Source organism: Mesorhizobium sp. M1143 (genome assembly GCF_040318435.1).
Lineage (GTDB): Bacteria > Pseudomonadota > Alphaproteobacteria > Rhizobiales > Rhizobiaceae > Mesorhizobium.
This window is the reverse complement of record NZ_JAMYMJ010000009.1, coordinates 1-114,902: the sequence shown is the minus strand read 5'-3', so window position 1 is coordinate 114,902 and position 114,902 is coordinate 1. Positions and strand designations below refer to the sequence as shown.

Here is a 114,902-nt window from a genome sequence, read left to right as displayed (position 1 = left end):
CACCGTCTCGTAGAGCGGCAGGCCGACAATGTTGGTGTAGGAGCCGACCAGCTTGACGACGAACGAACCGGCGAGACCCTGGACGGCATAGCCGCCGGCCTTGCCGCGCCATTCGCCGGAGGCGACATAGGCGTCGATCTCCTCGCGTGGAAGCCGCTTGAGGCGTACCCTGGATTCAACCAGCCTTTGGCGCAGCTTGCCGCCCGGCGTAATCAGGCAGATGCCGGAATAGACCCGGTGCGAACGGCCCGAAAGCAGTCCAAGGCAATTGGCGGCGTCGTCCAGCGTCTCGGCCTTGGGCAGGATGCGGCGTCCGACCGCGACCACCGTATCCGCGGCCAGCACGAAACTTGGCGCATAGTCTTCCTCGCTTTTCAGCGAGGCCAGCGCCTTCTCGGCCTTTTCCTTCGACAGCCGCTTGGCCAGCGAGCGCGGATGTTCGGCGCGCAGCGGCGTTTCGTCGACATCGGCTGGCAGCACGCGGTCCGGCTCGATGCCGGCCTGTTGCAACAGTTCGATCCGGCGCGGCGAACCAGAGGCAAGCACGAGCTTCTGCAGGATGCTCATCGCGGTTCGCGCCGGACTGTTACTTGAAACGGTAGGTGATGCGGCCCTTGGTCAGGTCATAGGGCGTCATCTCGACCAGGACCTTGTCGCCGGTCAGCACACGGATGCGGTTCTTGCGCATGCGGCCAGCCGTATGGGCGATGATCTCGTGTTCGTTTTCGAGCTTCACCCGGAACATCGCGTTGGGCAACAATTCCGTCACGACACCCGGAAACTCGAGGACTTCTTCCTTCGGCATTCGATACCTTTGCTTGGATTGCAGTTCCTGCGCCCTGGAGCGCCCAGGCCGGAATTTCGGCGGAACCTATATGATAATCGTGCGCTTGTGAACACGCTTAGATCGCGTCATATGCGACGCGCTCCAAGCTTTCGTTTTATGCATGTCGTTGTCTCAAAACCGGGACCGCTTTTGAGCGACATGCATCAATCCGCCGCGTTTTTTACCTCCGGAAGCAGAAAACGTCGGCTGATGCGCGCTTTCAGCCGTTCTCTCACGTCGCGATAGCTGGCCATGATCTGCTCGCGCCTGCCGCCGACATCGGTCGGATCCGGCATCGGCCAGTATTCGACGTCGACGGCAAGCGAGCGGGTGAGTTCGAGCGCGGCGTGGTGGGCTTCCGGCGCCAGGGTGACGATCAGGTCGAAATAATCGTCCTCGAGATCGTCCATCGAGCGCGGCTGGCGCTCGCCCAGCGTCAGGCCCTCTTCGGCCAGCACCGCGTCGACGAACGGATCGCGCTCGCCCCTGTGCACGCCGGCAGAGGCGACGAAAGTGGCCGGCGGCAGCATGCGCCGCGCCAGCTGCTCGGCCATCGGTGAGCGCACGGCGTTCATGCCGCACAAGAACAGGATCGAGCGGGGCGCCCCAGTCAGGTCTAACCCCGCCAGTGCAGCACGCAGACCAGCGTGAACAGCCGCCGCGCCGTGTCGAAGTCGATGTCGATCTTGCCGGCCAGCCGGTCCATCAACGTCTGCGAGCCTTCATTGTGCAGGCCGCGCCGGCCCATGTCGATCGCCTCGATATGGCTCGGTGTCGAAGAGCGGATGGCGTCGTAATAGCTTTCGCAGATCAGGTAGTAGTCCTTGACGATGCGCCTGAGCGGCGTCAGCGACAGGATATGGGTGACGACATCAGCACCATCCTCGCGGGCGACCGCAAACACCAGCCGGGATTCGGCCAGCGAGAGCTTCAGCCGATAAGGCCCGGCGCCGTCATCATTGACCGGCTGAAAGCTGTTTTCTTCGATCAGGTCGAAGATCGCCACCGCGCGCTCATGTTCGACATCGGGCGTCGAACGGCCGATCGACTCGTCGAGCTCGACATCGATCAGCCTTGCGCGGGTTTGATCGCCGTCCGCCATCGCCGCCTACATGTTCAGCCGGATGGCGACGGAGCGGCCATGCGCGTCGAGGCCTTCCGCCTTGGCCAGCGCAATCGCCGCCGGCGCAAGTGCTCTCAGCTGCTCCGGCCCGAGCTTCAGGATCGAGGTGCGCTTGACGAAATCGAGCACCGACAGGCCCGAAGAGAAGCGCGCCGAACGCGCCGTCGGCAGCACGTGGTTGGAGCCGCCGACATAGTCGCCGATGACTTCGGGCGTATGGCGTCCCAGAAACACAGCACCCGCATTGCGCATCCTGGCCAGGAAGCCTTCGGCATCGTCGATAGCAAGCTCGACATGTTCCGCGGCGATGCGGTCGACCAGCGGCAGCGCGGCCTCGATGGTCTCCACCAGGATCACCGCACCGAAATCGCGCCAGCTGGCAGCCGCCGTCTCGGCGCGCGACAGGTTCTGCAGCTGCCGCTCGACCGCCTGTTCGACGGCCTTGCCGAAGGCCGGATCGTCGGTGATGAGGATCGACTGCGCCGACACGTCGTGCTCGGCCTGCGCCAGAAGATCGGCGGCGATCCAGTCGGGATCGTTGCTGCCGTCGGCCACCACCAGCACTTCAGACGGTCCGGCAATCATGTCGATGCCGACCGTGCCGAACACCTGGCGCTTGGCGGCGGCGACATAGGCATTGCCCGGTCCGACGATCTTGGCGACCGGCCGGATCGTCTGCGTGCCATAGGCAAGGGCGGCAATCGCCTGCGCGCCGCCGACGCGGTAAATCTCCGAAACGCCTGATATATCGGCTGCCACCAGCACCAGCGGATTGATGATGCCGCCCGGCGCCGGCACGACGATGACGATGCGCTCGACGCCCGCCACCCTGGCCGGCACGGCGTTCATCAGCACCGAGCTTGGATAGCTTGCCGTGCCGCCCGGCACATAGAGCCCGACCGCCTCGATCGCCGTCCAGCGCGAACCCAACTCGACCCCGGCGGCATCGGTATAGCGATCGTCCTTGGGCATTTGTCGCTCGTGATGGGATCGGATGCGGTCGCGCGCGAACTTGAGCGCATCGACCGTCTGCGGATCGGCGTCTTTGTAGGCCTGCGCGATGTCGTCCTTCGACACGGCAATGCCGAGGCTATTGAGGTCGGCCTTGTCGAATTTCAGCGTGTAGTCGACCAGGGCAGCGTCGCCCTCGGCACGAACCCGCGCAATGATGGCGCGCACGGCAGTGTCAACGTCTTCCGATACCTCCCGCTTGGTGGTCAGGAAGGCGGCGAAACGCTGCTCGAAACCGGCATCGGACTGGATAAGCGTAATGGCCATCGGCTGCGTCTAGATCGTGATGAGACTTGGTTGAAATCTCATCACGATCTAACCCTTTGTTGGAGCAAGATCTCTGGACAAACGATTCCCGTTTTGTCCAACAAAAACCGGCACCCACTTTTTGGGATCATGCTCTAGACCCTGTGCACCGGACGCGAGGTGGCTTCCCAGGCGCCGCCTATGTCGGCAAGCCGCGCCTCGATGCATTCGACGTCGAGCATGATCGCGCCGCCGCCGGAAAAGACCAATTCGACGATGCCGGCCGGCTTGCTGATTTCGATAAAGCTGATTGCCAGAAGCGACAGCACCTCGGTCGGCCGATCGCGGGCAATGCCGCTGGTCTTGGCGCCGAGCACGCGGTCGAAATGCAACACCGCCTGGCGCCGCTCATTGTGCTGGCTGAACAGCCCGGACTTCGCCTCCCAGACGAAGCGGTTCATGGTCAATATGAAACGCTTGGCCGAAGGCAGGTATTCGAGATCCGAGACCTTCATCACGGCGTCCTGGACGTGAGCCGAGACGATGCTCAGATCCTGATCGTCGAGCGCAATGAGTTTGAGGGCTGCCATGCCGAATGCACACCTGAAAGTTGGTTTCAGCCTTCTGTTAGGCGGTCTTTCCGGTCCGTGCAACCGCGACACAAACTCAACCCGAGGCTAGGGCCTCGGGTTTGAAGTGTTGGTAGCGAATGAAGGCAGCACCAGACGCCTGTCTGTCTGAAGCAACTGCCGTGCGGTCAAGCCGAAATCCGCTCGATCACCGCGCCGCAATTGGAGAGCTTTTCTTCCAGCCGCTCAAAACCGCGGTCGAGGTGGTAGACGCGGTTGACCGTCGTTTCGCCTTCGGCCGCCAGACCGGCGATGACCAGCGACACCGAGGCGCGCAGATCGGTCGCCATCACGGGCGCGCCCTTCAGCTTGGAGACGCCGTCGACGATCGCCGTTTGGCCGGACAGCGTGATGTGGGCGCCGAGCCGGGCCAGTTCCTGCACATGCATGAAGCGGTTTTCAAAGATGGTCTCGGTGATGCGCGACTTGCCTTTGGCCATGGTCATCAGGCCCATGAACTGCGCCTGCAGATCGGTCGGGAAGGCCGGGAACGGCGCCGTCGTTACGTCGACCGGCGAAATGCCGGCGCCGTTGCGCCGGACGCGAATGCCGGAATTGGTCGGCGTGATCTCGGTACCGGTCTGGGCAATCACATCCAACGCGGTCTGTAGCAGCTCGGGGCGGGCGCCTTCGAGCACGACATCGCCGCCGGTCATGGCCACAGCCATGGCATAGGTCCCGGTCTCGATGCGGTCGGGGATGACGCGCACTCGCGCGCCCGACAGCGATTCGACGCCATCGATGGTGATGGTTGGAGTGCCGGCGCCGGAAATTTTTGCGCCCATGGCGTTGAGGCATTCGGCGAGGTTGACGATTTCGGGCTCGCAGGCGGCGTTTTCCAGCACCGTCTCGCCCTTGGCGAGCGCCGCCGCCATCATCAGCACATGGGTGGCGCCGACGGAGACTTTCGGGAACACATAGCGATTGCCGACGAGGCGGCCGTTCCTGGTCTTGGCCAGCACATAGCCAGTGTCGACATCGATGTCGGCGCCCAGCGCCTGCAGGCCTTCAAGGAACAGGTCGACCGGCCGCGTGCCGATGGCGCAACCGCCGGGAAGCGACACTTTCGCCTCGCCCATGCGGGCCAGCAGCGGGCCGATCACCCAGAACGATGCCCGCATCTTCGACACCAGCTCGTAAGGCGCGGTCGTGTCGACGATGTTGCGGGCCGAGAAGTTGATGGTGCGCGAATAGCCCTCATTCTGCTTCTCGCGGCGGCCGTTGACCGAATAGTCGACGCCGTGATTGCCGAGAATGCGGATCAGCTGCTCGACATCGGCCAGATGCGGCACGTTTTCCAGCGTCAGCGTGTCGTCGGTGAGCAGCGAGGCGATCATCAGCGGCAAAGCAGCGTTTTTCGCGCCCGAAATCGGAATGCTTCCGGCGAGCTTGTTGCCGCCGACAATTCTGATGCGATCCATGAGAGAAATGTCCCCTCGGCCCGAAAGGCCGGTTTTCGTCAGTTTGAGTATCGGCCCGTCTAGACCATTGGCCGGCTTGGTTCAAGAAATAGGATTTCTGAGCCCCTTTGGCCAAGGTGACCGGCCAGTGTGGCTGATATCGGTCAGTCCTTGTGCATTTTTTCAGCAGCCGCCAGGCCTTCCGGGCGCTGGTCAGCGTCACCCGTGCGCCGCGAACGCGCTTGCGTCTTGCGCTTCATGAGATTGGCGCGCAACTGCTCGGCCAGACGGTCCTTGCGGTTAGTCCCGTCCTTTTTTGCCGGATCAGCCTTTTTCGGTGGATTTGTCTTGTCGTCCATCGTTCCGTCCCGCCCGCGACTGGCAGGGCCTGCCGTTCAAGGGATAGCTAGCATTGTGGCGCCGCCGTGTCAGCGAAACTTGTCTGGCAAAGCCGTTCACAGACGCCTTGCGCTTGCCGGTTCTATATGGCAGAAGCCCCGCCATCAGCGGCTGCGGTAGCTCAGTGGTAGAGCACTCCCTTGGTAAGGGAGAGGTCGAGAGTTCAATCCTCTCTCGCAGCACCAGTTCATCCCGTTGATTTTAAAAAGATGCAGTCGCGAAGTCGGGGTCTCGTTGCGGACCAAAAAAGCCGGCTGACGTAAAAGTGCCAATCCCGCGCATCCAACCGTGGCCCCCTCGCCCGGAAACATTGAGAGAAAGAGGCTCTACGGGGCCGGACGACTGCTCAACAAGTCCGGACCTGTCAACTCATGAACAGGCCGGACTGGCCGTATCCGGCATGCTGAACACTACCGCTCGCACGCTGAAAGCCAGCCGCCTCGTACGCATATCCACGACAAGAACACAGCTCGCCCAAGGACTTGCCATCGGCCGGCCATCATGATGCCATCTCGCCTGCGGAAGATAGCGTTGGGTTTTGGGGTAGAGAATGCTCTTTGGGCGAACGGCAGGTGCGACAGGGCGCATGTGCGCGGCAATTGCTGCGGCACTGGCGCTGTGCCTATGCGCGTTTGGCCCCGCTTTGGCTGAAGAGCCGAAGGCGCTGAAAGGCGTCGCGCTCATCATCGGTCAGTCCGACTACCAGCATGTCGGCAAACTGCCCAATCCGGAAAACGACGCCCGCGCCATCGAGGAGATGTTCGACAGGCTCGGCTTCGAGACCAATGTCGCCACCAACCGCGACGCGCGCAAATTGCGGCGCGATCTCGAAGGCTTCGTCGACGATGCCGAGGGCGCCGATGTCGCCATCATCTACTATTCCGGCCACGGCATCGAAGCCGGCGGCGAGAATTATCTGGTCCCTGTCGATGCCGATATCTCGGCGCTCGACAATGCCGGCGAAAAGCTGGTGCCGCTGTCGTCCATCGTCGCCGAACTGAAGGCCAAGGTGCCGGTCACCATCGTTCTGCTGGACGCCTGCCGCAACGATCCGTTCCCGCCGGGCACGCTCCTGAAGCTGGCGCCGGGCGACGAAGGCAAGCCGTTCGGCGCCGACGGTCTCGGGGAAACGCGCGGCGTGGTTTCCCTGAAGGGCGGCGCCGACGCCAAGGGCTCGGTCGACGGCAGCCTCGGCCAGGTCATCGCCTTTGCCGCCGAGCCCGGCAAGGTTGCGCTGGACGGTCCGGCCGATGGCAACAGCCCCTATGCGGCAGCGATCCTGCGCCACATCGACACGATGGGCGGCGAGGAATTCGGCACCGTTTTGCGCATGATCGGCGAGGAGGTCTATCTCAAGACCAATGGCCAGCAGCGGCCCTGGGTCAATGAGAGCCTGCGCCGGCTGCTCTATTTCGGTATCCCCGCCGAGGCGCCGAAAGGTGATGAGGGCGAAATCCTCAGGGAGCGGCGCCAGCTCCTGCTGACCATCTCGACGCTACCCGATCCGGAGCGCCGCCAGATCGAAACCATAGCGCGTGACGGCAAGGTGCCGATGGATGGGCTCTACGCCATGCTGAAGGCGCTCGGGGTCGACATACCCAAGGATCCGGCTGAGCTCGACAAGCTGCTGCGTGGCCAGACCGAACGGCTGAAACACGTGTTGGCTGAACGCGAGACTTTGAAAAACCCGGACCCCGAAATTGCCAGGCTATCGAAACTCGCCGAACAGGCGGTTCAGGAAGGCGCGCTCGAAGCGGCGCAGAAATTCAACGAGCAGGCCAAGGCCCGCATCGGCGAACTTTCGTCTACGGTCGACCAGGCCGAGGCCGAGCTGAAGGCAAAGCGGCTGGAATTCGCAAAGGTCTTCGCCAGCAGTGCCAGGACTTATGAAATCTCCTTCAACTTCAAGGAGGCGGCGCAGGATTACGCCAAGGCCTTCGAGCAGGCTGCCAAATGGAGCGACGAAGACGCGTTCTACTACAAGGCGGCAGAGGCCAACGCTCTGTCGGAACAAGGGGACTTCTCCGGCGACAATGCGTATCTCGCCCAGGCCCTGACAGCCTATGAACAGGCATTGACCTATGTCACCCGCGAAAAGTTGCCGCTACTTTGGGCGGCCACCCAGAACAATATGGGCGCCACGCTTGCTACGTTGGGCGAACGGGAAGCCGGCCGCGAAAACCTCGACAAGGCAGCTGCCGCCTATGAGCAGGCGCTGACCGTCTATACGCATGACGCCTACCCCGACGACTGGGCATCGACCTATGGCAATCTGGGCACGGTCTACTGGCGGCTCGGCCAGCGCGAGAACGGGACGGCGCTTCTGGAGCGGGCTGTCGCGGCATTCCGCTCGGCGCTCGAGGTGCAGTCGTTGAAGAAACTACCGCTGGAATGGGCGGCGACGCAGAACAATCTCGGCATCGTGCTGTCCGAAATCGGCGACCGCCAGACCACATCGGACAGTTTCCGCGCGGCGATCGAGGCGCATCGTGCGGCATTGACGGAATACAACAGAGAGCGCGTACCGCTCGACTGGGCATTGAGCCAGATCAATCTGGGTGTCGTTCTGGCGAGCCTCGGCGCGCGCGAAAAGGATGTACCGACGCTTGAGCAATCGGTCGCGGCCTTCCAGGCGGCGGCTGAGGAGATGACCAGGGAACGCGCGCCGGCGCAATGGGCGACCATCCAGAACAATTTGAGCACCGCATTCGAGTCGATCGGCGAGATCAACGGCGATATCGCCGCGTTGCAGCGCGCGCGGGAGGCGGCGGAGGCATCGCTTACGGTTTGGACGCGCGAGCACGCCGCGGCGAGCTGGGCCAACGGCCAGCTGACGCTCGGCAACGCCTTGCAGCGCCTCGGCGCCAAGCAGAAGAACAAGGAACTGCTGCTGCAGGCAGCCACCGCGTACCAGGCCGCTCTGTCCGAATATCCGCGTGAGAAACTGCCGCTCGACTGGGCTTCGCTGCAGCAGAATCTGGGATCGGTCAACGACACGCTCGGCGGTCTCGATACGGGAACCGATTACTACATTCAGGCGGTGACCGCGTATCGTCAGGCATGGGAGGTCTATACCGCAACCGCCGCGCCGGGCGAGTTCGCTTCGATTGGTTACAGCCTTGCAGGCACGCTATCGAACTGGGGCGAACGCGCGGGGGACATCTCGACCCTGCGGCAGGCGATCGATGTCTACGGTCAGGTGCTCAGGGTTCGCACCCGCGACAAGGACCCAGCCAATTGGGCCAAGACGGAATTCCGCCTCGGCTGCGCGTTGATGATGTCAGGCAAGCTGGCCTCTGACGATCAACTGCTGCAGCAATCGGTCGACGCGCTGCGGGCGGCGCTCGACGGGCAGACGAAAGGCGGTGATGTCACGGAGATCGGCCAGACGCGGCGCGTGCTCGGCCAGACCCTGTCGATCCTGGGCGACAATACATCCAACCTGGACTTGCTGGCCCAAGCAGCCGACATGCTGGAAGCCGCGCTCCCCGCCTACTCCAAGGACGCCGACCCGGAGGAGTGGGCCAATATCAATTACGACCTCGGCTTTGCCCTCTACAGCCAGGGCAGGATTGGTGGCGACGCCACGTTCTACGCCAAGGCCGTGCAGAGCTTCGAGACGGCAGCGCGGATCTACGACGGTTTTCCCAACCGCATGCAATGGGCGCGCACCAAGGGCGATATCGGCAATGCCTTGCTGATGGCCGCGGACGGCAAGGACGTCGAGTTGCTCACCCGCGCGATTGCCGCCTATGACGCAGCGCTCAGCGTGGTAACGCGCGAGAATGCGCTGGCTGTCTGGGAGAACAATCAGAACAATCTCGCCGGCGGGCTGTCGAGTCTTGGTTACTGGGCGAACGATGTCGGCAAGCTGAAACGAGCCGCTCAGATCTACCGCGACCTCGCCACGGTGCGAACGATCGCCCGCGATCCCGATCTCTGGATCACCAACCAGACCAGTCTCGCGCAGACGCTGAGCATGATCGCGGCCCGCGAGCCTTCGGCTGAATTGTACGAGGAGGCGATTGTCGTCAACCGGGCGCTTGCCGAGCAGCTCGGTCGCGACCGCGATCCCGAACGTTGGGCCAATGCGCGCAACGAGATGGGCTATGCCTTGACCATGGCCGGCCGCGCCGAAAACAATGTCGCGCATTTCGAGGAGGCGGTGTTGGTCCTGCGCGAGGCGATCGTGGTGCAAAAGAAGATCAATTCGGTGCCGGCTGTCGCCTTCACGCAGGACAGCCTGTGCGACGTGCTGGTCGATCTGGGCGCCGCCCACAAGGACAAGGCGATGGCACAGGAAGCGATCGCCGCATGCCAGGACGCGCTCGTCATCTTCGGTGACAAGAAGATGGACGATCTCGCCGCCGGTTCCGAAAAGAACCTCGCCGAGGCACAGGCGTTGCTGGCCGAGTTGCATTAATCCGAGCCCGCGCTCCCGGATGCGGGCGAATGGTGGGCACGCCAGCGTTCACGCTGTTGCGCAAGCAGATGTCACCGGCTCGCCATGGCATGACAGAGATGCGATGTGGCAGTATCGGCTTGTGCGCCGGTCGCCACCCGTCATTCAGGACGACAGGTAATCATATTCCGTTGGAGCGCCAGATGACCCTATTCACCCGCCGCAGGCTTTTGAAAACGGCCGCGGTTGCCGGCGCTGGTGGGATCGGCCTTGCAGCGATGGCCAGGCTTGGTGGCTGGGCCGCGGCCGCACCGGAGCCGGTGGTTCTCAAGACGGCAAAGATCCAGGCCTGGTTCATGGATATCGGCCAGACCCGCGATGTGCTGACTTATGGAGAGGCCGGAATGCCGCCGGTGCTCAGGATGAAAAAGGGCGAGCCTTTCGCCGCCCGCCTCGTCAACGGCATCGACGATCCGACGACGATCCACTGGCACGGCATTCGCGTTCCAAACAAGATGGACGGCGTCCCCTTCCTGGTTCAGCCCTACGTCTACACCGGCGATCATTTCGACTACGCCTTCACCCCGCCCGACGCCGGCACCTTCTGGTATCACCCGCATTGCAACACGCTGGAGCAGATGGGCCATGGCCTCACCGGCGTGATCGTGGTCGAGAACCCCAACGATCCAAAATTCGACGCCGAAGCCGTCGTCAACCTGCGCGACTGGCGCCTCGGCGACGACGCGCAGTTCATCCAGCAATTCCGGCCGCGCGATGCCGCAAAAACCGGAACCTATGGCACGGTGCGCACCGCCAACTGGCTCGACCAGCCGCAATTCGACGCGCCGGCCGGCGGGTTGGTGCGGATGCGGGTCGCCATCACCGATGTCACCCGCATCTACGCCTTTCGCGTCGAGGGTGCGGAGGCCGCGGTCATCGCGCTCGACGGCAATCCGGTGCCGCAGCGTTTTGCGCCCGATGCCTTGCTGCTCGGACCGGGGCAGCGCATGGAGCTCGCCATCCGCATGCCTGACCAGGAGGGCGCGATCGTCAGCCTGGGCGACATCAGAGGCACCAAACCCAAGGTCCTCGCCACCTTGCGCGCCACCGGCAGCTCGCTCAAGCGCGATTTGCGAGACCTCGCACCGCTGGAGGCCAACCCAGTGCCGGAGGTGGATCTCGCCAGCGCGAAACACATCGCGCTCTCGCTCAGCGCCACGGCGGAAAACGTGCCGAGCGACAGCATATGCGGCACGCTAGGCTACTCCTTCTGGGCCATCAACAAGGTACCGTGGCCGGGCGACACGCCGGACCCGACCGCGCCTTTGGCCGAGCTGAAGCTCGGCAAAAACTATGTCATCGACATGGAGAATTTGACGCCGCAAGCGCATCCGATGCATCTGCACGGCATGAGCTTCAAGGTGCTGTCGTCGTCGACACGCCAGGTTCAGCCGGTCATCTCCGACACCTATCTCATGCAGCCCAACGAGAAGGTTCAGCTCGGTTTCGTCGCCGACAATCCCGGCGACTGGCTGCTGCACTGCCACATCATCGAACATCAGAAAACCGGCATGACGAGCTATATCAGGGTGGTTTGACGCCGAGGCGGGTCAATCAGCCTCTACCGGGGTTGGCCTCACCGGCCGGGCCTGTTGCCGGAGAAATTGCCGGTGTTCGCCGGTTTCGTTGGCAAAGCGGGGCCGTTCCCTGCTATTCCCGCCTGCAATCAAGAAGCCGTGGACACGCTTGCATGACCAATGTCGCCCTGACCGGACTGGCCCGCGATCTCGCCAGGCGCGCCGCCGAGGGCCGCCCGGTGCGCATCGGCGTCATCGGCTCCGGCGAAATGGGCACCGACCTGGTCACGCAAGGCATGCTGATGCCCGGCATCTCGGTCGCGGCCATCTCGACACGCCGCCCGCACACCGCCCGTGACGCCATCCGCATCGCCTATGGCGATGAGGCGATGGCGGTCGAGGCGGACAGGGGCTCGAAAGTCACCGCGGCGATCGAGGCGGGCAAAATCGCCATTACCACGAACGAGATGCTGGTCACCAATCCGCTGATCGACGTCGTCATAGACGCCACCGGCAAGCCTGGTGTCGCCGCCGATTTCGACTTGAAGGCGATGGAGCACGGCAAGCACCTGGTGATGATGAATGTCGAGGCCGACGTCACGATCGGCTGCTACCTCAAGCAGCAGGCAGACCGGCTCGGCGTCGTCTATTCGGTCGGCGCCGGCGACGAGCCGTCGAGCTGCATGGAGCTGATCGAGTTTGCCTCCGCGCTCGGCTACACCATCGTCTCGGCTGGCAAGGGCAAGAACAACCCGCTCAACCACGATGCCGTTCCGGATGACTATCGCGAGGAAGCCCTTCGCCGCAACATGAACCCGCGCATGCTGGTCGAGTTCGTAGACGGCTCGAAAACCATGGTCGAGATGTGCGCCATCGCCAACGCCACCGGGCTGGTGCCCGATGTGCCGGGCATGCACGGGCCCAAGGCCGACCGCGACCAGCTGGCCAAGGTGCTGATACCGCGCGCCGATGGCGGCATCCTGTCGAAGAAGGGTGTTGTCGACTACACGATCGGCAAGGGTGTGGCGCCGGGCGTGTTCGTCATCGTCGAGGCGACGCATCCGCGCATCGTCGAGCGCATGGACGATCTGCATATCGGCCACGGCCCCTATTACAGCTTCTTCCGGCCCTACCATCTGACCTCGCTGGAAGTGCCGCTGACGGCAGCGCGTATCATGCTCTACGGCCGCCCCGACATGGTGCCGCTGCCGAAGCCGGTGGCCGAGGTCTGCGCGGTCGCCAAGCGCGATCTCGCCATGGGCGAGACCTTCGATGCCATCGGTGAGACCTGCTACCGCTCCTGGACAATGACCGTCGAAGAGGCCCGCGCCGTCAGCGCCGTCGCGGTCGGCCTGCTCGAAGGCGGCAAGGTGCTGAAGCCGGTCAGGAAGGGCGAGCTCATCACCACCGACAACGCCACACCCGACCGCACGACCAGGCTGTTCGCTTTGCGCAAGCTGCAGGATGAGATGCTGTACGGGAGCTGAGATTGGATGACAGGCCAGTCGGGCTGGCCTTGTCATGACAACTCCCTATGTTGTAGTCGCACCGAACGGAGGCTTCCAGAATGAATCTCCAGATCAGAGACCCGCGCGCCCGTGACCTCGCCCGGCAGCTTGCCGAAAAGCGAAAGATTTCCTTGACCGAAGCGGTGATCGAAGCGCTCGAATCCGAGCTTCAGCGCGAACGTGAACGAGTTCCGCTGGCTGAGCGGCTGGCCGCCATATCGAACGATCTGAAGGCCAAGGCGGGAAGCGGCGGCAGGGATTTGACTAAGGATGAGATCGACGAGATGTGGGGACATTCCTGATGTTCATCGACACCTCGGTGGTGATCGCTGTCCTCGCCGGAGAGGAAGACGCCGCCGATTGGAGCCGCCGGATCGGGCAGGCCTCGATACGGATAACATCTCCGCTGGTCGTGCTCGAAGCGGCGATGCGGTTTTCGTCGAAGTTGGTGGTGGAGCCGCTCTCGCCGAAAGGGCAATAGGAGACTTCCTGCTCGAAGCCGCGATCGAGGTGGTTCCGATCGAAAGAGGTGATGCCAAGCTCGCGATCCAGGCTTTTTCGAACTATGGCAAAGGTCGCGGCCACCCGGCTCAGCTCAATCTCGCTGACTGCCTGTCATATGCCTCGGCAAAAAGCCGTGGGATGCCCTCGCTCTACAGAGGGAAAGGCTTTTCCCACACCGATCTGGCCTGATCCTACTCCCCCAGTTCCACGATTCGGTCAGCAGCTTCGTCAGCCGCTCCCGCCCAGCAGACCAAATGCTGCCGCGGTCGCGCCATGGGGCTGTTGACCTGCTCGCGCAACACGCCTGATCATTGCGCTCGTGCTGACGACGCAGACCATCGGCTGCCATTGTATGATCCATTCATATAGTCTGTCTTTTTGATCCGGGTTTTTCAAACGATGCCGAGATGCCAATCTCCGAACGATCAGTTGAACCCCATTGAGGTTGAAATCTTGCAAACCATTTGGACAAGACGCGAAACAATGAAAACCCTTCTGGCAACGGGCATGGTTGCCATGCTTCAGCCTCTGGCTTTTGCAGCCAAGGCCGCCGCCAAGCTGGAATGGACCTATTTTCAGGCTGACGAGAAGGGTTTCCGCCGCACGCCGGTGCTGCTGACCGGTGAGAAGGAAGCCATCCTCCTCGATGGCGGATTTACCCTGTCGGATGGCCGTGCGGTCGCGGATGCGATCAAGGCGACGGGCAAGACTCTGACCACGATCTACGTCAGCTGCAGCGACCCTGACTATTATTTCGGCCTGCGTCCCGTCGCGGATGAATTCCCCGGCGCCATGATCATCGCGGCCGCTGCGACGGTGGCTGCCATCAAAGCCAATGTGCAAGCCAAGCTGGATGTCTGGGGCCCGCAGCTCAAGGACAATGGACCGAAGGTCCTGGCGGATGTCGTCATTCCCGAGGCATCCGATATCACCTCACTTGAAATCGAAGGAAACAAGATCGAGATCGTCACCGTCGCCGATCTGAAAGACCGGCGGTATCTCTGGGTGCCCAGCCTTGAAGCGGTGTTCGGCGGCGTGCTGATCTCGTCCGGCGTACATGTCTGGGTTGCCGACGAGCCAACCGTAGACGACCGCAAGAAATGGATTGCCGCGCTCAACGAAATCGCGTCCCGCAAACCCAACATCGTGGTGCCGTCCCATCAGGTAGCCGGTGCACCGGACGGTCTGGCGGCCGTGGAATTCACCCGCGCCTACCTCGAAGCTTTCAATAAGGAAGCCGAAAAAGCGAAATCCAGCGTCGAGCTGATTACAGCGATGAAGCGGCGCTATCCCGATCTTCTTGACGTCTCGTCCCTGGAACTGGGCGCAAAGGTCGCCAAGGGTGAGATGAAGTGGGGCTGATACGGCCCCGCGAGCGTCTCGGCTACTTCCCCAATTCCACCGACCGCAGCCGCGCGGCTTCCACCGCCTCGGTCAGCAGCTTCGTCAGCCGGTCTTCGCCCATCAGCACGGCAAGGGCGGCTGCCGTGGTTCCGTTGGGGCTGGTCACCTGCTGGCGCAGGACGCCGGGCTCCTCGCCGCTTTCGGCAGCGAGTGCAGCAGCGCCATAGACGGTCTGCATGGCAAGCAGCCTGGCGGTCTCGACCGGCAGCCCCGCCTTCTCGGCTGCAACCGTCAGCGCCTCGATGAAATGGAAGATGTAGGCCGGACCGGACCCCGAAACCGCCGTCACCGCGTCCATCAGGCCTTCGTCGTCGATCGTCGTCACCACACCGCTCGCCGACAGCAGCTCGGCAACGAAACGCCTGATGTCGTCGGTCACCAGCGGGTTGGAATAGACCACCATCATGCCCTTGCCGATCGCGGCCGGCGTGTTGGGCATGCAGCGGATAACAGGCGCGAGATGGCCGAGGATGTGCTCGAAGGTGGCGACCGGCGTGCCCGCGGCGATGCTGACGAAGGTGGTCCTGCCGTCGCCGAAGCGCTTGTAGGCGGCGGTGACGTCGCGGATCACCTGCGGCTTGACGGCGATGACGACGAGGTCGGGCTCTGCGTCGGCGGGGATCCCGTTCGCGCCCGCGGCGACACTGCAACCGAGGTGCTCGGCGCGCTTGCGCAATTCGGCATTGGGCTCGACCACGAACACGGCTTGCGGGGCAAGCTTGCCGGATTTCAGCCAGCCCGCAAGCATGGCGTAACCCATATTGCCGCAACCGGCGAGAACAAGCCTGATCGTCATTGAGAGCCCTCCGAGACAAGGGTTCTCCTTAGACGCTAGCGGGCAGACGGGAAAGCCCCTCAAGGGGTGCTGGATCAGGCCAGCCGGTCAAGGTCGCCGGCGTACCGCGATCGGCCGCAGCGACACTTGCCGCAAGCCAAGCACGCCGAGCACGAAGAACAGCCACACCGGGTCGCCGCGATGGAAGAAGAAGGTTTCCAGGAACGCGTTCAGCGCCGTGAACAGCACCACCATCATGAAGAAGTCACCGAGATAGATGTTCTCCTTGCGCGGCGGGATGCGCATGTAGTCGCGCAGCGGCGCGATCACGAAAGTGTAGACGGCAACGCACAGCGCCGGGATGCCCATCAGCACCGCAATGTCGAGATAGCCGTCATGACCATGCACGATGGTCCGGATGTCCCAGGCCCGGTCGAAAGGCTGGTCCTGGCTCAGCAGCAGCGGCGTGCCCCAGAAGCTTTCATAGCCGTAGCCGGTCCAAGGCTTCTTCGCCAGCATCTCGCCGGAGAACTCCCACAGCGTCGTGCGCCCGGTATAGGTGAGGTCGGGGAAATAGGTGGCCGCCAGCTCTTCCACCGGCGGGATGAAGACGATGCCTAAGGTACCGATGGCCGTCGCAATGATCGCCAGTGCAAACAGGATCGGCGTGCCGAACCGCATGCCGATCAGGCCCGGCAGCACGACGATCAGGATCGAGAACGGCACCAGGCCGGCCGTCGTCTTGGATCCGGTGTGCAGCATGAAGATCATCGCCGCGCCGAAGATCGCCACGCCCCAGAATTTCTGGCCGCGCCGGAAGAGATAGAGGCCGGCGAAGCTGAAGCAGGCCATGATTGGTCCGGCAATGTTCTTGTGGGCGAACACACCACGCCACAGGCCGGCATGTTCGGGCTCCTGCGAATCGGCCGTATGCAGGGCCTCATGCGGAAAGACGATGAGGCCGATATAGGACAGGCCGATAACGACGATCGCGCAGAATATGATGACTTTCGAAAAACTGTCGGCATCGCGCGGCAGCACCAGGACCGTCGCTATCGTCAGAACGCCAAGCAGCGTGAAGAAGGCCGCGCGCATGGCCGAGGACGGGTCGGTCGCGTTGATGACCGAAAGCATGAAAAAGCCGAGCATCAGAATCCAGGACGGGCTGAGCAGCGAGCGCACCACCTTGGGGTCGGCGAACGTCAGCAGTGAGAAGATCGAAATGGCGCCGAGCGAACTGAAGCCGAGCTGGTTGACGATGTCGCCGCCGTCGCCGGTCAGTTCCGCGCCTGCCGGCTGAAACGGCCGGAACGACACGATGACGACGGCAAACAACAGCGCGGCAATCGCCGTCGCCACGCCGTCGCGGGTGACGATGCCGCCCAGCAGCAGCTCGTCAGTTCTTCTCAGGCTGCCTGTATTGCTCATTGGCGTATCCGAATTCGGCAAGCACGCGGCCGAGCGAGACATAGACGGGGTAAAGCGCCGTCGACAGCGATCCTGTCCGCGCCAATTTGATTGCGCCGCGCACGGGCGAGGCTATCAGCAGCGCCAGGCTTTTTGCAAACACCTTGGCGCCGGCGAATGGCGTGCCGGCGCGCTTCTTCTTTTCGACCAGCGTCGAGATTACACCGTTGCGTAAGGATCGGGCGCGGATCCAGTCAGCCTCGACGCGCCGGGCCGGAACGCCTTCGCGCACCTTTGCCTCGGCGCACCAGCCAAGCACGAAACCTTTCTGCGCCGAGCGGCTGAGGAAGTCGGAATCGCCGCCGCCCATGAAGTTGAACCGCAGGTCGAGGAAGGGTGGCCCCATGATGGTGAGCACATTGCGCCCGACCAGAAGGTTGCCCGAGGAATAGAGTGCGGCCACGCGCCCGGTCTGGCGATAGGGCGGCGCAAACACCGGGTGCTCGGCCCATTTGGCGTGAGCAGGATCGGTAAACACCGGCACTTGCGGGCCACCGACAATGTCGGCGCCAAGCGTCTCCGCCGTCCTGCACATGCGCTCCAGCCAGTCCGCGTCGGCGATCTCGTCATCGTCGATGACCAGCAGGTGGCGGAAATCCGGAAAATGCAGGATCGCCGTCTGCCAGCCAGCATTGTAGGCACTGCAATTGCCCCGCTCATGCGCGATGATGACCATGCCCTTCATATCGTCGCGTTCGAACAGCGGCACGGCCGCCTGGGCGCCCTCACGCGCCTCGGCCTCGTTTTCGATGACGATGACGGCGAAGCGCCGGCTGGTTTGCTGTGCCTTCAGCGACGCCAGCGTTTCGAGCAGCAGTTGCGGCCGCTTGAAGGTCGGCAGCGTGACGACGGCTTCCATCGTCTCTGCGGCGAGCCCCGGAGAGCGTCCCGCAATCGATACCGAACCGTCCGATGGCAAAGGGATCATCCGCTCCAGCCGCATGTTTTGAATCTGGCTTTCGATAACACCGCGACGATAACGTTTCGTTAATCACCTTTCGCAGCGGCGCCTGCCGGTCCGCGCCTTTCAGCCGTTGCGTTGCGTGATTTAATCAAGGGTTCACCCAGCTTTGCTAGTCGCTGACGCCTGGATAGGTGAGATGCATCTGCTGTTCGCCACATCGATCGTGCCCGACGGCGCTCTCGCTTCGGGCTATGAGATCGCCAATGCTGCGATCATCGCCGCCTTGCGGCGCGCCGGCGTGCGCGTCACCGTCATCGGCTTCATCTGGCCGGGCAAGGCGCCCAGCGACCCCGAAAACACCATCGTGCTCGGCGCCGTCGACGTGCGCACGGAAAGCGCCTCGGCGCGGCAGAAGCTCGCCTGGCTTGGCAAGGCGGTGCTGTCAGGGCTCACCTTCGCTTCCGTGAAGCTGCGCGCGGTTTCCGACAGCGAAGTCCGTGCCGCGATCGAGCGCGCCGGTCCCTTCGACGGCTATGTCCTGAATTCGGTGCAGTTCGCCGGCGCCTTTGACAAACTGTTCGCCGACCGTCCCTCGATTTTCGTCGCCCACAATGTCGAACATGGTTCGGCCAAAGAGAATGCGGCAGCAGCAAACAGTCGCTTCCAGCGCCTGCTGTTTGCCCGCGAGGCCAGGCTGCTCAAGACCATGGAGGAGCGGCTCTGCCGCCGGGCTCGCTTCGTCTTCACGCTGGCCGAGGAAGACCGCGCCGCACTCGGCGTTGCCAGCGACGACCGCTCGGCGGTGCTGCCGCTGGTGACCACTGCCACGGCGCCAAAGCCGGTCAAGCCGCGCCGCATCGATTGCGACGCGGCGCTGATCGGCACTTGGACCTGGCAGCCGAACCGCATCGGCCTCGACTGGTTCCTGGAAAAAGTCGTGCCGCATCTTCGCCGGAGCTTTCGCATCAGGGTCGCCGGCAACATGCCGTCGGATATCACCTCTGCCCATCCCGGTGTCGAATTTGTCGGCCGCGTGTCCGACGCCCAGAATTTCGTGCGCGGCGCCGCCGTCATTCCACTGATCAGCACCGCGGGCAGCGGCGTTCAGCTCAAGACCATCGAAACCTTCGAGCTCGGCCTGCCGTCGGTCGCCACCAGCCGTTCGCTGCGCGGCATCGATCATCGCCCGGCAAATTGCTTCGTCACCGACGATCCGGCCGCCTTCGCCGGCGCGCTGGAGGCAGCGGCGGCCGATGTCAAGGATGTCGATGGCAGCGCCTTTCACCGCCGGCAGATCAAGGCACTGGATGCCGCCATCAGGCTCGGCCTGGAAAAGCTCGGGTCGGTGGGGGAGGAGGTGTTTGCATGAACATGCACACCGCCCGCGCCGCCTTCGGGCTCGATACGCTGAAGACGATCCTTGGCATTTCGGTCCTTGCCATCGGCTGGGATGACGCGATCGCGCTGCTCGCTCGTCTGATTGCCGAGCGGCGCTTCACCAAGGTCAGTTTTCTCAACGCTCACAACGCCAACATCGCCTCTACCGATCCGGTCTTTGCCGAGGCGCTCGACGATTTCCTCATCCTGCCTGACGGCGTTGGCGTCGATCTGGCGGCAAAGCTGCTCTACGGCGCGCCGTTCCCGGACAATCTCAACGGCACTGATCTCATTCCGGCCTTTCTGCAGGCATCGGCGAGGCCGCTGACCGTCGGGTTGCTTGGCGCCACCCGCGCCAACGCCGAGGCGGCGTCGGTCAGGCTAGCCGCGCTGGCGGTGCAGCACGAATTCGTCGTCATCCATGACGGCTATTTCTCCCCCGCCGAAGAGCAGGCGATCGTCGATCGCATCGAGGCATTGCGGCCCGACGTGCTGCTTGTGGCCATGGGCGTGCCGCGCCAGGAATTGTGGATCGCCCGTCATATCGATGCCCGCCACTGCACGCTGCCGATCGCCGTCGGCGCGCTGCTCGATTTTCTCTCCGGCACGGTGCCGCGGGCGCCTCTGTGGATGCGCCAGCTGAGGCTCGAATGGTTGTTCCGTCTGTGCATCGAGCCCGGCCGGCTGTGGCGCCGCTACGTCGTCGGCAATCCGGTGTTCCTGCTGCGTGTCGTCAGGCAGAAATTCTCACATCGGCCCGAGCCCGCCGGAGAGTTGCGGTGAACAGCCGCGTCGTGCCGAGCCCTGCAGCCGAGACCGGTGCCCTGCCGCAAACGCCGACGGCGGCGGTGGTGACCGCCAGCTATGCGCCGGATTTCGAACGCTGCCGCCTGTTGTGCGAGACCCTCGACCGCCATGTCTCCGGCGTGGCGCATCATTACATTCTGGTCGAGCACCGCGACGTGGCGCTGTTTCGCCAGTTGGAAAACGACCGCCGCAGCGTTGTCGACGAGCGCGACCTGCTGCCGCGCTGGCTGCGTGTGTTCGACGATCCGATGAGCCTCTTTCGCCGTCGCATCTGGCTCAGTTTCAAGGCCCAGCCGCTGCGCGGCTGGCATGTGCAGCAGCTGCGCCGCATCGCCATCGCTGCGCATGCTGGAGAAGACGTGCTGGTCTTCTGTGATTCCGACGTCGCCTTCCTCAAGCCATTCGATCTGAGCGCCTTCTGGCGCGACGGCAAGGTGCGGCTGTTCCGGCGCGACGGCGTGCTGTCGAGCGACGGTCACGACGAGCATCGCATCTGGTCGCGCAATGCGGCCTCGGCGATTGGTATCGATGCATCCGAGGTTTCGAACCACGACTATATTTCGACGCTGATCGCCTGGCGCCGTCAGACCGTGACGGCGATGTGCGCCGAGATCGAGAAGGTGCACGCGCGCGGCTGGGTCGAGGTCATCGCTTCAGTGCGCCGGTTCTCCGAATGCATGATCTATGGCCGCTATGTCGACGATGTGCTGAAGCGCGCTGGCCATTTCCACGGCTCGGAGGAATTCTGCCGCGTGCACTGGACCGGCGAGGCGCTGTCGGATGACGAATTCCGCAGCTTCGTCGCCGCCATGGCACCGGGGCAGGTGGCGATCGGCATGCAATCCTTCATCGGCACCGATATCGGCCGCATCCGCCGCCTGATCGGATTGGCTTAGATTGCCTTGGCGGGCTTGCGCAGCGCCGAATAGGTCAGCAGCGCCGAGGCGAGATAGAGCAGCAGGAAGACGACATTGAGCGATACGACAAGCCTGGGCGTGTCGGCAATCGTGGTCAGCACATAGGTCAACAGCACCGCCTTCAGCCCCGCCAGCAGGCCGAGGTTGAGCGCCCTGAGCGCGGTCTGGCCGCGCGCGAACAGCAGCTCGGCCTGGTATTCGACCAGGTTGCGCAGTCCCGGCACGCCGATTGCCAATGCCACCAAGGGCGCCGCCTCGGCGACATTCCGGCCAAGTGCATTGGGGAAGAAATGCAGCACGATGCCGAGTGCGGCCAGCGCCAATGTCGATACCAGGAACACGCCGGCTTCGATACCGCTCTTGACCCGCAGTCGCGACAACAGCTCCGGCGACCGCATCATCTTCTGCACCAGCATCATCGAGAAGGTGCGGATCGGTATTGCCGTCAGGTCGACCAGCCGCATGATGATGGCATAGATGCCGGCCAGATGCGGCCCGCCGATCGCCAGGACGAGCAGCTTGTCGAATTCCGACTGCAGGTAGAACAGCACTTCGGCGCCGGCAACATAGATCGAATCGGCAAGCCGCCTGAGATAGAGCTCGGTGCGCAGCCTCAGCCGCTGGCGTGGATAATAGAAGCCGAAGGCCAGCAGCAGCGAGGCGGCGTTGGCGCCGATGTAGAACAATGACCAGATCCAGACGCTGTGCTGCCCCGACAGCATGAACAGCACGGCGCCCAGCGCACGGAACGCCGTGGTCACGATCGACAGCACCGCGGCGCGGCCGAATTTGCCGAGCCCGTTGTTGACGATCAGCACCACCTCGACCGGCCGCCACAAAAGCGCTTCGGCAAAGACGATTGCGGCAAAGACGGCCAGAGGCACGGTGCTGGCGAAGAAGATCAGGTAGACGCCCCAGGAGGCCGCCGCCAGCAGTGGTAAGGACACGGCGCCAAGCAAAAGGAAGCCGGCGGTGAAGGTGCCGATCAGATTGGGGCGGATGGTGGCTGTGCGGTAAAGCGCCGAGATGAAGCCGAAAGCGAGGATGCGCGACAGCATGACGCCGGCCGCCGAGGCGGTGGCGAACATGCCGAACTCGGCAATCGACAGCGTGTTGGCAAGTGCGATGAAATAGGCAAGCGAGAACACCAGCCGCCCGCCGGCGCCGCTGATGGCTGAAAGATAGTCGCGAACCAGCCCCCGTCTTTCGGCAAGGAAGGTGCCGATGCGGGCGAGTGTCCGCCTTTGCGGTATGTCGCTGGCCTGCGTCATATCGAGGAAAGCCGTAAGCCGGAAAGCTTAACGTGCGGTTCTGACGCCATTTTACAGATCCCGGCAATGCGTGGCGAAGCGAGAAACTTTCACTTGCAGACTTCGGAAATTAACCTTTTGTTTCCCATGCCTGTTTAGCGTGACTTAACGATTGGCCGACCGCCGCTCCCGCGCCGTCGAAGGTAAAGTTTCGAGACAATGGTCGACAGGGAAAACCGTGAAGACTGGAGGCGCGAGCGCTCCCTCCTGGCGCTCGGCAAAGCTGTGCGCGGCGATGAGGCGGCGGATGCGTCGGCGGTCTCGATCGGTGACCTGGTGGATCCGTCATGGCGCGAGGATGCCGCCACGCGTCACCGCATAGCCCGATCGCAACGCGAGGCGCGGTCGAATCCGGCGCCAACGTCACCGCCCGAGCCGCCGCAGTTCCAGGCCGACGGCGAACCCGTTTCGGCCGCCAGCGCGCGTGAGGAGCCTGTTTCCGGCCGGCGTCAGGAGCCTCGCTCCCGCGCGGCCTATGAGCCCCGCTCTTTCCACGAGCAGCAACCGGACCGCGACGACGATGACGGGCAGGAATGGAAACCGCTGATCGATCCGCTCCAGGTCGTCCGCGGCATTAGTCGTTCCAAGTTGCTGATCGTCTCGACGACGATATTGGGGACGGTGCTCGGCGTCGCCGTCGCCGTTTCGACACCGAAGAAATACGAAGCCACCACACAGATGGTCATCGAGCCAGGCGACCTGAAGCTTTCCGACAACGATCTCACCCAACCGGTCGGGCAGCCCGATGCGGCGCTGGCTGTTGTCGAAACCCGCATCAAGATGGTGACATCCGGCAAGGTCCTCGACAAGGTCGTGGCCGATCTCAATCTCGTCGACGATCCGGAATTCAACGGACAGGGCTCTGGCGGCCTTGGCGTCCTGTCGCTCATTCGCTCGATACTGTCGCGCCAGGATGGCCCTGGCGGCGGCGGTGAAGTGCGCCGCCAGGCGCTGGCGGTCGGCAATCTGGCCAAGAGCCTGTCGGTTGAGCGCAGCGGCAAGAGCTTTGTCGTTTCCATCAGCGCCACCACTCAAAGCGCCGACAAATCGGCGGAGATAGCCAATAGGACCAGGGACGTTTTCCAGCAGGAGGCGGCCCAATACCAGTTCGGGATGGCCGGGCGCGCGACGGACCAGCTGACGGCCAAGCTCGATGACCTGCGCAAGAATGTCGAGACAGCGGAGCGCAAGGTCGAGGATTTCAGGGCCACGCATGATCTCGTCGACGCGCAGGGCCATCTGATCAGCGACGACCAGATGCTGAAGCTCAACGAGCAGCTCTCAGTCACCCGGGCCCGTACGCTGGAACTCAATGCCCGGGCCGCGTCGGCGCGTTTGCTGGACGTCAATTCGGTCATCAACGGCACCTTGCCGGAAGAAATCAATTCCAACACGATGAGCGAACTGCGCGCGCAATATGCAGCTTTGAAGCAGGAGGCCGACCGCGCCGCCGTGCGTCTGGGACCGCGTCATCCCGAATACCAGGCGCTCAACGCCCAGCTCGGCGGCTCGCGCGAGCGCATCGCAGGCGAACTGCGCCGCATCGCCTCGTCGCTGCAGGTCGACTTGAAGCGCTCGGTCCAGCTTGAGCAGGATCTCGCTTCCCGCCTGGCTCAGGCAAAGGTCCAGAGCGGCGACGTCAACAGCGATCTGGTCAGCCTGCGCGAACTGGAGCGTGATGCCACGGCCAAACGCTCCGTCTACGAACAGTACCTTCTGCGCGCCAAGGAGACCGGCGAACAGCAAAACATCAACACCACCAACATCAATCTGATGACCCCCGCGCAACCGCCGGTCGAACCCAACGGACCGTCGCGGGCTGTAATAGCGATGGCCGGCCTGCTGCTCGGGCTTGCTTCGGGCATCGGTGTCGGCGCCATGCGCGGCGCCTTTGCCAGCCTGCACGGCGGTGCCAATTCGCGTTCGCGCGGCACAATGGACGAGCGCCGCCCTCCGGTCGAGGACAAGGTCTATCGCGCGCCGCTGCCTGTGGCGCCGCCACCGGCAGCACCTCCGGTGTTGCCGACCGCGGCCGCTCCCGCCCGGAGCCCAGGTCTGTTCGACGGACTGTTCTCGGCGATGCGCAAAGCCGCGCCGGGTAGCGGGACGTCAGGCGAACCCGTCGAGACCTACCGCGCCCAACCAGCCGCCGAATATACAAGGCCGGTGCAGGAGCCTGTGGGCTATCGCCAGCCGGACTTCCGGAACGAGGTTCCGCACGCCAATTCCCCTGCGCAGCAGCCTGGCTACGCGCAGCCTCGTCAGCCGGCTGACTATGCCTATTCGCAGGCTCAGCCGATGCCCGCGGCGTCCGGGCCGTGGTCTTCTCTGCAGCCCGCTGGGGCGGCGCCGGAAGACCAGCAGGCGCAAATCGACGATATCCGCGCCAGCCTGCGCGAATTTCGCGAAGCGGTGCGCGAACTCACCGAAAGCCGTTCGCACCGCCGCTATTTCTGAGCAATTCCAGGAAAAGTGTGAAACGGTTTTCCCGGGAAAAGCGCGTAGCGCGCTTTCCCTTGGGAATTGCGTCAAAACAAGAAATAGAGCGGTTCAGCCTTTCCGTGAAAGGATGAGTCGCTCAGAGCCCGTCAGCACAGAATAAAAGCTGCCGGTTTCGAGTTTACGGCATGTGACGGCGCTTTGACGGGATTGCTTAGGCCAAATTTCGTGACAATGCCGCGCAGCATGGCGCCCAAAAAGCGCTGCCGTCGGGCTTTACCCGAATGGGCGGAACGTTTGGAACAACGACATGCACGAAGCAACGTTCAAGGCGCGCGCCGCGCCTTGGCTGGAATGATGTCGAGGATGGTTCATGGCCGAAGTGATTGACGGAAAGATCGTCGCCGCAGACGTGGTTCAGAAGGTCAAGGCCTTGACCGAGGACCTGGTCGCCAAGGGAAAGGCCCAGCCCGGCTTAGCGGTGGTCATCGTCGGCGAGGATCCGGCAAGCCAGGTCTATGTCGCGTCGAAGTCGCGCACCGCCAAGGAATGCGGCTTTCATTCGCTGCAGCACACGCTGCCGGCCGACACGTCCGAAGCGGCACTGCTGAAGATCATCGGCGAACTCAACGCCGATCCGGCCATCAACGGCATTCTGGTGCAGCTGCCGCTTCCCGCCCATATCGATGCCGGCAAGATCATCCAGGCCATCGCACCGCAAAAGGATGTCGACGGCTTTCATTTCATCAATGTCGGCAAGCTCGGCACCGGCGAACTCGAAACAGCCTTCGTGCCCTGCACGCCGGCCGGCTCCATGCTTTTGATCGAACGCGTGCGCGGCAAGGATCTTTCCGGCCTCAACGCGGTCGTCGTCGGCCGCTCCAACATCGTCGGCAAGCCGATGGCAAATCTGTTGCTTGCCGCCAACTGCACCGTCACCATCGCCCACAGCCGCACCAAGGATCTGCCGGCACTGGCCCGCACAGCCGACATTCTGGTTGCCGCCGTCGGCCGGCCCGAAATGATCAAGGGCGACTGGGTCAAGCCCGGCGCCACCGTGATCGATGTCGGGATTAACCGCATTGCCGCACCCGAGAAGGGCGAAGGCAAAACCCGCCTCGTCGGCGATGTAGCCTATGCCGAAGCGGCCAAGGCCGCCGGCGCCATCACCCCCGTGCCCGGCGGTGTCGGACCGATGACCATTGCCATGCTGATGGCCAATACGTTAGCCTCAGCCTACCTTGCGGCCGGCTTGAAGCGGCCTTCCTTCTGACCCAGAAAGCAGCTTCTTTGCCGAACCTTACTATACCCTCTGAACGGCCGGTCGTGGATGATCCCGTTCAAGGGGGCCGGCAATTCGCGTTCCTGCTGGTCGACAAGTTTTCGATGTTTTCGCTGGCAGCGGCGATCGATACCTTCCGCTCGGCCAACCGCCTGCTCGGCCGCGATTTCTATGGCTGGACGACGGTCTCGGCCGACGGCGATCCCGTCATGGCCTCCAACGGCCTGCCGCTCAAGATCGACTATGCCGTCGCCGATTTGCCGCCCGTCGATATCCTGTTCGTGTCGGTGGGCCTGTCGGTCGAGTTCCCCGGCAAGAGCAAGGTGCTGGCGGCGCTGCGCAGCTGGGGCCGGCGCGGCAATGCGCTCGGCGCGCTGTCGGTGGGCTCTTACCTCCTGGCCGAAGCCGGTCAGCTCGAAGGTTATCGCTGCACCATTCATTGGGAAAACCGCGCCGGCTTCGTCGAGCGCTTTCCCGACATCAACTGCACCGGCAACGTCTTCGAGATCGACCGCAAGCGCTACACCTGCGCCGGTGGCACGACCTCGATCGACCTGATGCTGGAGATCGTGCGTGGCGACTTCGGCTCGAACCTCGCCAACGGCGTTGCCAACCAGTTCCAGCATGAGCGCATCCGCTCCGCCGGCGACCGCCAGCGCGTCGGGCCGGAGCGCGACCTGACCGGCAAGTCGGAGAAGCTAAGGCGCATCGTCGAACTGATGGCCGACCATCTCGACGAGCCGCTATCAGCCGTGCAGCTTGCCAAATCGGCGGGCCTGTCGGTGCGCCAGGTCGAGCGCTTGTTCCTGCGCCATTTGAGCGTCACGCCCGGTCGTTACTACATGCGGCTCAGGCTTGAGCGGGCGCGCGAACTGCTGCGCCAGACCAACATGCCGATCCTCGACGTGGCCATTGCCACCGGCTTTACCTCGCACTCCTATTTCGCGCAGAGCTATCGGCTGCAATTCGGCCGGCCCCCTTCCGAAGAGCGCCGCACCACGTACTGACGCGGTGCTTAGCCGGCCTCGGAACAGGCCTCGGCCGGCGCCGATCCTGTTACACGGCAACCGTTCGTGACCCGCTCCGGGGCTTGTGCCCGGACGCGGCGTCAAATAGCTTGCCGCCGCATATAAGAGGGCGGCCTCAAGGAGATTTCCATGGCGGGACTTTTGCGGAGCGTCGCTGCGGCGCTGCTCCTTTTGTCGATGACTTCGCTCGGCTTTGCCGCCAACAAGGTTATCATCATTCTTGACGCTTCAGGCTCGATGTGGGCCCAGATCGACGGCAAGCCGAAGCTCGAGATCGCGCGCGAATCGCTGAGGACCGTACTGCAGTCGGTCCCGGGCGACGACGAGATCGGCTTCATGGCCTATGGCCACCGCGAAAAGGGCAGCTGCGACGACATCGAGCTGATCGTGCCGCCGCAAGCCGGCTCGGCTAGCGCCATTTCGGCCGCTGCCGACAGCCTGAAATTCCTCGGCAAGACGCCGCTGACCGCAGCCGTCAAGCAGGCGGCCGAAGCTCTGAAATACACCGAGGACAAGGCGACCGTGGTTCTCATCACCGATGGGCTTGAAACCTGCGAAGGTGACCCGTGCGCGCTGGGCGGGGAACTGGAGGCCTCAGGCGTCGATTTCACCGTCGACGTCGTCGGCTTCGGCCTGACCGCTGACGAGGGCAAGCAGATTGCCTGTCTCGCCGACAACACCGGCGGCAAATATATCCAGGCCTCGGACGAGAAGGCGCTGCAGCAAGCACTGATCGAAACCGTCGCCGCGCCGGCACCTGAACCCGCACCGGCGCCAGCGCCAGCTCCAGCCCCCGAACCGGCAAAGCCCGAATTCAATTTCGTCCCAAGCGTGGTCATGGCGGATGGCGGCGATCCGATCACCGACGGCAATGCCTGGGAGGTCTACAAGGCCAAGGCCGATGGCACGCGCGGCGAGGCCGTCACCACCCAGTACAACAACTACGAGGCCAATCTCGAGCCGGGCGACTATGTCGTCGTCGCGCGCGCCGACGAAGCTCGGGCGGAACAGAAGGTCAAGATCGAGGCGGGCCAGGTCTACAAGCCGCTCTTCACCTTGAACGCCGGCACCATGCTCATCCATCCGAAGCCAAGCCAGGGCGCCGAGATCAGTGACGAAGCCCATGTCGATTTCGCCTTCCCGGGCGGCAGCACCACCCACTATGGCGACACCAGGATCATCGTGCCGGCTGGTGAGCAGAAGGTGACGGTTGCGATCGGCAGCGGCTCGGTGACCGAGAACATCCAGCTCGCCGCCGGGCAGACTGTGGAAAAAGACATAGTCGTCGGCGTCGGCCATGCCGCCGTCAACGCCTACTACACTGCAGGCGGCGACAAGGCCGACTCCTCGGGCATCAGCGTCCAGATCGTCAAGGCCAAGAAAAAGATCGACGGCTCGCGTGACGATGTCGCCCACTCCTATGGGCCCGACAGCAAATTCTGGCTGCCGCCGGACGACTATGTCGCGGTCACCTCGCTTGAGCTCGCAACCGTCGAGCAGCCTTTCAGCGTCAAGGTTGGCGACGTCAAGGACGTCAAGGTGACACTCGATGCCGGCGTGCTGGTGATGTCGGCGCCGGGCGCCTATTCGATCGAGGTGCTGTCGTCAAAGAAGGATATCCAGGGCAACCGCAAGGCGCTCGGCCTGAACTATGGCGACACCTGGCAGCAGACTATCCCGGCCGGCGACTATGTCGTCCTCCGCCACATGTCCGATCAAGGCCATGACAAGGAAATGCCGGTGACGGTCAAGGCCGGCGAACGGAGCGAGATTACGGTTCAGCCGTAATCTCCATCCATCCCTCACCAAAGGGCGGCCTCAAACCGAGCTCGAGCCGCCCTTTTTACAAAATAGGCAATGATGCCTCAGGCAGTGCCGAAAGCACTGGCGCCATGGTCGGCGCGGCCGACCAACTGGCGGAAACCGGCGAACAGCTCGCGGCCGAAACCGAACTCGTTGCCGATGAGATCGATGTCGGCCGTGCGGCGCAGCGCGAGCTCGGGCCCCGGCACCAGCACTTCCAGCGTGCCGGCATCGGCGTCGAGCCGGATGATGTCGCCGTCATGGATCCTGGCGATCGGTCCTTCCTCGACCGCTTCCGGCGTTACATGGATCGCCGCCGGCACCTTGCCGGAAGCGCCAGACATGCGCCCGTCCGTGACCAGCGCGACGCGCTGGCCGCGATCCTGCAGGATGCCGAGCACGGTTGTCAGCTTGTGCAGTTCCGGCATGCCGTTGGCCTTCGGGCCCTGGAAGCGGATGACGGCAATGAAGTCGCCGGTCAGCGTGCCGGCCTTGAAGGCTTCGTTGAGGCCTTGCTGGCTGTCGAACACCTTGGCCGGCGCCTCGATGACGCGGCGTTCCGGCTTCACGGCGGAGGTCTTGATGACGGCATGGCCGAGGTTGCCCGCAAGCACCTTCAGGCCGCCGGTCGGCTGGAAGGCTTTCTTGAACGGTGCCAGCACCTTCTCGTCGCCGCTCTGCAGCGGCGAGGCTTCACGCACGACGCCGCCATCTTCGCCGAGCCGGGCCTCGACCGCATAGGGCCTCAGGCCTTCGCCCCATACCGTCTGCACATCCTCATGCAGGATGCCTTCGTCGAGCAATTCGCGGATCAGGAAGCCGAGCCCGCCGGCGGCATGGAAATGGTTCACGTCGGCAAGCCCGTTCGGATAGACGCGCGCGAGAAGCGGCACCGCTTCCGACAGGTCGGAAATGTCCTGCCAGGTAAGCGTGATGCCGGCCGCCGCGGCCATGGCGATGAGATGGATGGTGTGGTTGGTAGAGCCGCCGGTGGCGTGCAGGCCGACGACGCCATTGACCAAAGAGCGCTCGTCGATCATGCGGCCGACCGGCGTGTAGGCGTTGCCGAGCGCGGTGATCGCCAGGGCTCGCCTGGTCGCCTCGCGCGTCAGCGCGTCGCGCAGCGGCGTGCCTGGATTGACGAAGGACGCGCCGGGCGTATGCAGGCCCATGATCTCCATCAGCATCTGGTTGGAATTGGCGGTGCCATAGAACGTGCAGGTGCCCGGCCCGTGATAGGATTTGGACTCCGCTTCGAGCAGTTCTGCGCGTCCGGCCTTGCCCTCGGCATAGAGCTGGCGGACCTTGGCCTTCTCGTCATTGGGGAGGCCCGTCGTCATCGGCCCTGCCGGCACGAACACCGCCGGCAGATGGCCAAAGGTGAGGGCTGCAATCACCAGCCCCGGCACGATCTTGTCGCAGACGCCGAGATAGACGGCGGCGTCGAACATGTTGTGCGACAGGCCGATCGCCGCCGACATGGCGATCACGTCGCGCGAAAACAGCGACAGCTCCATGCCGGGCTGTCCCTGGGTCACGCCGTCGCACATGGCGGGCACGCCGCCGGCCACTTGCGCGATGCCGCCAACTTCCTTCGCGGCTTCCTTGATCAGCGCCGGGAAGGTTTCGAAGGGCTGATGCGCCGACAGCATGTCATTGTAGGAGGTTATGATGCCGAGGTTCGGCACCTTGTCGGCGCCGAGCGCCAGCTTTTCAGACGGGCTGCAGACGGCAAAGCCATGCGCGAGGTTGCCGCAAGACAGGACGCCCCGGTTGGCGGTGCGGCTGGACGCCTCGGCGATGCGGCCCAGATAGCGCTCGCGGCCGGCTTTCGAGCGTTGGCGGATGCGTTCCGTGATGGCTTCGATGTCGCGTCTGGCTGTCATGGTCGGTCCTTTCGAGCCCCGGAAGAACGTCCTCCACCGTCTGCCGGGACTACTTTGCGTGAAATCAGGGTGCCCAGAACACCTCTACCGGGGTGGGTGCCGCTTCGAGCACTTTGCGGATGGGCTTTTTCGCACCCGGTCCCATCGCACCGTCGAAGGCGGTGCGCTTGTCCTCGCCTTCTATATGCAGCGCGATGAAGCCGGCGCCGACGATCCGCGCCAGCGGCAGCGTCAACCGGGGTTCGCCGGCGCTTGCCGCGTGAACCGGCAGCACGATCCTTGATGAGGCCGGGTCGAGCAAATCGCCGAGATTCTCGGCGTCGGGAAAGAACGAGGCGGTGTGGCCGTCGCCGCCCATGCCGAGCACGACGACATCGAGGGGCCAGGGCAGAGCCTTCAGCGCCGCATCGTCGGCCGCCGCGGCGGTCTCGATGCTTGCCGCCTCATGGTAGAGCGGCACGAAGTGCGCGGCAGCCGCCTTGTTCTGGAGCAGGTTGGCCGCCACCAGCCCCGCATTCGAGCGCGGCGAGGAGGCCGGCACGAACCGTTCGTCGACCAGCGTCACCGTCACCTTGTTCCAGGCGATCGGAATGGCCGAAAGTGCTGCAAAGAACTTTGCCGGCGTGGTGCCGCCGGAAACGGCAAGCAGGGCCGTGCCGCGCTCGTCGATGGCCTTGGTCAGGCGCGCCGCGACATTGCCGGCAAGGGCTGCCGCCAGGTCCTGGCGCCCGGCAAAGCCGTTCCAGTTATAGACGGGCTCGCTCAATTGCTTTCGTGCCATGTCCGCCCGTCGCGTTCGATCAGCGCAATCGAGGCCGAGGGACCCCATGTGCCGGCCGTATAGCCTTGCGCCTCCTGCCTGGCGCTTTCCCAGGCGTTCTGGATCGGGTCGATCCACTTCCATGCCGCCTCGACCTCGTCGCGGCGCATGAACAGCGTCTGGTTGCCGCGGATAACATCCATGATCAGCCGTTCATAGGCGTCCGGCGCGCGACCGTCGAAAGATGTTGCAAAGCTCATGTCGAGCGGAATCTGGCGCAGCCGCATGCCGCCCGGGCCTGGATCCTTGATCATGATGAACTGCTTGACGCCTTCGTCGGGCTGCAGCCGGATCACCAGTTGGTTGGCTGAGATCGGCCCGGCGCTGTCGCCGAAGATCGAATGCGGGATCGGCTTGAACTCGATGACGATTTCCGAAACGCGGGTCGCCAGCCTTTTGCCGGTCCGGAGATAGAACGGCACGCCGGCCCAGCGCCAATTGCCGATCTCGGCCTTGATGGCGACGAAGGTCTCGGTGGAGCTGTCTTTGCCGAGTTCCTCGACATAGCCTTTCACCGCGCCGCCTGCAGAGGCGCCGGCGCGGTACTGCCCGCGCACGGTGTGCTTGGGTGCCTCATTGCCGTTGATGCGCTTCAGCGCCCGCAGCACCTTCAGCTTCTCGTCGCGCACGGCATCGGCATCCATCGACGATGGCGCCTCCATGGCAACCAGGCAGAGCAGCTGCAGCATGTGGTTCTGCACCATGTCGCGCAGCGCGCCGGCCTTGTCGTAGTAGGTGACGCGGTCTTCAAGACCGACGGTCTCGGCCACCGTGATCTGCACATGGTCGATATGGGCAGAATTCCAAAGCGGCTCATAGAGCGCGTTGGCAAAGCGCAGCGCCATCAGATTCTGCACCGTCTCCTTTCCGAGATAGTGGTCGATGCGGAAGATCTGGCTTTCGTGGAAGTCGTCTCCAACCACGTCGTTGAGCTTGCGCGCCGAATCGAGGTCGCGGCCGATCGGCTTCTCCAGCACGATGCGTGAATTCGGCGTGATGAGATTGTGGGCTTTCAGCTGGTGCGAGATGTCGCCGAACAGCGCCGGCGCCACCGCCAGATAGAAAGCGCGGATGCGGTCGCTTTCGCCGATCGCCTTTTTCAGCTTGTCGAAGCCGGCACCCGTCGTCGCGTCGGCCGATACGTAGGACAGCCGGGCAAGAAATGTCTTGAGTTCCTCGGCGTCGATGTCGGCCGGCTTCACATGCTGGGAAATCGCCTGCTTGGCGAAAGCCTGGAATTCCTCGTCGCTCATCTTGGAGCGCGAGGTGCCGATGATGCGGGTCGGCTCGGAAAACTGGTGGTCGCGCTGGCGGTGGTAGAGCGAGGGCAGCAGCTTGCGTTCCGACAGGTCGCCGGTGCCGCCGAAAATGATGAAGTCGAAAGGCTCGACGGGAATGATCTGGCTGGTCATGGTCTGTCCGCTTTGACGCCGCTCGCTGTGACGCGGCAGGATATAATCTAATCGATTTAAACTATCCAGTGCCATGGTGTCACATCAAGGCCAAATCACTGCATATTGATTCGCTCCAAATGTGCCTTGACACTGGCTGCCACCCGGAGGCTTTTCGTCAAGCGATGGTCCCGGGGCTTTCGCGCCTGCAACATAAAGCGGGAATGTGACGAAAGCTAATGCGTGTCGCCCAGAAGTGCGAAGCGGTTCTGGGAGACAGACACGCATCAAACAAAAAGGAAAAATGCGCTTGCGAGGTGGGTCTTCAATGAGCGGAAAAAGCATGCGTCTGGAAAACAAGGTTGCCGTCATCACGGGTGCTGCGTCAGGTTTCGGCGAAGGCATGGCCAGGCGCTTTGCCGAAGAGGGCGCCAAGGTCGTCGTCGCCGACCTCAACGCCAAGGGCGCGGAGCGCGTTGCAGCAGAGATCGGCCAGGCCGCGATCTGGACCCAGACCGACGTTTCGCAGCGTTCCGAATTCGACGAGATGGTCTATGCCGCAAAAAGCGCCTTCGGCCGCATCGATATCATGGTCAACAATGCCGGCTACACCCATCGCAATGGCGACATGCTCGACGTCGACGAGGCGACCTTCGACCTGATCACTTCAGTCAACATGAAGGCGATCTACCACGCCGCACTTGCCGTGGTGCCGATCATGGAGCGGCAGGGCGGCGGCGTCATCCTGACCACGGCTTCGACCGCCGGTCTGCGGCCGCGTCCGGGGCTCACCTGGTACAATGCCTCGAAGGGCTGGGCGATCACCGCGACCAAGTCGATGGCGGTCGAACTCGCGCCCAAGAACATCCGCGTGAACTGCCTTTGCCCGGTCGCCGGCGAGACCGGCATGCTGGAGAAATTCATGGGCACTGACACGCCCGAGATCCGCGAGAAATTCCGTGCCTCGATACCGCTCGGCCGTCTGTCGACGCCGCTCGATATCGCCAACGCTGCGCTTTGGCTTGCGTCGGACGAAGCCGCCTTCATCACCGGCGTGGCGCTGGAGGTCGACGGCGGCCGCTGCATTTGAGCAATTCGGGAAGTACCTCGCTGTTCGCAATGCACGGCAGACAGAGCAACGTCGGCAAAAGTTCGCATCGGTGCGCCGGCCGGCCGAGGAACGAACAGTTGACGTCGTCACGCCGGACCCCAGTTTGACTTCTCGATCACCCGAAAGGCATAACGGGATCGTGGATAGTGTTGGCGGGTGATGAAGATCAGGCAGCAGAAAAGTCGCTATGATCTGGGATGGCGGCTGCGGCTTTACCTGGCCACGCGTGCGCGGGCGCGAAGCAAGGCAATTTTCATCGGCGTTACCGGAAGCTCCGGCAAGACGACGGCGGGAAGCCTGCTTGGACACATCCTGGCTGGCCACGGTTCGGTCCACACACAGGTTCTGGCCAACACTATGAAGGTGTTGGTTCGAACGCTTTACAAGCGCCTGAGGAAGGCCGGCAAAGTCGATTACGTCGTTTTCGAAGCCGGCGCTTCCGACTTCGGCACGATCAGCGCCATGGCGCAGATGCTGAAGCCGAGTGTGGCGGTGGTTACGATGATCCGTCTGGAGCATTTCGGCAAGTTCAGGACTCTGGAAGCTGTGGCGGGAGAGAAGCGGGCGCTGGTCGAGGCACTCCAACCCGATGGACTTGCGGTTCTCAATTGCGATGACCCACTGGTGATCGGCATGGCGTCTGGCGCGAAATGCCGGATTGCGACCTTCGGCCAGTCCGGCGAGGCAGACTACCGCGTGAGTGACGTGCATGCCGCGTATCCGGAATTGCTGCGGTTCACCCTTCATTGGCGCAGTGGCAGCCTGAATATTCAAGCGCCTTTTCCCGGCGAGCAATTCTGGCTGCCGACTGCAGCGGCTGTTGCCGCCGCCTTGGAACTTGGCGTCCCGCCAGAGCAAGTCGTAGCGAGAACGGCATCGTTTGCACCACTGCCCAACCGCTCTACGGTGCAAGAGGTATCAGCGGGTCCGAAATTCCTGGTCGATACGGCCAAAGCGCCCTGGCATTCGCTCAACATTGCCCTGGAGATGATCGCAAAGGCCAAGGTCGCTCGCAAGCGCATTGTGCTTGGGCAGATATCCGACTTCGCCGGCTCGCCGAGGAAATACGGCAGTGCATACAAGATCGCGCGCGAAATCGCCGATGAGGTCATCTACACGGGCGACAATGCGCATCGCTCGCGCGCCAGCCAGGCCGACCGCGACAGCGGCCGGTTCATTGAGCTTCGCAGTCCCAAGGAAGTTTCGGATCACATCAAACAGACGGCGGTCCCAGGAGAACTGATTCTGCTGAAAAGTTCGTCTAACCTTCATCTGGAAAGGATCGCGCTCGCCTGGACGCACGATGTGAAATGCTGGACCCCGCTATGCGGCAAGTCCGAAAGCTGCCAAATGTGCGGCCTCTATGAGGTGCCGTTCGAGGAACACCGGGATTTCCTGGTGAAGCGCCAACTTGCTCGCAGAAGACACCGTTTCAGATGGCTGCTCGGCGGCTGACCAGATCTGGCGGCTTCGTCTGTGTCTCAAGCTCCGGTCTTGATGTAGCTCTTGTAGATCCAGCCGCGCTTGCCGTTGTAGACGATCTGGCACCATTTCTTGCAACTCATCACCTGCACCGATGACTTGGCGGGCACGGTGCCGATGGCGGCGGCGTTTTTCTGCGGACCGCTGCGCATTGTCACTGTCCTGAGGATGCGTCCGGTGCCGGCTGCAGCAGCCACCTTCTGTGGCTTGGCCTTGGTCTGGGTATCGTTCGTTGCGGCGGAAGATTGCTCGTCTGGAAGTTGCGGTTTTGGCGTCGGTATGGCGGCGGTTTCCGCGTCGTCGTCATTGGCGGCAGCAGCGACCTTTGACAGCTGCGTCGTGGCGTCGCCCTGGGCCGCCGGTTCTTCGAATGCCGCGGCATCGGACGGTTTGGCGGCAGCCTGCTCGGCAGGCGCCTGATCGGATGGCGTCGCGGCAGGGTCGCTGTTGGATTGCGCCGCAGTCCAGCGCGGATCGTTGGCCGACAGCGGCGGCATCGCAGCCCCACCCACAGCGACCGTCGATGAAACCGCGTCGCCCTTGCGCGCGGCTTGTGGCGCCGCTACCGCGGTAGCCGTCGCCGCGACCGGGGCAATCTTGGTCGTCTTGACCGGAAAAGTCGGAACGTTCTGCTGTGTGCTGGCGATCGCTTGCCGGTCGTTGGCCGGCAATGCCAGCCAAAGCGCTATGCCCGCCACACCAAGCAGCGCTGCGGTGCCGACCGCGGCGATCACCAGATGCGAATTCGTGCGCACCCCCTGCCAGAAGGAGGCCCGCATGTCATAACCGAATTGCATGGCGAAGCGCCGACGTTCCGGCGCGCCGAAACTGAAGGGCTCGTTCACTCTTGCCACCTCCAAAAGATGAGCCGGTGTTCTTTCGATCGGCGCCGGCAGCCCGGCATTCGATCGGCATCGGTCCCAACAACAAAGCGGGCAGGCCCGCAGAAATCCCCGTTCAATCGCCCAGAACCGGCATCCTTTGCCCTTGATTGTGGCATCAGTGCGCCCTCAGGGGAATTGTGCGCTCTTGTTAAGGATTCTGCAACGTCTCGCTGCGGCAACCAACAGCTCAATAGAATCGGCTCAGTACCAGCCACGGCTGATATGAGATACTTTCCCTATATTCGGTCCCTCAGGGCAAACCAGTTCAGTGCCAAGAACAATAATGGCGTTCTAAATCGCCGGCCGCCGGGAAAAGCCGGGATGTTCAGGTCCTCGATCAGCTTCAGTCTGTCGCGGTTGCCGGCGACGGTCTGGGCATAGAGCTTGCCGAAGAAGTTCGACAGCATCACGCCGTGGCCGGAATAGCCTCCGGCCGAGATCACATTGGGCATCACCTCGCGCACGAACGGTTTCCTGGGCATGGTGATGCCGACATAGCCGCCCCAGCCATGGGTGATCTCGACATCGCTCAGTTCCGGATAAAGCTCGGCTATCTGCCGGCGGATATGGACATGGATGTCCTTCGGATCGTTGACGCCATAGACCTCGCGCCCGCCGAACAGCAGCCTTCCATCCCTGGATTTGCGGAAATAACGCACGACGAAACGCGAATCGTCGACCGCCTCGCCGCCCGGCAGCACTTTCGAATCGACGCCCAGCGGCACCGTCGCGCCGATGAAGGAACCGATGGGCATGATGTGCGCGGCACTCACCGGCTCGAGCGTGCCGCCATAGGCATTTACACCGATCAGGCATTTCTGGGCGGTGATGGTTCCTCTCGAAGTCGTCACCCTGACCTTGCCGCCGCTGGAGGTAACACCGGTCGATAGTGTCTGCTCGAACAGGTGCGCGCCGGCCGCTGCCGCGACCTTTGCCGTGCCGATCACCAGTTTCATCGGGTGGATGTGTCCGGTGCCGGTGTCGCGGGTGCCGCCGAAGTAGCGTGTGGAGCCCAGCCGTTCGGCCGTTTCCCTGGCATCCATGAAGGCGATGTGCGGATAATTGAAGCGGCCCGCCATGATCTCGGCATGCGCCTTGTAGTCGTCGAGATAACGCGGCTTGTGCGCCACGGACAACTGGCCGGGCATATAGTCGATGTCGATCTGGTTGACGGCGGCGAATTCGAGCAGGTGCGCTTTCGCCTCCTCGGCAAGGTCGAACAGCGCCTTGGCGCGGGAGAAGCCGTATTCGGCCTCCATCTCTTCGGCCCAGGCGCGCTGGCCCGTGCCGAGTTGGCCGCCATTGCGCCCTGAAGCGCCGTCGCCGAAGCGATGCGCCTCGATCAGAACGACGTCGGCTCCCGCCTTGGCCAAATGAGCGGCCGCCGACAGCCCGGTGAAGCCACCGCCGACGACGACGACGTCGCAGCTGCGGTCGCCGTCCAGGGCAGGGTACTCAGGGCGTGGTCCGGCTGTGTCTTCGTACCAGGAGCGACCGGGGGAGATAGGTGATTGGTAAGGCATGGGGACACCAGCCAATGGTGAATGGTGAATGGCTGCGAGACGCACGACGTCTGCGCTCATCCATCCAATATGAAACTACTCACCATTCACTATTCACCATTCACACGACGAAGTCGCCGCTCACACGTTGAGCAACAGATACTCCCGCTCCCACGGGCTGATCACTTCCATGAAGGTCTCGAACTCCGCCCGCTTGATCGCTGCATAGGTTGCGGCAAAGGACTTGCCCAAAAGGGCGCACAGCTCCTCGTCGCCCTCAAACAGGTCGACGGCTTCGAGCAGGCCGCGCGGCAGGTCGATCTCATCGGCGTTTGCGGTGGTCAGCACCGGAGGCTCGGCCTTGATCTTGTTGGTGATGCCGATCAGCCCGCAGGCAAGTGAGGCCGCCAGCGCCAGATAGGGGTTGGCGTCGGAAGACGGGATGCGGTTTTCGACACGCCGCGCCGCCGGATCCGAGCGCGGCACGCGGAACGCCGTGGTGCGGTTGTCATAGCCCCATTTGTTGTTGACCGGCGCCGAGGCCGACTGCGTCAGCCGGCGGTAGGAATTGACGTAAGGGGCAAACATCACCAGCGCGTTCGGCACATGCTTCTGCATGCCGCCGATGAAATGGAAGAAGTCGTCGGTTTCCGAGCCGTCCTTCGCCGAAAAGATATTCAGCCCGGTCTTCTTGTCGATGATCGACTGGTGGATGTGCATGGCAGAACCTGGCTGGCCCTGGATCGGCTTGGCCATGAAGGTGGCATAGATCTCATGCTTGAGCGCTGCCTCGCGGATGGTGCGTTTGAACATGAACACCTGGTCGGCGAGCTCGACCGGATCGCCGTGACGCAGATTGATCTCGAGCTGGCCGGCGCCTTCCTCGTGGATCAGCGTGTCGATCTCCAGGCCCTGGCTTTCGGAGAAATGGTAGATGTCGTCGATCAGTTCGTCGAACTCGTTCACGCCGGCGATCGAATAGCCGGCGCCGCCGCCGATTGCCCGTCCGGAACGCCCGACGGGTGGGGTCAACGGATAATCCGGGTCGGGGTTCTTGCGCACCAGATAGAATTCGATCTCGGGCGCCACCACCGGCTTCAGCCCGCGCTTGTCATAGGCTGCTACCACGCGCTTCAGGACGTTGCGCGGCGTGAACTCGACCGAACGGCCATCCTGATGGACGAGGTCGCAGATGACGGCGGCCGTCGGGTCTTCTTCCCACGGCACGACGGTCAACGTCGACAGATCCGGCATAAGCTTCAGGTCGCCATCATCCTCCGGATAGTGGAAACCGTTGCCATCCTCGGGATAGCCGCCCGAAATCGTCGTCATGAACACTGCCGATGGCAGCGCCAGCGAGGTGTTGGAAGTGAATTTCTTCGACGGCATCATCTTGCCGCGCGCGACGCCAGCCTGATCAGGCGTGATGCATTCTATGTCTTCGATGCCGCGCCATTCCAGCCAAGCGCTGACTTCCTTCCAGTTCTTCACGCCGCGTTGATTTTTCACGAAGGCAGGCGTTCGGACGCGTCCTCCGCGGGTCGACGGACGGACTTCCTTTTTCGCAGGCGGCATCATTCACCAGTTTGGGTTGCAATTATCACAGTATAGCTGTTGCCGGTGATGGAAGGGAAGGGGAGCCGGCCCGATAGGTGCGGCAACGAGGCTGGACGGCCTCTGTCAGACGGCCTTGCCGGGCAGCGCATTTGCATCCAGCCATCTGCGCAAGGCACCGGCATAGAGCCTGCGCCATCCGCTTTGCGGCGCGGTCAGGAACCAGGATTGGCTGAGGTCCCAGCTGTCTGCGCACAGATCCCTGAGCCTTGTGTTGATGATGCCTTTGCCGGATAGCGGATAGACCGAGAATTCGGAAAAGAAGATCGCGCCGTCGATTTCGTAGAAATCGCAACGCATGTGATCGAACGGCACGGTCAGCCGCTCGGCGATGGCAAGCATGCGCGGGAAGGATGCCGGCAGGTCGATCCGGACCCACTGGGGGCCGCTGCCTGGCGGTGGCGGCGCATAGGTTCCGTCCCGGTCGAAATGACATTTCTGTTCGTTGCCGTGCTCATCCCGACGTGCGGCATAGACATAGGCCGTCGTCCCGTTGGACACGTGGAATTTGTACTCCAAAGCGACAGGCTGACTGTCCTGAAGGAGCATCTCTTCCACAAGGATGCGCCTGCTGGCGTACTTGTAGCCCCATTCGCCGAATTTCCTGCCGTAGCGACGGCGCATCCAGCGAGCTGTACGCCGGCGCAGCCTGGCTCTGTCCACCTCACCGTTGCGCACCATCATGTTCCAGCGGCAGCCATGATTGGCCTTCACCATGACATTGCCGGCAAGAACCTCCGCCGGAATCTTTGTTGCGTCTTCCCCGGACCATAGGACCTCGGCAGTCTTTAGTTCGGGGCAGGTGGACAAAGCGTAGGTTTTCGAGGCGAGCTTGTCGCAAGCTGTCGTGAAAAACGGATTGTGATCGAAAAGCTTTCGCCACAGGAACTTGTCTGCATAGGAAGCCGGTCTCGCCGGATCCGGCAGCATGCCGCTATGGTCGAATGTGCGTTTGCAAATCATGGGATGGCGCACCAGGCACCATGCCCGCGCCAGGGCGAGGATCACTCGATCGCTCTTTCCAAGAGCCGACACGATCAGCCCAGCTGCCGGGTCGAAGATGAACCGTCTCGTCGGGCGACGAACACGTCTCTGGTCATGTTTCGCGAGATGCTCGTGCGGCCGATGACCTCTAGCCGAGGGTCAAGTGTGCGTTCCGCATTTTCAGCCCAAAGCCTGCCTAGCGAAACAGGCTCCCACAAAACGATCTGCACAGTCTCGGCCGCGGTATCGGCGATACGAGACACGACAGCTGCCTTAGGCGAAACCATGCTCGCGACATAGACAACCTGAGCGTCGCTGTAATCATAATCGCATCCGTCGCACAGCTCGGCCCGCATGCGCGCATAGCTGAGCTTGGCGGCGAGCCTGTTTGCCGTTTCGACGGCTTCGGGAACGATGTCGAGGCCGATGATCTCAGGGACAGTTGTCTGGTCGTGAATACGGAACATGGTGAACGGTCGCCCGCCGCAGCCGACCATGACAGCGCGGCGGCAATTATTGAAATCGACATGATCGAAGACTTCGTCGAGGCGGTTATAGGCATCCTTTGATGACAGCACGCCGATGCTTGTTTTCCCCGCTGCGATCTGTCTGAACGATGCCGGACCGCTCAGGTCCTGATCCAGCATCTGCCTGATCTCGGCGGCATCTTGCGCCTGCACCATCTTGCCGAATGCGGCGGTCAGCGCCGGTCGGTGCGAAAGGATCTCCGGGTAGGTTTCAAGCAACGCCTCGCCGGTATCGTGTCCCATGGCGATGCCAAGATCTCGGATGGCATTTATGAGTTCGGTCGGAGCGCGACCTGGCAAGGAGCTCAGAATTTGCTCCAGTTCACGCTTCCAGGCGCCCAATTCCGGCATTGTTGCCCACCATTCCCCTTGCCGTAGCTAGCAGTGCGCGGCGACAACGTCTACATCACTGCCTTCACTTGAAACGGGACAGTCGACCATGCCCCTGACCACCATCGGCTTCGACGCCGACGACACGCTGTGGCAGAACGAACAGTTCTTCCGCCTGACCGAGAAGCACTTTGCAGCCCTGCTCGCCGATCATGGCGAGGCCGAGCACATCTCGGCACGGCTGCTCGAGGCCGAGAAGCGCAACCTTGCCGTCTACGGCTTCGGCATCAAGGGCTTTACCTTGTCGATGATCGAGACGGCCATCGAAGTGACCGAGGGCCGCGTGCCGGCCTCGACGATCGCCGAAATCCTTGCCGCCGGCCGCGACATGCTCGGCCATCCTGTCGAGGCGCTGCCGCATGCGCGCGAGACAGTCGAAAAGCTCGCCGGCACCTACCATCTGGTGCTGATCACCAAGGGCGATCTGTTCGACCAGGAGCGCAAGCTGGCGGCGTCCGGCCTTGGCGACCTGTTCGATGCCGTCGAGATCGTCAGCGACAAGAGCGCCGCCACCTATGCCAGGATCTTTGGCCGCCACGGCAGCCCGCAGGACAGCATGATGGTCGGCAATTCGCTCAAGTCGGACGTGGTGCCGGCCATCGAGGCCGGCAGCTGGGGTGTGTACGTCCCGCACGAACTGACCTGGGTACTCGAACATGTCGAACCGCCGGTGGCAGCACCGCGCTTCCGCCAGATTGTCGATCTTGGCGAACTGCCGGCTTTGATCGAGAGCATCGGCAAGGAAGGCTGACCGCCCCGCACGCGTTCGGGCGGATTGCGATCAGCCGCGCCCGAGACTGATCAGCCGGTCGACCACCGGCTGCAGCCTTTCGGTGGTGATCGGCTTGGTTACCACCACATCGACCACGCTCGACAGGCCCAGGCTGTCGGGCGTGCCGGTCTTGGTTGAAAGCAGGATCACCTTGGGGAGCGACCGCCCAGATGTCCGCCGCAAGGCGTCGATGGCCGCCATCAGCGCGCGGCAGTCCTCGTTGTCGGGGCCGCCATCGAGAACGACGGCGCCCGGAATGAGGGTTCGCAATGTCTTGGCCGCCATTTCGGGCGACTCGGAGATCGGCTTCAGTCCGGACTTCTCGACGATCTTCGACACCACCACCCGGTTGATCGGCGATTTTCCAACGACCAGCACGTGGGAGAAATCCGTTGATATCTCGGAGTTCGCGTCCCTGCTTGACGAATTCAGATGTTTGGCGGTGTCGGTCTCGCGGTTCACAGGGCACATGGGCGGGGCGGGCACTCGGCGCTGCTTCAATGCAGGGTTGAAATCCGAGAGCCAATTGGCGTGAGATCGCCCGCCATGTCAAGCTGAAATGACGGACCTGCGAAATATAGCCGGAAATATTAAACCCCGGAGACAAGGTCTGTTTTCGAACTGTAGTTAAGTTTACGCTCAAAAGCAAAAGTCACCCGCGCTGAAAACCCGCGGGTGACGTGGAAATCGGCCAGTGAGCGGCGGGGTCCATAGGTTCCACAAGCACAAAGCTTCCGTTAGGGAAGATCAGCCGTGACTCTTCTGCGTGACGATCACCGGGATCAGCAGGTCGCCCCAATTGCCGTCGCCGCCATGATGCCGGGCCGAGCGCACCAGTTCCACCGAGACGCCGGCCTCCACTGCCTTCATCACCGATTGATTGAGCCGGTGCAGGTCGTTGGCCAGCATGCGGATTGTCGCCTGTTGGTCGACACTCATCGTGGTGGACTGCTCTTCTGCACGTTCCTTGACGCGGCTTATCGATGCCATTTTCTTCTCCCTTGCCCTTCGGGCGTTTCCTCTGTTGGTTATGTCGATCGGTTCATTCCGCTGCCGGCTTGAACTGGACGTGCTCGGTCGATTCATGCATGGCGGTGGTCGACGACTGGCCGCCGCTGATTGCCATCGACACGGCGTCGAAATAGCCGGTGCCGACCTCGCGCTGGTGCTTGGTCGCGGTGTAGCCGTGGACTTCGGCCGCGAACTCGGCTTCCTGCAACTCGGAATAGGCCGCCATCTGCCGCGCCTTGTAGCCGCGGGCCAGCTCGAACATGCCGAAATTGAGCTGGTGGAACCCGGCCAATGTGATGAACTGGAACTTGTAGCCCATGGCGCCGAGCTCGCGCTGGAACTTGGCGATCGTCGCGTCGTCGAGGTTCTTCTTCCAGTTGAACGACGGCGAGCAATTATAGGCGAGCAGCTTGCCCGGATGATGCCTGCGCACGCCTTCGGCGAATTTCTTGGCCTGCGCCAGATCGGGCTTGGATGTTTCGCACCAGATCAGGTCGGCATGCGGCGCATAGGCAACGGCGCGCGCGATGCACGGTTCGATGCCGTTCCTGACCTGGTAGAAGCCTTCAACCGTGCGGCCGGCATCGTAGTCGACGAAAGGCTGGTCGCGCTCGTCAATGTCGGAGGTCAGAAGCTTTGCCGCTTCCGCATCGGTGCGTGCCACGACTAGCGTCGGCGTGCCCATCACGTCGGCCGCCAGACGCGCCGCGTTGAGGTTGCGGATATGCGCGGCGGTCGGGATCAGCACTTTGCCGCCGAGATGGCCGCACTTCTTCTCAGAGGCCAGCTGGTCCTCATAGTGGACGCCGGCAGCGCCCGCCTCGATGAACGCCTTCATGATCTCGAAGGCGTTGAGCGGTCCGCCGAAGCCGGCCTCGGCATCGGCGACGATCGGCGCGAACCATGTGTCGACCGACAGGCCGTTGCCTTCCGAGGTCTCGATCTGATCGGCGCGCTGCAGCGTGCGGTTGATGCGCTTGACCAGTTCGGGCGCCGCATTGGCGGGATAGAGCGACTGGTCCGGATACATGGCCGACGCGGTGTTGGCGTCGGCGGCGACCTGCCAGCCCGAGAGATAGATTGCCTTCAGCCCGGCACGCACCTGCTGCATCGCCTGGTTGCCCGACATGGCGCCGAGTGCATTGACGAAGTCTTCCTCGTGGATGAGCTTCCACAGCCGGTTGGCGCCCATTTCGGCAAGACTCTGGCGTATCTGGACCGACCCGCGCAGCCGCTTCACATCGTCCGGCGAATAGGCTCGTTCGATGCCGTCGAAGCGGCCTTCGGGCGCGGATGGGACAAGATTGTAAAAATCAGTCATTGGTCACTCCAGATCAATCGATGCCAGTGTCTTGAAACGCCGCGCCCTGGGATGGTGTGCGTCGTCTGTGTGTGACATCATTTACATTGCGCCGCGACGAGAGCGAGGAAAACCGCCATTTCCGGTAGAAAATAAGAGAAAACCTGTGTTGTGTTTGACTGCTTGCCGCTGTAAGTCTGTCATAATTGTAAAAAGATGGTGCGCCGTTCATCGCTCGCAAGTCGTGTAAATTCCTGTCACGGAAAGCCGATGGCCGACCAGAAGATATTCGCCGGGCCGCGCATCCGCCGCATCCGCATCGCCAAAGGCCTGACCCAGACGGCGATGGCCGAGGGGCTCGGCATCTCGCCGTCCTATCTCAACCTGATCGAGCGCAACCAACGGCCGCTGACGGTGCAACTGATCCTGAAGCTGGCCTCTGTCTACAAGGTCGACCCGCATGAATTGCAGGGTGAGGCGAGAGGGTCGATCTCGGCCTTGAAGGAAGTGTTCGGCGACCCGCTGCTTGCCGGTGAGCTGCCGGGCGACCAGGAACTGATCGAACTGGCCGAGGCAGCCCCCAACGCATCGGCTGCGATGATAAAACTGTTTCGCGCTTACCGCGAGCAGGCCGAGCGGCTGTCCGATCTCAACGAGCTTCTGGCGCGCGAGGGCCGCGCCACGGCGCTGTCCGGTGCGCGGCTGCCGATCGACGAAGTGCACGAGATTTTCGAGCGCCGGCCGAACCATTTTGCAGCACTGGAGGAAGAGGCCGAGGCCTTCACCTCGATGCTCGACCCCGGCGACGATCTGTTCGGCGCGCTGAAGGCGTGGCTGAAGCGCGAGTATGGCATCGTCGTCAAGGTTCTGCCGGTCGCCACCATGCCGAACTGGCGCCGCCGTTATGACCGTCATTCGCAGCGTCTTTTTCTATCGGAGCGGCTGTCGCCGTTCGACCAGTTGCGCGAAGTCGCCATGGAGGCCTGCCTGATCCGCATGACGGTCGCGATCGCCGGCGAAATTCAGGCGCTGAAGCTCGGTACGGACGAAGCCCGCCGGCTCGCCCGCTTCGAGTTCGGCCGCTACGCCGCCCATGCCTTGATGATGCCCTATCAGGCCTTTCATGCCGCCGCCGTGCGGGCTCGTTACGACATCGATGTGCTGCGCTCGCGTTTCGGCGTCTCCTTCGAACAGGCGGCGAACCGCCTGACCATGCTGCAGCGTCCTGGCTTGTCCGGAGTGCCGTTCTTCATGCTCGAGGTCGACAATGCCGGCAACCGCTTCCGCAAGGCCGGCGGCCAGGGCTTTCCGCAAAGCCGCTTTGGCGGCGGCTGCCCGAAACTGCCGGTCCATGCCGCTTTCGCTTCGCCTGGCCAGATCCTGGTCGAGGCGGTGGAAATGCCCGACGGCGCCGAGTTCCTCTGCATCGCACGCACGCTCGAGGGGCCGCAGGGTTCGTTCTCCGAGCGCCCGCGCCGCACCGCGCTGCTGTTGGGCTGCGATATCGGCTTTCGCGACGAGAGCGTCTATGGCGCCGGGCTGCCGGCAAAGGCCGGACAGGGCGCCGCCACGCCGGTCGGTCCCGCTTGCCGGCTGTGCGAACGCATCGGCTGCCTCGCCCGCGCCGAGCCGCCGGTGACCCGTCCGCTGGGCCTGGACGAGATGGCGACGGGCCTGAGCGCCTTCGATTTCCAGTGATGCTTCTCGGGCTGGAGGTCGCGGAAGACCGCAGCTGTTTGCGCTAAGCAATAGAGCGCTGCCCGAACCGTCGCCGAACCAAATATTGATTAAGCATCGGCGCTGCGCTATCGAAGGTGAGCTGCAGGGCAGCCAAGGGGGGGATGGCTTATGAACAGGAAAGCTTTGTGGCTTGGCGTGGCGCTTGCCCTTTTGGCGGGGCCTGTTCTGGCAGAAAAATCCTCGGAATTCTTCAAGGACTATCAACAGTATAGTGACGACGGCAAGGCATTCCTGGACAAAATCGATCCAAAGACCGGCGCGGTCGACCTTCCCGAAGGCATCCATCTCGATCTCAAGGACAAGTTCTATTTTCTGGGCAAGAAGGACGCGACGTCCGTCCTGACCGAGGCCTGGGGCAATCCGCCTGATACCGCGTCCGAAGCAATCGGCATGATCTTCCCGGCCAAGTACGAGCCCATCGCCGGCAACGGTTGGGGCATCGAATTGCGCTATGAAAAGATCGGCCATGTCGACGACGCCGACGCCGCATCCATCGACTACACCGAATTGCTGAGCAGCATGCAGGCGGACACATTGTCGGCCAACGATCAGCGGGTGAAGGGCGGCTTTCCCCCGATCAAGCTGATCGGCTGGGCCTCGCCGCCGGTCTATGATTTCGTCCACAAGCGGCTGCACTGGGCCAAGGAACTGCAGTTCGGAGACGATACCGTCCACACGCTCAATTACGACGTCCGTTTCCTCGGCCGGGAAGGCGTCTTCGTGATGAGCTACATCGCTACGGTTGAACAATTGCCGGAGATCAAGCAGAGCCTGGACGAAGTGCTGGGCGTGGCGGACTTCAACACCGGCAAGAAATACACCGATTTTCTGCCAGGCACCGACACGGTCGCCGCGGTTGGCATTGGCGGCCTCATCGCCGGAAAACTCGCGGCAAAGGCCGGCCTGATTGCGGTCGCGCTCATCGCCCTGAAAAAGTTCGGCATTCTGCTGCTGGTACCGTTGGCCGGTCTTTGGCGCTTTATCCGCGGCAACAAGGGCACGTCCTAGAAACGGCGGTGTTTGCCCGTATGGCTGCCGGTTGGCGGTGCGCCAAAGGGAATGCCGGGCTGGATCACCTCCGGCGGTAGCCTATGCGCTAGAGAATGCGGCACGTTTCTGTCGTCCATTGTGCATCATGCCGCCCCGAGATAGCCGACAGTCGCGCCCCATGACCGATACCGCATCTTCTCCAATCGCCGCATCGCCGATCGTCTCGCCGCGCGAAGAGCGGGTCGGCTTGCTGCTGGTGTTCCTGTCGGCGCTGATGTGGAGCTTTGGCGGCACCATCGCCCGCTTCATCGACACCGCTGACAGTTGGACGGTGGTGTTCTGGCGCTCGCTGTGGGCGGCTGTGTTCCTGATTTGCTTCATGGCCTGGCGCGACGGCTGGCGCGGCATGTTGCGGCTGTTTCGCGACATGGGCCTGCCCGGCCTTGCCGTGGCCGTCTGTTTCGCCACGGCGTCGACGTGCTTCGTTGTCGCGCTCGCCTACACCACCGTTCCCAATATCCTGTTGATGCAGGCCGGTGTGCCGCTGCTGGCGGCATTGCTTGCCTGGGTGCTGTTTCGCGAACGCGTCGCCGTCGCGACCTGGGTGGCGATCGCCGCCGTCATCGCCGGCGTCGCCATCATGGTGTCGGAATCGCTCGACGGCGCCGTATCGCCCATCGGCGACGGGCTGTCGCTGCTGATCGCCGTCATGTTCTCGATTGCCACCGTCATCACCCGGCGCTTCGCCCATGTGCGCATGACGCCGGCGACGTGCCTCGGCACGATGCTGGCAGCGGCTTTCGCCGCATCGCAAGCCACGCAGTTTGCCACGTCGGCCCACGACATGGCTTTCCTGTTTGCCTTCGGCGTCATCAATCTCGGCCTGGGCCTTGCCTTCTTCGCCACCGGCGCGAGGCTGGTTCCGGCGGCGATCGCAGCACTCCTCGGCACGTTCGAGCCGATCCTCGGACCGATCTGGGTCTGGCTCGTTCATGGCGAGGTGCCCTCGGTGCGCACCATCATCGGCGGCGCGGTGGTGGTCGCCGCGCTGCTCGTCCATATCGCGCTTGAATTCAAGCGCCAGGCGAGACCTGCACGGCCGGGGACCACCGGCCTGCCATCCCCTAATTGACCCGCCTTTCCCTTGGTTGAGCCCGTCTTCCCTAATTACGCCCGTCTTTCCCCAATTAGCGAAGCCGCACGCCCTATTGACCGAGCTTCCCCGCGCGGGCCATTGACAACCTTGCTGCGGCACGGGCAGGCTGGGGGCACGGCAACAACAAGACAGGCTTATCTTGCCAAGTGTCCCCGCCGGTCGGACCAAGACCGGACCACAGCGTCGTATCCCTGCCCGCGCCGCGGCGAAAGCCTCTGACGGCGTCAGCGCGCCCGCCATGCGGGCACACAGAGCCATCATCTGCCGCTCGTCGAACCGCCCGGATGGCGCCGGCAGTTCATGCTTGTGGCTGCCCGGAAAGCTCAATACTCTGAAGCAAATGCCCAATCGCGCTCGAACAGCGACGACTTGGCGAAGGAACACTCATCAAAGGAGAACAGCATGATCCGCAAAGCGCTCTGGCTTTCGGCAACCTCGGCATTTCTGACGCTTTTCGCCGTCGGCGGCCATGCCGAGGATCGCGTCGTCAACGTCTTCAACTGGTCGGATTACATCGACAGTTCGATCATTGACGACTTCACCAAGGAGACCGGCATCAAGGTCGTCTACGACACCTTCGATTCCAATGAAATCCTCGAAACCAAGCTGCTTGCCGGCGGCAGCGGCTATGACGTCGTCGTGCCCAGCGGCAACTTCCTGGCCCGCCAGATCCAGGCCGGCGTGTTCCAGAAGCTCGACAAGTCGAAGCTGCCCAACATTTCCAACATGTGGGACACGGTTTCGGAGCGCACCGCCAAATACGATCCGGGCAACGAATATTCGATCAACTACATGTGGGGCACGGTCGGCATCGGCTACAACATCAAGAAGGTGCAGGCTGCACTCGGCACCGACAAGATCGACAGCTGGGATATTTTCTTCAATCCCGACAGCCTGGCCAAGCTGAAGGATTGCGGCGTCTATGTGCTGGACTCGCCGGCCGACATCATCCCGGCGGCGCTCAAATATCTCGGCCTCGATCCGAACAGCACCTCACCTGACGACATCGCAAAGGCCGAGGAGACGTTGCTGAAGGTGCGGCCGTATATCCGCAAATTCCATTCGTCCGAATACATCAACGCGCTCGCCAACGGCGACATCTGCCTGGCGGTCGGCTGGTCGGGTGACGTCTTCCAGGCACGCAACCGCGCGGTCGAGGCCAAGCAAGGCGTCGAGATCGGCTATTCCGTGCCCAAGGAAGGCGCCCAGATGTGGTTCGACCAGATGGCGGTTCCCGCCGATGCGCCGCATGCCGCCGAGGCACTCGAATTTCTCAACTACATGATGAAGCCGGAAGTGATCGCCAAGTCGTCCAACTATGTGCTGTATGCCAACGGCAACAAGGCTTCGCAGCAGTTCGTCGACAAGGCGCTGCTGGATGATCCGGCGGTCTATCCGGACGCCGAGACCTTGAAAAAGCTCTATACGGTCCAGCCCTACGATCCCAAGACCCAGCGCCTGATCACGCGCAGCTGGACCAAGATCGTCACCGGCCAGTAAGCAATGCGACATGGTCCCGGCAGCCACCTGCCGGGACCATTCTTCTCTGGGGCAAGAAGCAAAAAAATAGGACGGAGTGGGACATGAAATCGCTTGGCAGCATCCGCAGGGATTTCGCGCCATGGAACGACCCGAACGCCAAGCCATATATCCAATTCGAGAACGTCACCAAGAAGTTCGGTGACTTCACCGCCGTCAACAATCTGTCGCTGACCATTTTCGAGCGCGAGTTCTTCGCCCTGCTCGGCGCGTCGGGCTGCGGAAAGTCGACGTTGCTGCGGATGCTTGCCGGCTTCGAGGAGCCCACCGCCGGCCGTATCCTTCTCGACGGCCAGGACTTGCGCGGCATCCCGCCCTACCGCCGCCCGGTCAACATGATGTTCCAGTCCTATGCGCTGTTCCCGCATATGAGCGTGGAAAAGAACATTGCCTTCGGCCTCAAGCAGGAAGGCATGCCGGGACCGGATATCGAAAAGCGCGTCGCCGAGATGCTGAAGCTGGTGAAGCTAGAGCAGTTCGCCAAGCGCAAGCCGCACCAATTGTCGGGCGGCCAGCGCCAGCGCGTCGCGCTCGCCCGCTCGGTTGCCAAGCGGCCAAAAGTCTTGCTGCTCGATGAGCCGCTCGGCGCGCTCGACAAGAAGCTGCGCGAGGAAACGCAGTTCGAGCTGATGGACCTGCAGCAAAATCTCGGCCTTACCTTCGTCGTCGTCACCCACGACCAGGAAGAGGCGATGACCATGGCCGACCGCATCGCCATCATCGACAAGGGCGAGGTGATGCAGGTGGCGACGCCGGCGGAAGTCTATGAGGCGCCGAGCTCACGCTTCGTTGCCCACTTCGTCGGCAATGTGAACATGTTCGAAGGCAAGGTCGCCGAGCGTGCGGCAAACACCACGCGCATTACCGGCGCGACAGGGGCCCAGATCGTCGTCGAAAACAGCACCGATACAAAGGCCGGTTCCGACATCGTCTTCGCCATCAGGCCGGAGAAGATCAAGGTGTCGTCGAAGAAACCGGCCGACGCAGTCAATGCGCTTGAGGGCGAGGTCTACGACGTTGCCTATCTCGGCGACATGACCGTCTACCACATCCGGCTGGATGACGGCCAGATCATCAGGGCAAGCGCGCTCAACGCGGCGCGAGTCACCGAGGACCCGCTGACCTGGAACGACCGCGCCTGGGTCTCCTTCCGGCCGGATGCCGGCGTCGTGCTGACGCGGTAGGGGGCGGGCATGTCCAACATCGCCATCACCGGCACCGGCCCATCGACAGCGGCCAAACCGTTTCTGACACGGCTCGGCGCCGGCTTCGTCAGCCGGCTCGTCATCATCGTGCCCTATCTCTGGCTGCTGTTCTTCTTCCTCATCCCGTTCATCATCGTTTTCAAGATCTCGCTGTCGCAGACGGCGATCGCCATGCCTCCCTACACGCCCGTGCTCGATTTCAGGGACGGCATGTCCGGTTTCTTCGCCGGCTTCCGCGAACTCAACTTCGACAATTATACCTTGCTGGCGCAAGACGCGCTTTACTTCAAAGCCTATGTGACCAGCGTCATCATCGCCGCGATATCGACGGTCCTTACGCTGCTCGTCGGCTACCCGATCGCCTATGGCATGGCGCGTGCGCCGGCAACGATCCGCCCGACCTTGATGATGCTGGTGATCCTGCCGTTTTGGACGTCGTTCCTGATCCGCGTCTACGCCTGGATTGGCATCCTCAAACCTGAAGGCCTGCTCAACCAGCTGCTGCTCGCCACCGGCATCATCGACGAACGCTTGATCATTCTCAACACCTACTATGCGATCTTCATCGGCATCGTCTATTCCTACCTGCCATTCATGGTGCTGCCGCTCTATTCCTCGCTGGAAAAAATGGATTATTCGCTGATCGAGGCGGCCAAGGATCTCGGCTGCCCGCCGACATCAGCCTTCTGGAAAATCACCTTCCCGCTGTCGCTGCCCGGTGTCATTGCCGGCTGCCTGTTGGTGTTCATTCCCGCGGTCGGCGAGTTCGTCATTCCCGACCTGCTCGGCGGATCGCAGACGCTGATGATCGGCAAGACGCTCTGGAACGAATTCAACAGCAACCGCGACTGGCCGGTATCGTCGTCGGTGGCGGTGATCCTGCTATTGCTGCTGATCGTGCCGATCATGCTATTCCAGCGAGCCCAGGCGCGCGCCCAGGAGCAAGACAAATGAACACCAGCTGGAGCCGCTTCAACGTCACCTCGGTCGTGCTGGGCTTTGCCTTCCTCTATCTGCCCATCGTGCTGCTCGTCATCTTCTCCTTCAACGAGTCGAAGCTGGTCACCGTCTGGGGCGGCTTCTCGACCAAATGGTATGCCTCGCTGTTCCACAATCAGGGGCTGATGGACGCCACCTGGGTGACCGCGCGTGTGGCTCTCATCTCCGCCACTGTGGCAACCGTGCTCGGCACGCTGGCGGCACTGACCTTGACCCGCTACACCCGCTTCCGCGGCCGCATCCTGTTTTCCGGCATGGTGTTTGCGCCGCTGGTCATGCCGGAAGTCATCACCGGCCTGTCGCTGTTGCTGCTGTTCGTTGCCGTCGGTCTCGACCGTGGCTTCCTGACCGTGACGCTTGCTCACATCACCTTGACCATGTGCTTCGTGGCTGTCGTCGTGCAGTCGCGCCTGGTGTCGTTCGATCGTTCGCTGGAAGAAGCTGCCTTGGACCTCGGCGCAACGCCGGTAAAGACCTTCTTTCAGATCACGCTGCCGGTCATCATGCCGGCCATCGTCTCCGGCTGGATGCTGGCCTTCACCCTGTCGCTTGACGACCTGGTCATCGCCTCCTTCACCTCCGGGCCTGGCGCCACCACGCTGCCGATGAAGATCTACAGCCAGGTGCGTCTCGGCGTGACGCCGGAAATCAACGCCGCCTGCACCATCCTGATCGCCGTCGTGGCGGTAGGCGTCATCATCGCTTCGGTCGCCAACAAGCGGCGTGAGGTGCAGCGCCAGCTCGACGAACAGGCCGCGCAGCGCGGTTGATTGCGTCAAACGAGGGATAGGGCGGTCCCGGTAAGGGTCCGGCTATTCGCCTGAGACGCCGCGGCTGATCGGCGAGATGAACGGCGTGCTCCAGGTGCCGCCGACGAAGAATGACGACTGGTTGGATCCCTGCTGGCCATTGACCGGTGCCGCTGCCGGGTCGGCCTGGGTGACACCGCCCGACAGCGCCAGCCCGCGTCCGCCGTAAGAGGCGATGCCGGACAGCCAGACCTTGTATTTCGCCGAATTGGCCTCGGCCTTGTCCAGCCTTGCCACACCCTTCGAGATGGTGGCCTTGAGCTCGGCGCCGTCCATCGGCAGTGTCCCGTCCGAGACGTCGTCGAGCGCGAAGAAGCCGCCCTGTTCCGTGTGCTTCAGAAATGCCGGCAAATTGAGCCCGCTCAGCGCGCCCGGCCCGAACGTCGCAGAGACCGAGCCGTCCGCGTTCTCGAAGATCGAGTCCCAGGATTTGCCCGGCCCTTTGAGAATGACCGAGACAGTGCCGGTGCTGGCCGGCACCAGCCGCGTCATTCCGGCCGCGGTGCCGAAAGCGGCGCCGTCAATGTCGGAGGCGAGCAGCCGGATCTCGACCTGCGAGCCCTCCGGTTTGCGGTCGAAACGCAGGCTGCTTTGCACGTTGCCGCCAAAGGCCGACGCATCGGAGATATCGAAGACGGCAAGCCCGTTCTTCACCTGCGCCGTGGCGGCGACGTCGGCAAGCTGGATTGCGCCGGCCGAGGCATGTGCCGCTGACAGCCTCAGATCGAGATTGATCCGGTCGGCGAAGCTGGTGTCGATTTCGCCGGGACCGGTCTCGCCGGTCGGCGCCAGCGGCGTGAAGGCCGAAAACAGCGACCTGAGGTCGAGCGTATCGAAGGCGAGTGTGCCTGATATCACCGGCAAGGCGTCGCCGAACGAAAAATCCAGCGCCCCCATTCCCGGGTTGTTGTCGAGCGTCACCGCGGTGTTTTCGAATTTGACGCGGCCGGCGGTCGCCGTGATCTTGCTCGAAATCGAGACCGAACCGATCGCCGTACCAGGAGCAATGCCGGCCTGCGACCATTCCAGCACGCGCCGCAGCGAGGGCGCGGCGAATTTCGCCTGGCCATCGAAATAGGCGTTTTGCGACATGCTGGCCGTGCCGTCGAACGAGAAGCTGGCCGGCGCTGCCTTGAACGAAAACGTGACCGGTGCGGCGCCGCCGGCAAACAGCACCAGCGGCTTGGGCGAGGCGGCATCGACGGTGACGCTCTCGCCGCGCCAGATTCCGGTCGCCGACAAGGTCGCGTTGCTGTTCATCGCTGCCCAGCTCGCCTGGCCGGACAGGCTGGTCAGCAATTCGACGTCCTTGCCGCCGACGGAGGCGACCATACGGCCGTCCCTGAATTCCACGGTGCCGAACGGATCGGCGGGCAGCTTGCTCAGATCCGGCTTCGTCGGATCGGCGTTGACCACGCTGCGCGCCGTGTCGATGGAGCGGGTGATGCGTCCGCCCGTTGGTATGGCGGGCAGGAATATGCCGTTTGCGGCGCGCTGGACCCGGATCGTCGGCCGCACCAGCCGCGCCGTCGAAAACACCACATCGCCCTGCAGCGCCGCCATGGCCGAAAGGTCGACCTCGACCCGTTCGGCCTCGATCACCGGCGGCGCGTCGGTCTCGGTCCACTGCGACAGCGTGACGTCGCTCAATATGGCGCGGAACTTCGGCCACACCTCGATGCGCGGCGAACCGGCGATGGTGACCCTGAATCCGCTCCACGCGCTCATCTCCCAGGCAATGCGATCGCGCACGATCCGGGTCGAGGCAATCAGCGGCAGAGCGGCGACGACCAGCGCGATGACGAGCACGGCAACGCCGATCGCCCATATTCCGCGCCGGATCAAAGGTGATGGCATATTGCCCCGGTTGCTTTCATTCCGATAAAAATCGCCTGACGGGTGTAACCGTCAGTTGTCACCACGCCTTCCAGTCGTCACTACGACTTAGGGCTGAGGCATTTCAAGTCTTTATGGCCCGGCGATGGCAATTGCGAACATATGGCCGAGTTTTAGCGGAACAAAATCTTGCTCTGCCGCACGGTGGTAGGCATAAGCGATGCAGCTTCAGCCTGCTACGAGGCGCGGCGTTTTTGGGACAGCGGCGCCTGTAAAGCTGAGGCTAGTGCATGTCGCCCGGAAGAGTGCAGCGGTTCCGGGACAACGACGTGCATCAAAACAAAAGCATATCTATCTTGCGACGCGACGGGCTTCAAGGAGGATCGATCATGGCTGCCGAAGCACCGCTCTGGACCCCGACGCAAGACCAGATCGACGCAGCACCACTGACCGCGTTCATGAAGGCAGCAGCGGCCAAAAGCGGCACATCCTTCGCCTCCTACGCCGACCTGCACCGCTGGTCGGTCGAGGATCGCGAAGGCTTCTGGAGCCTGCTGTGGGACTTTTGCGGCATTGTCGGCGACAAAGGGACCGATGGGCCGGTGCTCGTCGATGGCGACAAGATGCCCGGCGCATCGTTCTTTCCCGAAGCGACGCTGAACTTCGCCGAGAACCTGCTGAAGAAGACCGGTTCCGGTGACGCGATCGTCTTTCGCGGCGAGGACAAGATCGAGCGGCGGCTGTCGTGGAGCGAACTGCACCAGCTGACCTCGCGCTTTCAGCAGCTTTTCCTGTCGCTCAAGGTGAAAAAGGGCGACCGCATCGCGGCGATGATGCCCAACATGCCGGAAACCGTCGCCGCCATGCTGGCGGCCGCCTCCATCGGCGCGGTCTGGTCGTCCTGTTCCCCCGATTTCGGCGAGCAGGGCGTGCTCGACCGTTTCGGCCAGATCGAGCCGGTCATATTCATTGCGCCGGATGGCTATTGGTACAATGGCAAGGCAATCGAGGTCGCCGACAAGATCGCTGCCGTTGCAGCGAAGCTCGAAACAGTAGCCAAGGTCCTGATCGTCGACTATCTCGGTACGTCGCGCGATATCGCAGCGATCATCGACAAGGCCGTGGCGCTCGAAGGGGCGCTGTTACCCTTTACCGCCAAAGCGGTCACGTTCGAGCGGCTGCCGTTCGCGCATCCGCTCTACATCCTGTTCTCGTCAGGTACCACCGGCATTCCCAAATGCATCGTCCATTCGGCCGGCGGCACGCTGGTCCAGCACGTCAAGGAACACCGGCTGCATGCCGGACTCATCGAAGGCGACCGCTTCTTCTACTTCACCACCTGCGGCTGGATGATGTGGAACTGGCTGGTGTCGGGCCTGGCCTCGGGCGCCACGCTGCTGCTCTATGACGGCTCGCCCTTCCACCCCGACGGCAATGTGCTGTTCAGCTTCGCAGATGCCGAGAAGATGACCTTTTTCGGCACCTCGGCCAAATTCATCGATTCCGTACGCAAGGCCGGGCTCAAGCCGATCCGCAGCCATGATCTGTCGAGTGTGCGGGCTATTTCCTCCACCGGCTCACCGTTGTCGCCGGAGGATTTCCGCTTCGTCTATGACGGCATCAAGAAGGACGTACATCTCGCCTCGGTTTCCGGCGGCACCGACATCGTCTCCTGTTTCGTGCTCGGCGTACCGACGCAACCGGTCTGGACCGGCGAGATCCAGGGTCCCGGCCTCGGCCTTGCCGTCGATGTATGGGACGATGACGGCAAGCCGATCCGCGAGCAAAAGGGTGAGCTGGTCTGCACAAAAGCGTTCCCGTCGATGCCGATCGGCTTCTGGAACGATCCTGAGGGCAAGAGATACCAGGCCGCCTATTTCGAGCGCTTCGACAATGTTTGGTGCCACGGCGACTTCGCCGAATGGACCGCGCATGGCGGCATGATCATCCACGGCCGTTCTGACGCGACGCTCAATCCGGGCGGTGTGCGCATCGGCACGGCGGAGATCTACAATCAGGTCGAACAGATGCCGGAGATCCTTGAGGCGCTGTGCATCGGTCAGGATTTCGACAATGACGTCCGCGTCGTGTTGTTCGTGCGGCTGGCCGCCGGCGTGACGCTGGACGAGGATCTGGAAAAGCGCATTCGTTCCAAGATCCGCAGCGGCGCCAGCCCGCGCCACGTGCCGGCAAGGATCGTCGCCGTCAGCGACATTCCGCGCACCAAATCGGGCAAGATCACCGAGCTTGCAGTGCGCGACGTGGTGCATGGCCGCGCCATCAAGAACAAGGAAGCGTTGGCCAATCCAGAGGCGCTGGAGCTGTTCAGGAACCTGCCGCAGCTGGCTGAGTGACGCGGCCGGGATGGTTAACCAGATATGTCGGTCGAATTTACCTAGATTTCATGAGTGGTACACATTCGTAAATTTTTTGGACGGCCGGTAAGGAGTTGTTAAGGCCCGGCGTCGATAGTCGCACGTAACTTGAGGGAGAAATCCCGTTCCTCGTCCCCTGAGGATCAGATTCGCTCAAGCCCCCGTTGTGACAGCAAATCCCATTTAAGGCGTCCTGTTGGACGCCTTTTCTTTGTCCGGGATTCTCGCCCGGAAATCGCCGGCCTATTCGGCCAGCACCCGCGTCGACGGGAAGGCGACCTCGACCAGCGTCCCTTCGCCCGGCGTCGAGGTGATGGTGAAGCGGGCGCGGTTGGCTTCCACCATCGCCTTGGTCAGCGGCAGGCCGAGACCGGTGCCGTCGCCACGCCCGCGCTTCAGCGCATTGATCTGCTTGAACGGCTTCAGCGCCTGCTCGATCTCGGCATGGCTCATGCCAATGCCGGTATCGCGCACCCGCATGACAACGTCGCCGGAGGTTTCATAGGCGGTCGACACGATCACCTGTCCGCCGGCTTGCGTATAGCGAATGGCATTGGACAGGATGTTGAGCGCGATCTGGCGCACGCTTCTGAGGTCGGCGACGACTTCCGGCAGTCGCGAGGCGAAGCTGGAGCGGATGATGACACGCTCGCGGTTGGCCTGCGGCTGCATCATCGCCACCGTCTCGGCCAGCGTATCGTTGAGCGACACCGCCTCGTAGTCCATTTCCTGCTGGCCGGCCTCGATCTTCGAAATGTCGAGGAGGTCATTGACGAGATCGAGCACATGGTTGCCCGAGCGGTTGATGTCTCTGAGATAGTCGCGGTAGCGGTCATTGGCTACCGGGCCGAACTTCTCGTCCACCATCAGCTCGGAAAAGCCGATAATGGCGTTGAGCGGCGTGCGGATCTCGTGGCTGATGCGGGCGAGGAAATCGGTCTTCTGCGAGGAGGCGCGCTCGGCCACCGCGCGCGCCTGGGTCAGATCCTCTTCGGCCCGCTTCCACTGCGTGATGTCGCGCACCACGGCGCAGAAGCCGCTGTCATTGGGCAGCCTGCCGATGGTCATGAACAGCGGGATGAAGCGCCCTTGCGCCTCGCGCCCGATCACCTCGCGGCCATCGTTCATCACACTCGCCACGCCGGGCTCGGACAGGCCGTTCAGATAGTCGCGCGCCGCGCGCTGGCTTTCGATGGCAAACAGCGAGGCGAACGGTTTACCGGTGACGTCGTCGCTGTCGAAGCCGAACAGCGCCTCGGCCGGCCGGCTGATCGAGCGGATGTCGCCGTCGCGGCCGATCAACACCACACCATCGGTCGCGGTGTCGATGATGGTGCGCATCTCGGCAATGCGCGCTTTGAGTTCGGAGACATCGGGCTGCGTCTGCTCCTCGGCTGCGAGATGCGCAACCATCGGCGGCTCGTTATCGCCGGTACGTCGCACCACCAGCATCAGCGCCTTGCCGGCGCGCCACGGCACCGAACGCAAAATGGCTTCGATCGGAAATTCCTGGCCCTCGCGCGTCTTCAGTTTGAGTGTGTGGTCGCTTTCGCCGGCCATTTCTGAATAGGGATCGGCAAACAGCGCGTCGAGCCCGCCGGCGTCGCTCAGGTCCTCAAGCGTGTCATAGCCGGTCAGGCCGAGGAATTCCTCATTGGCGTAATGAAGCTCGTCGCCCGAATGGATGAGCAGCGGCACCGGCAGCTTGCCGAGGATCGACGTGTCAGGGGCCTTGTGTTCATCTCCGGCCGAGAATGCCGAAGGCATGAACCCCTCAAGCTTGAGCGGCGGCACTTTCAGGCGCTGTGGTTCTGCCGGCACTGTGTCCGCATCGCCGGCCTTGTCCCCGTCTTCCACGGCGGAATCGGTCGCCTCGTCGGACGGCGCCCAATCCTCATTGTCCTCGGCATCGCGGAAGTCGGCCGACGTCATGCTGTCGTCTTCACCGGCATTGGCCGGCGTCTCGGCAACAACCGGCTGTGGCTCTGCGGCCTCGACGATCTCTTGGGCTTGCGTATCATCCGGTTCGGAAGCCGGCGCAAGTTCGTCGTTGGACGACGTTGCTTCCGTACTGTCTTCGGTGACGGACCCTGGTTCGGGATCGGCATAGTCGAGCAGGGAGCGCGACACTGTCGGCGCCTTCGCCTCGCCTGCTTCGCTGTCCGCAAGGCCGTCGTCCGGCTGCTCGCCGTCAAGCCGCGTCAGGTCCTTTTCGTCCTCGGCATCGCTTTCCGGCGGTTCGGCCTCAGCCGTTTCGCTTTCGGGTGCGGCTGCCGATGGTTCAGCCACGGCAGCCGGGCCGGCTTCGTCCGGACTCGAGACCTCGGCGGGTTGTCGGGCTGGCGCGGCTGTTTCAGGCTGGTCCGCCTCGACATGATCCGGCTTGGGCTCATCTGCCTTGGCCTGGTCTGGCGTTACCTGATCCGGATTGGCCGGTTCGGCCTGCTTGGCAGTCTCCGGCTGCTCCGGCGGGGGATTGTCCTTCTTCAGCCGCTCGCCGATTTCGCGGAAAGCGCTGCGCTCCAGCGTCGACAGGCCCCTCTCGCTTGTCGGCTGCTTGTCGTTGGCGGGCTGCCGATGCTCGGCCAGCCGGATGACCTTGTCGGCAAAACGACGTTCCTGCTTCGGCACGATGGTCAGTGCCGGCACTTCGCCCTCGAACGGATCGGCCGCCTTGGGAGCTTCCGCCACGGGCTGTTCCGGGGCCGGCTCGGCTGCTGCCGCTGGCGCGCCATTGGGGACCAGCGCCATGCCGATTGCTTCCGGATCGACCACCGCATCGCCGGCGCGGGCGACGCCGAAACCACGAAAACCTTCGAAGGCGCGGCTGCGGCCATAGACAGGCAGTGCTGCCAGATCGACCGGTATCTTCAGGTCGGAGCCGGCAACCGGCCACAGTACCGAGCGGCCCGACCAGGTGTCGCGCCGTTCAAGCAGGCCCGCGATCTCGCCCGAGGCGTCGAGGCCGAAAATTGTCGCGACGTCCTTGAAGCGGCGGCCGATCACGTCGGCGGCGGCTTTGCCGACAATGTCGCCGAATTCCGGCGACAGCGCGCTGAACTTGCCCTCGGCGTCGGTGCGCCAGACGAAGCGCAGCGGCGGCGCCGAGCGGTCGACCTCACGTTTGGCGGGAGGCGCAGCCGGTGGGGCTGCGTCGGACGGCAGGGCGGGCGCAGCGGCACTGCTGTCCAACTGCGCACTCTCGGCCGGGGAAACAGAGTCCGGCTCGGCCTGCGCCGGGCTGTCCGGCTCGCCCGCCTGCGGCTCTTCGCCGGCATGGAAGTACCAATGATCATGTTGCGCCGGCGCGCTGTCATTCGCCGCCTGCTCGCGGCCGGTCGTCTGCTCGCGATGGTCCGCCTTTGTATCGGTTGACGCCGAAGCATCATGCTCGGTGGCAGCCGGACCTGTCTCCCCGACATCAGGCGCGGCCGCGAGTGGGGCGCCCTGATTCCCGCTTGCGGTGGGGTGGTCAGCCACCGCATCCACCGTTACCGCGTTCTCCGCGGCGGCTTGCGCCGGGCCATCGTCGACCTGCGCTGCAGCAGGTTCGGCATCCAGCTCGCCGACAGGATTTTCCTCACCGAGCTGATCCTCGTCGATGACCACCAGCAGATGCCTGGACTCGGTCAGGCGCGCGAAGCCGGCCGGATAGGACGTGGCGCCGCCGGGGACCAGCCGCTTGACGATGCGGTCGTCCTGGCTCGCCACGTCGGCGACAAGCGCGGCCAGCGTCTCAGGCCGGATGGCGAGCGCGCCAAAGCCATCCGAAGCCGCCTCGACAGTGCCGGCGGCGTCGACAAAGGCGATGAAATGGCCGTCTTCGGTAAAGCCGCTGATGGCGCGGGTCCCAATGTCGGCAGCACTGCGCGAGCCGGCCTGCGCTGCCGGCACCACCAGCATGATGGCGCTTTCGCCGTCCGGCATAGTCACCGCACTGGCCAGGAAGCCGACGGCGCGGCTGGTGATGCCGGTCGCCAGCCGTACCGTAATGGCGCGGTCGCTGCCGATCTGCGGGAAGCCCGCGGTCGCCATGATCTGGCGCCTGGCGATCAGCGGCAGCTGAGCCGAGGCGCCGATGATGGCCTCGATATCGGGATAGCCGAACACCGCAGCGCCCGGGCCGTTGGCCCAGATCACCTGTTCGAGGTCGGCCGACAGAATCGCGATCGCGTCGCCGGCGGCGAAGCGCTGGCGAACCGCATCAAGCACGGCGACATCGAGGAAAGAGTAGTTCTCGGAAGGCATGCGCTTGGCGGACCCTTTCGGTGAAACCTCTTGGCGAACCCCTCTTGGCGAACCTACAAGGCGGGCAATTTGCAGTTAACGCTTTGTTAATAAAAGCCCGCGCGGCGAAGGTCCACAAGCCATGGCGGGAAGCAGGTGGAATCTCTGGCCACTTGGTTAACAGCTCTCGGAATGTCCCTGGATAACCTCTTGGGTGACGCATGGGAAGAAATTTATGGTGCACTGCAACAAAGATATTGCATCGCACAAAAAAACCGCTATATTGCCATCATACATGAACGAGACGGCTTTTTGTCAAAGCCGCTACCCCGAAAGGATGGAAAATGACCAAGGCCAAGACCGCTGAGACCATCGAAAACGTCGAATTCCCGAGCTTCGACGCTTCCAAGGCAACCGACCAGATCCGCGCTTTCGCCGAAAAGGGGGTCGAGCAGTCGAAGGAAGCCTACTCTAAGCTGAAGACCGGCGCCGAAGAGACCCAGAAAGTCCTGGAATCGACCTTCGAGACTGCCAAGACCGTTTCCAGCGACCTGTCGCTCAAGACCATCGCCGCTCTGCGCGCCAATGCCGAAGCCGGCTTCTCGCATCTCGAGGCCCTCATCGGCGCCAAGTCGCTGTCGGAAGTGGTCGAACTGCAGACCGCCTTCCTGCGCAAGCGCGTCGAGACCACCGTCGAGCAGGCCAAGGACTTCCAGGCTGTTGCTTCGAAGGCTGCCGAAGACGTCTCCAAGCCGGTCAAGACCGCTTTCGAGAAGGCCCTGAAGGACATCAAGGCCGCCTAATAATTGCGCACAACTCTGCGATGCATCAAAACGTCGCATTTCGTCAGACAAATAGGTGTGCGATAGAGTTGTCCAAATGAATACCCGGCGAGTGGAACCTCCTCCCTCTGCTCTCCGGGGTGACCAGCCAGCACCTCCTCCCGCTGGCTCGTAACAGGAAAAGGCCGGCACCTCCTCCCGCCGGCCTTTTTCTTTTGCCGAAGAAAACCGGCGCCTGTTGGCAGAACCGGCTTTGCCTTATCAAAGGCCTTGAATTAGTCTCTGATAGACCGTATTGGACGCATCGCCGAACGACAGAGCGGATCTCGGAGAATGAATTTTCACCACGATCTGGCTCAGGCGAACGTGCCGTTGTAGCTCAGATGGTTAGAGCGCCGGATTGTGGATCCGGAGGTCGCTGGTTCGATCCCAGCCAACGGTACCATCGAATTTCCCGCTAAAGTATTGATTGCCGATCCCGACGATCCACGAGAGATCAAGACCTGTATGGCCCTGTCGGCAGGGCAGGAAGACCCTGACTGCGCACACACACCGCGGTGCGGATACCCGCGCCGCAGCTTAGGTTTCATTTTACTCCAGCGGTTCGTCGGTCGGCCGAGGCGTCGTGCCTGCCTGACGAGGACGGCCGGCATTGCGATTTGCAATGCGGCTGTCGAGTGGCGATCTGGACGCTTGCTGGGCGCCAGCGGTCTTGGGTGCCGTCGGCTTGGCGCCGGAATCGCTGTCTTCAGCATCGCGACGGGGATGTGGCAAACCGGCGGCCTCAGGCGATCTGACCGGAGGTGTCGCGGCCGGGTTTGTCGATACGGGTTTGTCCTTGGCCATTTTCAACTCTCGCCTTTTCAGCATGCAGACGGCCGGACAACAAAGTCGGGCCATTGGACAGAACGGTCAGCCGCGCGGGCGCATCACGACTTTGATGCAGCCGTCCTCCTTGTCGCGGAAGGTTTTGTAAGTTCGGGCCCGGCCTTGAGGCCAGCGCGATGGAATGACGGGTCGATATCGCCGTTCTGAACTTTCTGCAGCGATGTCGCGTTCATCCTGGATCGTCGGATCGGCCACCTGTTCGCAACCTATGTCGCCTTTGCCGTGCCATGTGAGGGCCTTCATGTGCTGTTCCTTGACGACAAGCCCTGCGAGCCCGAACTTGGCTTGATGTGAAATGTTCCCGCTTCCAACGAGCATCCGGCCTCAACCCTTGGCGGCCGAGCCGGGTTCGGCCATGCCGCAATGCTGCTCGGCCAGGGTGCCGGCCGGCGTGCCATGCGCCGCTGCAACCTGCAGCTTGTTTTTCCAGCCGCTGATCGCCTGCTGCCACGACCGCATCCCTGATCGCTTCGCAGGGCAGAGGTTTGGCGCAAGCGCAGGATCTGCTATCGCGCCAGCATCGCGGCGACAACGAACACGACGGCGGCAACGACGACAAGCGCGACAATGGCCAGCACCGGGCCGTTTTTACTCGGGGCCGGGGCTCGCTCGTCGTCCGGCCGCCGCATCGCATTGGCGAAGCTTGCTTGATTAGCGAAAGCCGGCGTGCCCGTCGCTGCGGGAACCGGCACGGCGCAGGTGTCTGCTGCTTCGGCATCGGTTTCCATAGGCGCCGCCGCCGGGTCGAATCCCGGCGTCTTGTCCTCTGTCACCCCAGACTGAATATCGCCTCTGTCTTCGGCCGGGTTACGTTCGACGTTCATGATGATGCTCCTGCCGCTGGCGGCCATGGTCGGCAACGCGGCAGATTCGGCAAAGTTCCAGTCTGGCTCGCAATGCCCGCTTACGCACACCGCCGCTCGTTGACCTTGAGCTGGCTCGTTCCAGCCACTCCAACCCAAATTGCCAGTCCGGCTCCCGGCGGCGCGCTGTTTGGATTCCGTGGGAACATCAACAGCGCCAGCGAGTTCGGTATGTGCAGCGAGTTCCCTGTTCGCCGCATGGCCGACTGCCGGAGCTCTTGACTGCCCGCGTCTTCGCTCCTGGAGCGCGGGCCACTCCTCTTAGCCCAAGGTTGCGATCATGAGCAGAAACATTCCGGAAAAGCGGGCCAGGCAGGGTGGCTTGGGGCGACCGGTCCTTGGCGTGCTCTTGGCAGGCCTTGTCTTGGCGCTCGTTGCCTGGGGGATCGCTGAAATCTATGGCGAGCAGGCTAAGACACCGGCGACACAACAAAACAGCCGGGTTCCATCGCCAGATACTTACAGCCCAAATCCTGGCCAAACGGACCCCGCAAACTCCAAGGCCGATGATGTGAATGGCGAACCGGTGGACCGAAATCCCAAGCTCGACAAGGATCCCACGCCGCGATCAAGCACTGGCGGGGATCAGCCAGGAACGCCGCCAACTCAACCTGCTTCGCCATAGCGTTCGCACTAGTTGATAAACACAATTCAAACAGATGCGGAAATGTGGAGCGGCGATTTCAGCCAATTTCAAGAGCCGGGTCTGTCAATAATCGCCGGCGCTCTCTGATAGCTGGGGAAACCTCCGCTGATTCTTACCGCTTGCTGGATGGCACTGGCGGCTCCAGACCGACTGCGCGCTGTGTCACGCCGGCAGACCTTTGCACCTCTGGGCGCTTTTGAACTTGCAAGTCGATGGAATCGGGCAAGCTGGGTGTAGATGATGCAGTCGTCATCTTATCGAGGTCCGGCAGCAACACCATCTTTGCGTAGCGTGGAGGAACCAGATGGCCTCCGAAAACAGCGAATATCCCGCACACGAATAAAGCGAGAAGCAGGGCCGTAAGCACATCTGTGAAAATTTCGACAAATCTCATGTGCTCGCTCCGCGCGTAAGGATCCCGCCGCGCTCTCGACAGTAAGAGCGGCGGGATCCTCAACCGGCGATGAAGGGACTTTGATCGACGGTCTTCTCCTAATGTGGCTTCCGGTTGCGTGTTCCCTGGTTCGGACCTTATCCACCGACTATGGGACTAAGGTCCCGAACCTAAATGGAACCGATGGGGAAGAGCGGAATCCATGTGCCTTTAAGAGGCTTCAACCAGAGGGCACGACGGCTGATCGTCAGCCTCCCGCCAGAGACAGTCCACGGGCGCGCTCGCGCAGCAAGGCAAGCAGTTCGTCGCGCCGTGGCTCCGGCGTGTCGACGGGTAACACCAGACACAAGGTCCTTTTGATGGCGCCGTGGCCGTCGTGGATGGGCGCTGCCATGCACCAGGTGAAGCGGTCCGCCAGAGCGGCGGTCTCGCTGAAACCCTGCCGGTGGGCCAGGGCAACATCGGCAAAGAATTCGGCTGGTGCAATGATGCGGCCGTCGGGAAGCTTGTAGTCGCCAGATGGGATGAAGTCCCTCAACTCTTGCTCGTTCATATGGCCGAGGAGCAGCCGTCCGGATGCCGTCCATGGGATCGGCACCTCGACCCCGACATCGCTTGAGATCCGGAACGGGCCCGGCGAATCTCGGCAGTCCAGAACGACGTATTTGTTGCCACGCAGGCCGCATAGCTGGACCGTCTCGCCTGTCTCGGCGGCCAACTTATCCAAGGTCTCGATGATGCGACGGTAATGGGCGTTGTGATGTGAGTAGGCCCAGCCGAACAGATGCATGGCGCGTCCGAAATAGACGTAACCTTCACCGCCGACGTTTTCGAGCATTTCGGCGTCGAGCAGGCTGTTGACGATCTCGTAGGTGGTCGAACGCGGCGCGCCGATCATCTTGGCGATGTCGCCGACGCGCATTGGCGCGCGGTGCCGCAGCAACGCCTCGAGCAGCATGATGACGCGGTCAATGCCGCGTCGTCGTTCGCCGTTGCGCGGCTCCGCGCCGGCTTCCTTCCCGATCGCATCGTTAGTGCCGTCGCTCATGACCATCCGCCAAAATCATTTCGGTTCTCGTCTCAAGGCGCTTGAAAGATGTCAAGGCTCGGTCTAGCATCCAATTTGTCCGATATACAGACACATTGTCTGAAATACCAGACAAACTAACGAGCCGGACGCAGACAAATCCCGAGAGGACACACGGTTTCCAAGACCCGGCGACCGACGGGTTTCCTCGCCCTTGTTCTGCACGTCGAGGCCACAACCTCTGAAGGGAACAGTCATGATGAAATCACCGTTTTTCGCATCCGCCAGCGCGCTTTGCCTCGGTCTCGTGCTGAGCTTTGGCGTCGCCTCGCAGGCCAATGCTGCCGCCAACTGCATCAAGGGCGACCGCAAGGCGCCGTACACGATCGGCTGGGCCAACATCTATTCCGTGCCGACCTGGATGAAGCAGACCCAAGGCACGATCGAAGCCGAAGTCGAGACCCTGAAGAAGCAGGGACTGGTCGACAAGCTCGTCGTCACCGACGCTCAGGGCGATGCCAACGTCCAGATCCAGCAGATTCAGTCGATGATCGATTCCGATGTCGACGCCATCATCCTGATCGCCGGTTCGTCGACCGCACCGGCACGCGTTCTGGCCGACGCCTGCGCCAAGGGCATCGCCATCATCAACTTCGACAGCCTCGTCGACACCGACAAGGTCACCGCCAAGGTCAACACCGATTCTTCGCAATGGGGCGACCAGGCCGCCAAGTTCCTGATCGACGCCATCGGCGGCAAGGGCAAGATCCTGATCCTCAATGGCCCCGCCGGGGTTTCGGTCAGCGATGACAGGCGCAAAGGCGCCGACGCTGAGCTCAAGGCCCATCCCGACGTGACGGTGCTTGCCGAGACCAACACGCCCTACAACGTCGCGCCGGCACAGGAAGCCGTCACCAGCCTGCTCTTCGCCAACCCCGAGATCGACGGCATCCTGTCGCTCGGCGGCGCTCTGTCGGCAGGCGCCGTGCTGGCCCTCGACAAGCAGGGCCGTGAACAGGTGCCGATCACCGGTGAGAACGCCCGGCAGTTTTTGGAACTCTGGAAAGAAAAGGGCTTGAAGAGCTGGGCGACGATGCAGCCGAACTGGCTCGGCGCCTTCGCCACCTACACCGCCGTTCAGGCGCTGGAAGGCAAGGATGTGCCGGCTTTCGTCAAGATTCCGCTGCCGGTGATCGACAATTCCAACATCGACGAATACCTCGCCCGGGCCAAGGACTTCCCGGCTGACGGCTACATCTTTTCTCCTTACGATGAGGAGCTGTTCAAGAAGCTGCTGGCTCAGAAATAAGCCTGAAGGGTTGTAGCGTTGACAACCATGGCTCCGCTGCTCGCGGCGCGCGGGGTGTCGAAGTCTTTCTTCGGCAACCCCGTCCTGCGCGACGTTTCAATCGCTCTCCAGCCGGGCCGCGTGCATGCGCTGCTCGGCGAGAACGGCGCCGGAAAGTCGACCTTGATCAACCTTTTGTCCGGCGCCTTGAGACCGGATGGCGGGACGATCGAGGTCGATGGACGCGCGGTCTCACGCATGACGCCAGCTGTTGCGCGGCAGGCCGGCATCGCCGTCGTCCAGCAGGAACTCAGCCTGACGGCCAGTCTTTCCATCGCCGAAAATGTTGGTCTCGGCGCCTATCCCAAACGGTTCGGCCTGATCGACTACCGCGAACTCGCTGCGCGGGCGAGGGCCGCATGCGAACTTGTCGGGCTGCACGAGCCGCTGTCGACGCCGGTCGGGAATCTGTCGCTCGGCCGCCGCCAAATGGTGGAGATCGCCAAGGCGCTCTACCGCCGGCCGCGCGTGCTCATTCTCGACGAACCGACATCGTCGCTATCGGCAACCGAAACCAAAATCCTCACCGATCTGCTGCAGCGGTTGCGCGGCGAAGGCATCGCCATTCTCTACATCTCGCACCGACTGAACGAAGTCATGGCGCTGTGCCAGCACGTCACCGTGCTGAAGGACGGCACCTGCACGGCCGACCGCACCCTGGAAGGCACCGACGCCGCCGGGTTGGTTCGGCTGATGGTCGGCCGCGATCCCGGTGATCTTTTTCCGCAATGGCAGCCTTCCAGTTTGCTTGCCGACGCTATCTCCGTCCGAAATCTTTCGGGCGGCCTGATGCGCGACGTCGATCTGGATATCAAAACGGGCGAAGTGCTTGGCATTGGCGGCCTGGTCGGGCAAGGGCAGGAAGATCTGCTGCTCGGTCTCTACGGCGCCATTCCGGCACGGACGGCGTCGGCGACCGTCAACGGCGCCTCCGGCCTGCCCGGCGGCGTGCCGAAAGCCAACGCGCTGGGGCTGGCCTATGTGCCCGCGGATCGCAAGCGCGAGGGCCTGCACCTGATCCATCCCATCATCACCAACATGATGCTGCCCGCCTTTGCCAGGCTGCCGGCGCTGAAGCTGCGCAGCCGCCGCGCAGAGCGCGAGACGGCCAAAAGCCTTGCCGCCCAACTCGGCATCAAGGGTCACCTCGGCCGGGCGGCGCAGGCTCTATCGGGCGGCAACCAGCAGAAGGTGGCGCTGGCGAAATGGATGCCGCACGACCCGTTGGTGCTTCTGCTCAACGATCCGACGCGCGGCGTCGACGTCGAAACCAAGCGTGAGATCTACATGATGCTTCGCAATTTCGCCGCCGCCGGCAAGGCGGTCGTGCTGCTCAGTTCCGACACGCCCGAACTCGTGCACCTTTGCGACCGTGTAGCCATCGTCCGCGAAGGCCGCATCGTCGCCATGCTGGCGCGTGGAGCGCTGAGCGAGGAAGCCATCGTCTCCGCGGCGATGGGCGCCGAACAGCGGAAGGTTGCGGCATGAACACATCTTCCTCCGCCCGGCAGACCGGCGCGCTCTACTGGCCGGTGCAACTGCGTCGCAATGTCGGCGTGCGCAGCCTGTTTGCCGTCGTCCTAGTGTTTCTCATCGCCTATGGCGTCCTCTTTCCGGGTCTGTTCACGGCGTCCGGCTTCGCCAAATTCACGCAGAGCTGGTTTCCATTGGCTCTGGTCGCGATGGCGCAGGCGATCCTGATGCTCACCGGCGGCATCAGCCTGGCCATCGGCGCGACGGTCAGCTTGGGCGCGGTCATCGCCGCGACGACGATGGCCGGGCCGCTGGGCGTCGCCGGGGGCACTGCCGCGGTGGCGCTGACGGGCCTCGGCATCGGGGCGGCGACCGGCTTCATCGTGGTACGGCTTCGGCTGCCGGCCATCGTGGTGACGCTTGCCGGGTCGTTCATCATCGGCGGCGCCGCACTGCTGATCCTGCCGCGGCCCGGCGGCGCAATCCCGGCGTGGCTGTCCGACCTGCTTGCCGGCAACACACCGGCGGCATTCGTGCTGCTGGTGCTCATCGTTCTCCTGTGGAAGCTCTATCTCGCCACGCCGCTTGGCTTGAGCCTCTATGCCGCCGGCGAGAATCCGGTCGGCGCCTATCGCTCCGGCGTGCCGGTCGACGGCGCGCGCATTGCGGCCTATGCGATCAGCGGTCTGCTCTCCACCGGCGCCGGCTTGTTCGTCGCCGCACAGACCGGTTCGGGCGACCCGGTCATCGGCGCCGCCTTTACCCTGAACTCGATTGCCGCTGCGGTGCTCGGCGGCATCGGCTTCCTCGGCGGCCAGGGCACGATGCGCGGCGCGCTTGCCGGCAGCCTGCTGCTCAGCCTGATGATCAGCGTCATGTTCTTCCTCGGCTTCACGCCGGTCGCACAATATGTGGCCCAGGGCCTGATCATCATCGGCGCGGTCGCCATCCCGCAATTCCGCAAGGCACAGCAATGACAGCATGGAATGACAGCGCGGGCGGCAAACGCGCCCTGACGGTCCTGCGCAGCCGGCCGTTTCTCACCGTTGCCATCGTTGCCGCGGTCTGGATCGTGGCGAGCTTCGTTTCGCGCGGCTTCGGCGCTTATGGCCATCTGCGCTATCTGGTGGAGCTCGGCGCCGTCATCGGCCTGGTTGCCGCGGGCCAGACTTTTGTGGTGATCGCCGGCGGCATCGACCTTTCCGTCGCGGCCATCGTCACGGTCAGCGCCGTCAGCCTGCCGCTGCTGTCGTGGCAGGTGGATCCGACCGGCATCACCGCCATTCTTGCCGTTCTGGTGCTGACTACGGCAATCGGCCTGGTCAACGGGCTCGGCGTCGCTTTGCTGCGCGTCCACCCGATGATCATGACATTGGCCATGGCGACATTCTTGCAGGGTCTGTTGATCATCATCGCCGGCGGCAGCGCCGTGACCGCCGAGAACCCGCTGGTCCACTGGCTCGGCAATGGCCGGCCGGCCGGCATTCCCGCTGGCGTATTGTTGTGGGTGGTCGTCTCGGTGATCGTGCTGACCACGATGCATGCGACATCGCTCGGCGCCCGGATTTTTGCCATGGGCGCCAACCCGCTTGCCGCGGCGCTGTCCGGTGTTCCGGTCACGTCCACGACGCTTGCGGTCTACGGCATCAGCGGCTTCTGCTCGGGACTTGCCGGCGTGCTCGTGTTGGGCATGAACGGACAGGGCTATGTCGGCATCGGCGATCCCTATCTGCTCGCCTCGATTGCCGCCGTGGTCCTCGGTGGCACCTCGATCCTCGGCGGGCTTGGCACCTATGCCGGCACCATCCCCGGCGCCATCCTGCTGGTCACCATCACCGCGCTGATCACCGTCGTCAACGCATCGCCCGGCTGGCGCAGCATCCTGTTCGGCTCGCTGATCCTCGGCCTGCTGCTGCTCTCAGGCCGGGAGCAGGCGCGCCGATGACACATCGTCGAGCCGATAGATGCGCCTTGCGTTGCCGAAGAACAGCGCCGTCTGCTCGTCGGCGGAAAAGTCCGCTGTGATGGTTTTGAAGCCGTCATATATGTCATCGAACGAGGCATGCAGGCCGGCGACCGGAAAGTCGCTGCCGAACATGGCGCGACCGGTGCCGAAACAATCGATGCAATGCAGGACGACGGGCTTCAGGCTGTCGAGCGTCCAGTCATGATCGTAGGCGACCAGATCCGATATTTTGATGGCGACGTTGTCGCATTGCGACAGAAGCCGCAGCCCGTCGCGCCACACCTGCATGCCATCGGCGTCGCGGTCGATCGGGCTACCGCAATGGTTGAGCACGAATTGCTGATCGGGGAAGGCCCTGGCAAGCAGCCCCGCGTCGGCGAGCTGGCGCGGAAACACCATCATGTCGAAGGCCAGCCGATGCTGGCCAAGCAAGGCAAGCCCGGCGCGCCAGGCCGGATCGTCCATGATGCCGTCACGGGCCGCAAAACGGCGGGCAGGGTCGGGATCCCAGCTCAATATGTCGCGCACGCCGGCGACACGCTCGAACGCGGCTTGCGCTTCGATCAGCGCCGGCGCCTGGCGATCGGCGAGCGGCACGTGAACGACATAGCGGGCGGCGACGCCGCGCGATTTGTCGAGTGTTTCAAGCCAGCGCGTTTCTCCGATGCAGTCGCCACTCGCCCAGCCGGCTTCGACATGGACGGTGGCGATGACATTATGCCCTATGGCATCGCGCGCATAATCCCCGGGCAGATAGTTCCGCCGCAAGGGGCCAAGCTCGCCGAGGCCGCCGCGCTCGCTGGCCGTGGCGGCGAGCCAGGGATGCCGTCCCAGTCTGAGATCCCAAAGATGATGATGGGCGTCGATGATCGGTCCGGCGTAAGGTTCTGGCACGTATCTCTCTCAGGCTGTGACCGGCGATCGATTCTGGCTTCGTTCTGCGACGGTGAAAGGGTTAGCATCGGATGACTGAAAACTCACCGGTTCCAGCCCTTTCGGTGCACGAAAATTTTCAGCTCGACGACCGCATCCGCGGCGTGCCTCCCGGCACAACCGGGCTTGACAGCAGCCTTGTCGCGGCCGAGCACTGGCATCCCGCCGATGGACGCATGGCGCTTCCGGTGCTGACCCTCGACGAGGCGGCCTTCTCCGCCAATCGCGACCTGTTCCTGCGCTATGCGCGCGAACACAATGTTGAGATCGCTCCGCATGCCAAGACGCCGATGGCGCCCGACCTTGCCCGGTCGCTGGTCGAGGCCGGCGCATGGGGCACGACGGTCGCCGACATCAGGCAAGCGACAGTGATGCTGAAGGCCGGCTTGACACGGCTGATCATCGCCAATGAGGTTGGCGGAGCCGGCGGCGCCAACCGGCTGGCGGTGCTTGCTGGTGCCTGGCCGGATGCCGAGGTCTATGTCTTTGCCGACTCGGTCGACGCCGTGAACGCGCTTGCCGAGGCCTGGCGCGCCAATGCGGCGCTGCCGCTGCTGCGCGTGCTGGTCGAACTTGGTGCGGGCAGGGCGGGCGCCCGCACCACCGCGCAAGCCGAGGCCATCGCCGATGCGATCACGGCTGCCGGCGGGCGGCTGCTGATCGCCGGCGTTGCGACCTATGAAGGGGCGGCGGCGCAACCCGAGCCCGGTCGCACCGATGAGGTGATATCCGGCCTGCTGGCAATGACCGCCGACATGTTCCTGCGGCTGCGTGCCCGCGTCGGCGGCGACGCACCGCTGATCGTCACAGCCGGCGGCTCCGCCTTCTTCGACCAGGCGGTCGCGGCGCTTGCACCCCTCGTTTCCAGCGACGGCAACGCAACGCTGGTGCTGCGCAGCGGCGCCATCTTCTTCCACGACCACGGCACCTATGACCGTTCGCTCGGCGCCCTCGATGCCCGCAAGGGTTTTGCCATAGGCGGCATCAGCGCTTCGGCGCGGCATTCCTTTCGCCCTGCGCTACGCCTGTGGGCCGAAGTGCTGTCGCGGCCGGAGCCGGGCCTTGCCATCTGCGGCATGGGCATGCGCGACGTGTCGTTCGACCAGGGCTTTCCAACGCCGCTCACCGTCTTTCGTGCCCGCAAGCCGCTGCCGATGCCGGCGGCGCGCGCCGAGGTGGTCAAGCTCAACGACCAGCATTCCTTCCTGTCGATTGCGCCGAGCGACGACATCGCCGTCGGCGACGTCGTCGAATTCGGCATCTCGCATCCCTGCACCTGCCTCGACCGTTATCGCGTGATCTTCGGCGTCGACGCCACCGGCCACGTCCGCCACGCTTTTCCCACCTGGTTCGGCTGACCAGATCCCCCAAAAAGAGAACGTCGAAAGGATCCGATATGATCAAGTATTTTCAGTCCGGCTCGCGCATGTCGCAGGCAGTCGTCTATGGCGGCCTCGTTCACATAGCCGGCCAGGTGGCCAACGATCGCAAGGCCGGCATCGAAGGCCAGACCAGCGACGTGCTTGCCAAAGTCGAGGCGCTGCTGGTCGAGGCCGGCAGCAGCAAGTCGAAGTTGGTGGCGGTCAACATCTTCCTGCCGCAGATCGGTGATTTCGAGGCCATGAACAGCATCTACGATGCCTGGATCGATCCTGCCCGCCTGCCGGCGCGGGCCTGCGTCGAGGCGCGGCTTGCCGACCCTGATCTGCGCATCGAAATCACCGCGGTCGCGGCGGTCTGACCATGCACACCGGCCTCGCCCACACGCTCGATTTCGACCGCGACGGCAAGACGCTCAGCCATCTAAGCATTCCGTTCTCGATCGATCGCTCGCCCTACTTTCAGGTCAAGGTGCCGATCTGCCTCATCAGCAATGGCGACGGCCCGTCACTGCTTTTGATGGCCGGCAATCACGGCGACGAATATGAGGGCGAGCTGTCGCTGGCAAAACTGGCGCGCCGGCTCGATCCGAAGCGGATCAAGGGCCGCATCACCATCATGCCGATGGCCAACGCCCCTGCGGTGATGGCCGCCAAGCGCTGCTCGCCGCTCGACGGCGGCAATCTCAACCGGGCCTTTCCCGGCGACCCCTCGGGAACGCCGACAAGCCGGCTCGCCAATTTCCTTGAGACGGAGCTGTTCCCCCGTCACGACGTCGTCTTCGATATCCATTCGGGCGGCACGTCGATGGAGCATCTGCCGACCGCGCTGGTCGAACGCAACGCCGATCCCGAGCGCCACCGGCGCGGCGTCGAGCTGATGCGCACGCTCGGCATGCCCTACGGCTTTATCGCTGACAACGGCCAGGCCTCGCCAACCTCGATGGGCGCAGCGCGCCGCGCCGGCGCCGTCGGCGTCAGCGGTGAGTTCGGCGGCGGTGGCACCGCAACGGTCGATTCGATGGCGATCACGGCCCGCGCACTCGACCGTCTGATGATAGCAATGGGTGTGGTCGGCGCGCCGGTTCTTGGCGCTGGCGAAAAGCCTTCGGCGCCGACAAGGCTGCTGTCCCTGTCCAGGCACAGCCAGGGCCTCTATGCCACCCGCCGCGGCTGGTTCGAGCCCGCCGCCAGGCTCGGCGACAGTGTCACTTCAGGACAATTGGCCGGCTGGTACCACGATCTCGAGCGGCTCGATGTTGCCGAGGAGGCCCTGCATTTCGCCGAAAGCGGCTTGGTGCTGTCGCGCCGGCTGCACACGATGTGTGAGGCGGGCGACTGCCTAATGCAAGTCGCAGAGCCGGTCGACGGGTGAGCCAAAGGCAGAGGATATTCCATGCAGCAACTGTCCATGTGGACCTATCCCTGGGACATCCAGGATCTCGGCCTGGAGACGGTCGAACGTGATCTTGTCGGGCGCGCCGGGCTCAACATGATCAGCCTGGCGACATCCTATCATGCCGGGCGCTTCCTGCAGCCGCGCAGTCCGCGCCGCAAGGCCTATTTCCCTGAGGACGGCACCATCTATTTCAAGCCGACCGCTGCGCGCTGGGGAAGTCTAGCCATCCAACCCAAGGTGGCTGACGTGATCACCGAGGGCGGCGACGTGCTCGGTCAGCTCATCCGCCGTCGCGGCGCGGGCGGGCTAGGCGTTTCGTGCTGGACGGTCTGCCTGCACAACACCCGCCTGGGCATGCTGCATCCGCAGGCCGTCACCCGCAACGCCTTCGGCGACGCCAACTACTACAATCTCTGCCCGTCCCATCCCGATGCGCGCGCCTATGTCCGCGCGCTGATCGCCGACATCTCGCACAGCTATCGGCCGGACCGGATAGAACTTGAAAGCCCGTCCTTCATGGGCTTTGCCCATGAATACCATCACGAGAAGGACGGTGTCGGGCTGACGCCGGAAGACGATTTTCTTTTGTCTCTGTGCTTCTGTCCGTCCTGCGTCGCCCGTGCGGCAAAAGCCGGCATCGATGCCGAGGCGGCGCGTAAGCTCACCAGGCAATGGATCGTCGAGACCTGCGAGCGTGCGGTGCCTGAGCGGCGCTTTCCCGATTTCCCCGCCTGCGGCCTCGACGCCTTTGCGCCGTGGCCGGAGCTCCATGCCTATCTCTTGTGGCGATTCGAGCCAGTGACCAGCCTGGTCGCCGAACTGCGCGAGGTAGCCGATCCCACGACGCGGGTCGTCATTATCGATCTGAAAGACGGCTGGCTTGGCGGTTGCGATCTGGCAGCGCTGGGCAAGGTCTGCGACGGGGCGATCCTGTGCGCCTACGACATGCAGGCCGGCGATGTCGCCAGCCTGATGGCGGCCGGCCGTGCGGCACTGGGCGCGGACAAATTCCTCGGCGCCGGCTACCGGCTGTTCTATCCGGAAATGGCCCGCCCCGACATCCTCGCGGCCAAGGTGAAGCCGGCGCTGGCGCCCGGTGTGGACGGCGTCAATTTCTACAATTACGGCCTCATTCCAGCCGCGCGGCTCGACTGGATCCGCGCTGTTCGGCAGTCTTGAGCCAGCCGGCCAATGCTCGTGGCCACGAGGCGTTGAGGCCGGATTCGGGCGCGAGCGCTGCCGGGTTAATCAAATCAGCGAAACCTGAAGCCATCCATGGTGTAATCCGGGTAGGCGTCCATCGTGTCTAATAGGTCGAACAGGTCAGGTGTGTCCGCCAATATTCCTGACAGAACCAGCACCGTGGCCACGCCGGCAGCAAGTCCGCCGGCGATGTCGTGTTCGACGCTGTCGCCGACGCAGACCACAGTGCTGCGGTCTGGATTGCCTGCCACCGCTAGCGCAGCGCCGAATATAGTGGGGTAAGGCTTGCCGATACGCGTGACGCTACCACCGAGGTCCTCGTAGAGATCCGCCAGCCGGCCGGCGCCGAAGCGCGGCCCCACTGCCGTTAGCATGATCTTGTCAGGGTTGGTGCAAAAGCATGGCACCTGCCGCACCGCAGCCGGCGCAAGAAGCCGGCGATAGTGCTCAAGATCGTAGCGGTCGCCCTCGCTGGCCGAAATCAGCACCAGCCCGGCATCGTCACCGTCCTTGGTCAATGCGAAGGGCAGACCTTCGATCGCCGAGCGGTCATCGTCGCGGCTTATCAACAGGCATTTCGTGTTTGGCAGTAGCTTTCCGGATACCGCCATGTCGTGGAAGAACTCCCACGCGACCTCGCCGGAAGAAACAAAATGGTCCCAGCTTCCCGGTTGGAAGCCGAGCTTTAGCAGCCGGCTCTCGTTAGGCCCCGCCCGCTTGCCGGAGTTCGAGATCAGCACAATGGTCTTGCCGGCGCGCTTCAGCGCCGACAGTGCTTCCACCGCCCCTGGATAGGGGCTGGCGCCGTCATGGAGCACGCCGAACTGATCGAGCAGGAAAAAATCATAGCGCTCGGCCAGCTGGTTGACGCCGTTGAGGTGTTCGACTGTTTTCGCGCTCATAGAAGCCCCGCCGCGCTTGCGCCCGTCAGCGCCAGCCGCGCCGTGCCGGCGGCGGCTTCGTGCGAAAGCGCCGGCAGGAAATCAACACCAAGTCTGCGCTGCCGGATCGCCGTCCAGGCGGCATTCGCCGCACCGCCGCCGACGCTTCTGACCGACGTCAGCCGCGGCGCGCCGAGCTCTGCGAGCCTGTCATAGCCGAGCGCCTCGATCGCGGCGATACCCTCCAACATGGCTTTCAGATAGTCGGCGTCCTCCACCGGTCGCGGCACAAGACGCGGCGGCAGTGCCGGATCGGCGATCGGAAAGCGTTCGCCTGCAGTGGCAAGAGGATAGTAGTCGAGGCCGGTCTCGGTCATCGGGTCGATCGCCATGCTCAGCTCGACGATGCGCGCCAGAGGGAAATGTTGTGTCAGCACCTTGCCGCCGGAGTTCGATGCGCCGCCCGCCAGCCAGACATCTCCAAGCCGATGGCTGTAGATGCCGAAGCGTGGCGCCGAGATAGGCCGGTCGGACAGGATCTTGACGGTCAACGACGACCCCAGCACGGTGACGCCGTCGCCTATTGCGGCAGCACCTGTCGCCAGGAACGAGGCGCAGCCATCGGTCGTTCCGGCGACGACGGCGATTTCGCGCGGTAAGCCGAACATATCCGCGGCATCCGCGGTGAGCTTGCCGACGACATCGCCCGGCCTGGCGACACCGGGCAGCAACTCCATGCGCATTTCGGTCGCCGCAATCCAGTCCGGCCAGCAGCGGGCCGTGGCGTCGTAACCGGTTTTCAAGGCATTGTTCTCGTCGCTGACATCGAAGCGACCAGAGAATTGTCCCGCGATCCAGTCCGCCTGATGCAGCACCGCGGCAACACCGGGCGTGCGCTGGAACCAGAGCGCCTTGGCGAGACCGGACGTCGCCCCAAGTGCGGCACTGGTCGCTGGGGCTTCGCGAGCGATCGCGACCAGAATGGCGTTGTCGGCGACCGTATCGTTGTACATCAGCGGCTCGGCCAGCGGCCGCCCGGCGGCGTCGACCGGCAGCAACGTACCTGAAGTGCCGTCAACAGCGATCGATCGGACCGCTGTTCGGTCGATGCCCGAAAGCAGCTCCGCCAGCGCTGCGCCGACCGCTGACCACCACACTGCAGGGTCGCGGGCATTCCGGCCAAACAACTCGAGCGAAACGGCGGAACGCGCGGCAATGGAAAAATCCGGACGCATGGCGACCGCGCGCGCGCCGGACGTGCCGATGTCGATGCCTATGGCAAGCGGCGTGTCAGCGGCTGGCGGCATTGAGTTTCTGGCGATACTTCTCGGCGTCCCAGTTGACCAGTTCATCGTTCTCGGCGGCGGTGAGGTAGTTCAGCCGCGCTGCAATGTCGATGCGTGCCGTCACGTCGGCAAGGCAGCGTTGCATGGCGTCGGCGCCCGCACTGGCATCGCCGCGCATCAGCACGCCCAGCCCGGGAAACAGGATCGCCACGGGGTTTGTACCGCACCGCTCGATGACGCGCGGCACATCCTCACCGGGCTTTGCCACCACCGCCCCCCGCCCCAGAAAGATGACGTGATCGGGGTAGAGGCTGCCCCCCGACGCCATGCGGCGGCTTTCGGGATCGAGGGCGACCGCATGCGCCTCGATTTCCGCCGGCAGCCTGTAACCGGTTTTCCCGGCCAGCGCCGCCAATGCCGCAACATCCGGTTCCGCCACTTGGCGCGCCGGCCGCGCCAGAAGCAGCGTGACGCGGCGCAGCAGCACTTCGGCCTCGGCGACGGTATCGGCCGCGACGACCAGCCCGTGATTGGCAAGGATCAGCACGTCGACCCCAGCCCGAAGCCGCTCGGCAATACCCTGGGCAAGCGGCAGGCCTGGCCGGAAATAAGGAACATACACCCATTTGAGACCATCAAGGCGTCTGGCGCCTTCCACCTCGCAATCGGCCTGTACCGCCAGCGAAATGGTTTCGACGCAATGGACATGCAGAACGACGCGCTGCGGCATCAAAGCATGAACGGTAGTTTCAATCGAAGGGCGCAGGCCCCGGGCGTTGAGTGTCTCGATGGCGAAGATCTGCGGCTGGTCGGCGGCGCTGTCGCGCTGTTCGACAGCCCTGAGCAGCGGCGTCATCGCCACCGGCACCATGATATCTTCGGAGAGCGCATCCTTCAGCCATGTGCCGGAAGCCTTGATCCACAGCGTGTCGCCGGCTTTCAACGAGGTGTTGCCGCCGGCGGCCTGGGTCAGATTTGGATTGCGCCCGATGCTGGCTGAAAGCGCCCGCAAGGCAGCCATTTCCTGCGCATCCGCATAGGTCGCCATGGCGCATTTCCTCTATCAGCTCCGCCAGCCTCGCAGCTTCGGATACCCGTCGTGGGATGTTGATGTGTATCGCAGATGCGAGCGACTTACGTCAATAGTGATCTAATGTCATCAAAGGTTCTTGCAATCGGAAAGATGTTGAGTAAGTTACGTCAAATGCCGTGGCAAAAACGGCTCCTGGGAGGAAAAACGATTGAGCGACTCCGGCCGCCAGCGTCAGATCGTGGAGTTGCTGCGGGATCGCCCCTTCGCGTCGGTGCGCGAACTGCAGGAGCAGCTCGGCGTGTCGGCGGCGACAGTGCGGCGCGACATCGACAAGATCGACGAGGCCGGTGAAGCACGGAAGGTCTATGGCGGCATCTCGGCGCTCGACGGTGCTTCACAGGCGGGTGTTGCCTATGCCAGGCCCTATGACGAGAACCGCGACCTCGCGGTCGAGGCCAAGCGGCAGATCGCCGCTCTCGCGGCCACGATGGTGCGCGACGGCGATGCGGTCATCGTGCATGGCGGTTCGACCTGCTTCCACCTCGGGGTCAAGCTCGCCGAGCGCAGCATCCGTCTCTATACGAATTCGATGCCGCTCGCGGCCTATCTGAGCGACCACGGCCATTGCAGCCTGACCGTTGCCGGCGGCGATCTGCATCGTGAGCCGGGGATCATCCATTCACCGACCCAGGCGGAGCCGTTCTACGCATCGAAGTTCTTTCTCGGCGCCCAAGGCCTTGGCCAGGAGGGCGTGCTGGAATCGCACCCGCTGCTGGTCCGCTCCATCGCCGATCTCAGCCTGTGTGCCGACCAGATCGTGGTGCTGGCCGACAGCCGCAAACTGTCGATCCACGCCCGTAACATCGCGCTGCCCTTGTCGCGCATCGGCACGCTGGTGACCGATGACGGCCTGTCCGACGTCGACGCGCGCATGCTGGAAGACGCGGGCGTCATGGTGCGCATCGCCTCGGCTTCGGGAGCCGTCCAGTGAAGATGGCCGTCCTCGATTTCGGCAAGACCAATTCGAAGCTGTTCGTCTTCGCTCAGGACGGGCGCATCGTCGACGAGCGCCGGACCCGGCCGAACTGGATGCGCAAAGATGGCTTCAGCGTGCTTGATGAGGCAGCACTTCACGATTGGGCGGTTCGCGCCGTTAGCGAGGCCGCCGACATCCATGGCGTAGAGGGCGTGATGGTGTCGGGCCATGGCTGCACCTTTGCCCTGGTCGACGAGGCGGCGCTGACGCATCCGATACTCGACTACGAGCAAGAGCCGCCGGCTGATATTGCCGCGCAAATTGATCGCCTCGTTCCGGATTTCACCGAGACCTTCTCGCCGCGATTGCCGCTCGGCTTCAACTACGGCCGCCACATGCTGTGGCTACAGGCGGTGCAACCCGGTGCATTCACGGCGGCGAAATCGATCCTCGGCTATCCACAATACTGGAGCTGGCGGTTTGGCGGCCGGGCGGTCTCGGAAGTGTCCTATCTCGGCTGCCACTCGCATTTATGGGCGCCGCGCAAGCGCGACTTCAGTTCGCTGGTCGACATCGAGGGCTGGCGCGACCGGATGCCCGCTTTCGAGCGGGCGGGCTCGGTTATCGGCGAGCAACGCCTCGGCGATACGAAGCGGCGGATCGCCATCCACAATGGTGTCCATGACAGCAATGCCGCGCTCCATGCCTATCGTCGGCAGGAGCTTGGCCCGGTCACCGTCGTCTCGACCGGCACCTGGGTCGTCGTGCTTAATCCGGATTGCCTGCTCGACGCGCTCGATGGCCAGCGCGACATGCTGGTCAATGTCGATGTCGACGGCGGCCCTGTGCCGACCATCCGCTTTATGGGCGGGCGCGAATTCGCCACGATCAGCGACGGCTGGCAAGGCGCGATCGCGCCGGCGGCAGTGCAGCGGGTGATCAACGCCGGCAGCATGGCGCTGCCGAGCTTCGCGCCGGGCGGCCCAATGCCCGGCCGCGCCGGCAAATTGGTCGGCCGCATGCCAAGCGCCGAGGAACGCGCAGCCGTGGCGCTGCTCTACGTCGCGCTGATGGTCGACCTCTGCCTCGACCAGATCAATTCGGACAACACCGTGATCGTCGATGGCGGACTGAACGCTGGCGGCCTGCTCGCCGGGCTAGTGGCGCAACTGCGTCCCAGCCAGGCCTTCCTGCAAGGCGCCACACTGGAGGGCAGCGCCACCGGGGCGGCGGCGCTTGCCTTCGAGACCGTCGGCCGCGAATTTGCCGCGGAAGTGCCGGAGCCCGTGCGTGCCGCAAGCTTCACCGGACTTGCCCGATATCGCGACACATGGCGTGGCCTCATCGGCGAGCAGGGCATCCCCCGCGCGGCAGCGGGAGGCGCACGGTGATCGTCGCTGCTCAGGCCGAAGTCACGCGCCAGCCAGTGCTGGAAATGCGGCACATCTCGAAGACGTTCGGGCCAGTCCGCGCCTTGCAGGACGTGTCGCTGACCGTCCATGCCGGCGAAGTCCATGCGCTGATGGGTGAAAACGGTGCCGGCAAGTCGACTTTGATGAAGGTGCTGTCCGGCGCCTATCGGCCTGATGCCGGCGGCGAGATACTGATTGACGGCGTGCCGGTCGCCACCGGCGACCCGATCAAGGCGCGGGCTCACGGCATTGCGGTTATCTATCAGGAACTGTCGCTGGCGCCCAACCTGACGGTCGCGCAGAACATCTTCCTCGGCAATGAGCCGAGGCGTTTCGGCATCGTCGACCGCGACCAATGCTACCGGCGCAGCAATGAGATCATCAAGCGTCTCGGCGTGTCCTTCTCCGCACGGGCCCAGGTTTCCAGCCTGTCGCTCGGCGAGCGTCAGCTGGTCGAAATCGCCCGCGCGCTTTCGACCAGCGCGCGCATCATCGTCATGGACGAGCCAACCACCTCGCTGACCTCGCGCGAGACCGACCGTCTGTTCGAGGTCATCGCGACGCTGAAGTCGCAAGGCATCGCCATCATCTACATCAGCCACCGCATGGAAGAGGTCTACCAGTTGGCCGACCGTGTCAGCGTGCTGCGCGACAGCGGCTATGTCGGCACACTCGAGCGCGCCGAGCTGAACGCCTCGCGCCTCGTCTCGATGATGGTTGGCCGCGACCTGTCGGCTTTTTACAGGAAGGATCATCGCCCGCCGGACAGCAAGCGCGCGGTCGCCTTGTCGGTGCGCGGCATGGCGGACGGCAATCTCCTGAAGAACTGCTCCTTCGAACTGTACAAGGGCGAGGTGCTGGCTCTGGCTGGCCTTGTCGGCTCGGGCCGCACCGAACTCGCGCGACTGATCTTCGGCGCCGACAGACGCATCGCCGGCACGCTGGAACTCGACGGCAAGCCAGTAACCATCGGCTCGCCAAGCGAGGCACTGAATGCCGGCATCGCCTATCTCACCGAAGACCGCAAGGAACTCGGCCTGTTTCTCGACATGTCGATATCCGACAACATCAGCATGGGCGTGCTGGCCAGGGATGCGCGGCCCGGCGGCTTGCGCGATTTCAAAGCCGCCGAGAGACGTGCTGCCACGGCCGTTTCGGATCTCTCCATCCGCACCAGGTCGGTACAGGCCAATGCCGGTTCGCTGTCGGGCGGCAACCAGCAGAAAGTGTTGCTTGCCCGCCTGCTCGAGACCGAGCCGCAAGTGGTCATCCTGGATGAACCGACGCGCGGCGTCGATGTCGGAGCGAAGTCGGAAATCTACCGGCTGATCGACAATCTCGCCAAAAAGGGCATCGCCATCCTGATGATCTCCAGCGAACTGCCGGAGGTGATCGGCGTTGCCGACCGCGTGCTGGTAATGCGCGACGGCACGATTGCCGGCGAGGTTACGGCGTCCAAAGACCAGCCGCTGCGCCAGGAAGCAATCATGGAACTTGCAACGGGAGCGGCCAAGGGATGACCGACAAGGCGACCGAGATCAGTGGCCAGGTTGTCGGCAGGAGCCGGCGGTTGCGCACCGCCTTCGCCGCCCTTGGCATGCTGCCGATCCTGATCCTGCTGGCGGTCGGCTTCCAGTTGATGAACGCGCGCTTCTTCACCCAGACCAATTTGCTGATCGTCATGCAGCAATCGTCGATCAACATCGTGCTGGCAGCGGGCATGACCTTCGTCATCCTGACCGGCGGGATCGACCTGTCCGTCGGCTCGATACTTGCCGCCTCGGCGATGGTGGCGGTGATGGTGTCGCTGGTGCCCGATTGGGGACTGCTGGGCGTGCCGGCGGCCATTCTCGTCGGCCTCGGCTTCGGCGTCATCAACGGGCTGCTGATCGCCTATATCAGACTGCCGCCCTTCATCGTCACGCTGGGGTCGCTGACCGCTGTGCGCGGCGTCGCCCGCCTGCTCGGCCAGGACACCACGGTGTTCAACTCGGACCTGCCGTTCGACTTCATCGGCAACGGTTCGCTGTTCGGCATTCCGTGGCTGGTCATCATCGCCTTGTCGATCGTGGTGCTGTCCTGGCTGGTTCTCAAGCGCACCGTGCTCGGCACCTGGATCTATGCCGTTGGCGGCAATGCCGAAGCGGCGCGGCTGACCGGCATCAAGGTGCCGCTGGTGCTGCTCTTTGTCTATGGCGTTTCCGGCCTGCTGGCCGGCCTTGGCGGCGCCATGTCAGCGGCCCGGCTCTATGCGGCCAACGGGCTGCAGCTTGGGCAGTCTTACGAACTCGACGCCATTGCCGCGGTCATTCTCGGCGGCACCAGCTTCGTCGGCGGCGTCGGCTCGATCTGGGGTACGCTGATCGGCGGCCTGATCATAGCGGTGCTCTCCAACGGGCTTATCTTGGCCGGTGTCTCGGACATCTGGCAGTACATCATCAAGGGATTGGTCATCATCGTGGCAGTCGCCCTCGACCGCTACAGGCTCCAGGCAGGAGCGAGAACGTGATTGACCTTGGTCGCCGGCGTAAACGACCGGTTTGTGTAACGCACCGTGAGAGGCGCGGGGCAATTGGAGGAAAGCAATGAAGACCATCGCTAAACTGCTCTGCGGCGTCGCACTCGCGGCCGCCGCCATCGCGCCCGCATCGGCCAAGGACCTCAACAAGGTCGGCATCTCGGTCGGCCTGCTCGGCAACCCCTTCTTCGTCGCCACCATCAAGGGCATCGAGGACGCAGCCAAGAAGATCAACCCGAAGGTCGAGGTAACCTCAGTGTCGGCCGACTACGACCTCAACAAGCAGGTCTCTCAGGTCGATTCCTTCATCGCCGCCGGGGTCGACGTGATCATGCTCAATGCGGTCGATGCCAAGGCGATCGGCCCGGCGGTGAAGAAGGCGCAAGCAGCGGGCATCGTCGTTGCCGCCTTCGACGTCTCGGCGCCAGGCGCCGACGTCACCGTGATGACCAACAACGTCAAGGCCGGCGAAGAGGCCTGCCAGTATCTGGTCGACCACACCGGCGGCAAGGGCGACTACGTTATCCTCAACGGCCCGGCGTCGTCGTCGATCCTGGAGCGGGTGAAGGGCTGCAAGGACGTCCTTGCAAAACACCCCGACATCAAGATCCTCTCCGACGACCAGAATGCCGAAGGCTCGCGCGACGGCGGCCTGAAGGTCTTCCAGTCGCTGCTCACCCGCTTCGACAAGATCGATGCGGTGTTTGCCATCAACGATCCGACGGCGATCGGCGCCCAGCTTGCGGCCAAGCAGCTCAATCGCTCGGAGTTCATCTTCACCGCAGTGGATGGCGCTCCCGATATCGAGAAGGAACTCGCTTCCGGCACCTCGATGATCAAGGCCTCGGCTTCGCAGGATCCCTACGTGATGGCTGGCCAGTCGCTGACGATGGCGGCTGAGCTGCTTGCCGGCAAGAAGCCGGCGGAGCCGACCGTGCTGCTCGACCCGAAGCTGATCACGGCCGAGAACCTGAAAGACTACAAGGGCTGGACCGCAGCCCGCTAAGCCTCCCAAGGCCGATGCGGCCGGGGCAACCCGGCCGCAGCTCAATTCCAGAAACGGGAGACGATCATGTCGCGCATCGGTATTCATTCCTTCGTCTGGTCGGCGAGTTCGGCGCAAGGCGACCTCGAACGCACGCTGGCCAACACCAGAGAGGCCGGCTTCGACCTGATCGAGTTCTCCTATCTTGACCCGGCCAATGTCGACGTTGGCGGGTTGGCCAGGCGCATCGCCGACCTCAAGCTCGGCGTCGCGATCAGCATCGGCCTGCCGGCCGACGGCGACATTTCGAGTGCCGACAAGGCGGTTGCCGCGCGCGGCGTCGAGATCCTCAACGAGACGATCGCGCTCACCCGCGATCTCGGCGGCCAGAAGATTGGCGGCATCCTCAGCACCAGCCACGGCTTGCAGACGCAGGCGCCGACGCGCGATCAGTGGAACCGCAGCGCGGGGACACTTGCGAAGGTTGCGGAGACGGCCAAGGCAGCCGGCGTCACGCTCAATCTGGAGATCGTCAACCGCTTCGAAAGCAATCTGCTCAACACCGCTTCACAAGGCCTGGCCTTCATCGCGGACACCGGCTCCGACAACATCTTCCTGCATCTCGATACCTTCCACATGAACATCGAGGAGGCCGATGTCGGACTGGCTATCCGCCATGCCGCTGACAAGATCGGCTATGTCCATATCGGCGAGAGCCATCGCGGTTTCCTCGGCACCGGTAATATCGACTTTGCCGCCATCTTCGATGCGCTGACCGCAATCGGCTATAGGGACGACCTCAGCTTTGAATCCTTCTCGTCGAAGATCGTCGACGAGAACCTCTCACGGAAGACCGCGATCTGGCGCAATCTGTGGGCCGACAATATGGAACTGGCCCGGCATGCGCGCGCCTTCATCTCAATCGGGCTGGAGACGGCGCAGCGCAAGGCAGAGCTTGTCGCATCGAGACATCGTCCTTAGCAGGAGCGCGCTGCCAAAGCGCCAATGTTGTCGTTCATCCGGCCCGCGCGTTACGTGCAAGGAATCGACGTCGGAGGCGCTGAGTGTGGCGGAGGCAGTCGAGCGGGGTGACGCTGACGAGAGCTTTCTGATTTTGGCTCACGAAACGCAATAAAATCAACATCTTCATACGCCCTCCGGGGCCATCCGATCTCCATACTGGACGGGGATGACGTTTGACACAGCGCGGCGGAAGGAAGCAGGATGGCTGATAGAGTCGACATCGCATAATGATGTCACTATATAGCGGCGGCTTCGACCGTGTAGCTGTGGCGGTGTACCACGAAGCAGCAGAAAATGTGTTACGCGTTGTGATCCCTATTGTGATACAAATCGGCCGTCGACAGCAGGAAAAGATCGTAAGAACAATAGCATAGAGCCGAAGCCGATCCCGGCCAACGTACCACTCTATCAAACAATCAGAACGTGCTCATTGAACCCTTCCCTTCATTCGGCTCTTCGGACCTCCGACAAGATCAACTTGCCGGGCGAAGCCGATTCGGTTCGAATGGCAGCATGCATCCTTTACCGGGTGCGGACGTTTACGGTTACCAACCGGCATAGCCGCCAGGGAAAAGCAGTATGAGTGAACATGCGATCGAGTTCTTGCGCGGATGGATCGGTGAAAAGGTCCACTGCCAGCACTCGCCGGTAAAGATCGAGAAGCAGGCCGAGACCCTCGCCAAGGAGTGCGCGGCCAAGGCCGCTGAGGTCGGCATTCCGCTGGAAGATATCCAGGAAGAAGTCGGCGACATCCAGGAACTGATCGCATCGCGGCTCGAAGAGGCGGCCGAGGCCGACCAGAGCAACGCGGCCAAACCGTGACGCAACAGGCCTGGTGCCGCCAGGCCTTGTCCTCTATCCAAATCGATCTTTCAGCCAGGCCTTCGGCAGCGCCGGCACGAAATTGCCGTCGCGTCCGCTCATATCCTCATTGGCGACCATTGCATTGAGGATCGCCTCCTCTACGCCTTGCGCCACCGCATCGAAGAACGGATCGATATCGACGTCCGGGATGTAAGCGACGTTTGCGGTTCGTCCCGATGGTGCAAGTGCTGCTTGCGGATTGGCGGTGGTGAAGGCCAGAAAAATGTCGCCCGAACTGTGGTACCCGAAGCCGCCTGTCATGGCGATGCCGAGCGGCACGCGCTTTGCCAGCCGCTTCATCTGGTGCGGCAGAAATGGCGCATCGGTGGCGACGATGGCGATGATCGAGCCCTTTTCGGCACGCGGCGTGCCTTCGCGCATCGCCGGCTCTACCAGATCGGGCCCGACGCGGGCGCCGCGCAGTGTGAAATTGCGCCGCTTGCCGAAATTCGCCTGCACGAATACGCCGACCGTATGCCTGATGCCCTGCCACTCGACGATGCGCGATGCCGTGCCCGAGCCGGCCTTGAAGCCAAAGGCAATCATGCCGGTGCCGCCGCCGACACTGCCTTCCTCGATCGCTCCACCGGCGGCACCGTCGAGCGCGGCTTCGACATGTTCGAAGCCGACGTGATGACCGTTGATGTCGTTGAGGAAACCATCATAGGTCTCCGCCGCAACCGGCAGGCCCCAGCCGCTGTCGAGCGCCGCCGACAGCACGCGTTGCATCCAGCGCAGCGTGCCGTCGCGGGTAACGCCGCAGGAATGCGTGTTGGTGATCGTGACCGGCAGGTTGAAGGCGCCGACTTCCTCGATAATGTGCGACCCCGTCAACTCGCCATTGCCGTTCTGGCTGAAGACACCGGCAAACACCGGCGTGGCGAGCTCAGCCAACGGCCGCGGCAGGATGGCGGTGACGCCGGTGCGCACCGGCCCCGTGCCAACCTTGAGCAGACCCTCGCCGGAAATCAGCGTCGCATAGCCGACCGATACGCCGAGCACATCGGTGATGGCGTTGAAGCCGCCCGGCGTGCCCTCGAAGGCAATGCCGAAAGCACGCGCGCGCGGCTTGCCCGCCGGCGTTTGAAGATGCGGGTCATGTCCGGTCATGCGGTCCTCTAAAAAAGCGAGCCCTGATTGCCCGGCTCTTTCGGTTTGCTGGCCGTCGGCTTTGCAGCGGGTTTGCTGGCGGGCGGCGTGGCCGCTGGTTTGGCAACGGCCTGCACCCGCTCGGCGTCGCCGGTCGCGACTGCATTTACGATGCCGTCGGCGAACTCCAGCTGCAGGCCAGCGCCCGGCGCCACATCAACTGCCAGTTTGATCACCGCGCCGTCGGCATCCTTGACCAGCGCGAAGCCGCGGGCCAGCACAGCCTTGTGCGACAGCGTTGCCATCAGCCTCTCGGATTGGACGATGCGGCCGCGCAGTCGCTCCAGCCTGAGCAGTACCGCTTGCGTGCCGCGTCTCGTCAAAGCTGTCAGCAGATCCCTCTGCACGGTTTGCCGCCGTGCCGTTGGCTCGATCGTAATGCGGCCTTGCAGCAAAGCCAGTTGCTGCCTGTGCCGTTGCAGGGATGCTTTCGCACATTTTGGCAACTGATCCGCCGCACGATTCAACTCCGCGCGCCGGGCTCTCGCCAATGCGCGCAGCGCCCCTTGAGCGCGCAAAAGGTTGCGGTCGTTGGTGCGTCGCGCCTCGGCAATTCGCCGCGACAGCGTTGCCGGAGTGAGCTTCACGGCGAAGAACCGAGCTTGCTTTCTTTCGGTGGAGACCATCAGCCCCCGGCTAAGCCGGCTGGCCGCCTCGTCCAGCCGCCGTCGCGGCAGCGCCAGCAACTGGTCGGGCGAGGGCAGCGCGCGGGCGGCCGCACGCGAGGCCTGCCGCTTGCGTTCGAAATTGCGCAAGGTAGCTGCTTTGAGCCGTGCGCCAAGACTGGCTAGTGTCGCTTCGAGGTCCGCTTTCACCGGCACCGCGATCTCCGCCGCACCTGTCGGCGTCGGTGCGCGCATGTCGGCGACGAGGTCGATCAAGGTCCAGTCGGTCTCGTGCCCGACGGCCGAAATCACCGGAATGCGCGAGGCGGCGACGGCGCGCGCCAGCCCTTCATCGTTGAACCCCCAGAGGTCCTCGAGGCTGCCGCCGCCGCGCGCCACGATCAGAAGGTCGGGCTGGGCAATCGCGCCATCCCAGGCCAGCGCGTTGAAGCCGTTGACGGCGGCCGTCACTTCCGCCCCCGCCGTCTCGCCCTGGACTCTTACCGGCCAGACCAGCACATGCAGCGGAAAGCGGTCCTTGATGCGATGGATGATGTCACGGATCACCGATCCGGTCGGCGAGGTGACGACGCCGATGGTGCGCGGCATGAACGGCAGCCGCCGCTTGCGGCCGGCATCGAAAAGTCCTTCGGCCTGCAGTCGCCGCTTGCGCTCTTCCAAAAGCGCCATCAGCGCCCCGGCGCCGGCGGGTTCTAGATTGTCGATGACGATCTGGTAGTTGGATTTGCCGGGATAGGTGGTGAGTTTGCCGGTGGCGATCACCTCCATCCCCTCTTCGGGACGGAATTTCAGCCGGCTCATCGTGCCTTTCCAGACCACGGCATCGAGCCGCGCGCGGTCGTCCTTCAGGGTGAAATAGGCATGGCCGGAAGAGTGCGGCCCGCGATAGCCGGAAATTTCGCCGCGCACCCGCACATGGCCGAAGACATCCTCGACCGTGCGCTTCAGCGCGCCGGAAATCTCGCTCACCGTGTATTCGGTGGCATTGGTTCGTGATTCGGATTCTGCGTCGCTCATCGGCCGATTGAGCGGCTGTTGTCGCTCCGCGTCAAGATTCCATAACTTGATCTTAAGCCTGGCCTGATTGACTCTGGGCCAAGGAGGACGCATGAGCGCCCGCAAACAACGCAGCCCGTTGACGTTCCAGGTCACCCTGACGGTGCTGACGCTTGCCGTTTTTGCACTGGCCATCGTTGTCGGCTTCGGCCTTTACGCCACCATGCAGGCCGACCGGGTCTCGCTCGAGCGGGAGAAGGTTTTCCTTGCCAACGGCCTGCAGGACCAGATCGCCGCGGTAAAGCGCGAGCAGGAAAGCGTCGCCGTCTGGGATGATTCCGTTATAAACGCCAAGGCCGGCAACCAGACCTGGATGGCCGAGAATTTCAGCGTCTGGATGTACTCGTATTACGGCCACAACCGGGTCTATGTGCTGGACAACGCCAACCGGCCGGTCCACGCCATGCGCGAAGGCAAGGTCGTGTCGCCTGCCGTCTTTGGCGAGGACGAACCCGCTTTGCGGCCGACCATCGCCAGGTTGCGCCAGATGATGAGCAAGGACGCAAGCCAGGCCGGCGCAAAATTCGTTGCCGACGATCTGGTCTCGCTTGGCGGTCAGCCTGCCATACTCAGCGTCATGCCTCTGGTGCCGAGTTCGGATCGCGTCACCCAGGCATCCGGCAGCGAATATCTGCATGTCTCCATAGAGTTCATCAACGACGCGGTGATCGGCAAGATCGCGCAGAAATATCTGCTGGCGGGGGCGCATCTCCTGCCGATGGCTCAGCCGCTTGGCTCGGCTGCCATTCCGCTTATCGACAAACAGGGTGTCATCCTCGGCTATATTGCCTGGGACCAGGAACGGCCTGGCCTGACGCTGGTGGGCAAGGCCAGCCCGGCCCTGGCTCTGGCCGCGCTGGTTGCGGCGAGCGTGCTCGCCTTTCTGCTCCGGCGTCTGCGCCGTGCGTCATCGGCGCTGCAGACCAGCCAGGCCCAGGCGCAATATCTCGCCTTTCACGACACGCTCACCGGCCTGCCCAACCGGGCACTGTTCGAGGACAGGCTGCGGCGTGCCTTGCTTACCTCCGGCAATGAAAGCAAGGTCGCGCTGCTTTATCTCGATCTAGATCGCTTCAAGCATGTCAACGACACGCTTGGTCACCCGGCAGGCGACGAACTCGTGCGCCAGACGGCGGCCAGGCTTCAGCATACGGTTCGCGACGTCGACACGGTGGCAAGACTGGGTGGCGACGAATTCGCGGTGATCCTGATCGATGTCCGCGACGTAAGGAACGCCGAGGATATTTCCGAGAGGGTGCTGCAGAAACTGCAGGAGCCGTTCAAGCTGATGGACGATCAGGTCTTTATCAGCGCCAGCATCGGCATAGCCTTGTCGACAGGCCCTGATGCCGACGCAGACGATCTGCTGCGCAAGGCCGACATCGCGCTCTACGAAGCCAAGAAGAACGGCCGTGGCCGCTACCAGGTCTTCGCCGGCGACATGGACGACCTTTTGCTGCGCAAGCGCAAGGTCGAGAGCGAGCTGCGCAGCGCGCTGAATGGCGGCACCGGTATCAAGCTCGCCTACCAGCCGGTCTTTGCCAGCGACGGCAAGACCATTGTCGGCGCCGAGGCGCTGATCCGCTGGGCGCATGAGGTCCATGGCGCATTGCCGGCAGCGCAGTTCATCGCCATCGCCGAGGAACGCGGCATGATCGGGCAGCTCGGCGCATGGGCCCTGCTGGAAGCCTGCCGCTTCGCCGTGAAGACCAAACTGCCGTGGCTCGCCGTCAATGTCTCGCCGCTGCAATTGCGCGACGCCGGCTTTGCCGAAGAGGTTGCCTCGATCCTCGCCGAAACGGGACTGGCGCCGAAGCGCCTGCAGCTCGAGATCACCGAAAACGTTCTCCTGGAAAACAACGACACCACCAGAGCGGCTCTGGCAGCCTTGCGCCAGTCGGGCGTCGGCATTGTGCTCGACGATTTCGGCACCGGCTATTCGTCGCTGAGCTATCTGCGCCGCCATGCCATCGACAAGCTCAAGATCGACCGCTCCTTCGTGCGGCTTCTCGACGGCGACGGCAATTCGGGCGCCATCGTCAAGGCGCTGATCGATCTCGCCGGCGCGCTCAAGGTCGAGGTCACCGCCGAGGGAGTAGAGACCGAGGTGCAAAAGGCGCTGCTGGTCGCCATGGGCTGCCAGCAGCTGCAGGGCTACCTCTTGTCGCCGCCGCTGGAGCCGGCGCAATTGGTGGCGCTGCCCGGCCTGTCGTCGGCCAACGCAACGACGGAAGCGGCAGCGTCGGCCTGATCGTTCCTACCAGCCAGGCAGGATCTGGTTCGGCTTGCTCCGCTTCATCTTGGCGAAGGCGAGCGAGGCAAAATCGAAGCTTCCCGTTTCTTCGCCGAGCGGCACGGAAATATTGTCGAGGCTTTCCGAGATGTGCCGGGCCAGCGCGTCGACGATTTCGGGCCGCGAGGTCTGGCCGCGCATGATGCCGATGCGGCAGTCGGGCAGGGCGCCAAAACCGTCGGCTTCGCCCAGCACCCGCATGCCGGGCCGCAGCGCGCATTCCGGCAGCACCGAGATCGCCAGTCCCGACAGCACCGCGGCGGTGATGACGGTGGCCGAGAAGCTGGTGAACAGGATTCGATAGTCGCGGCTTTGCCGGTCGAGCACATCGACGGCGGCGCGCCGCCAGATGCAGTTCGGCCGGCCGAAGGCCATCGGCAGCACTTCCTGTTCGTGCGTGGCATGGTTGGCCGAGGTCACCCATAGCAGCGGCTCGCGCCGCACCACTTCCGACTGGCCGCGCGTGTCGTTGTGCGTCACCAGCGCAAGATCGAGATTGCCGCGCTTGATATGCTCGACCAAGCCTGGTGTCGGCTCGCAGATGACGGTCAGCTCGACGCGTGGGTTGGAGCGCGTGAAGCGTGCCATGATTTCGGGCAGGAACCGGTCGGCATAGTCGTCGGGGGTGCCGATACGGATGGTGCCTTCGAGCCGCTGATCATCGAAGGCGGCCAGCGTTTCGCGGTTGAGATAGAGCAGGCGGCGCGCGTAGGAGAGCAGCTTGTCGCCTTCCTCGGTCAGCCTGTTGGTGCGGCCGTCCTTTTCGAACAGCGGCTTGCCGATCCGCTCTTCCAGCCGGCGCATCTGCATCGACACCGCCGATTGCGTGCGCAGCACTTCCTCGGCCGCACGGGTGAAGCTGCCGGTATCGGCAATCGAGATGAAGGTCTGCAACTGGTCGAGATCGAGTGGCGCTTTCATCGGTCCAATCCATCACTAGCGTTGATGCTAAAGATTAGAAACATTCGTTGGATTAATCAATCGGTGCGTGGCAAATTCACATTGTCCACATGAAGGCATGTGAACAATTCACATTGTCCACATGAAGGCATGTGAATCGAGACCGGAACGGCCGCTGTCCCCAGCGCCGATCGCCTGGTCTTGTCCAGTTCGAGTCTGAAGGAGACCGACATGACCACGTTTGATTTCGCCACAGAGACCTCGCGCATCACCTCGCGTCCGGCCGTTGCGACGCGCGTGGCCAACACTCTTCTCAATGCCTACCAGGCCTGGAAAAATCGCCGGGCCTTCTATCGCCTCGGCGAGATGTCGGACGCCGAACTCGCCGATATCGGCCTGACGCGCGCGGATCTCCATGTCGCCATCGATGTGCCGTTCGGCGCCGATCCGACCGTGAAGCTGCGTGCGATTGCGAGCGATCGTGCCGATACGATCGAAGATCTCGCCCGCCAGATAGCGTGATATCGGGCGCATTGTTTCGGTTGCCGTGAACCTTTCTCAGGCTCGCTGCGACCAACGAGTATAGCAGGCTCCCCACTCCCTGCCGGTTCCCCGCCGGCCAGCCTGCACACTGGCCCGGTCCTCCTCCAGGACCGGGCTTTTCTTTTAAAGCTCCGTCGTCATCGTGCGGTCTGCGCCGCTCGCTTCGTTCCTTGCTCCGAAGCCGCGAAGGTCAGCGCCCAACTACCGCCAACTACCGCCGGTCCATGTCCCGCTTGAACTGGTCGAAGATCGTTTCCACGCCCTTCTGATAGTCGTCGCGCTGCTGGGCGCCGGTCTCGAACATCTTGCCGAAAATATCGTCGAACGGATTGCGTGGCCTGCCGCTCGGATTGGCCTGCGGTTGCGGCGCCTCGCGCTCCTGCGGTGCCTGTCGCGGCTGGGGTGCTTGCGGCTGCTGCGGCGCCGGCTGCCCACCGGGCAGGCCGAAGCCGCCACCACCGCCTTGCCGCATCATCTCTTCAAAAATCTTGCCCAGCGGGTTGTCGCCGTAAGGGCTCTGCGTCTGTTGCGGCTGTGTTGGCTGCTGCGGCCGGCCCTGCGGTTGCTGTGCCGCGCCACCGCCGAACATGTCCTGCAGCACCTTGCCCAGCGGATTGTCGCCATAGGAGTTGGGCGCCTGTTGCGGCTGGCTTTGCGGCTGTTGGGCGCCGCCGCCGAACATGTCCTGCAGCACTTTGCCCAGCGGGTTCTCACCGTAAGGATTGGGTGCTGGCTGCGGCGCAGGCTGTGCCCCGCCGCCCGCCTGCCGCATCATCTGTTCGATGATCTCGCCGAGCGGATTGCTGCCGCTGCCGAAGCCACCGGCGGCCTGCATCTGACCCCCGGTCAACTGGTTTGTCGTCTGCTTGAACAATCCGCCCATCACCATCGAAGCGATGGCCGGCAGCATCTGCTGCAGGATCTGCTGGCTGACGCCGGTCGCCTGCGCGGCCTGGCTGGCCACCGCGCGCGACAGCTCCTTCGAGCCGAACAGATGACCCAGAATGCCATTGCCCTCATTGACGCCTTGCGGTGAGAAAGCCCTGGTCGCGTCCTCGAAATATTTCGCGTGCTGGCCGCTCGCCATCGCAGTCATGAAGGCGCCTAGCCCATAGGGATCGGCGGTGTTGCGTTGCAACCCTTGCGAGAAGGCCGGCAGCAGAGCGGCGACAGCCGCCTGCGTCTGCTGCATGGAAAGCCCGTACTGCTGGGCAAGCGCCTGCATGCCGTTGCCGTTCTGCGCCTGCGCCAATATGTCGAACAAGGTAGGCATCGGTTTCTCCTCCGGGAAATCCTCGAGGGAGAACCTAGTTCGTTTCGATGTTCGATTGAAGCGGCTTTTGCCGCTGCTCAAGGCGCGACGCTAATACGCATATTCCATGAACACCGGCTCGATCGAGCCGCCCCAGCGCGTGTGGTAGGCCGACAGCATTTCCTCAGCACTGGTGGTACCGCGCGCCACGACTTCGTCCAGCGTGTTGAGGAACGAGGTCTCGTCATAGCCGTCGCGGTTCTTCCTGCCGCGATTTTTCAGCCCAAGGCGCGAAATCGTCATTACATCGCGGCCGATCTCACGCAGCGTCGTGTTGCGGAACGGCGCGGAAATGCCTTGTTCCGGCACCGCATTGCGCATCGCCAGCGTTTCTTCATACGTCCAGCTCGAAGTCAGCGCCTCGGCGGCGTCGAGCGCGGCCTCGTCATAGAGCAGCCCGACCCAGAAGGCCGGCAGTGCGCAGATGCGGCGCCACGGCCCGCCATCGGCGCCGCGCATTTCGAGGAAGCGCTTCAGCCTGACGTCGGGGAACAGCGTCGACAGATGGTTCGCCCAGTCGCCCATGGTCGGCAGTCCGTCTGGTACTTCATTGCGGGCAGCGCCGGCCATGAACCGGCGGAAGGTGATGTGCGTCATGTCGTGATAGTGGCCGTCGCGGATGACGAAATACATCGGCACGTCGAGCGCCCATTCGACATAGTCGGCAAAGCCGAACTCGGGCGAGAAGCAGAATTCGAGCAGGCCCGAGCGCTGGTTGTCGGTGTCGCGCCAGATGTCGCCGCGCCAGCTCTGCAGCCCGTTCGGCCGGCTGTCGGTGAAGGGCGAGTTGGCAAACAGCGCCGTCGACAGTGGCTGCAGCTTCAGCGACACCTGCATCTTGCGGCGCATGTCGGCTTCGCTTTCGAAGTCGAGGTTCACCTGGATGGTGCAGGTGCGATACATCATGTCGAGACCCTTGGTGCCGACCTTGGGCATGTAGCGGGTCATGATTTCGTAGCGCGATTTCGGCATTTTCGGCGTCTCGGCCAGCGACCATTTCGGGCTGCCGCCGAGGCCGAGAAAGCGGATGCCCATCGGCTCGGCGATCTCGCGGACCTGCGCCAGATGCGCATTGCCCTCGCGACAGGTCTGGTGGATCGTTTCCAGCGGCGCGCCCGACAGCTCGAACTGGCCGCCCGGCTCGAGCGAGATCGCGCCCTGGCCGGTCGGCTCGACCAGGCCGATGATGCGGCCGTCATCGATGATCGGGTCCCAGCCGAGCTTTTGCTGCATGCCTTCGAGGATGGCGCGGATGCCGCGCTCGCCGCCATAGGGCACCGGCGCGTTGCCGTCGACATAGAAGGGGAACTTCTCGTGCTCGGTCCCGATGCGCCACTTGTCGCGCGGCTTGTTGCCTTCGGCCAGATGCTCGACCAGTTCGTCGATGCCTTCGATTGGCCGGAAATCGGTTGTGTCGCGCGCCATGGGGCCCCCTCTGCGGCTCTCGGAGCCCGCCGGCGCTAAATGGACGAAATGTCAGCAGCCGATCAAGCGAAAAATCCTGAGCCACAGGTCAACAGGAATTGATCTTTACGCTTCTTACCAGTCTCCGACCGTCGCCTGCATCACCGCAAGCGCCGCTACAGCTGCTGTGTCAGCGCGCAGGATGCGCGGTCCGAGCGGGATGGCAGTGACGAAGGGGAGCGCCCGCAGCATCTTGCGTTCGTCATCGGAAAAGCCGCCTTCCGGCCCGACCAGCAGCGCCAGCTTCCTCTCAGGTATTGCCTGCAATGCCGGCAGCGGGTTGTTGGTCGAGGCATCCTCGTCGCAGAAGATAAGCCGGCGTTCCTTGTCCCAGCCGGAGAGCAGGCGCTCGAATTTCTCGGCCTCGCGCACTTCCGGCACCGCCAGTATGCCGCATTGCTCGGCCGCCTCGACGACATTGGCGCGCAGCCGGTCGATGGAGGGTTTTGCCACTTGCGTGTGCTGGGTGATCACCGGCTGCAGGATGCCGGCGCCCATCTCGACCGCCTTCTGCACGAGATAGTCGAGCCGGCCCTGTTTCAGCGGCGCAAAGCAATAGATCAGGTCAGGCAGGGGCGGTTGCGGTCTCTGCGAGGCCAGCACCTTCAGCCGCACCGCCCTTTTCGACCTGGTGGCAATCGCCGCCGACCACTCGCCGTCGCGGCCGTTGAAGACCAGGATCTCGGCGCCTTCGCCGAGCCGCAGCACATGCGTGAGATAATGGCTCTGCTGCTGGCCGGCATCGAATTCGATGCCTGCCGCGAGGTCGTCCGGCACGAACAGCCGCTGCATCTTGTAATTGGCGCGCATCGCCGAGGAATGGGGGAGGCGGTGCCTGGCGTCAAGTCTCGGCGGAACGATGCCACACCGGTTCAAAACCGTGCCGCAGCACCGAAACGGTCGTGGCCGGTGTGAGCAGGCGCAGCGACCGGCCGGCAAGGCTGTCGAAGGCCGCCGCATCGCCATAGCCTGCGAACGACCAGGGCAGCGCGTTGCCGCCGCGCAGCGCATAGGCCGAGCCGCCATCCGCGATCATCGCTCCGTCCGGCAATTCGGCAAGCTCTCCCATGGTGACATCAGGTGGCTTGCCGCCGGAAGCCAGCCGCTCCTTGTGCAGCCGCTTGTCCACCATTGGCGCGCGCGGTTCGTTTACACCGAAGACTTTGCCGAAACGCCCGACAAAATCCGTGGCTCGCTCACGCCGGCAATAGAAACAGGGACGGTGCCCGGCGGCCAGCGCCGTCACCTCGTCGAGGAAGAACAACTCGGTCCAGCCGGCCCTGCCGCCCGGCCGGTTCCTGCCCATCGGCTCGCGCCGCACATTGCGGAATTCGCAAACGCAGATGATCCAGGCCGGCAAGGCCCAACGCTTTTTCAGCAGCGTCTTGGTCTCAGGATCGTGGATGATGCCGCGATTGCCGGTGAACAGACCGCGCTCGGATATGGCATGGATGGCGCCGAACGGATCGACCCGGTTCTGCAGTGGCATAGCTCTCTCCCGAATACGCATCTTGGCTGCAATGCTGGCGACATGATATCGCTCGTCGCGTCATTTCATGTCAGCAGGGTTTTGCGATGCGGGTGCTGGTGGTCCAGAACTACGACAACACCGGCCTTGGCCAGGTTGGTGCCGCGCTCGCCGAAGCCGGCGCCGATCTCGACCTGCGCCGGCCCTACAAGGGCGATGCGCTGCCGGACGACGCGACCGGACACGATGCCATGGTGATGCTGGGCGGCGGCCAGAATGCGCTGGCCGACGATGACTACCCGTATTTCCCGGTGCTGCTCGAACTGACCCGCGATTTCGCCGCCAAGGATCGCTCGGTTCTCGGTATCTGCCTGGGCAGCCAGTTGGTTGCCCGCTCTTTCGGCGGTGAGAACCAGATCGGCGGCGCCTCGGAATTCGGCTGGCACAAGGTATCGCTGACGCCGGACGCCAGAACCGATCCGGTGCTTGGCGCACTTCCCCAGGATTTCCCCATCTTCGAATGGCACGACGACACTTTCGCGCTGCCGTCAAATGCGGTGCGGCTTGCCGGCAGCGAAATTGCCGAGAACCAGGCGTTCCGTATCGGCCGCGCCGTCTACGGCTTCCAGTTCCATTTCGAGGCCGACCAGCCGATGGTGAGGGACTGGAGCACATCCTTCGCGCCGCTGATTGCCGATCGCCATCCCGACTGGCAGGATCGCCTCGACAGCGAAATGGCACGCAACGGCCCCGAGGCCGACGCCGCGGGCTTGGCCATTGCCCGCGCCTGGGTGGCGACGATCTGAGACTGGCCGCGCGCAGTCAGCAATTCCAGGAAAAGTGTGAAGCGGTTTTCCGTCCGGAATTGCGTCAGATAAAAAGATAGAGCGGTTCGCCGTAGCGGCGAACCGCTCTATCCGTTGCATAATTGGCACGCGGCGGGGAATCTGCCGGGGACAACTTCTTTCGTCCTTGGTTTGTGGCCGAACGCTATCCTACAAGGCGCGCGCTATGCAACGGCAATGCAACCGCGATGAACCTTCTGTGTGATCCGCGCGACACACCGCCGATACGGAATCGACCTACAAGCGCGAAATCGTCGAAACTTTGAGACGAATTCTCGGTTTCAACCCATTGGTAACCGCCTCGTGCCCAGATGCAGGAAGCTCAACTAGAGATGACGTCCGTGAAAGCAGCGCTTCTGTCCTTTGTCATGCTGTCTGCCATCGTTTTGTGCGGTCTCGGCATTTATTCCGCCGATGCAGCCAACAACCATCAGGCCGTCGACGGCTACGGCGTCACCGCCGCGCTTCGCTAAAACGCTTTTCTCTGCACAGTCAGGATACGCTTGTCCGCGCCGTCCACGGCGAGCGCGCTGAGCATGCCTGACTGCCAGGCGAGTGTGTCGACATTGACGCGGTTCGGCATCACCTCCGCCTGCGGCACCGGTGTGTGGCCGTGCACGATCACCTTCGGGTAAAGCCCTGGATGGTTGTGGAAGACGTCGCGGATCCAGACCAGATCCTGCGGGCTCTGGCTCGCCAGCGGCACGTCAGGCCTGACGCCGGCATGGCATAAGAAGAAATCACCTGATATCAGTGACAATTGCAGCGACCGCAGGAAGTCGACATGGGCTTGCGGTACAGCATTGACCAGTGCCTGGTGTCCCCGCCGTAACGCCTCGGCCTTGCCGAACCAGCTTGCGTGTCCCGCTAAGTCGACACCATAGGATTGTGCCGTCTGCACGCCGCCATAACGGATGAACAGCCCTTCCGGGTCAGGCTCGTCGAGAAAGTCGAGGAAGCCGATATCGTGGTTGCCGGCGAGCATCAGATGCCGCGGATCGCGTTTCTGTGCCTCGATCAGGAAGTCTATGACGCCCTTGGACTCTGGTCCGCGGTCGACATAGTCGCCGAGGTGGATGACGCGCCAATCGCTGGTCGGCTTGTATTCGAGTTCGCTCTCGATGCGGCGATGCATGGCGGCGAGCAGATCGAGCCGGCCATGCACGTCGCCGATCGCATAGAGGCGCATGCCATCGGGTGCGCGCGCGTCGAGGTAGTGGATGCCGGTCTCGGTCAAGGCGGCTTCGTCTCCGTGATCCAGCGAGGCTAGGGTCTAATCGGTGAACAAGACCCTATCGCCGCAACTGGTCCTTGCCCATCTCGGTCACCAGCCGTTTGCCGCACAGTGCCAGCGTGATGTCCATCTCCTTGCGGATGATGTCCAGCGCCAGGGTCACGCCTTGCTTGCCCATGGCGCCCAACCCGTACAGGAACGGGCGGCCGATATAGGTGCCCTTGGCGCCGAGGCAAAGCGCCTTCAGCACGTCCTGGCCCGAGCGGATGCCGCCGTCCATATGCACCTCGATCCTGTCGCCGACGGCATCGGCGATCTCCTCCAGCGCCATGATTGACGACGATGCGCCGTCGAGCTGGCGCCCGCCATGGTTGGAAACGATGATGGCGTCGGCGCCGGTCTCGACCGCCATCAGCGCGTCCTCTTTGTCGAGAATACCTTTCAGGATCAGCTTGCCGCCCCAGCGCTCCTTGATCCAGGCGACGTCCTTCCACGACAGGTGCGGGTCGAACTGCTCCGTCGTCCACGATGCCAGCGAAGCGACGTCGCCGACGCCCTTGGCATGGCCGACAATGTTGCGGAAGGTGCGGCGCTTGGTGCCGGCAATGCCCATCAGCCAGCGTGGCCGCATGGCGATGTTGGCAATGTTGGCCAGCGTCATCTTGGGCGGCGCCGACAGCCCGTTGCGGACATCCTTGTGGCGCTGCCCCAAGATCTGCAGGTCGAGCGTCAACACCAGCGCCGAGCATTTTGCAGCCTTCGCCCTGTCGATCAGGTCGAGCACGAAATCCTTGTCGCGAAGCACGTAGAGCTGGAACCAGAACGGCTTCTTGGTCACCGACGCGACATCCTCGATCGAGCAGATGCTCATCGTCGACAGCGTGAACGGCACGCCGAATTCCTCTGCCGCCTGCGCGGCCAGCATCTCGCCATCGGCATGCTGCATGCCGGTCATTCCAGTTGGGGCAAGCGCCACCGGCATCGCCACTTTCTCGCCGATCATGGTCGATTCCAGCGAGCGGTTGCTCATGTCGACCAGTACGCGCTGACGGAATTTTATCTTCTGGAAGTCCTCTTCGTTGGCGCGGTAGGTGCTTTCGGTCCAGGCGCCGGAATCGGCATAGTCGAAGAACATCTTCGGCACCCGCCGGCGCGCCAGGTCCTTGAGATCGGCAATGGTGAGGATGTCGCTCATGGTGGTTCCTCGTTAGCCAGTCGTCTTGAAGCCGTCGTCGGCGTCGGAGCGCTGCTTAAGCCTGAGCCGCGACACGCGCTGCCAGTCGCCGCTGCGTTCGGCCTCGAGCATCGAGCGCTCGACATAGGAGATATGGTCCATCGCCGCTTGGCGGGCAGCTGAGGGATCGCCGGCCTTCACGGCTTTGTAGATCGCGCCGTGCTGGGCCAGCAGCGCCTCGCGCGCTCCGGGCACGCTGAACACCAGAAGCCGGTTCTGGAACACGCCTTCAGACAGCAGCCGGTAGCAGGAGCGCAGCGTGTGCAAGAGGATGATGTTGTGCGCGCATTCGCACACAGCATGGTGGAACTCGACGTCGATTTCCGCCTCGTCGTCGAAATCGCCGGTGCGGTGCGCCTCGTCCATGCGCGCCATGATGCGGTCGAGCAGCGCAATGTCGTCCGCTGTCGCGCGCCGCGCCGCATATTCGGCCGCCACGCCTTCGATCTCGCGGCGGTATTCCAGATAGTCGGTCACCGCCTTGCGGTGCATCGAGATAAGGTCGGTCACCGGCTTGGTGAACAACTGGCCGATGACGTCGGCGACATGGGTGCCGCCGCCGGCCTTGGTGATCAGCAGCCCGCGCCCTTCCAGCGCCTTCAGCGCATCGCGCAGGATCGGCCGCGACACGTCGAACTGGCGCGCCAGCTCGCGCTCGCCCGGCAGCCGGTCGCCGGTGCGCAGCACGCCTTCAAGGATCAGGCTTTCGATCTGCTGCACCACCTCGTCGGCGGTGCGCGAATGCTCGATCCTGGAGAAAATATCGCTCAACGGGGGCCTGGGAAATTGAACCGGTGTCGCGCAAGATAAAGCCAGCCTCGCCAACTGGTCAAATTATTTATCCAATTCGCCCAATCGGGTCGGTCTGCGCGTCGCGCCGGCAGGACCTACGATGCTAGACTTTGGTGTTTACGCGCCTCATGGATTGCCTTTAGAGGACGCCATCACACGAAGGGTCGAGAACAGGGGGACCACCGTGTCGGACGAGACGTCCAACCTCGAATTCCAGCCGCGCGCCCAGGGCAGCGTGATGGGCTTTCCCGCGCATGAGGGACGGCCCGGCGCGATCGGCGAGGTCCATGCCCGGCCGCATCCGCTGATCGAGAAGCCGCGCGTGCTTGTGCAACTCGCCTTCATGACCGAGGGCGGCTCCGGCGTCGACATGGCCGTGCTCTCCGAACTGTCGCGGCGCCTCGGCATCGCGGCGCCCGACCGTCATGCCCGCCACCACGCCATGAAGTGGGGCAAGGGTACGCTGCGCTGGGAGCGGCATACGGAATTTTCAACCTATCTGTGGGAAGGGCCGCTGGCCGAAAGCAGCAGGGCGGCGCAAGAAGACTCTCCTTTCGGCAACGGCTTCTCGCCGCCGGGAACGGTGATCTCAGGTATAAGGCTGGAGATCCGCAAATGGACGCCGGCAAGCGAGAAGCTGATTGCGGCCTTCGACCCGACGAGCCTCTGCTATTCGCTGGTCGAGCGCGGCAATGCGGCCATAGTCACCGATTTCCGCCAGGACGGCGACGGCCTGACCCGCATCCTGGTGCTTGATCGCGGCCTGACGCCGGCGCGGACCGGCGCGCTGTCGCAGCGGCTGATCGACGTCGAGACGTATCGCACGCTTGCCATGCTCGGCCTGCCGCTGGCGCTGACGCTGTCGGGCCGCGCCCGCCGCATCGAGGACCGGCTGGCGCAGACCACGCTGGAAATGAAGGTCGCTGAAACCCGCGACAGCCAGACGCTGCTCGCCGACCTGACCGAGCTTGCCGCTGAACTCGAGGCTGATGCCGCCTCCAGCCTCTATCGCTTCGGCGCCAGCCGCGCCTATGACGGCATCGTTGTCGAGCGGCTGGAAGCGCTGGACGAAGAAGCCGTGCCCGGCTACGAGACTTGGGGCGGCTTCCTGCAGCGGCGGGTGGCACCCGCCATGCGCACCTGCCGTTCGGTCGAGGAGCGCCAGGCCAACCTGTCGCGAAAACTGACCCGCGCCACCACGCTGCTGCGCACCTGGGTCGATGTCGAGGTCGAGAAGCAGAACCGCGATCTGCTGGCGTCGATGAACAACCGCGCCCGGCTGCAACTGCGGTTGCAGCAGACGGTGGAAGGCCTGTCGGTGGCAGCAGTGTCCTACTATGTCGTCGGCCTGATCTCCTATCTCGCCAAGGGCGCATCGATCTTCGGCCATGCCTTTGCACCCGAAATCGTCACTGCCGCGGCGGTGCCGGTCGCCATCGTGCTGGTCTGGTGGGGCGTGCGGCGAGTCAGGCGGATGCACTCCGAGCCGGCGAAACATCCGGGGGAGTAGGAGCGCACTTTACCCTCCCCCTTGTGGGGAGGGTCGATCCGCATAGCGGATCGGGGTGAGGGTGCTCGTAAAGAGCTTTCGTCGCGCGGACCCCCACCCCGCTCACTGCGTTCGCGACCCTCCCCACAAGGGGGAGGGTTAAGATCCATAGCGGCAGATTGCCGCTGCGGAAGGCTGGCAGTACGCTTTTTGCCCGACGCGGTGTTTGCAACATCCGGATGTAACTGGTAAAAGATTTTTACCAGCCAAGCGGAGGACGCCGCCAATGTCCGGCCTTGTCATGCCCAAGCCAGACGACGCCACGATGCGAAGGCGCGCAGAGATCGTCGCCGATATGCGCATCATCGTGCCGGGCGAGGGCGTCGTCGACGCCACCAACGAAATGCGCGCCTTCGAAAGCGACGGTCTCACCGCCTACCGGCAATTGCCGCTGGTCGTGGTGCTGCCGGAAACGGTGGCGCAGGTGTCGCGGGTGCTGAAATACTGCAACGACCGCAACATCCGTGTCGTGCCGCGCGGCTCCGGCACCTCGCTCTCCGGCGGCGCGTTGCCGCTCGAGGATGCCGTGCTGCTGGTCATGAGCCGCTTCAACCGCATCCTTGCCATCGACTATCCCGATCGCGTCGTCGTCGCTCAGCCCGGCGTCACCAATCTCGGCATCACCACCGCCGTCGAGCAGGAGGGCTTCTACTATGCGCCCGATCCATCCTCCCAGATCGCCTGCTCGATCGGCGGCAATGTCGCTGAAAATTCCGGCGGCGTGCACTGCCTGAAATACGGCCTGACCGCCAACAATGTGCTGGGCATTGAGATGGTGCTGATGAACGGCGAGGTGGTGCGGCTTGGCGGCAATCATCTGGACTCGGAAGGCTATGATCTCCTCGGCGTCATGACGGGGTCCGAAGGCCTGCTCGGCGTCGTCACCGAGGTCACCGTGCGCATCCTGAAAAAGCCGGAGACGGCCCGCGCTCTGCTGATCGGCTTTCCGACCAGCGAGCAGGGCGGCCAATGCGTCGCCGACATCATCGGCGCCGGCATTATCCCTGGCGGCATGGAGATGATGGACCGGCCGGCGATCCATGCCGCGGAAGATTTCGTCCATGCCGGCTACCCCCTTGATGTCGAGGCGCTGCTGATCGTCGAACTCGACGGGCCGGGCGTCGAGGTCGATCACCTGATCGGTCTCGTCGAAGCGATCGCCTATAGGAACGGCTCCACCACCTGTCGCATCTCGCAATCCGAACAGGAGCGGCTGAGTTTCTGGGCCGGCCGCAAGGCGGCCTTCCCGGCGGTCGGCCGCATCTCGCCCGACTATTACTGCATGGATGGCACCATCCCGCGCAAGGAATTGCCGCGTGTGCTCGCCGGCATGCGCGAACTGTCGGAGAAATACGGCCTCGGCGTCGCCAATGTCTTCCACGCCGGCGACGGCAATCTGCATCCGCTGATCCTCTATGACGCCAACGTGCCGGGCGAACTCGACAAGGCGGAAAGTTTTGGCGCCGACATCTTGCGGCTCTGCGTCAAGGTCGGCGGCGTCTTGACCGGCGAGCACGGCGTCGGCGTCGAGAAGCGCGATTTGATGCCGGAGATGTTCAACCAGATCGACCTCGACCAACAAATGCGCGTCAAATGCGCCTTCGATCCCAACCATCTGCTCAACCCGGGAAAAGTGTTCCCGCAACTGCGCCGCTGCGCGGAGCTTGGACGCATGCATGTGCATCGCGGGCAGGTGGCGTTTCCGGATATTCCGAGGTTTTGATGGGGGCGGAATGTCTCACGTCGGCGATCCTTCGCGCCCCCCTCTGTCCTGCCGGACATCTCCCCCACAAGGGGGGAGATCACCAGTCATCTCTGCCTTCGCCAATCTTCGACGTTGCTAGAGAGGCGCGGTCGCCAAAGCTGCTAATCTCCCCCCAAGTGGGGGAGATGTCCGGCAGGACAGAGGGGGGCACGAAGGAACTCGACGTCTCTGCACTCGCAAGCGGCGCGTCGCCATGACCACCTTCACTCCCACCTCGTCCACCGAAGTCCTCTCCACCGTCCAATGGGCGGCTGCGGAGGAATCGCCGCTGGAGACCATCGGCCACGGCTCCAAGCGCGGCATCGGTCGGCCATCGCAAACCGAGCACACGCTCGATCTCTCAAAACTCACCGGCGTCACGCTCTACGAGCCGGCCGAACTGGTGCTGTCGGCGAAGGCCGGCACACCGCTTTCCGATATAGAAAGCCTGCTCGCCGAAAACGGCCAGCAACTTGCTTTCGAGCCGATGGACTACGGCCCATTGTTCGGCGGCATCAAGGGAAGAGGCACGATCGGCGGTGTGCTTGCCGCGAACCTGTCCGGCCCGCGCCGGCTGAAGGCGGGCGCCGCGCGCGACCACATCCTCGGCATCAACGCCGTTGCCGGCCGCGGCGAGGCTTTCAAGTCCGGCGGCCGCGTCGTCAAGAATGTCACCGGCTACGACCTGTCGAAGCTGATGGCCAACAGCTGGGGGACGCTGGCCGTGTTCACCGACGTCACCTTCAAGGTGTTGCCGGCGGCCGAGACCGAGGTCACGCTTGCCGTGCGTGGCCTGCTCGACGATGCGGCGGCCGCCGCCATGGCGCTGGCGCTCGGCTCCAGCGCCGAAGTGTCGAGCGCCGCGCATCTGCCGGAGCGGATCGCCGCGCGTGTCGCCGACGGCGCGCTCGGCACTGACGCCGCGACGCTGCTGCGCGTCGAAGGGTTCGGCCCTTCGGTCGCCTATCGCATCGAGGCACTGAAAACCCTGCTGAAAAATGCCGGCCCGTTGCAGGACATTGCCGGCGAGGCCTCGCATGCCCTTTGGCGTGATATCAGGGATTGCGCTCCCTTCGCCGACGGCAGTGAAAAGCCGGTCTGGCGCGTTTCGATGGCGCCGTCCCAGGCCCACCAGATGGTACTGACGCTGCGCATGCAGATCGGCGTCAGCGCCTTTTACGACTGGCAGGGTGGGCTGGTCTGGCTGCGCATGGAGGAGGGCGATCCCGAGGCCGCCCTGCTGCGCGGGCTGATCAGAAAACATGGCGGCGGCCACGCGACGCTGGTGCGCGCCGCGCCCGCGCATCGCGCCGCCGTGCCGGTGTTCGAGCCACAGGCGCCGCATCTGGCCGCCCTGTCGGCTAGGCTCAAGGCCGAGTTCGATCCCAAGGCCATCCTCAATCCCGGCCGCATGGCCCAGGGCTAACGCGATGCAGACCAATTTCTCCCTTGCCCAGCTCGCCGATCCGCATGTCGCGGAATCGGAGAAGATCCTGCGCAAATGCGTGCATTGCGGCTTCTGCACCGCCACCTGCCCGACCTATGTCACACTCGGCAACGAGCTGGATTCACCGCGCGGGCGCATCTACCTGATCAAGGATATGCTGGAGAACGGCCGTCCCGCCGACAAGGAGATCGTCACCCATATCGACCGCTGCCTGTCCTGCCTCGCCTGCATGACGACCTGCCCGTCGGGCGTCAACTACATGCATCTGGTCGACCATGCCCGCGCCCATATCGAGGAGACTTACAGGCGGCCGCTGCTCGACCGGCTGACCCGCGCCCTGCTGGCCCTAGTGCTGCCTTACCCCGCGCGCTTTCGCGCCGCGCTGAAGCTGGCGAGATTGGGCAAGCCGTTCATCGGCCTGTTCGAAAAGGTCCCAGCCTTGAAGCCGCTCGGTGCTATGCTGAAGCTGGCGCCGGCCTCTATTCCCGCCGCCTCGCCAATGGCCTCTCCTGGCGTCCATGCCGGGCAGGGAGCGAAAAAGGGCCGCGTCGCCATCCTCACCGGCTGCGCCCAATCGGTGCTCGATCCCGCCATCAACGAGACGACGATTGCATTGCTGACCAGGCTCGGCGTCGAGGTCGTGGTGCCTGAGGGCGAGGCCTGCTGCGGCGCGCTGGTCCATCATATGGGCCGCGAGGCAGCAGCCCTTGCCTCGGCCCGGCAGAATGTCGATGCCTGGACACGCGCCATCGACCAGGGTGGGCTCGATGCCATCGTCATCACCGCGTCCGGCTGCGGCACCACCATCAATGACTATGGCTTCATGCTGCGCCTCGATCCGGCCTATGCCGACAAGGCTGCAAAGGTCTCGGCGCTGGCCAGGGACATCACCGAATATCTCGCAAGCCTCGACCTGCCGGAGCCGGTGCGCAAGCCCGGCACGGTCGTTGCCTACCACTCCGCCTGTTCGATGCAGCACGGCCAGAAGATCACCCGCCAGCCGAAGGAGTTGCTGGCCAAGGCCGGCTTCGTCGTGCGCGAGCCGCGCGAGGGCCATCTGTGCTGCGGCTCGGCCGGCACCTACAACATCCTGCAGCCGGAGATTTCGGAGAAGCTGCGCGACCGAAAGGTGAAAAACATCGAGGCCACCGGCGCGGAGATCGTTGCCACAGGCAATATCGGCTGCATCACCCAGATCGCTTCGGCTGCAAAGCTGCCGGTGGTGCACACGATCAAGCTGCTCGACTGGGCCTATGGTGGTCCGAAGCCGGAGGGCGTCTCCGAAGGAAACCTGGTCGCCGCCGAGTAAGCAGCTATTCCGCTGCCAGCCGGTCCACCACGCCATACGTCGCCTGGTAGCGCGCGCGCTGGCGGCTGAGCGCGACCATTGTGTTGCGCAAGAGGATCGCCACAGTGATCGGGCCGACGCCGCCCGGCACCGGCGTGATCCAGGACGCGACTTCCTTCACGCTCTCGGTGTCGACGTCGCCGACGATGCGGCTCGTGCCGTCCGGGCCGATCTCGGAATTGATGCCGATGTCGATGACGGCCGCACCGGGCTTCACCATGTCGGCCTTGATCAGCCGCGGCTTGCCGACGGCGACGAACAGCGCATCGGCGCGGCGCGCATGTGCCGCCACCGAGCGCGTCATGTGATGGCACACCGTCACCGTCGCGCCTTCGCTCATCAGCAGGAAGGCAATCGGCTTGCCGACGATCTCGGAATGGCCGACGACGACGACTTCGAGCCCCTTGAGGTCGAGGCCGGTTTCCTTGAGCAGCTCGACCGAGGCCGCAGCCGTGCAAGGCGCGAGGTCGAGCTGATTGTAGACGATATTGCCGATCGACGCCGGATGCATGCCCTCGACGTCCTTCAGTGGATGCACCGCCGCTTGCAGCGTCTTGATCGGGATATGCGCCGGCACCGGCCGCTGGATGATGATGCCGGTGACGCGCGGGTCGGCGTTCAGGCCATGGATCGCCGCCTCGAGTTCGCCGGCGCTGATGTCGGCGGGGAACCGCCGCTCCTCGAAACCGATGCCGGCAAGCGCGGCTTTGGCGCGCTGGTTGCGCACATAGACATCGACGGCAGCGGTATCGCCGACGGTGATCGACAGCAGCTTGGGCGGAAAACCTTCGGCGGTGGCGATGGCGGCATCCTCGCGCACGGATGCCATGATGCGCTGGGCGACCGGACCGCCCCGGAGATAGCGGCTATCGTCTGGCGGAGACATGGCTGAACCTTTGCAGCGAGTTTGGCGCAGGGGAGTTTGGCCGTCCCTATAGCAGGGGAAATGCGGCAAGGCAGCGTGAAAGCGAACCGTCATCCCCCTGGCGCGACGTTCTGGCGCAGCCTGGCTCAGCTACCGCCGCAAAGAGAAAGGGCAGCACGGTTTCCCAGGCTGCCCTTTTCTGACTGGCCGCATCCCCACACGGCCCGTCCCCCGTAAACTCTTCCCGATCCCTGAAGGTCTAGCCTTCTGACCAGATGATTCGGTAGCCGACTATATCACGACCACGGTCGTTCCAACATTGACCCTCTCGTAAAGGTCAACCACGTCCTCGTTGCGCATGCGGATACAGCCGGAAGATACCGAGCCGCCGATGGTCCATGGCTGGTTGGTGCCGTGGATGCGGTATTCCGTCGTGCCGAGATAGAGCGCGCGGGCGCCGAGCGGATTCTCTTCGCCACCGGCCAGATAGGTCGGGAGGTAGCGGCCCTTGGCAGCCTCGCGCTTGATCATCTCCGCTGGCGGGCGCCAGTCCGGCCAGACGCGCTTGTTGGTGATCTTGTGCGTGCCAGACCATTCGAACCCAGGCTTGCCGGTGCCGACGCCATAGCGCCGCGCCTTGCCGTTCTTCTCGACCAGGAACAGGAAGTTCTGCGTCGTATCGATGACGATCGTGCCCGGCTTCTGCGGGCCGTCATAGGCGACTTCCTGCGGCAGGTAGAGCGGATTGATCTGCGGCCGCATCACCACGCGCTTGGCCGGCGCCTGCACGGAAGCAGTGCGCACCCGATCGGGTCGCGCTGGCTGCGCATAGCGAAGGCGTGGCTGCTGCTGCACGAACTGGCGGCTCTGCCGCACGATGCCAGGCGCGCGGCCAAGCTGCAGCACCCAGGGTGCGGAAAGGTCGGGGCTCACCATCACCGGCGGCCTGTCGGCATAGCGGTCGTTGGCGGCAGAGGAGGTGACGCCGGCGGCCAGAATGGCCACGGCGCCGAGCACGGAACGCAAAAAGATCTTCATCAGAACGCACCTTGATCGTCGAACGGACGGAGGCGGAACTTGCCCCCGGTTGCGCGATCCTTGGCGCGAAGCGGCAACCGAAACATGAATCGGAATGCGTAAAATGCCGCTTTGTCAGTAAACCTTTTGGTGTGGTTACCGCCGGGTTCAGGAATCTGGTAAAGCCGCGGTAAATGCAGCGCGAAAGCGCGTTAACGGATGGATTGGCCATGGCGCAAGACAACACCGGACTGCTTACCGGCTCCGACGGGATCACGCGCTGCTTCTGGCACGGCAATCTGCTGGACTATCTGCACTACCACGACCATGAATGGGGCCGGCCGGTCGCCGACGACCGCAGGCTGTTCGAAAAGATCTGCCTCGAAGGCTTTCAGTCCGGCCTGTCCTGGCTGACCATTCTGCGCAAGCGCGAGAATTTCCGCGAGGCCTTCGCCGGTTTCGACTTCGACAAGGTCGCTGCCTTCACCGACGAGGATGTCGAGCGCCTGGTCGCCAATGCCGGCATCATCCGCCACCGCGGCAAGATCGTCTCGACCATCAACAACGCCAAACGGGCGTGCGAAATGGTCGACGAGTTCGGCTCGCTGGCCGCCTGGTTCTGGAAGTTCGAGCCGGGGCCGAAGGAGCGGCCGGCGGTGGTGGACATGGCGCATCTACGCGCCAACCCGACGACAGGGGTCTCGATCAGGATTTCGAAGGAGTTGAAAAAGCGCGGCTGGACCTTTGTCGGCCCGACGACGATCTACGCCTTCATGCAGGCGATGGGTCTGGTCAACGACCATCTCGAAGGCTGCGTGTGCCGGGAGCAGGTGGAGAAGGAACGCAAGGCCTTTAAGAGGCCGAAGTAGGGCGCTGTCCCCCTACCTCCCCCTTGTGGGGAGGTCGCGCCGAAGGCGCGGGTGGGGGTATCTTGGCGCTGCACCCCCACCCCGACGCTACGCGTCGACCCTCCCCACAAGGGGGAGGGTAAGGAGCTCACGTCCCACTTGCGCCAGTCAGGAACAATCCCGCGACAATCGCCGCCAGTGCCGCAAAGGTCGGATAAATCACCAGCAATCCTGTCATCAGCGCCTCGCGCATGGTGGAACGCTTGCGCTCGTCGGCGGTGACCTCGAACGGACCGAGGCTCGCCGTCACCGGCGCACGGTTCTCGGCCGGCCGCAGTCGAACTTCATGCAAGCCGTCGTCTCTGATGTCGAACTTGTGTGCCGCAGTCATGGCCCCAACCCTTTGTTTCGGCGCGCTTATCGGCTCTGATTGTGTCGGCACGATGCCGCGCCGATGGCGGAATTGTTTCCTTTTGGTGCGTTTTGTTTCGGAGGAGAAGGAAAAAGCGCAAACCCTTGCCGCACAAAGCCGCTTCGGTTAGGACACGCCCACTCCAAACAAGTCATCGATTACTAAGCGAAAAGACCCATCCTATGGCCGACAAATCGGAAAAGACGAAAGCGCGGCTGCCGCGCGGCTTTGCCGACCGCAGCGCTGAAGACATCCGCGCCGTCGAGAAGATGATGGCCACGATCCGTTCGGTCTATGAGCTCTACGGTTTCGAGCCGGCCGACCAGCCGCTGATCGAGTACACCGATGCGCTCGGCAAATTCCTGCCCGACCAGGACCGGCCGAACGAAGGCGTTTTCTCGTTCCAGGACGATGATGAGCAGTGGCTGTCGCTGCGCTATGATTTGACTGCGCCGACGGCGCGTTTCGTCGCCGAGAATTTTGAGAAGCTGCCGAAACCCTATCGCAGCTACCGCTCCGGCTGGGTGTTCCGCAACGAAAAGCCCGGCCCGGGCCGCTTCCGCCAGTTCATGCAGTTCGACGCCGACACGATCGGTACGCCGGGCGTCGCAGCCGACGCCGAGATGGCCATGATGATGGCCGACGTGATGGAAGCGCTTGGCATCAAGCGTGGCGACTACGTCATCCGGGTCAACAACCGCAAGGTGCTGGATGGCGTGCTGGAGGCGATCGGCCTTGGCGGTGACAACAATGCCGGCCGCCGGCTGACCGTGCTGCGCGCCATCGACAAGCTGGACAAGCTCGGGCCGGAAGGCGTGAAGCTTCTGCTTGGGCCGGGCCGATGGGATGGCGGCAAGGAAGGCGAGGGCGACTTCGCCAAGGGCGCTGGTTTGGACGACGGGCAAGCTGAAGCAGTTCTCCTCGCCACGGCAAGGAACGCACAGGTCGACCAGGTTTCCATAGTGAGCTCGAACCCGACTTACCAAGAAGGCGTCGGCGAGCTCGCGACGATTGAAGCCCTGGTCAGGGCGGCCGGATATGGCGAAGATCGCATCGCCATGGACCGCTCCGTCGTGCGTGGCCTCGAATACTACACCGGCCCGGTTTTCGAGGCCGAGCTTCTGGCCGAAATCCCCAACGAAGACGGCCAGATCGTGCGCTTCGGTTCGGTCGGTGGTGGCGGCCGCTATGACGGGCTGGTCTCGCGCTTCCGTGGCGAGCCGGTGCCGGCGACCGGCTTTTCGATCGGCGTCTCCCGCCTGATGACGGCGCTGAAGAACCTCGGCAAGCTGGACACCACCGATGTCATCGCGCCGGTCGTCGTGCTGGTGATGGACAAGGATACGGAAAGCCTCGGTCGCTACCAGAAGATGGTGGCCGATCTGCGCGCGGCCGGCATCCGCTCCGAAATGTATCTCGGCGGCGCCGGCATGAAGGCGCAGCTGAAATATGCCGACCGCCGCGGCAGCCCGGTCGCCGTTATCCAGGGCGGCGACGAGCGCGCCAAGGGCGAACTGCAGATCAAGGATCTGATCGAAGGCGCGCGGATGTCGGCTGAGATCACCGACAACGCCGAATGGCGCGCCGCAAGACCGGCACAGGTCACGGTGCCGGAGGCTGAGCTGGTCGCCGAGGTGAAGAAAATTTTGGCTGCGCAGGCCGCTGACCGTGCGAAGGGTGGCGCTTGAACGCCCCCCTCTGGCCTGCCGGCCATCTCCCCCTCAAGGGGGGAGATTGGATGTTGCGTAGGCTTTCGCCAATCTCCGCCGGTGAAGAAGAGGCGCTGCGCCGCAAGCTGCCAATCTCCCCCCTTGAGGGGGAGATGGCCGGCAGGCCAGAGGGGGGTGCCTCGCGCCGCCCATGACCTCCCGCCCCGCAATCGCGACGGAAATCACCAAGCTCTTCGCCACCCGCAACACCCATGCGGTCGAGGTCGCGGTGCTGCAGCCGGCCGACCCATTCCTCGATATGGCCGGCGAGGATCTGCGCCGCCGCATCTTTCTCACCGAAAGCGAGACCGGCAAGACGCTGTGTCTGCGGCCCGAATTCACCATCCCCGTCTGCCTCGACCACATCGCCTCGCAGGCCGGCACGCCGCGCCGCTATTGCTATCTCGGCGAAGTGTTCCGCCAGCGCCGCGAGGGCGGCAACGAGTTTTTCCAAGCCGGCATCGAGGATCTCGGCGACCGCGATACGGCCAAGGCCGATGCGCGTTCGCTGGCCGATGCGCATGCGCTGCTGCAGCTGGTGCTGCCGGCGCAACCTCTTGCGATCACGCTCGGCGACCAGACCATCTTCGAGGCGGTGCTAGCGGCCCTCGGCCTGCCGCGCGGCTGGCGCATGCGACTTGCGCGTGCCTTCGGTTCGGCGCCGATGCTGCAGGCAGCGTTGTCCGATCTCGCCAACCCGCCACGCAACGGTCAGCTTGACGGCGAAGTCGCGGCCCTTGTCCTCAATGGCGATTTCGAAGCGCTTTCCGCCCACATTGCCGGCGGCATGGAAGAGGCCGGCCTGCTGGCATCCGGCGGACGCGCGCCCGCCGACATTGCCCGGCGGCTGATCGAAAAGGCCGAACTGCGCAGCGTGCGGTTGTCGAACGAAGCGTTTGCGGCGCTCAGGGATTTTCTCGCCATCGACGTGCCGCTCGACGGCTCGAGTGCTGCGCTCGAAAGTTTTGCGGCCTCTGCCGGGCTTTCGCTGGGCGCGGCGCTGGAAAAATTCGCCGCCCGCGCCAAAGCCATCGAGGCACATGGCCTGCCTGCAAAGACGATCCGCTACGACGCTGCCTTCGGCCGTCCGCTGGATTACTACACCGGCATCGTCTTCGAGATCGCAGCACTTGGTGGCGAGCGGCCGCTGGCCGGCGGCGGTCGCTACGACCGGCTGCTGACCCTGCTCGGCGCCAAGACGCCGATCCCCGGCGTCGGCTTCTCTGTCTGGCTCGACCGCATCGAAGCGCTGCGGGGAGAGCCGCAATGATCACGCTGGCGATCCCATCGAAAGGCCGGCTCAAGGAGCAGGCCTTGGAGGTACTGGCCAGGGCCGGGCTTGCCGTCAGCCTGCCCGGCGATGAGCGCCAGTACCGCGCCCGCATCGACGGCGCCGAGGGCATCGAGGTGGCGTTCCTGTCGGCGTCCGAAATCGCCGGCGAGATTGGGCAAGGTTCGGTCGACCTCGGCATTACCGGCGAGGATCTGCTGCGCGAAAACCTCGCCGACTGGGAGGCGCGCGCCGAAATCGTCGCTCGCCTCGGCTTCGGCCATGCCGATGTCGTGGTCGCGGTGCCCGGCATCTGGCTCGACGTCGATACTATGGCCGATCTCGACGATGTCGCCGCCGATTTCCGCCAGCGCCACGGCAGGCGACTGAGGATCGCAACCAAATACTGGCGGCTCACGCAGCAGTTCTTCTCGCAAAAGCACGGCATCCAGGTCTACCGCATCGTCGAAAGCCTCGGCGCCACCGAAGGCGCACCGGCCGCCGGCCTCGCCGATGTCATCGTCGACATCACCACCACCGGCTCGACCCTACGCGCCAACCATCTCAAGGTGCTGGCCGATGGGGTTGTGCTGGAGTCGCAGGCTTGCCTGGTGGCTGCCCGGAAAGATCGTGCGCCGGCGGATGAGGCGCTAGTGCGGGAAATAGCCGCGAAGATGAGCGCGCTCCCTCCCCCTTGAGGGGAGGGTGGACAGCCGCCAAAGGCGGATGGACGGGTGGGGTCGCTCCGGCAGTGCTCGACGCGAGACGACCCAAGCCGGGTCGACCGTGACCAAGGAGTCGAGCCACTGG

Annotated in this window: 97 protein-coding genes, 2 tRNA genes and 2 pseudogenes (1 of these 101 running past the window's edge); 55 read left to right on the top strand and 46 right to left on the bottom strand. The window is 63.6% G+C overall.

Features of this window, described 5'->3' with window-relative positions; translation table 11 throughout:
• The 8 genes from NKH35_RS10020 to NKH35_RS09985 form a co-directional block, all read right to left on the bottom strand.
• Positions 1 to 567: the 5' portion of a Maf-like protein gene (locus NKH35_RS10020; protein WP_352914327.1), read on the bottom strand. Its footprint begins 60 nt before the window's first position; 567 of the gene's 627 nt are visible here — the first part of the coding sequence; the start codon lies at positions 565 to 567; its stop codon lies beyond the left edge, outside the window.
• A gap of 19 nt (positions 568 to 586) precedes the next feature.
• Positions 587 to 805 (bottom strand): translation initiation factor IF-1, encoded by a 219-nt coding sequence (gene infA, locus NKH35_RS10015; protein WP_006200926.1) that lies wholly within the window; start codon positions 803 to 805, stop codon positions 587 to 589.
• A gap of 185 nt (positions 806 to 990) precedes the next feature.
• The gene (locus NKH35_RS10010; RefSeq protein WP_081725519.1) at positions 991 to 1,455 is read right to left on the bottom strand and encodes an arsenate-mycothiol transferase ArsC; all 465 of its coding nucleotides are present in this window, start codon (positions 1,453 to 1,455) and stop codon (positions 991 to 993) included.
• Positions 1,443 to 1,928, bottom strand: a complete 486-nt coding sequence (locus tag NKH35_RS10005; protein ID WP_023669283.1) for a UPF0262 family protein — start codon at positions 1,926 to 1,928, stop codon at positions 1,443 to 1,445. The genes NKH35_RS10010 and NKH35_RS10005 overlap by 13 nt, the downstream gene beginning before the upstream one ends.
• A gap of 6 nt (positions 1,929 to 1,934) precedes the next feature.
• Positions 1,935 to 3,227, bottom strand: coding sequence for a histidinol dehydrogenase (gene hisD, locus NKH35_RS10000; RefSeq protein WP_023732390.1), 1,293 nt, complete (start codon positions 3,225 to 3,227; stop codon positions 1,935 to 1,937).
• A gap of 134 nt (positions 3,228 to 3,361) precedes the next feature.
• Positions 3,362 to 3,796 (bottom strand): DUF2948 family protein, encoded by a 435-nt coding sequence (locus NKH35_RS09995; RefSeq protein ID WP_023818690.1) that lies wholly within the window; start codon positions 3,794 to 3,796, stop codon positions 3,362 to 3,364.
• Between the two features lie 167 nt (positions 3,797 to 3,963).
• Positions 3,964 to 5,256, bottom strand: coding sequence for a UDP-N-acetylglucosamine 1-carboxyvinyltransferase (murA, locus tag NKH35_RS09990; protein ID WP_023732388.1), 1,293 nt, complete (start codon positions 5,254 to 5,256; stop codon positions 3,964 to 3,966).
• 143 nt (positions 5,257 to 5,399) lie between these two features.
• A complete protein-coding gene (locus NKH35_RS09985) occupies positions 5,400 to 5,594 on the bottom strand; it encodes a hypothetical protein (RefSeq protein WP_352667874.1) in 195 nt (64 codons plus the stop codon).
• Between the two features lie 150 nt (positions 5,595 to 5,744).
• Between NKH35_RS09985 and NKH35_RS09980 the strand changes: the two genes are divergently transcribed.
• The 8 genes from NKH35_RS09980 (at position 5,745) to NKH35_RS09945 (ending at position 14,987) form a co-directional block, all read left to right on the top strand.
• A tRNA-Thr gene (locus NKH35_RS09980) sits at positions 5,745 to 5,819 on the top strand.
• Between the two features lie 401 nt (positions 5,820 to 6,220).
• Entirely contained in the window at positions 6,221 to 10,057 is a 3,837-nt protein-coding gene (locus NKH35_RS09975; protein ID WP_352914323.1) for a caspase family protein, read from the top strand.
• Positions 10,058 to 10,239: 182 nt separating this feature from the next.
• Positions 10,240 to 11,634, top strand: coding sequence for a multicopper oxidase family protein (locus NKH35_RS09970; protein WP_352914321.1), 1,395 nt, complete (start codon positions 10,240 to 10,242; stop codon positions 11,632 to 11,634).
• A gap of 152 nt (positions 11,635 to 11,786) precedes the next feature.
• Positions 11,787 to 13,100 (top strand): NAD(P)H-dependent oxidoreductase, encoded by a 1,314-nt coding sequence (locus tag NKH35_RS09965; RefSeq protein WP_023732375.1) that lies wholly within the window; start codon positions 11,787 to 11,789, stop codon positions 13,098 to 13,100.
• A gap of 80 nt (positions 13,101 to 13,180) precedes the next feature.
• Positions 13,181 to 13,423: a type II toxin-antitoxin system VapB family antitoxin gene (locus NKH35_RS09960; protein ID WP_023689347.1), complete on the top strand. Its 243-nt coding sequence runs from the start codon at positions 13,181 to 13,183 to the stop codon at positions 13,421 to 13,423.
• A complete protein-coding gene (locus NKH35_RS09955) occupies positions 13,423 to 13,602 on the top strand; it encodes a type II toxin-antitoxin system VapC family toxin (RefSeq protein ID WP_280940043.1) in 180 nt (59 codons plus the stop codon). The genes NKH35_RS09960 and NKH35_RS09955 overlap by 1 nt, the downstream gene beginning before the upstream one ends.
• 29 nt (positions 13,603 to 13,631) lie before the next feature.
• Positions 13,632 to 13,814, top strand: coding sequence for a PIN domain-containing protein (locus tag NKH35_RS09950; RefSeq protein WP_280940042.1), 183 nt, complete (start codon positions 13,632 to 13,634; stop codon positions 13,812 to 13,814).
• A gap of 273 nt (positions 13,815 to 14,087) precedes the next feature.
• The gene (locus NKH35_RS09945) at positions 14,088 to 14,987 is read left to right on the top strand and encodes an MBL fold metallo-hydrolase (protein ID WP_352914354.1); all 900 of its coding nucleotides are present in this window, start codon (positions 14,088 to 14,090) and stop codon (positions 14,985 to 14,987) included.
• 22 nt (positions 14,988 to 15,009) lie between these two features.
• On the opposite strand, the gene proC is transcribed toward NKH35_RS09945, so the two are convergent.
• From proC to NKH35_RS09930, 3 genes are all read right to left on the bottom strand, one after another.
• Positions 15,010 to 15,825 carry a pyrroline-5-carboxylate reductase gene (gene proC, locus NKH35_RS09940; RefSeq protein ID WP_023732373.1) on the bottom strand — a complete coding sequence of 272 codons (816 nt, stop codon included), beginning with the start codon at positions 15,823 to 15,825 and terminating at the stop codon, positions 15,010 to 15,012.
• Between the two features lie 87 nt (positions 15,826 to 15,912).
• Positions 15,913 to 17,232, bottom strand: coding sequence for an O-antigen ligase family protein (locus NKH35_RS09935; RefSeq protein WP_352914317.1), 1,320 nt, complete (start codon positions 17,230 to 17,232; stop codon positions 15,913 to 15,915).
• Positions 17,201 to 18,199, bottom strand: a complete 999-nt coding sequence (locus NKH35_RS09930) for a glycosyltransferase family 2 protein (RefSeq protein ID WP_023692395.1) — start codon at positions 18,197 to 18,199, stop codon at positions 17,201 to 17,203. Before NKH35_RS09930 ends, NKH35_RS09935 begins: the two co-directional genes overlap by 32 nt.
• A 172-nt stretch (positions 18,200 to 18,371) precedes the next feature.
• Here NKH35_RS09930 and NKH35_RS09925 point away from each other — a divergent pair, with 172 nt between their 5' ends.
• From NKH35_RS09925 to NKH35_RS09915, 3 genes are read left to right on the top strand one after another with little or no spacing between them, the layout of a single operon-like run.
• Positions 18,372 to 19,544 carry a glycosyltransferase gene (locus NKH35_RS09925; protein WP_023732371.1) on the top strand — a complete coding sequence of 391 codons (1,173 nt, stop codon included), beginning with the start codon at positions 18,372 to 18,374 and terminating at the stop codon, positions 19,542 to 19,544.
• Complete coding sequence (locus NKH35_RS09920) at positions 19,541 to 20,335, top strand: WecB/TagA/CpsF family glycosyltransferase (protein ID WP_023681898.1); 795 nt, start codon at positions 19,541 to 19,543, stop codon at positions 20,333 to 20,335. The genes NKH35_RS09925 and NKH35_RS09920 overlap by 4 nt, the downstream gene beginning before the upstream one ends.
• Positions 20,332 to 21,255, top strand: coding sequence for a DUF6492 family protein (locus tag NKH35_RS09915; RefSeq protein WP_023681897.1), 924 nt, complete (start codon positions 20,332 to 20,334; stop codon positions 21,253 to 21,255). Before NKH35_RS09920 ends, NKH35_RS09915 begins: the two co-directional genes overlap by 4 nt.
• On the opposite strand, the gene NKH35_RS09910 is transcribed toward NKH35_RS09915, so the two are convergent.
• Positions 21,252 to 22,547, bottom strand: a complete 1,296-nt coding sequence (locus tag NKH35_RS09910; RefSeq protein WP_023681896.1) for a lipopolysaccharide biosynthesis protein — start codon at positions 22,545 to 22,547, stop codon at positions 21,252 to 21,254. The genes NKH35_RS09915 and NKH35_RS09910 overlap by 4 nt on opposite strands.
• 198 nt (positions 22,548 to 22,745) lie before the next feature.
• Between NKH35_RS09910 and NKH35_RS09905 the strand changes: the two genes are divergently transcribed.
• The 4 genes from NKH35_RS09905 to NKH35_RS09890 all read left to right on the top strand — a co-directional run bounded on the left by NKH35_RS09905 (position 22,746) and on the right by NKH35_RS09890 (position 29,123).
• Entirely contained in the window at positions 22,746 to 25,043 is a 2,298-nt protein-coding gene (locus tag NKH35_RS09905; RefSeq protein WP_352914313.1) for a GumC family protein, read from the top strand.
• Positions 25,044 to 25,398: 355 nt separating this feature from the next.
• Positions 25,399 to 26,298 (top strand): bifunctional methylenetetrahydrofolate dehydrogenase/methenyltetrahydrofolate cyclohydrolase FolD, encoded by a 900-nt coding sequence (gene folD, locus NKH35_RS09900; protein WP_023669302.1) that lies wholly within the window; start codon positions 25,399 to 25,401, stop codon positions 26,296 to 26,298.
• A gap of 17 nt (positions 26,299 to 26,315) precedes the next feature.
• Positions 26,316 to 27,314, top strand: a complete 999-nt coding sequence (locus tag NKH35_RS09895; protein ID WP_032888631.1) for a GlxA family transcriptional regulator — start codon at positions 26,316 to 26,318, stop codon at positions 27,312 to 27,314.
• A gap of 150 nt (positions 27,315 to 27,464) precedes the next feature.
• Positions 27,465 to 29,123, top strand: coding sequence for a vWA domain-containing protein (locus NKH35_RS09890; protein WP_023692388.1), 1,659 nt, complete (start codon positions 27,465 to 27,467; stop codon positions 29,121 to 29,123).
• A 77-nt stretch (positions 29,124 to 29,200) separates the two neighbouring features.
• On the opposite strand, the gene edd is transcribed toward NKH35_RS09890, so the two are convergent.
• From edd to zwf, 3 genes are all read right to left on the bottom strand, one after another.
• On the bottom strand, positions 29,201 to 31,024 hold the full coding sequence (edd, locus tag NKH35_RS09885) for a phosphogluconate dehydratase (RefSeq protein WP_023692387.1): 1,824 nt from the start codon (positions 31,022 to 31,024) through the stop codon (positions 29,201 to 29,203).
• A gap of 64 nt (positions 31,025 to 31,088) precedes the next feature.
• Positions 31,089 to 31,805 (bottom strand): 6-phosphogluconolactonase, encoded by a 717-nt coding sequence (pgl, locus tag NKH35_RS09880; RefSeq protein ID WP_023692386.1) that lies wholly within the window; start codon positions 31,803 to 31,805, stop codon positions 31,089 to 31,091.
• Positions 31,787 to 33,256 carry a glucose-6-phosphate dehydrogenase gene (gene zwf, locus NKH35_RS09875; RefSeq protein ID WP_023669307.1) on the bottom strand — a complete coding sequence of 490 codons (1,470 nt, stop codon included), beginning with the start codon at positions 33,254 to 33,256 and terminating at the stop codon, positions 31,787 to 31,789. The genes pgl and zwf overlap by 19 nt, the downstream gene beginning before the upstream one ends.
• Before the next feature lie 322 nt (positions 33,257 to 33,578).
• Between zwf and NKH35_RS09870 the strand changes: the two genes are divergently transcribed.
• Both NKH35_RS09870 and NKH35_RS09865 read left to right on the top strand, forming a co-directional pair.
• On the top strand, positions 33,579 to 34,325 hold the full coding sequence (locus NKH35_RS09870) for an SDR family oxidoreductase (protein ID WP_027049416.1): 747 nt from the start codon (positions 33,579 to 33,581) through the stop codon (positions 34,323 to 34,325).
• A 180-nt stretch (positions 34,326 to 34,505) separates the two neighbouring features.
• Positions 34,506 to 35,801, top strand: coding sequence for a Mur ligase family protein (locus NKH35_RS09865; RefSeq protein WP_031193252.1), 1,296 nt, complete (start codon positions 34,506 to 34,508; stop codon positions 35,799 to 35,801).
• 26 nt (positions 35,802 to 35,827) lie between these two features.
• Here the strand turns inward: NKH35_RS09865 and NKH35_RS09860 are convergent, their stop codons facing one another.
• The 5 genes from NKH35_RS09860 to NKH35_RS09840 form a co-directional block, all read right to left on the bottom strand.
• Complete coding sequence (locus NKH35_RS09860) at positions 35,828 to 36,673, bottom strand: SH3 domain-containing protein (protein ID WP_352914309.1); 846 nt, start codon at positions 36,671 to 36,673, stop codon at positions 35,828 to 35,830.
• Positions 36,674 to 36,948: 275 nt separating this feature from the next.
• Entirely contained in the window at positions 36,949 to 38,235 is a 1,287-nt protein-coding gene (locus tag NKH35_RS09855; RefSeq protein WP_023692383.1) for an NAD(P)/FAD-dependent oxidoreductase, read from the bottom strand.
• Between the two features lie 120 nt (positions 38,236 to 38,355).
• Positions 38,356 to 39,792, bottom strand: a complete 1,437-nt coding sequence (locus NKH35_RS09850; RefSeq protein ID WP_023669313.1) for a glutamine synthetase family protein — start codon at positions 39,790 to 39,792, stop codon at positions 38,356 to 38,358.
• A gap of 102 nt (positions 39,793 to 39,894) precedes the next feature.
• Positions 39,895 to 40,836 carry an ATP-grasp fold amidoligase family protein gene (locus NKH35_RS09845; RefSeq protein WP_023832755.1) on the bottom strand — a complete coding sequence of 314 codons (942 nt, stop codon included), beginning with the start codon at positions 40,834 to 40,836 and terminating at the stop codon, positions 39,895 to 39,897.
• A 29-nt stretch (positions 40,837 to 40,865) separates the two neighbouring features.
• Positions 40,866 to 41,690, bottom strand: coding sequence for a class I SAM-dependent methyltransferase (locus NKH35_RS09840; RefSeq protein WP_023711778.1), 825 nt, complete (start codon positions 41,688 to 41,690; stop codon positions 40,866 to 40,868).
• 88 nt (positions 41,691 to 41,778) lie between these two features.
• On the opposite strand from NKH35_RS09840, the gene NKH35_RS09835 reads away from it, so the two are divergent.
• On the top strand, positions 41,779 to 42,480 hold the full coding sequence (locus tag NKH35_RS09835; RefSeq protein WP_031199286.1) for an HAD family hydrolase: 702 nt from the start codon (positions 41,779 to 41,781) through the stop codon (positions 42,478 to 42,480).
• A gap of 30 nt (positions 42,481 to 42,510) precedes the next feature.
• Here NKH35_RS09835 and NKH35_RS09830 read toward each other — a convergent pair whose 3' ends face one another.
• The 3 genes from NKH35_RS09830 to aceA all read right to left on the bottom strand — a co-directional run bounded on the left by NKH35_RS09830 (position 42,511) and on the right by aceA (position 44,833).
• Positions 42,511 to 42,972, bottom strand: coding sequence for a response regulator (locus NKH35_RS09830; RefSeq protein ID WP_023669317.1), 462 nt, complete (start codon positions 42,970 to 42,972; stop codon positions 42,511 to 42,513).
• 276 nt (positions 42,973 to 43,248) lie between these two features.
• On the bottom strand, positions 43,249 to 43,491 hold the full coding sequence (locus NKH35_RS09825; protein ID WP_023669318.1) for an SMc00767 family acetate metabolism repressor: 243 nt from the start codon (positions 43,489 to 43,491) through the stop codon (positions 43,249 to 43,251).
• Positions 43,492 to 43,543: 52 nt separating this feature from the next.
• Positions 43,544 to 44,833 (bottom strand): isocitrate lyase, encoded by a 1,290-nt coding sequence (gene aceA / locus NKH35_RS09820; protein WP_023689327.1) that lies wholly within the window; start codon positions 44,831 to 44,833, stop codon positions 43,544 to 43,546.
• Between the two features lie 249 nt (positions 44,834 to 45,082).
• Here aceA and NKH35_RS09815 point away from each other — a divergent pair, with 249 nt between their 5' ends.
• The 7 genes from NKH35_RS09815 to NKH35_RS09785 all read left to right on the top strand — a co-directional run bounded on the left by NKH35_RS09815 (position 45,083) and on the right by NKH35_RS09785 (position 53,211).
• Positions 45,083 to 46,510, top strand: a complete 1,428-nt coding sequence (locus NKH35_RS09815; RefSeq protein WP_023681875.1) for a helix-turn-helix domain-containing protein — start codon at positions 45,083 to 45,085, stop codon at positions 46,508 to 46,510.
• Between the two features lie 150 nt (positions 46,511 to 46,660).
• Positions 46,661 to 47,560: a DUF2167 domain-containing protein gene (locus NKH35_RS09810; RefSeq protein ID WP_031261879.1), complete on the top strand. Its 900-nt coding sequence runs from the start codon at positions 46,661 to 46,663 to the stop codon at positions 47,558 to 47,560.
• A 160-nt stretch (positions 47,561 to 47,720) separates the two neighbouring features.
• Positions 47,721 to 48,674, top strand: coding sequence for a DMT family transporter (locus tag NKH35_RS09805; protein WP_352914302.1), 954 nt, complete (start codon positions 47,721 to 47,723; stop codon positions 48,672 to 48,674).
• Positions 48,675 to 49,100: 426 nt separating this feature from the next.
• Entirely contained in the window at positions 49,101 to 50,198 is a 1,098-nt protein-coding gene (locus NKH35_RS09800) for a polyamine ABC transporter substrate-binding protein (protein WP_352914300.1), read from the top strand.
• Positions 50,199 to 50,281: 83 nt separating this feature from the next.
• The gene (locus tag NKH35_RS09795) at positions 50,282 to 51,421 is read left to right on the top strand and encodes an ABC transporter ATP-binding protein (protein WP_023697298.1); all 1,140 of its coding nucleotides are present in this window, start codon (positions 50,282 to 50,284) and stop codon (positions 51,419 to 51,421) included.
• 9 nt (positions 51,422 to 51,430) lie between these two features.
• A complete protein-coding gene (locus NKH35_RS09790) occupies positions 51,431 to 52,396 on the top strand; it encodes an ABC transporter permease subunit (protein WP_031199416.1) in 966 nt (321 codons plus the stop codon).
• Entirely contained in the window at positions 52,393 to 53,211 is an 819-nt protein-coding gene (locus tag NKH35_RS09785) for an ABC transporter permease (protein WP_023689320.1), read from the top strand. The genes NKH35_RS09790 and NKH35_RS09785 overlap by 4 nt, the downstream gene beginning before the upstream one ends.
• Before the next feature lie 42 nt (positions 53,212 to 53,253).
• Here NKH35_RS09785 and NKH35_RS09780 read toward each other — a convergent pair whose 3' ends face one another.
• Positions 53,254 to 55,107 (bottom strand): AsmA family protein, encoded by a 1,854-nt coding sequence (locus NKH35_RS09780; RefSeq protein ID WP_023689319.1) that lies wholly within the window; start codon positions 55,105 to 55,107, stop codon positions 53,254 to 53,256.
• 368 nt (positions 55,108 to 55,475) lie between these two features.
• Between NKH35_RS09780 and NKH35_RS09775 the strand changes: the two genes are divergently transcribed.
• The gene (locus tag NKH35_RS09775) at positions 55,476 to 57,440 is read left to right on the top strand and encodes an acetoacetate--CoA ligase (protein WP_023689318.1); all 1,965 of its coding nucleotides are present in this window, start codon (positions 55,476 to 55,478) and stop codon (positions 57,438 to 57,440) included.
• A 264-nt stretch (positions 57,441 to 57,704) separates the two neighbouring features.
• On the opposite strand, the gene NKH35_RS09770 is transcribed toward NKH35_RS09775, so the two are convergent.
• Positions 57,705 to 61,709 carry a PAS domain S-box protein gene (locus tag NKH35_RS09770; protein ID WP_352914296.1) on the bottom strand — a complete coding sequence of 1,335 codons (4,005 nt, stop codon included), beginning with the start codon at positions 61,707 to 61,709 and terminating at the stop codon, positions 57,705 to 57,707.
• Between the two features lie 323 nt (positions 61,710 to 62,032).
• On the opposite strand from NKH35_RS09770, the gene NKH35_RS09765 reads away from it, so the two are divergent.
• Positions 62,033 to 62,491, top strand: a complete 459-nt coding sequence (locus NKH35_RS09765) for a phasin (protein ID WP_023669330.1) — start codon at positions 62,033 to 62,035, stop codon at positions 62,489 to 62,491.
• Positions 62,492 to 62,838: 347 nt separating this feature from the next.
• Positions 62,839 to 62,915, top strand: a tRNA-His gene (locus tag NKH35_RS09760).
• Positions 62,916 to 63,382: 467 nt separating this feature from the next.
• Here NKH35_RS09760 and NKH35_RS32020 read toward each other — a convergent pair.
• From NKH35_RS32020 to NKH35_RS09740, 4 genes and pseudogenes are all read right to left on the bottom strand, one after another.
• A pseudogene (locus tag NKH35_RS32020) lies at positions 63,383 to 63,516 on the bottom strand (glutathione-dependent formaldehyde dehydrogenase); the annotation flags it as partial.
• Between the two features lie 166 nt (positions 63,517 to 63,682).
• Positions 63,683 to 63,796, bottom strand: a pseudogene (locus NKH35_RS09750) (SDR family NAD(P)-dependent oxidoreductase); the annotation flags it as partial.
• 68 nt (positions 63,797 to 63,864) lie between these two features.
• Positions 63,865 to 64,182 (bottom strand): hypothetical protein, encoded by a 318-nt coding sequence (locus NKH35_RS09745; protein ID WP_031196696.1) that lies wholly within the window; start codon positions 64,180 to 64,182, stop codon positions 63,865 to 63,867.
• A gap of 1,326 nt (positions 64,183 to 65,508) precedes the next feature.
• Complete coding sequence (locus NKH35_RS09740; protein ID WP_023686799.1) at positions 65,509 to 66,309, bottom strand: IclR family transcriptional regulator; 801 nt, start codon at positions 66,307 to 66,309, stop codon at positions 65,509 to 65,511.
• Between the two features lie 235 nt (positions 66,310 to 66,544).
• On the opposite strand from NKH35_RS09740, the gene NKH35_RS09735 reads away from it, so the two are divergent.
• From NKH35_RS09735 to NKH35_RS09720, 4 genes are read left to right on the top strand one after another with little or no spacing between them, the layout of a single operon-like run.
• On the top strand, positions 66,545 to 67,597 hold the full coding sequence (locus NKH35_RS09735) for an ABC transporter substrate-binding protein (RefSeq protein WP_023748647.1): 1,053 nt from the start codon (positions 66,545 to 66,547) through the stop codon (positions 67,595 to 67,597).
• A gap of 27 nt (positions 67,598 to 67,624) precedes the next feature.
• Positions 67,625 to 69,124, top strand: a complete 1,500-nt coding sequence (locus NKH35_RS09730; protein ID WP_197031278.1) for a sugar ABC transporter ATP-binding protein — start codon at positions 67,625 to 67,627, stop codon at positions 69,122 to 69,124.
• Positions 69,121 to 70,086 (top strand): ABC transporter permease, encoded by a 966-nt coding sequence (locus NKH35_RS09725; RefSeq protein WP_023686801.1) that lies wholly within the window; start codon positions 69,121 to 69,123, stop codon positions 70,084 to 70,086. The genes NKH35_RS09730 and NKH35_RS09725 overlap by 4 nt, the downstream gene beginning before the upstream one ends.
• The gene (locus NKH35_RS09720) at positions 70,083 to 71,054 is read left to right on the top strand and encodes an ABC transporter permease (RefSeq protein ID WP_023748645.1); all 972 of its coding nucleotides are present in this window, start codon (positions 70,083 to 70,085) and stop codon (positions 71,052 to 71,054) included. The genes NKH35_RS09725 and NKH35_RS09720 overlap by 4 nt, the downstream gene beginning before the upstream one ends.
• On the opposite strand, the gene NKH35_RS09715 is transcribed toward NKH35_RS09720, so the two are convergent.
• Positions 71,028 to 71,969, bottom strand: a complete 942-nt coding sequence (locus NKH35_RS09715; protein ID WP_023735735.1) for an amidohydrolase family protein — start codon at positions 71,967 to 71,969, stop codon at positions 71,028 to 71,030. The two genes, NKH35_RS09720 and NKH35_RS09715, sit on opposite strands and share 27 nt — an antisense overlap.
• Positions 71,970 to 72,040: 71 nt before the next feature.
• Here NKH35_RS09715 and NKH35_RS09710 point away from each other — a divergent pair, with 71 nt between their 5' ends.
• The 4 genes from NKH35_RS09710 to NKH35_RS09695 are packed head-to-tail and all read left to right on the top strand — an operon-like array spanning position 72,041 to position 75,965.
• A complete protein-coding gene (locus NKH35_RS09710) occupies positions 72,041 to 73,366 on the top strand; it encodes an alanine racemase (protein ID WP_031198959.1) in 1,326 nt (441 codons plus the stop codon).
• Positions 73,367 to 73,404: 38 nt separating this feature from the next.
• Positions 73,405 to 73,749, top strand: coding sequence for a RidA family protein (locus tag NKH35_RS09705; RefSeq protein ID WP_023670576.1), 345 nt, complete (start codon positions 73,405 to 73,407; stop codon positions 73,747 to 73,749).
• Between the two features lie 2 nt (positions 73,750 to 73,751).
• Positions 73,752 to 74,762: a succinylglutamate desuccinylase/aspartoacylase family protein gene (locus NKH35_RS09700; protein ID WP_352914294.1), complete on the top strand. Its 1,011-nt coding sequence runs from the start codon at positions 73,752 to 73,754 to the stop codon at positions 74,760 to 74,762.
• 21 nt (positions 74,763 to 74,783) lie between these two features.
• Positions 74,784 to 75,965: a hypothetical protein gene (locus NKH35_RS09695; protein WP_352914292.1), complete on the top strand. Its 1,182-nt coding sequence runs from the start codon at positions 74,784 to 74,786 to the stop codon at positions 75,963 to 75,965.
• A gap of 74 nt (positions 75,966 to 76,039) precedes the next feature.
• On the opposite strand, the gene NKH35_RS09690 is transcribed toward NKH35_RS09695, so the two are convergent.
• From NKH35_RS09690 to NKH35_RS09680, 3 genes are read right to left on the bottom strand one after another with little or no spacing between them, the layout of a single operon-like run.
• Positions 76,040 to 76,891, bottom strand: coding sequence for a TIGR01459 family HAD-type hydrolase (locus NKH35_RS09690; RefSeq protein WP_023834038.1), 852 nt, complete (start codon positions 76,889 to 76,891; stop codon positions 76,040 to 76,042).
• Positions 76,888 to 78,177 (bottom strand): FGGY-family carbohydrate kinase, encoded by a 1,290-nt coding sequence (locus tag NKH35_RS09685; protein WP_031204117.1) that lies wholly within the window; start codon positions 78,175 to 78,177, stop codon positions 76,888 to 76,890. The genes NKH35_RS09690 and NKH35_RS09685 overlap by 4 nt, the downstream gene beginning before the upstream one ends.
• Positions 78,161 to 79,204 (bottom strand): class II aldolase/adducin family protein, encoded by a 1,044-nt coding sequence (locus NKH35_RS09680; protein ID WP_352914288.1) that lies wholly within the window; start codon positions 79,202 to 79,204, stop codon positions 78,161 to 78,163. Before NKH35_RS09680 ends, NKH35_RS09685 begins: the two co-directional genes overlap by 17 nt.
• A 193-nt stretch (positions 79,205 to 79,397) precedes the next feature.
• Here NKH35_RS09680 and NKH35_RS09675 point away from each other — a divergent pair, with 193 nt between their 5' ends.
• The 7 genes from NKH35_RS09675 to NKH35_RS09645 all read left to right on the top strand — a co-directional run bounded on the left by NKH35_RS09675 (position 79,398) and on the right by NKH35_RS09645 (position 86,925).
• Positions 79,398 to 80,180, top strand: a complete 783-nt coding sequence (locus tag NKH35_RS09675) for a DeoR/GlpR family DNA-binding transcription regulator (protein WP_352914286.1) — start codon at positions 79,398 to 79,400, stop codon at positions 80,178 to 80,180.
• A complete protein-coding gene (locus tag NKH35_RS09670; protein WP_023834035.1) occupies positions 80,177 to 81,556 on the top strand; it encodes an FGGY-family carbohydrate kinase in 1,380 nt (459 codons plus the stop codon). The genes NKH35_RS09675 and NKH35_RS09670 overlap by 4 nt, the downstream gene beginning before the upstream one ends.
• A gap of 44 nt (positions 81,557 to 81,600) precedes the next feature.
• The gene (locus NKH35_RS09665) at positions 81,601 to 83,097 is read left to right on the top strand and encodes a sugar ABC transporter ATP-binding protein (RefSeq protein WP_050587408.1); all 1,497 of its coding nucleotides are present in this window, start codon (positions 81,601 to 81,603) and stop codon (positions 83,095 to 83,097) included.
• Positions 83,094 to 84,086 (top strand): ABC transporter permease subunit, encoded by a 993-nt coding sequence (locus NKH35_RS09660; protein ID WP_023701287.1) that lies wholly within the window; start codon positions 83,094 to 83,096, stop codon positions 84,084 to 84,086. The genes NKH35_RS09665 and NKH35_RS09660 overlap by 4 nt, the downstream gene beginning before the upstream one ends.
• Positions 84,087 to 84,162: 76 nt before the next feature.
• Entirely contained in the window at positions 84,163 to 85,101 is a 939-nt protein-coding gene (locus NKH35_RS09655; protein ID WP_023670567.1) for an ABC transporter substrate-binding protein, read from the top strand.
• A gap of 66 nt (positions 85,102 to 85,167) precedes the next feature.
• The gene (locus tag NKH35_RS09650) at positions 85,168 to 86,061 is read left to right on the top strand and encodes a sugar phosphate isomerase/epimerase family protein (protein WP_023681847.1); all 894 of its coding nucleotides are present in this window, start codon (positions 85,168 to 85,170) and stop codon (positions 86,059 to 86,061) included.
• A 621-nt stretch (positions 86,062 to 86,682) separates the two neighbouring features.
• Positions 86,683 to 86,925, top strand: a complete 243-nt coding sequence (locus tag NKH35_RS09645) for a DUF768 domain-containing protein (RefSeq protein ID WP_023670565.1) — start codon at positions 86,683 to 86,685, stop codon at positions 86,923 to 86,925.
• A gap of 33 nt (positions 86,926 to 86,958) precedes the next feature.
• Here NKH35_RS09645 and NKH35_RS09640 read toward each other — a convergent pair whose 3' ends face one another.
• A complete protein-coding gene (locus NKH35_RS09640) occupies positions 86,959 to 88,077 on the bottom strand; it encodes a DmpA family aminopeptidase (protein WP_023710136.1) in 1,119 nt (372 codons plus the stop codon).
• Positions 88,078 to 88,085: 8 nt separating this feature from the next.
• Positions 88,086 to 89,759: an exodeoxyribonuclease VII large subunit gene (gene xseA, locus NKH35_RS09635; protein WP_023686817.1), complete on the bottom strand. Its 1,674-nt coding sequence runs from the start codon at positions 89,757 to 89,759 to the stop codon at positions 88,086 to 88,088.
• 91 nt (positions 89,760 to 89,850) lie between these two features.
• On the opposite strand from xseA, the gene NKH35_RS09630 reads away from it, so the two are divergent.
• On the top strand, positions 89,851 to 92,049 hold the full coding sequence (locus NKH35_RS09630; protein WP_023723354.1) for a bifunctional diguanylate cyclase/phosphodiesterase: 2,199 nt from the start codon (positions 89,851 to 89,853) through the stop codon (positions 92,047 to 92,049).
• Between the two features lie 6 nt (positions 92,050 to 92,055).
• On the opposite strand, the gene NKH35_RS09625 is transcribed toward NKH35_RS09630, so the two are convergent.
• Positions 92,056 to 93,012 (bottom strand): LysR substrate-binding domain-containing protein, encoded by a 957-nt coding sequence (locus NKH35_RS09625; RefSeq protein ID WP_023670561.1) that lies wholly within the window; start codon positions 93,010 to 93,012, stop codon positions 92,056 to 92,058.
• Between the two features lie 210 nt (positions 93,013 to 93,222).
• On the opposite strand from NKH35_RS09625, the gene NKH35_RS09620 reads away from it, so the two are divergent.
• Positions 93,223 to 93,513 (top strand): DUF1127 domain-containing protein, encoded by a 291-nt coding sequence (locus NKH35_RS09620; RefSeq protein ID WP_023670560.1) that lies wholly within the window; start codon positions 93,223 to 93,225, stop codon positions 93,511 to 93,513.
• A gap of 232 nt (positions 93,514 to 93,745) precedes the next feature.
• On the opposite strand, the gene NKH35_RS09615 is transcribed toward NKH35_RS09620, so the two are convergent.
• The 4 genes from NKH35_RS09615 to NKH35_RS09600 form a co-directional block, all read right to left on the bottom strand.
• Positions 93,746 to 94,807, bottom strand: coding sequence for a DUF937 domain-containing protein (locus tag NKH35_RS09615; RefSeq protein ID WP_352914283.1), 1,062 nt, complete (start codon positions 94,805 to 94,807; stop codon positions 93,746 to 93,748).
• A gap of 90 nt (positions 94,808 to 94,897) precedes the next feature.
• Complete coding sequence (locus NKH35_RS09610) at positions 94,898 to 96,271, bottom strand: glutamate--cysteine ligase (protein ID WP_023732347.1); 1,374 nt, start codon at positions 96,269 to 96,271, stop codon at positions 94,898 to 94,900.
• 114 nt (positions 96,272 to 96,385) lie between these two features.
• Complete coding sequence (locus NKH35_RS09605; RefSeq protein ID WP_023715634.1) at positions 96,386 to 97,120, bottom strand: 16S rRNA (uracil(1498)-N(3))-methyltransferase; 735 nt, start codon at positions 97,118 to 97,120, stop codon at positions 96,386 to 96,388.
• Positions 97,121 to 97,151: 31 nt separating this feature from the next.
• On the bottom strand, positions 97,152 to 97,799 hold the full coding sequence (locus tag NKH35_RS09600) for a hypothetical protein (RefSeq protein ID WP_023732346.1): 648 nt from the start codon (positions 97,797 to 97,799) through the stop codon (positions 97,152 to 97,154).
• An 86-nt stretch (positions 97,800 to 97,885) separates the two neighbouring features.
• Between NKH35_RS09600 and NKH35_RS09595 the strand changes: the two genes are divergently transcribed.
• A complete protein-coding gene (locus tag NKH35_RS09595; RefSeq protein WP_023681838.1) occupies positions 97,886 to 98,584 on the top strand; it encodes a type 1 glutamine amidotransferase in 699 nt (232 codons plus the stop codon).
• Between the two features lie 371 nt (positions 98,585 to 98,955).
• Entirely contained in the window at positions 98,956 to 99,096 is a 141-nt protein-coding gene (locus tag NKH35_RS09590) for a hypothetical protein (protein WP_006206855.1), read from the top strand.
• On the opposite strand, the gene NKH35_RS09585 is transcribed toward NKH35_RS09590, so the two are convergent.
• From NKH35_RS09585 to NKH35_RS09575, 3 genes are read right to left on the bottom strand one after another with little or no spacing between them, the layout of a single operon-like run.
• The gene (locus NKH35_RS09585) at positions 99,093 to 99,860 is read right to left on the bottom strand and encodes a metallophosphoesterase family protein (RefSeq protein WP_352914279.1); all 768 of its coding nucleotides are present in this window, start codon (positions 99,858 to 99,860) and stop codon (positions 99,093 to 99,095) included. The genes NKH35_RS09590 and NKH35_RS09585 overlap by 4 nt on opposite strands.
• A gap of 55 nt (positions 99,861 to 99,915) precedes the next feature.
• Positions 99,916 to 101,052 carry an alpha-hydroxy acid oxidase gene (locus tag NKH35_RS09580; RefSeq protein ID WP_023727716.1) on the bottom strand — a complete coding sequence of 379 codons (1,137 nt, stop codon included), beginning with the start codon at positions 101,050 to 101,052 and terminating at the stop codon, positions 99,916 to 99,918.
• Positions 101,053 to 101,064: 12 nt separating this feature from the next.
• The gene (locus tag NKH35_RS09575) at positions 101,065 to 101,862 is read right to left on the bottom strand and encodes an FCD domain-containing protein (RefSeq protein WP_023695102.1); all 798 of its coding nucleotides are present in this window, start codon (positions 101,860 to 101,862) and stop codon (positions 101,065 to 101,067) included.
• A 205-nt stretch (positions 101,863 to 102,067) separates the two neighbouring features.
• Here NKH35_RS09575 and NKH35_RS09570 point away from each other — a divergent pair, with 205 nt between their 5' ends.
• The 4 genes from NKH35_RS09570 (at position 102,068) to glcF (ending at position 107,932) form a co-directional block, all read left to right on the top strand.
• Positions 102,068 to 103,393, top strand: a complete 1,326-nt coding sequence (locus NKH35_RS09570; protein ID WP_352914276.1) for a DUF3422 family protein — start codon at positions 102,068 to 102,070, stop codon at positions 103,391 to 103,393.
• A 265-nt stretch (positions 103,394 to 103,658) separates the two neighbouring features.
• Positions 103,659 to 105,155 (top strand): FAD-linked oxidase C-terminal domain-containing protein, encoded by a 1,497-nt coding sequence (locus tag NKH35_RS09565; protein ID WP_023732345.1) that lies wholly within the window; start codon positions 103,659 to 103,661, stop codon positions 105,153 to 105,155.
• Positions 105,156 to 105,390: 235 nt separating this feature from the next.
• Positions 105,391 to 106,602 (top strand): FAD-binding protein, encoded by a 1,212-nt coding sequence (locus NKH35_RS09560; RefSeq protein WP_023732344.1) that lies wholly within the window; start codon positions 105,391 to 105,393, stop codon positions 106,600 to 106,602.
• Between the two features lie 4 nt (positions 106,603 to 106,606).
• On the top strand, positions 106,607 to 107,932 hold the full coding sequence (glcF, locus tag NKH35_RS09555; protein WP_352914273.1) for a glycolate oxidase subunit GlcF: 1,326 nt from the start codon (positions 106,607 to 106,609) through the stop codon (positions 107,930 to 107,932).
• Between the two features lie 4 nt (positions 107,933 to 107,936).
• Here the strand turns inward: glcF and NKH35_RS09550 are convergent, their stop codons facing one another.
• Together NKH35_RS09550 and NKH35_RS09545 are read right to left on the bottom strand one after the other, a co-directional pair.
• The gene (locus NKH35_RS09550; protein ID WP_352914270.1) at positions 107,937 to 108,857 is read right to left on the bottom strand and encodes a bifunctional 5,10-methylenetetrahydrofolate dehydrogenase/5,10-methenyltetrahydrofolate cyclohydrolase; all 921 of its coding nucleotides are present in this window, start codon (positions 108,855 to 108,857) and stop codon (positions 107,937 to 107,939) included.
• 270 nt (positions 108,858 to 109,127) lie between these two features.
• Complete coding sequence (locus NKH35_RS09545) at positions 109,128 to 109,874, bottom strand: L,D-transpeptidase (protein ID WP_023750650.1); 747 nt, start codon at positions 109,872 to 109,874, stop codon at positions 109,128 to 109,130.
• Positions 109,875 to 110,083: 209 nt separating this feature from the next.
• Between NKH35_RS09545 and NKH35_RS09540 the strand changes: the two genes are divergently transcribed.
• Entirely contained in the window at positions 110,084 to 110,722 is a 639-nt protein-coding gene (locus NKH35_RS09540; protein ID WP_023732341.1) for a DNA-3-methyladenine glycosylase I, read from the top strand.
• A 127-nt stretch (positions 110,723 to 110,849) separates the two neighbouring features.
• Here NKH35_RS09540 and NKH35_RS09535 read toward each other — a convergent pair whose 3' ends face one another.
• Entirely contained in the window at positions 110,850 to 111,092 is a 243-nt protein-coding gene (locus NKH35_RS09535; RefSeq protein ID WP_023732340.1) for a hypothetical protein, read from the bottom strand.
• 203 nt (positions 111,093 to 111,295) lie between these two features.
• On the opposite strand from NKH35_RS09535, the gene hisS reads away from it, so the two are divergent.
• The 3 genes from hisS (at position 111,296) to hisG (ending at position 114,790) form a co-directional block, all read left to right on the top strand.
• Positions 111,296 to 112,801, top strand: a complete 1,506-nt coding sequence (gene hisS, locus NKH35_RS09530; RefSeq protein ID WP_023732339.1) for a histidine--tRNA ligase — start codon at positions 111,296 to 111,298, stop codon at positions 112,799 to 112,801.
• A 172-nt stretch (positions 112,802 to 112,973) separates the two neighbouring features.
• Entirely contained in the window at positions 112,974 to 114,092 is a 1,119-nt protein-coding gene (locus NKH35_RS09525) for an ATP phosphoribosyltransferase regulatory subunit (RefSeq protein ID WP_023732338.1), read from the top strand.
• Positions 114,089 to 114,790, top strand: a complete 702-nt coding sequence (hisG, locus tag NKH35_RS09520; protein WP_023710119.1) for an ATP phosphoribosyltransferase — start codon at positions 114,089 to 114,091, stop codon at positions 114,788 to 114,790. Before NKH35_RS09525 ends, hisG begins: the two co-directional genes overlap by 4 nt.
• Positions 114,791 to 114,902: the final 112 nt, after the last annotated feature.

Coding starts and splice junctions, on each gene's coding strand:
- NKH35_RS09865 (WP_031193252.1), top strand. CDS start 34,506: ATGAAGATCAGGCAGCAGAAAAGTCGCTATGATCTGGGATGGCGGCTG.
- NKH35_RS09890 (WP_023692388.1), top strand. CDS start 27,465: ATGGCGGGACTTTTGCGGAGCGTCGCTGCGGCGCTGCTCCTTTTGTCG.
- NKH35_RS09795 (WP_023697298.1), top strand. CDS start 50,282: ATGAAATCGCTTGGCAGCATCCGCAGGGATTTCGCGCCATGGAACGAC.
- edd (WP_023692387.1), bottom strand. CDS start 31,024: ATGACAGCCAGACGCGACATCGAAGCCATCACGGAACGCATCCGCCAA.
- NKH35_RS09700 (WP_352914294.1), top strand. CDS start 73,752: ATGCACACCGGCCTCGCCCACACGCTCGATTTCGACCGCGACGGCAAG.
- NKH35_RS09610 (WP_023732347.1), bottom strand. CDS start 96,271: ATGGCGCGCGACACAACCGATTTCCGGCCAATCGAAGGCATCGACGAA.
- NKH35_RS09705 (WP_023670576.1), top strand. CDS start 73,405: ATGATCAAGTATTTTCAGTCCGGCTCGCGCATGTCGCAGGCAGTCGTC.
- NKH35_RS09925 (WP_023732371.1), top strand. CDS start 18,372: ATGCATCTGCTGTTCGCCACATCGATCGTGCCCGACGGCGCTCTCGCT.
- NKH35_RS09630 (WP_023723354.1), top strand. CDS start 89,851: ATGAGCGCCCGCAAACAACGCAGCCCGTTGACGTTCCAGGTCACCCTG.
- aceA (WP_023689327.1), bottom strand. CDS start 44,833: ATGACTGATTTTTACAATCTTGTCCCATCCGCGCCCGAAGGCCGCTTC.
- NKH35_RS09825 (WP_023669318.1), bottom strand. CDS start 43,491: ATGGCATCGATAAGCCGCGTCAAGGAACGTGCAGAAGAGCAGTCCACC.
- NKH35_RS09605 (WP_023715634.1), bottom strand. CDS start 97,120: ATGCGCGCCAATTACAAGATGCAGCGGCTGTTCGTGCCGGACGACCTC.
- NKH35_RS09850 (WP_023669313.1), bottom strand. CDS start 39,792: ATGATGCCGCCTGCGAAAAAGGAAGTCCGTCCGTCGACCCGCGGAGGA.
- NKH35_RS09960 (WP_023689347.1), top strand. CDS start 13,181: ATGAATCTCCAGATCAGAGACCCGCGCGCCCGTGACCTCGCCCGGCAG.
- NKH35_RS09650 (WP_023681847.1), top strand. CDS start 85,168: ATGTCGCGCATCGGTATTCATTCCTTCGTCTGGTCGGCGAGTTCGGCG.
- NKH35_RS09735 (WP_023748647.1), top strand. CDS start 66,545: ATGATGAAATCACCGTTTTTCGCATCCGCCAGCGCGCTTTGCCTCGGT.
- NKH35_RS09730 (WP_197031278.1), top strand. CDS start 67,625: ATGGCTCCGCTGCTCGCGGCGCGCGGGGTGTCGAAGTCTTTCTTCGGC.
- NKH35_RS09590 (WP_006206855.1), top strand. CDS start 98,956: ATGACGTCCGTGAAAGCAGCGCTTCTGTCCTTTGTCATGCTGTCTGCC.
- NKH35_RS09955 (WP_280940043.1), top strand. CDS start 13,423: ATGTTCATCGACACCTCGGTGGTGATCGCTGTCCTCGCCGGAGAGGAA.
- NKH35_RS09525 (WP_023732338.1), top strand. CDS start 112,974: ATGACCTCCCGCCCCGCAATCGCGACGGAAATCACCAAGCTCTTCGCC.
- NKH35_RS09785 (WP_023689320.1), top strand. CDS start 52,393: ATGAACACCAGCTGGAGCCGCTTCAACGTCACCTCGGTCGTGCTGGGC.
- NKH35_RS09835 (WP_031199286.1), top strand. CDS start 41,779: ATGCCCCTGACCACCATCGGCTTCGACGCCGACGACACGCTGTGGCAG.
- NKH35_RS09725 (WP_023686801.1), top strand. CDS start 69,121: ATGAACACATCTTCCTCCGCCCGGCAGACCGGCGCGCTCTACTGGCCG.
- NKH35_RS09910 (WP_023681896.1), bottom strand. CDS start 22,547: ATGACGCAGGCCAGCGACATACCGCAAAGGCGGACACTCGCCCGCATC.
- pgl (WP_023692386.1), bottom strand. CDS start 31,805: ATGGCACGAAAGCAATTGAGCGAGCCCGTCTATAACTGGAACGGCTTT.
- NKH35_RS09920 (WP_023681898.1), top strand. CDS start 19,541: ATGAACATGCACACCGCCCGCGCCGCCTTCGGGCTCGATACGCTGAAG.
- NKH35_RS09640 (WP_023710136.1), bottom strand. CDS start 88,077: ATGACCGGACATGACCCGCATCTTCAAACGCCGGCGGGCAAGCCGCGC.
- NKH35_RS09695 (WP_352914292.1), top strand. CDS start 74,784: ATGCAGCAACTGTCCATGTGGACCTATCCCTGGGACATCCAGGATCTC.
- NKH35_RS09665 (WP_050587408.1), top strand. CDS start 81,601: ATGCGGCACATCTCGAAGACGTTCGGGCCAGTCCGCGCCTTGCAGGAC.
- xseA (WP_023686817.1), bottom strand. CDS start 89,759: ATGAGCGACGCAGAATCCGAATCACGAACCAATGCCACCGAATACACG.
- NKH35_RS09565 (WP_023732345.1), top strand. CDS start 103,659: ATGTCCGGCCTTGTCATGCCCAAGCCAGACGACGCCACGATGCGAAGG.
- NKH35_RS09740 (WP_023686799.1), bottom strand. CDS start 66,309: ATGAGCGACGGCACTAACGATGCGATCGGGAAGGAAGCCGGCGCGGAG.
- infA (WP_006200926.1), bottom strand. CDS start 805: ATGCCGAAGGAAGAAGTCCTCGAGTTTCCGGGTGTCGTGACGGAATTG.
- NKH35_RS09965 (WP_023732375.1), top strand. CDS start 11,787: ATGACCAATGTCGCCCTGACCGGACTGGCCCGCGATCTCGCCAGGCGC.
- NKH35_RS09810 (WP_031261879.1), top strand. CDS start 46,661: ATGAACAGGAAAGCTTTGTGGCTTGGCGTGGCGCTTGCCCTTTTGGCG.
- murA (WP_023732388.1), bottom strand. CDS start 5,256: ATGGATCGCATCAGAATTGTCGGCGGCAACAAGCTCGCCGGAAGCATT.
- NKH35_RS09935 (WP_352914317.1), bottom strand. CDS start 17,232: ATGAGCAATACAGGCAGCCTGAGAAGAACTGACGAGCTGCTGCTGGGC.
- NKH35_RS09600 (WP_023732346.1), bottom strand. CDS start 97,799: ATGCCACTGCAGAACCGGGTCGATCCGTTCGGCGCCATCCATGCCATA.
- NKH35_RS09550 (WP_352914270.1), bottom strand. CDS start 108,857: ATGTCTCCGCCAGACGATAGCCGCTATCTCCGGGGCGGTCCGGTCGCC.
- zwf (WP_023669307.1), bottom strand. CDS start 33,256: ATGACCAGCCAGATCATTCCCGTCGAGCCTTTCGACTTCATCATTTTC.
- NKH35_RS09930 (WP_023692395.1), bottom strand. CDS start 18,199: ATGATCCCTTTGCCATCGGACGGTTCGGTATCGATTGCGGGACGCTCT.
- NKH35_RS09655 (WP_023670567.1), top strand. CDS start 84,163: ATGAAGACCATCGCTAAACTGCTCTGCGGCGTCGCACTCGCGGCCGCC.
- NKH35_RS09815 (WP_023681875.1), top strand. CDS start 45,083: ATGGCCGACCAGAAGATATTCGCCGGGCCGCGCATCCGCCGCATCCGC.
- hisS (WP_023732339.1), top strand. CDS start 111,296: ATGGCCGACAAATCGGAAAAGACGAAAGCGCGGCTGCCGCGCGGCTTT.
- proC (WP_023732373.1), bottom strand. CDS start 15,825: ATGACGATCAGGCTTGTTCTCGCCGGTTGCGGCAATATGGGTTACGCC.
- NKH35_RS09685 (WP_031204117.1), bottom strand. CDS start 78,177: ATGCCGCCAGCCGCTGACACGCCGCTTGCCATAGGCATCGACATCGGC.
- NKH35_RS09625 (WP_023670561.1), bottom strand. CDS start 93,012: ATGAAAGCGCCACTCGATCTCGACCAGTTGCAGACCTTCATCTCGATT.
- NKH35_RS09830 (WP_023669317.1), bottom strand. CDS start 42,972: ATGTGCCCTGTGAACCGCGAGACCGACACCGCCAAACATCTGAATTCG.
- NKH35_RS09595 (WP_023681838.1), top strand. CDS start 97,886: ATGCGGGTGCTGGTGGTCCAGAACTACGACAACACCGGCCTTGGCCAG.
- NKH35_RS09615 (WP_352914283.1), bottom strand. CDS start 94,807: ATGCCTACCTTGTTCGACATATTGGCGCAGGCGCAGAACGGCAACGGC.
- NKH35_RS09805 (WP_352914302.1), top strand. CDS start 47,721: ATGACCGATACCGCATCTTCTCCAATCGCCGCATCGCCGATCGTCTCG.
- NKH35_RS09775 (WP_023689318.1), top strand. CDS start 55,476: ATGGCTGCCGAAGCACCGCTCTGGACCCCGACGCAAGACCAGATCGAC.
- NKH35_RS09905 (WP_352914313.1), top strand. CDS start 22,746: ATGGTCGACAGGGAAAACCGTGAAGACTGGAGGCGCGAGCGCTCCCTC.
- NKH35_RS09995 (WP_023818690.1), bottom strand. CDS start 3,796: ATGGCAGCCCTCAAACTCATTGCGCTCGACGATCAGGATCTGAGCATC.
- NKH35_RS09710 (WP_031198959.1), top strand. CDS start 72,041: ATGACTGAAAACTCACCGGTTCCAGCCCTTTCGGTGCACGAAAATTTT.
- NKH35_RS09580 (WP_023727716.1), bottom strand. CDS start 101,052: ATGAGCGACATCCTCACCATTGCCGATCTCAAGGACCTGGCGCGCCGG.
- NKH35_RS09545 (WP_023750650.1), bottom strand. CDS start 109,874: ATGAAGATCTTTTTGCGTTCCGTGCTCGGCGCCGTGGCCATTCTGGCC.
- NKH35_RS09780 (WP_023689319.1), bottom strand. CDS start 55,107: ATGCCATCACCTTTGATCCGGCGCGGAATATGGGCGATCGGCGTTGCC.
- NKH35_RS10005 (WP_023669283.1), bottom strand. CDS start 1,928: ATGGCGGACGGCGATCAAACCCGCGCAAGGCTGATCGATGTCGAGCTC.
- NKH35_RS09690 (WP_023834038.1), bottom strand. CDS start 76,891: ATGAGCGCGAAAACAGTCGAACACCTCAACGGCGTCAACCAGCTGGCC.
- NKH35_RS09970 (WP_352914321.1), top strand. CDS start 10,240: ATGACCCTATTCACCCGCCGCAGGCTTTTGAAAACGGCCGCGGTTGCC.
- NKH35_RS09560 (WP_023732344.1), top strand. CDS start 105,391: ATGACCACCTTCACTCCCACCTCGTCCACCGAAGTCCTCTCCACCGTC.
- NKH35_RS09745 (WP_031196696.1), bottom strand. CDS start 64,182: ATGAACGTCGAACGTAACCCGGCCGAAGACAGAGGCGATATTCAGTCT.
- NKH35_RS09870 (WP_027049416.1), top strand. CDS start 33,579: ATGCGTCTGGAAAACAAGGTTGCCGTCATCACGGGTGCTGCGTCAGGT.
- NKH35_RS09720 (WP_023748645.1), top strand. CDS start 70,083: ATGACAGCATGGAATGACAGCGCGGGCGGCAAACGCGCCCTGACGGTC.
- glcF (WP_352914273.1), top strand. CDS start 106,607: ATGCAGACCAATTTCTCCCTTGCCCAGCTCGCCGATCCGCATGTCGCG.
- NKH35_RS09540 (WP_023732341.1), top strand. CDS start 110,084: ATGGCGCAAGACAACACCGGACTGCTTACCGGCTCCGACGGGATCACG.
- NKH35_RS09800 (WP_352914300.1), top strand. CDS start 49,101: ATGATCCGCAAAGCGCTCTGGCTTTCGGCAACCTCGGCATTTCTGACG.
- NKH35_RS09620 (WP_023670560.1), top strand. CDS start 93,223: ATGACCACGTTTGATTTCGCCACAGAGACCTCGCGCATCACCTCGCGT.
- NKH35_RS09855 (WP_023692383.1), bottom strand. CDS start 38,235: ATGCCTTACCAATCACCTATCTCCCCCGGTCGCTCCTGGTACGAAGAC.
- NKH35_RS09975 (WP_352914323.1), top strand. CDS start 6,221: ATGTGCGCGGCAATTGCTGCGGCACTGGCGCTGTGCCTATGCGCGTTT.
- NKH35_RS09840 (WP_023711778.1), bottom strand. CDS start 41,690: ATGCCGGAATTGGGCGCCTGGAAGCGTGAACTGGAGCAAATTCTGAGC.
- NKH35_RS09770 (WP_352914296.1), bottom strand. CDS start 61,709: ATGCCTTCCGAGAACTACTCTTTCCTCGATGTCGCCGTGCTTGATGCG.
- NKH35_RS09680 (WP_352914288.1), bottom strand. CDS start 79,204: ATGGCGACCTATGCGGATGCGCAGGAAATGGCTGCCTTGCGGGCGCTT.
- NKH35_RS09535 (WP_023732340.1), bottom strand. CDS start 111,092: ATGACTGCGGCACACAAGTTCGACATCAGAGACGACGGCTTGCATGAA.
- hisG (WP_023710119.1), top strand. CDS start 114,089: ATGATCACGCTGGCGATCCCATCGAAAGGCCGGCTCAAGGAGCAGGCC.
- NKH35_RS09660 (WP_023701287.1), top strand. CDS start 83,094: ATGACCGACAAGGCGACCGAGATCAGTGGCCAGGTTGTCGGCAGGAGC.
- NKH35_RS09985 (WP_352667874.1), bottom strand. CDS start 5,594: ATGGACGACAAGACAAATCCACCGAAAAAGGCTGATCCGGCAAAAAAG.
- NKH35_RS09765 (WP_023669330.1), top strand. CDS start 62,033: ATGACCAAGGCCAAGACCGCTGAGACCATCGAAAACGTCGAATTCCCG.
- NKH35_RS09790 (WP_031199416.1), top strand. CDS start 51,431: ATGTCCAACATCGCCATCACCGGCACCGGCCCATCGACAGCGGCCAAA.
- hisD (WP_023732390.1), bottom strand. CDS start 3,227: ATGGCCATTACGCTTATCCAGTCCGATGCCGGTTTCGAGCAGCGTTTC.
- NKH35_RS09645 (WP_023670565.1), top strand. CDS start 86,683: ATGAGTGAACATGCGATCGAGTTCTTGCGCGGATGGATCGGTGAAAAG.
- folD (WP_023669302.1), top strand. CDS start 25,399: ATGGCCGAAGTGATTGACGGAAAGATCGTCGCCGCAGACGTGGTTCAG.